Source organism: Microbulbifer weihaiensis (assembly GCF_048323715.1).
In the GTDB taxonomy this organism is placed as follows: Bacteria; Pseudomonadota; Gammaproteobacteria; order Pseudomonadales; family Cellvibrionaceae; genus Microbulbifer.
Window position 1 is genome coordinate 1 of sequence record NZ_JBLWFL010000016.1, and the last position, 115,343, is coordinate 115,343.

Consider the following 115,343-nt stretch of genomic DNA (forward strand, 5'->3'; position numbering starts at 1 on the left):
CCCATGTGAGAGTAGGTCATCGTCAGGTTTTATTCCAAAAGCCCTGATCGCTAACGCGGTCAGGGCTTTTTTCATTGCCTGCTGTATAGCAGCGTGCCCGATTGAATACATAGCTCTGTCCAAACAGCTAAACGCACAGACTGGTGTTCGATTAATTTACTTTCCTCAAAACTATCCACAGCCCGATCCGGCGAACAAACACCCAGGCGACTTACCCACAGATACGTGGACGCCTGTGATGGTCCGTTCGCTAGTAGCAGGCAGGCTCCGACAAAGCACTCAGCTTAAAGTCCATTTAACTCCACCCGGTTAATCCCGACGTAATATTCCGTGGCTAGAATATCAGCGACGCTTTTTTAGCCGCTTCTCTAAACCCAGTAACTACGCCAGCCAGAGCCAATATCCCGGACTTATCCCCAGCTCTGTCCAGAGTTTCTGTGAGTAAGCTACTTGTGAACAAGAGTAAATGTGCTACCCGATCGGCTTTTGACGCCTAAGTTACGGTAAAGGGATAGGCTAAGCGGTCTCTGTGGAAAAGTTCTGGTATAGCGGACGTGGTTTATCTGGTGTGCCGAATCTTTTCAACGGATGGTTGGCAGGCTTCTAATCGACATCTCGGGTAGACGGGTGGAACAGTATGGGTGGTGATTTTGGGCGAACCTCTAAAGCAGTTGCCGCGACTTAAGCCGCCATTAAACTGACTTCGCGGTAATCGTTTCTCGGAGGTTGGGGCAGTGTGCAAGGTTGGATTTAAGTGGTGTTCTCTTGGCGTTTTTTTATACATTTTTGCGACGCCAGTAACCACGCCACCCAGAGTCGATCAAGAGTGGTTATCCACAGATCTATCCAGTGATTCTGTGAGTAAAGCAGTTGTGCATAACCGTAAAAAATACAGCTAAATCAATCTGTAAAAACAGCAGGCAAAAAAATACCCCGCGGAGCGGGGTATTTACAGTCAGAACTTATTAACCGTGGGATTCTTAGCTGTGGGCTGGTTCGCCTGCGCCCAGTTTCTCTTTGAGGAGCAGGTAAAGGGAGGTAACGAGGATAAGTCCCTGGACTATGATCCCTTCCCAGGTGGGGTAGATACCCAGCCACTCGAAGCTGAAATTCACCGGCAGGTGATTCATGCTGATCAGTGCGGCTTCCTGCAGCGCCGCGATCGCTTTGCCGGCCAGGATGAACGACAGCGCCAGCATGATGAATGTCGTCGCGGAGAAGAACTTGCCAATGGGGAGGCGGGTAGAGAAACGCACCATGAACCAGCCAAACACCGCGAGTAATACAACGCCGGCCAGCAGGCCGCCCCACAGCGATCCAGTCTGTCCTTCTGCGGTCTGGCTGAGCAGGGACTGATAGAACAGGATGGTCTCGAAGATTTCGCGGTATACAGCGATGAATGACAGGCCTGCAATGCCCCACAGGGTTCCCGCGCCGAGGTGCTTGTTGATGTTGTCCTGAATATAGCGCTGCCACTCATGGGCCTGGGTTTTACTGTGCATCCAGAAGCCGACATAGAAGAGCACTGCGGCAGCGATCAGGGCTGCAACCCCCTCCATGACTTCGCGGCTGGCACCACTGATGGTTACCAGGTTTTGGGCGATGACCCAGGTTGCGAAACCGGCGATGAACGCTGCTATCCAGCCAAAATGCACGTACTTAATCGCGTCGTAACGCTGGGTCTTCACCAGGACTGTTGCCAGTGCGATTACCACCAAAAGGGCCTCAAGACCTTCGCGCAGGAGGATAATCAGGCTGGCGAGGAAAAGGGCACCGCTGGAAAGATTGGAACCTTCGATCAACGCCTTTGCCTCCCCGAGCTGGGCGAGCAGCTGATTGACGCTATTGGTGACATCTTCCGGGTTACTGCTTCCATTCAGCTGGGCCCGAAGTGCCAACAGGTCGCGCTCGATCGCAAGTCGCAGGGATCTGTCACGGGAGTCCAGGCTGCTCTCGGCGAGCTCAAAGCCATCGAGGTAGGCGCTGATCGCACGTGTACGGGCTGCGTCGTAGTTTCCTTCCTGAAATGCACTGAGAGCAGACTGGAGCTGTTTGCGTGCAGTATCAATTGCGGAGGAGTCATTTTCCGGGGCGCTGAACAGCGGAGCCGGGTTCGCCCGAAGCGCGGCAACCTGGGCTGCACTGATTTCTGGCTTGTTGCCCTGCAGTACATTCGGGCTGTACTGAACCAGATCATTCAGGGTGATTGCGCCCGCTTTCGCCGTAACACCGGCTTCGGCAAAAGCCTTGCCGCCAACGTAGAAAGCAAGAGACCAACGCTGCTGGTCATCCAGTGACTGGAACGCGGCCATGGCCGTGCCATCGATACCATTGCTGATCGCATCGTAAAGACCCAGCAGTGAGCGGTTGTTGGCCCGCTCGCGGTCGTGAAAGTCCGTTGGAGCGGGTTCCAGCTGCTTGGCAACTACGCCATCCCCTTTGCCTTCAACCCCGTGACAGGAAACACAATTCTGTTGGTAAAGGGCCGCGGTTTCCTCTACCGGAAGCAGTTGCGACGGCAGCGACAGCTGCGGTGAGATCTCCAACAGACTCTGGCGCAGCGCAGCGGTATGTTTCTGGACTTCGGCGAGCGTCGCTTTGTTGTCGATGGCCTGTTTCAGGGCCTGGGTTTGCTCTGCGATTGCAGCTGACTTCTCGGATGCTGGCAGCTGGGCGCCGCGCTCGAGCAGCAGCTGTGAAAACTCCTGCATCTCTGCATATTCGTCAGTGTTGATGACCTCTCCGGCTGCTACAGCTTCGGAGTAGTCGACACCGATATATTCCGCCATTTGCATCAGCTGGCGAAGCTCCTGCGGGTCAGCAGGAGCCGCCACGGTATTGGAGATCAGGCTGCCAGCCAGTAGCAGTGTCGACATTAACTGGAATAGGTAACGCATTGGGTGCTGTCCAAAAGACTCGATTTATTAAGTTGGGTAATATTATTGATAATGATTCTCACAATAAACCCCCGGTTGGGCGGAAACCGCGAATTAGCTCCATGAACTGAGGAATGCTTGCAATTTAGGTTGTGCGCAATATAGTTGTGCAAGCTTAAATTTAGGAGGAGCTGACCATGACTGACCTGTACGCCATTCCCTTTAAAACCAGCGACGGCAAAGAGACTTCCCTGGATGCCTATAAAGGCAAGGTTCTTTTAATCGTGAACACCGCCAGCAAGTGCGGGTTTACTCCGCAATATCAGGGGCTGGAAGCGCTGCATCAGAAGTACAAGGATCGTGGGCTCGTCATCCTCGGGTTTCCCTGCAACCAGTTCGGGCAACAGGAGCCTGGCAGCGACAGTGAAATTCAGGAATTTTGCGAGCTGAATTACGGGGTCAGCTTCCCGGTTCTCGCGAAACTGGATGTAAATGGTGACCAGGCGCATCCACTGTTTAATCACTTGAAAAAGGAAGCGCCGGGTATCCTGGGCACGCAGGCGATCAAATGGAACTTCACCAAGTTTCTGGTCAATCGGGACGGCGCCGTCGTCAATCGCTACGCGCCGAAAGACAAGCCCGAGTCTCTGGCCGCTGATATTGAGAAGCTGCTCTGATGGAAGATGACTTCAGTGCGGTAAGCATGGATCTGGATCGCCAGCTGTGCTTCGCCCTGTACGCGACTTCCCGGGCAATGATCCGGGCTTACCAACCCATGTTGCGTGAGTTTGGCATCACTTACCCCCAATACCTTGTCCTGCTGCTGCTGTGGCAGTGGGACAAGGAGGGCAAGCCCGCCCATGAGTGGACGGTCAGCGCTTTGGGCGAGCGGTTGATGCTGGATTCCGGCACCCTGACCCCATTGCTGAAGCGGATGGAAAAGCTTGGGCTGGTTTGCCGGCGGCGGGGTGAGCGGGATGAGCGGGTTACCCTGGTCTCGCTGGAAGAAAGTGGGCGCGCGCTGCAGGCGTCAATTGCGGCCTGGCGTAAACAGGCGATGACGGGCTTGGCGATAGCGCCGGATCGCCTGGCCAGCTTGCATCGGGAGCTGTGGGTACTGCTGGATGCGCTTCATCAACATGATTAATTTAGGATGAAGCTTCTAATTGGTGCATTTTGAAAGGTGTTATCTTGCAATTTGCCATTGAATTTTGCTTAAAAATAGGATGAATGTTGATTTCTGGTGGGGCGGCGGCGTATAGTCGCGTCATGCGATCGCGCGGTGCGCGTGTAAGCTATTCCGTCAACCCAAACTTGAAGCAGCAGCTATGTTTGCCTCCGTCCCCATAGTGCCAGCCCGAGACCCGGTTTCCGCCGGCCCGATAGTGGATTTTTCTGCGAGCTCACCACAGAGCTCCAAAGAGCCGTCGCGCTCCTCTTTTCCTGCTGCCTGCCTATCCGCGCACCCGCTACGACTACCGCACTGCGGCATATAATTTTATTCCCGCACTTTCCAACAGAATTCCACACTAAATTTGCGTTGTGCATAGACAGTGACGATGGCGCTGTTTAGCCTCGGGCCAGACTAGGAGATAAGTCCCGATGAATACCAATAAAGATAAATTAGTCATTTTTGATACGACCTTGCGCGATGGGGAGCAGAGCCCCGGCGCGTCCATGACCAAGGAAGAGAAGCTTCGCATTGCCAGCATGCTTGAGCGCATGCGGGTGGATGTAATCGAAGCCGGTTTTGCAATCGCCAGCCAGGGCGATTTTGAATCGGTGAAGGCGGTTGCGGAAAACATCAAGGATTCCCGCGTATGCAGCCTTGCACGCGCCGTAGGCCCCGATATCATCCGCGCGGGTGAAGCGCTGAAAAACGCCAATGCATCGCGTATTCACACCTTTATCGCCACTTCTCCAATTCACATGAAGTACAAGCTGCAGATGTCACCGGAAGATGTGCTGCGGCAGGCGGTCGAAGCGGTGAAAACCGCGCGCCAGTTCACCGACGATGTGGAGTTTTCTCTTGAAGACGGCAGCCGTTCCGAACCGGAATTCATGTACCGGATAATCGAAGCGGTGATCAAGGCCGGCGCCGGCACCATCAATATCCCGGACACCGTGGGTTATGGCGAGCCGAGTGAGTATGGCGCCATGTTCAAGCGGGTCATTGAAAACGTACCCAACTCCGACCTGGCGATTTTCTCAACCCACTGCCACAACGATCTCGGTCTCGCAGTCGCTAACTCCTTGTCTGCGGTCATGAATGGGGTGCGGCAGGTCGAGTGCACCATCAATGGCCTTGGGGAGCGCGCGGGCAATGCGTCACTGGAAGAAATTGTGATGGCGGTGCGCACCCGGCAGGATCTGTATCCGGTCGAAACCCGTATCGAGACGTCGCACATAGTGCCAACCTCGCGCCTGGTCTCGTCGATCACCGGTTTCCCGGTGCAGCCAAACAAGGCCATCGTCGGTGCCAATGCTTTCGCCCACGAGTCCGGCATCCACCAGGATGGTGTGCTGAAGCACCGCGAAACTTACGAAATCATGCGCGCGGAAGATGTTGGCTGGGGCCATAATCGTCTGGTTTTGGGTAAGCACTCCGGCCGTGCCGCGGTCAAGGCCCGCTACGAAGAGCTGGGAGTCACCTTTTCTGACCCGGCTGAATTCAACGTATTGTTCCAGAGATTCAAAGACCTGGCTGACAAGAAGCACGAGATTTTCGACGAGGATCTCCAGTCACTGATTTCCGGAGCGGCGGATCCGGTGGAGCACTACCAGCTGAAAGACCTGGAAGTACGCAGTAAGAGTGGCAGCAGTCCTTACGCGCAGCTGGAGCTTTCGATTGATGGAGAAAGTCTGGTCTGCAGTGCTGAGGGCAGCGGTCCGGTCGACGCGACGTTCAAGGCGATTGAGTCCGTAGTGAACAGCAATGCCGACCTGAAACTCTATTCCGTGAATGCGGTTACCCAGGGTACGGATTCCCAAGGTAGCGTGACTGTGCGGCTGGAGCGCGACGGGCGACTGGTCAATGGCGTGGGCGCGGATACAGATATTCTGGTCGCATCCGCAAAAGCGTATCTGGATGCTTTAAACTTGCTGGCCAGTAACGCTACCAAGCCGAAGGGCGTGTAACGCTCTTTGATCCAAACGGGGACAGATGTGAACGAACTGCAGCGGACGGAATACCTCACCGCATTGGGTGTGACCAGCTATATGCCCAGGTTTTGCCTGCCGCTGGCGCCTGAGCCTGTGCAGGCACCGCTGCCACCGGCCGTGGAGAATGTGCCTGAGCCCTCGGCTCCTGCGGCACTGATGGCTGCGGTTGGTGTGGACACAACTGTGCCCCCCGAAGCGCCCCGCGAAACGATCGTGGCCCCGCGCCCGGCGGAACCGTCGGGCGTCACACCCACGCCGGAAGTCAGTCGGGTTATCGGCAGCATCACCGCGGAGACGAAAGTTGCTCTGGCGCCGGCCAAGCCGGCTGTAGTCGCGGCTCCGGAAAAAACGGTGCCTCCGTTTGTGCTGAATTGCTGGTGGCTTGGGGAAGAACTCCTGGCAGTGGACAGCCGCGAACCGGGTACGGCTTTGCCGGTCGAGAGCCTGTTCGGCAATATTGTCCGCGCGCTGGGCTGGCAGCAGCTGGCGACTGAACGGGACAAGCTGAAATGGCCCCTCGCGGAGAACCCTTTCGCTGCCGCTGCAGGTGCCAGTGACGCGCGCGAGACCTGTAGCGCCTGGCTGGAAGCCGCTTGCGGGCGCAAGCCGGTAAAAGCCATTTGGCTGATGGGGCAGCAGGCCCAGGAGTTCTGCGCTCCGGTGCCTGTAGCGGAGACTGTGAACGACTGGCAGGGAATCCAGGTCGTTGCCATGCCCAGCCTTACCGAGTTGCTTACCGATCCCATGCGCAAGCGCCCGTTGTGGCAGCTGTTGCGCAAGCTTTACCCGGAACAGACCCGGCGTTGACCGTTGTCATCGATGGCATACACCGAACACGGACGTTGATCCTGTGACCACCTCTCTCCCGAATTCTCACTCGGTGGCTGATCTGAATTTCTGCAAAGCCTCGGATGCCGATTGCGCGGCGCTCGCCGAACTTGCGCGCAGTGCCCACACCCATCCCTGGAATGCGGGCCAGTATCGCGACAGTATGGCCTCCGGGCACGACTGCTGGCTGTTGCGGGCCGAGTCCGGGCGCATAGCCGCTTGCTGCGTGGCCAGCCGCCTGTTCGACGAGGTTGAAATCCTCGATGTTGCTGTCGCGCCCGAGTGGCGGCGCAAAGGGGTGGGTGAGGACTTGCTGCGCAAGATCATCGCGCAATTGCCGGAAGATACTGCGCGCGTAATGCTGGAAGTGCGGGCCTCCAACCGCGCGGCGCGCGGGCTTTACCACAAGCTCGGATTCTCCGAGGACGGGCGCCGCAAGAATTACTACCCCAAAGCCGACGGAACTCGTGAAGACGCGCTGTTGATGAGCCTGATACTTTAGGCCGCTTATTTAATTTCTTCTTTTCCACGGACAAGTATTTTTCCCTCAATGGCATCAAACCAAAAAACACCTTCATTGCTTGAAGGCTCTGTATCTGCCCATCTGCAGCGCCTCGCCCTGCCCATGGTCTGGGGCATACTCGCCACCATGTCGTTCAATGTGGTGGATACCTACTTTGTCGCCCAGCTTGGGGATGCGCCGCTGGCGGCCATGAGTTTTACCTTTCCTGTGGTGATGGTGATCAACGCACTGGCTATTGGACTGGGGGCTGGCACATCATCGGCCGTAGCGCGAGCCTATGGTGCGGGCGATTTGGCGCGGGTGAGGCGGCTGGTTACGGATGCGACCCTGCTTGCGCTGATTGTTGCGATTGTCGTGAGTATGGTGGGGCTGGCTACTATAGACCCCCTGTTCCGGATGCTGGGTGCGCAGGAGAGGCTGTTACCACTGATCCGCGATTACATGACGCCCTGGTACCTGGGGGCGGTTTTTGCGGTAATCCCCATGGTGGCCATGTCTGCGTTGCGGGCAATCGGCAACAGCGCGCTCACCGGGCGTATCATGATTGGCGTTGCGCTGCTGAACCTGATCATCGACCCGATTTTTATCTTTGGCCTGTTCGGGTTTCCGCGTCTGGAATTATTCGGCGCGGCACTGGCGACGGTCACCGCACGGGCGATCAGCTTCGGGGTGGCGTTTTACTACCTGGTGCGCAAGGAGCACATTCTGGCAGCACCCATATGGCAGTGGGCGGTAGTGCGGGATTCCTGGCGCAAACTGCTGGCCGTTGGGCTGCCGGCAATGGCGACGAACGTCATTATTCCCATGTCCGGCGGTGTGGTCGTCGCGTTGGTGGCCGTGCATGGCGCTGACGCGGTCGCGGGGCTGGGTGTGGCGATGCGCATCGAGCCGGTTGCCCTGATCGTGTTTTATGCGCTGTCTGCGGTGGTCGGTCCCTTCCTGGGACAAAATGCCGGCGCTGGCCGGCATGCGCGCCTGGCGGAAACGGTGGCCATTCTCGCCCGTTTCTGTGTGATGTTTGGGTTGGGGCTGGCGCTGGTGCTGTTCTTTGTCGGCGGCCCGGTGGCTTCGCTGTTCAGCAAGTCGCCGCAGGTTTTGGCGGTAGCAGTGGCTTACCTGAGCCTGGTGCCGTTCAGTTACGCCGGATATGGCTTCGTGATGTCGGCCAATGCGGCATTCAATGGGCTGGGCCATCCATTGCCGGGCACATTGATTTCGTTTCTGCGGGTGCTGGGGCTGTATTTGCCTCTGGCCTGGCTGGGCAATAGATTCTGGGGCATTCAGGGGCTGTTTGTGGCTACGGTGATCTCCAACCTGGTGTTGGGCGCCGTGGCTTATGCATGGCTGAAGAAATACATCGCTGCGGAAGCCGGCGGTGAAAATACGCTGTCACAGGGACAGGGGGCGTCTCGATGAAATCCATACTCGTATGCGCGCTGCGGCTTGTACTGGTGCTGTTTTGTTTACCCGCCATCGCGGAACCGGGCGAGCAAAGCCCGTTCGACCGCTATCCGATTCACTTTACCACCGTCAATGAAACGGCGATCGCCTACCAGGATATGGGCGTGAAGGACGCAGAGCCGGTGCTGCTGGTGATGGGGCTGGGCGCGCAGATGCTGCACTGGGGGGATACCCTGGTGAACGGGTTGCTCGACGCAGGCTACCGTGTAGTGCTGCTCGATAATCGCGATGCCGGTCTTTCACAGAAGTTTTATCAGTTGTCCGCACCGCCAGTGTGGTGGGCACTGGTGCGCAGCAAGGTCGGGCTGACTCCGGAACCGCCCTACACCCTGGGCGATATGGCGGCTGACGCTGTGGGTGTACTGGACGCTCTGGGTATAGAGCGTGCGCATGTCATTGGCGCGTCCATGGGCGGAATGATTGTGCAGGTAGTGGCTGCGGAGTATCCCGGGAGGGTGTTGAGCCTGACCTCGATCATGTCGAGCTCCGGGGCACCGGGGTTGCCTGAGGCTACCCCGGAAGCGGTGTCTGCGCTTGCCAGCGGGGCGAAAACCGGGGCCAGCCGGGATGAGAACATTGCGACCCGGGTGGCGATAGCCCGCACCATTGGCTCACCGGAATTTTTCAGCGAAGACTACGCGCGGCAGTTGGCGGGCCGGGTTATGAACCGCGGCGCCTATGGGCCGGGCGTGGTCAGGCAGTTCCAGGCCATCCTGGCCAGTGGTGACCGCTCGCCCCTGCTGCAGCGGATCGCGACGCCAACGCTGGTCGTTCACGGTACCGCTGACCCGTTGTTGCCCATCGAGCATGGACGGGACACAGCGGAAAAAATCCCCGGCGCTACCCTGGTAGCCATTCCGGGGATGGGGCATGCGCTGGAGCCTGAGGTCAGTGAGCGCTTACTGGGATATCTGCTGCCCTTCTTGCAGGCGCGCGAGCAGCTGGTTTCGCAATAACTGGACATTGCCATGTGCTCCCTACGGGGGCGCGTGGAGCACATGGCCGTGGAACCCGATTACTCGAGCGGACGGGTCGCGGATGCGAGCCAGGTTCTGGTCTTGTCGTCCACCAGCGGCGTCAGGGTCTCGCGCACTTTCTGGTGGTAATCGTCCAGCCATTGCCGTTCCGCAGGGCTCAGCAGCCCGGGCTCTATCAACTGGTGGTCGATCGGCGCCAGCGTCAGCTCTTCAAACTCGAGAAAGCCCGGATAGTTGGCGCTCTCCTTCACAAACACCAGATTTTCAATCCGAATCCCGTATTCACCGGTTAGGTAAAAGCCCGGTTCATTGGACAGGATCATGCCCGCTTCGATGGCGACGTTAGTGCTCGCTTTGCCTATGCGCTGCGGTCCCTCGTGCACACTGAGAAAACTGCCGACCCCGTGACCGGTGCCGTGGGCGTAATCCAGCCCGGCGTCCCAGAGCGACTTGCGTGCAAAGGCGTCGATCTGTTCGCCGCAGGTGCCGGCGGGGAAGCGCAGGGTGGCGATGGCGATGTGGCCTTTGAGCACCCGGGTGAAATGCTCTTTTGCCTGGGCCGGGAATTCCCCCAGTGCCACTGTGCGGGTGACGTCAGTGGTGCCGTCCGGGTACTGGCCACCGGAGTCGATCAGGTAGATGCCTTCGGCGTGCATGGGTTGACTCGAAGCGGGAGTGACCCGGTAATGCACAATGGCCCCGTTGCCCCGATAGCCTGAAATGGAGTCGAAGCTGTCGTCGGTAAAGCCTTCGCGCTGTTCCCGTTTGCTGCGCAGCAGGTGCACCGCTTCCAGCTCGCCAAAGTCTTCCCCCTGTACCGCATCCGGGAGCTCGGCGAGGAATTCGCACAGCGCCGCACCATCGCGCATGTGGGCGGCGCGGCTGCCTTCCAGCTCAACGCTGTTTTTGCGCGCCTTGGCACCGGTGATGGGGTCGCGCTCGTGCAGGATCTGAATGTCGCGATTTCTCAGCTCGCGCAGTGTCCAGCAATTGGTCAGTAGCGGATCGGCCCAGACTTTCTGCACGTGCTGGCGCTCGGCGGCACTGAACAGCGCCAGCTTGTCGCTCACCAGTTCTACCGCGCTGCCAAGATGCTGGCGCAGTGCGTCACTGGCGGCGTTCTCCGCCAGGTACAGGGCGGCGCTGCCATCTTTGTAGAGAAAGCCCATGCACAGCGCGACGGGGAGGTGCGGGATGTCGCTACCGCGAATATTGAACAGCCAGGCGCAGACTTCCGGATTGGCGAGCCACAGCGCATCCTGTTTCTTGTCTGCGATCAGTTTGGCGATCCGCTGGCGCTTGCTGGCGGACTCTTCGCCGGTAAACGTCATCGGGTGCGGGCGGGCGGCACCGCTGGGGGTGGCGGGGCGATCGCGCCAGATGCTGTCTATGGGGTTTTCGTCCAGCGCACGCAGCTGGATGCCGCACTCGTCCAGGCGCTTCTTGAGCGGTGCCAGTCCGGGCTCGGTGTGCAGGCGCGGGTCGTAGCCGAGCGTATCCCCTTCAGTCAAAGCCTCGCACAGCCAGTTTGCGATGTCTGTGGGGGCGAGACTCTGCTGCTCGATGGGCTGGGTGCCGATCTGTTGCTGGGCCTGCAGGGTATAGCGGCCATCCACAAACAGGGCCGTGCGGTTGCCCGCGAGGGCGGCGAGACCGGCGGAGCCGTCAAAACCGGTTAGCCAGGCGAGGCGCTCGTCGGCGGCGGGGACGTATTCGTTCTGGTACTCATCGCAGCGGGGTACCAGGAATCCCTGTACCTGAAGATTCGCGAGTGCTTGCTGGAGGGCTTCCAGGCGATCCTGACTCATTATTCACCTCTGGTCGAATTGCTTTGGCGGTTTTGCCGGCGGATTTGACTGCCGCGGCAAATTCAGCCGCAGTCTAGGCTCCCGAAATCGCCATTTCCAGCGATTCCCTTGGAGCAGACGTGTATAATGCGCGCCTGTTTTTTATCCAGCCGTATTTTTGCATTATGGGCCAATCCTCTTCTCTGGCGGGCATCAATGGCCGCCGTACTTTCGCCATCATTTCCCACCCGGACGCCGGTAAAACCACGGTGACCGAGAAGTTGCTGCTGTTCGGAAACCTGATTCAGCTGGCGGGTTCCGTGAAAGGCAAGAAAGGCCCCCACGCGCGCTCCGACTGGATGACCATGGAGCAGGAGCGGGGCATCTCCGTGACCTCGTCGGTCATGCAGTTCCCGTATAAGGAACGGGTGGTCAATCTGCTGGATACCCCGGGGCACGAAGACTTCTCGGAAGATACCTACCGGGTACTGACTGCGGTGGACTCCGCGTTGATGGTGATCGACGGCGCCAAGGGTGTGGAAGATCGCACCATCAAGCTGATGAATGTCTGTCGCCTGCGCACCACGCCGATCCTGTCGTTCATCAACAAACTCGACCGCGATATCCGCGACCCGATCGAAGTGATGGATGAAATCGAGGAAGTACTGAACATCAAGGCGGCGCCGATCAACTGGCCGCTGGGTTCCGGTCAGCATTTCAAGGGCGTGTACAACCTCTATACCGACACCATCCATGTGTTCAAACAGGGGCAGGGACACACCATTCCGGACGATATCCAGATCAAAGGGCTGGACTCGGATGAAGCCACTGCGCTGCTCGGTGACGAAGCTGACGATATTCGCGAAGAAATTGACCTGGTGCGCGGCGCGACCCACGAGTTTGACCTGGAGGAATACCGTGCGGGCCAGCTGACTCCGGTATTTTTCGGTACCGCACTCGGCAACTTCGGCGTGCGCGAGATGCTCGACGGTTTTGTCGAGTGGGCCCCGGGCCCGCTATCACGGGAAACCAACGAGCGCGTAGTATCGCCGAGCGAAGAAAAATTCAGCGGTTTTGTCTTCAAAATCCAGGCAAACATGGATCCGAAGCACCGCGACCGTATCGCCTTTATGCGCGTGTGTTCCGGTACCTATACCCGCGGCATGAAAATGAAGCACGTGCGGCTCGGCAAAGATGTGAAGATTGCCGACGCGGTGACATTTATGGCCGGCGATCGGACCCATGTGGAAGAAGCCATCGCCGGTGACATCATCGGTCTGCACAACCACGGTACCATCCAGATCGGCGATACCTTTACCGAGGGGGAAGCGCTGAAGTTCACGGGCATTCCCAACTTTGCGCCGGAACTGTTCCGCCGCATCCGCCTGAAAGATCCGCTGAAGCTGAAGCAGCTGCAGAAAGGCCTGCAGCAGCTCTCGGAAGAGGGGTCGACCCAGGTCTTTTTCCCGCTCGACAACAACGACATCATTGTCGGCGCCGTGGGGGTGCTGCAGTTCGAGGTGGTAGCCTACCGCCTGAAAGACGAGTACAAGGTAGAAGCGGTTTACGAAAACGTGAATGTGAATACCGCGCGCTGGGTCGACAGCGAGAGCACCAAGGAGCTGGAAAACTTCAAACGCAAGGCCAGTATCAACCTGGCCCTGGATGGCTCCGGGCACCTTACCTACCTGGCGCCGACCCGCGTTAACCTGCAGCTGGCAGAAGAGCGTTATCCGGATATCCGTTTCTACGCGACGCGGGAACACTGAAGCAGAATAAAAAAGTAGTAACCAACAGAAGAGATCGCCACTGTGACTGTTGCCAAGAAACCGACAATCCCTGCCCAATTACCGGAAGAAATGCCGCGGGTGGGTAACTGGTTCACCAAAAATTTCGGCCTGATGATCGTCAAACTGCTGGGTTGGCGTATTGAGGGAGAATTCCCGCCGGAAAAGAAACTGATGGTGGCCCTCGCGCCGCACACGTCCAACTGGGATTTTATCGTCGCCATGCCGTTTATCATGGCGCTGCGCCTGAAGGCCTCCTGGCTGATGAAGAAAGAGGCGTTCTTTTTTCCGTTCAAGGGACTTTTCATGTGGCTGGGTGGCATTCCCACGGATCGCGGCGCGGCCGGTGGTATGGCCAAGCAGGTCGCCAGCCAGTTCAGGCAGAATGAAAAAATGTGGGTGGCGATCACGCCGGAAGGGACGCGTAAAAAAACCGCGCGCTGGAAAAACGGCTTCCTGCGTATTGCCTATGCAGCGAACGTACCTGTGCTACTGATAGCCTGGGACTTCCCCTCGAAGTGCATCTGCGTGGATTCCGTGTACCGCCCCACCGGCGACCTGGAAACCGACATGCGTGAAATCCAGAGGCGTTTCCATAAGTATCAGGGCCGCAACCCGGGCAACCAGACGGATCTGAACGAAGCGGCCTGAAGCCATACAGGCTTAATGTGACGGAACTAGCGGGCGACCTGACACCGATCACCTATCTCGTGCTGACCGCCGTGGCGTTCGCCGCGGGGTTCATAAGCTCCATTGCCGGTGCCGGCGGTATGATTACGCTGCCGGCACTGCTGTGGGCAGGTATTGCCCCTCTGGATGCGCTCGGAACCAACAAGTTCCAGAGTGTATTCGGCACGCTTTCATCGGCGCTGAACTTCTTCCAAAAGGGGCACCTGAAGTTCGGATCCCTGTGGCCGGGGCTACTGGCGGCCGCACTCGGGGCGGGCCTCGGCACCTGGTCGGTCACCCTGCTGGGGGGCGAGCAGCTTCAGACACTGCTGCCGATTCTGCTGGTGGCCATTTCCCTCTACTTCGCCTTTTCACCCAGAATCTCCGACGTTGATAGCAAACCGCGGATGAGCAATGGCTGGTTCAACCTGCTGGTGGGTGGGGGGATTGGTTTTTACGGTGGCTTCTTTGGTCCGGGAATGGGATCCTTCTATGCGCTCGCTTTTGCCGCGCTGCTCGGGTACAACATGCGCAGCGCCACCGCGCATACCAAACCGCTGGTACTGGCGACGAACACCACATCCATGGTGATCTTCATGATCGCAGGGCACGTAATGATCGGGCTCGCGCTGTGCATGTCGGTGGCCCAGTTTATCGGCGCCCGGTTGGGTTCGAATCTTGTTATTGCCCGCGGCACCCGGCTGGTGAAACCGGTGATTATCATCGCTACCCTGCTGGTCGCGCTCAAATTACTACTGGAGGCATAAACGGTGACCATCGTCATTACCTTGTGCCTGTCGTTTGCCATGTTCGCCCTCATTTTCTGGGGCCTGATGCATATGCGCACGCCGCGCTTCCGGGTGGAGCGCGCGCAGTTCCTGCGGGGGCTGGAAGAGGTGATTACCGGCCAGGCTGACGACAACGAGTGGCGGGTCTTGATCGGGTACCCGATGCGCCATGACCCGCCCCTGGAGCGTCTGCGGCTGGAGTGCCTGCAGATCGAGGAAGACGAATACACCGGTGGTTCACCCTACCTGTTTACTGACAAAGGGCTGGCGCGCTTGCGCGAAGTCCGCGAACAACTCCTGGCGTTGCCGCCGGAAGACGAATCCGAATAATTCCAACACGCTGTACTTGGAGGAGAAAATGATAAAACCCCTGATAAACCTCACCGGCGGACTGGCTGCTGCACTGCTCGTTGCCAGTACCCATGCCGTGCCACTGAAACAGGAAGACCTGTCTGTAGCTGAGGTACTGCGCGATCGCGCCCTGGAATCTTCTGATGCCTACAGCCTGGTTGAATCGCTCACGGTAGAAGTCGGCCCCCGTCGCGCGGGTACCAAGGGCGACGAGCGCGCCGTCGCCTGGGCGCAGGAAAAAATGAAGTCACTTGGCTTTGACCGCGTGTATACCGAGCAGATTGATGTGATGCGCTGGGCGCGTGGCCACGCGCACGCGGAAGTGGTTGCGCCTTTCCCGCAGCCACTGGTAGTGAGCTCGCTTGGCTATGGGGCAGCAACGCCGGAAGGTGGTATCACGGCTGAGATTATCGAATTTGACGATGTTGAAGCGCTGCTGAAAGCGCCGGCGCGCAAGGTAAAGGGCAAGATCGCATTCATTAACAAGCGCATGGAGCGCGCCCGCACCGGCGAAGGTTACGGCCCGGCCGTGCAGGGCCGCAGCAAGGGCATGCGCGCCGCTGCGGAAAAAGGCGCGGCAGCTCTGCTGCTGCGTTCCGTGGGCACTGACTCCGACCGCTTCGCCCACACCGGTATGATGTCCCTCGATGGCGTGGAAAACCCGGTGCCGGCGCTGGCGCTGTCCGCACCCGATGCCAACCTGCTGGAAGCCATGCTCAAGCGCGGCAAGCCGGTGGAAGTAAAGCTGAATGTACATAACGAGCGCCTGGCGGATGGTCCCTCCTTCAACGTGATTGGTGAAGTGGTCGGCCGTGAAAAGCCGGAAGAGGTCGTGTTGATCGGCGCGCATCTGGACAGTTGGGATGAGGGCACCGGAGCTCTGGACGATGGTGCCGGCGTGGCCATCGTGATGGAAACCGCGCGCCTGATCGCCGAACTGCCGCAGCGCCCCCGCCGTACCCTGCGCGTGGTGCTGTTCGGCGCCGAAGAGATCGGCCTGGTCGGCGCCAAGCAATATGTGGAGGCTCATGCCAGCGACCTCGACAAGATCGTGATGGTATCGGAGTCCGATTTCGGCGCTGGCAAGATCTGGCGCTTTGACACCCGCATTCCGGAAGGCAAGTTCGCCATTGCTGACCAGATGATGCAGCTGCTGGCGCCACTGGGTATCGAGCGTGGCAACAACAAGTCTTCCGGCGGCCCGGATAGCAGCGTCTTTGTTGCCCGTGGTGTTCCGGCTATGGGCTTGTATCAGGATGGCACTGATTATTTCGATTATCACCACACCCCGAACGACACCCTGGATAAGGTTAAACCGGAAAACCTCAGACAGAATGTCGCCGCCTGGGTTGTGATGTCATTTCTGGCAACGGAGATGGAAGAGACTTTTGGGCGAGTGCCGGCTGAGCAGTAAGCGCTGGCTCGCGATAAAGACCCCGCTCATGCGGGGTTTTTTTGGCCTGAAATTTTTGCACCGCTACCGGGGTACGTGATCGATCGAACGGGCAAACAGTGTTCTGCCTGACCGGTTTAGTTTATTTGGTAAACCTATATAATCTGCAGCCAGACCAATTTTGTTGCCGCTGCCCGCTTGGTATTTGCACGGGCTGCCGGCGGTACGCCCGATCACTGCATCAGACGGAGATAACGAATGAAAATTGCACTGATGAATGAATTCAGCCAGGCGTCCAAGAATGCCATTGTGCTGAAAGAACTGCAGGAAGTGGCCGTGGAGCAGGGTCATGAAGTGTTCAACACCGGCATGTGTGACGACAACGACCACTACCTGACCTATATCCACCTCGGCATCATGGGCAGCCTGCTGCTGAATTCGAAAGCCGTAGACTTTGTGGTGAGTGGTTGCGGTACTGGCCAGGGCGCCCTGATGTCGTTGAACGCCTACCCGGGCGTATTCTGCGGCTATTGCATAGATCCCGCCGACGCTTACCTTTTTGCCCAGATCAATAATGGCAATGCGCTCGCGATTCCGTTCGCCAAGGGCTTTGGCTGGGGGGCGGAATTGAATATCCGCTACATGTTCGAGAAAGCCTTTACCGGCGTGAAAGGGCAGGGCTATCCGCCCGAGCGCAAGGAGTCCCAGGTGCGCAATGCGGGTATCCTTACCCAGGTGAAAGACGCGGTGGCCAAGGATTATCTGGAAGCGCTGAAAGCGCTGGATCCAGAACTGGTAAAAACTGCGGTATCCGGCGAGCGCTTCCAGGCGTGCTTCTTCGAGTATTGCCAGGTACCGGAGCTTGCGGAGTTTGTACGCGGCGTACTGGACGCGTAACGATCTGTACTGTGAGAAGGCCCTGCGGGGCCTTTTTTATTGTCTGTTGGCCACCGCAATAGCCTATGGTTGGTTACCTGTGGGTTCATTGACTTTCCCTGACCCCGTCGGCATTCTGCTTAAACTTTAAACACGCAATCATAAGGATGACACCATGGCCAACATCACTTTGAAAGGAAATCCGATTACTACCGTTGGTGATCTGCCGGCAGTGGGCAGTGCGGCGCCGGCATTTACCCTGGTGCAGGGCGATCTGTCAGAGTTGACCCTGTCGGATCTGGCGGGCAAACGCGTGGTACTGAATATTTTCCCTTCCGTGGATACCGGGACGTGTGCAATGTCGGTGCGCGCATTCAATGAGAAAGCCGCGTCACTGGATAATGCTGTCGTCGTCTGTGTCTCTGCGGACCTGCCTTTCGCCATGAGTCGTTTTTGCGGTGCCGAGGGCATCGACAATGTAAAAATGGGCTCAACTTTTCGTGCCAGTTTTGGCGAGGACTATGGGGTAGCTTTTGCTACCGGCCCGCTCACGGGGCTGCTGTCCCGGTCGGTGGTGGTGATTGATGAAGATGGCAAGGTGATTTATACCCAGCAGGTCGCGGAAACCACCGAAGAACCGGATTATGAAAGCGCCCTGGCGGTACTGTCATAGCCGCTAATTTTACTCACAGACTTTGCGTTTAAGCGAAAAATCTGCGGTCGTGAGTGACCGCAGATTTCACTTTTCACGTTTTGATAAATCCCTAGCGCCGTTCGCCGCGCAATCCCAACACTGTATCCTGCAGGTTCTCCGCTTTTACCGTGGTCGCTTCCATTGGCTGCCCGGCAACCACACACACCTTTGACCAGAAGCGCTTCGGCAGTGTGCTGAATGCGTGTCCGTCCTTGTGGCTGAAAAAGCTGCCCCAGAGTCCACGCAATGCCATCGGAATTACCGGAACCGGCGTGCGTTGCAGGATTCTCTCGATTCCCGCTTTGAACGGTTGCAACTCACCGTCTTTAGTCAGTTGTCCTTCCGGGAAAATGCACAGCAAATCGCCGTCTTTCAGACCCTGTTCGATTTCCTGGAATGCGCGGGCATAGCCTTCGGGGTCTTTTTGTTTCGAACAGATGGGAATGGCGCGGCCGGTTTTGAAAATGAAGTGCAGTACCGGAATTTCGTAGATGGGTTTGTACATGATGAAACGGATGGGGCGGCGCACGGCACCCGCCAGCAGCAGCGCGTCCACGTAGCTTACATGGTTGCAGGCGATGATGGCCGGCCCTTCGTCGGGCACCTGTTCGAGGCCCTGGTGTTTGACCCGGTACATCGTGTGGGAAAGCAGCCAGATCAGCAGACGCATGGCGAATTCCGGCACCTTGCTGAAAACGAATACCGCCACTGCCGCATTCATCAGCGCAATGATCAGGAAGAACTGCGGAATGGTGGCCTGCAGTTTGTTCAGGAAAATAATGCCCATTACGGCGGCAACGACCATAAATAGCGCATTGAGTACATTGTTCACCGCGATGATCCGCGCGCGAATTTCCGGCGCCGAGCGTTCCTGCATCATGGAATAGAGCGGGACAATATAAAAGCCACCGAAAATGCCGATGAGTGTCAGGTTGATCAGTATCGGGAAGGCGCCGGCGCTATTCCAGAAGGCGGTAATGGTCACTTCGGCCGGAGGCGTGAAGTTGCCGGTGGCGTTTGCCAGTAGCACACCGGATACCGTCAGTCCGGCCGCGCCAATGGGTACCAGCCCCAGTTCGACGCGGCCACCGGACAGGCGCCCGCAGAGCAGCGAGCCGATGGCGACACCGATGGTGAAACAGCACAGTAACAGCGTAACCAGTGACTCGCTGCCACCGAGTACGTTGCGGGTCAGGCTGGGTATCTGAGTGAGGTAGGCGGCGCCCAGTAGCCAGAACCAGGAAATGCCAATAATCGCGTAAAACACCGCAGGTGTTTTCGCCGCTTCCCGCAGAATTCTGCTGGTCTGGGAAAAGGGGTTGTAGTTGATTTTCAGTGCCGGTGCGGGTGCCTGCGCTTTGGGAATGGCGCGGGCGGCCAGATACCCCATGCTGGCGGTGGTCATGATGATGGCAGAGATCCACCACAGTCCGGCTTCGCCGTCACCGGTCTTGCCCGCCAGCAGGCCGCCGACGATGGTGCCGAGCAGGATAGAGACAAAGGTGCCCATTTCCACCAGCGCGTTGCCGCTCACCAGCTCAGTCTTATGTAAATGCTGCGGCAGGATCGCGTATTTGACGGGACCGAAAAACGCCGATTGCACGCCGAGCAAGAAAAGCACAAATAAACAGAGATAGTTATTGCCGCTGAACAGGGCCACGGCGCCGCAAGCGGCGATGCCTATCTCGGCCAGTTTGATCCGGCGGATCAGAATGCTCTTGTCGGTCTTGTCTGCCACCTGTCCGGCAGTGGCGGAGAACAGGAAAAACGGCAGGATAAACAGGCCGGCGGCCAGGTTGATCAGGAAGTTGGCCTCGCTGGCGGCGAGACGAAAGGCGATCATCACGATCAGAGCGTTCTTGAACACATTGTCGTTGAAGGCGCCGAGAAACTGTGTGCAGAAGAAGGGCAGAAAACGACGGCTCCGCAGCAGGTGAACCTGGCTGTTTGCGTCCATGGGGAAGCTCCTTTGGCTGAATCCTGCTCAATAGTACTAGGGATTGCGCGCGGAGGAACAGCCTGTGGAGAAATGAAAAAGCCCTGCCGATGGTTTCGCATCGACAGGGCTTGATCGCAGGAAGTACCCAGAGTCGGGCTCTGGGTTACGGGCTTACCAGATGGCTACGCGCTCTTCCTTCGGCAGGTACATACCATCGCCTTCTTTTACATCAAATGCGCTGTAGAACGCATCGATGTTGGGTACCACGCCTTTCACGCGGTATTCGGCCGGGGAGTGCGGATCCGTCTTCAGGCGCTCGCTGAGCGCTTCGTCGCGGGTCTTGCTGCGCCATACCTGCGCCCAGCCCAGGAATACGCGCTGGTCGCCGGTGAACCCATCAATGACGGGTGCTTCTTTGCCGTTCAGGGACATCTGGTACGCCTTGTGGGCAATTCCCAGGCCGGACAGGTCACCGATATTTTCACCCAGCGTCAGCTCACCGTTTACGTACTCGCCTTCAATGGGTTCAAAGGCGTTGTACTGGGCGACCAGCTTGCCGGTAAGGCCTTCAAAGTTTTTCAGGTCGGACTCGGTCCACCAGTTGTTCAGGTAGCCCTTGCCGTCGTATTTGCTGCCCTTGTCGTCGAAACCGTGGCCAATCTCGTGACCGATCACGCCACCGATACCGCCGTAGTTCACCGCATCTTCCGCGTTCATGTTGAAGAACGGCGGTTGCAGGATCGCCGCCGGGAATACGATCTCGTTCATTGCCGGGTTGTAGTAGGCGTTAACGGTCTGCGGGCTCATGCCCCACTCGCCACGATCCAGCGATTTGCCGAGCTTGTCGCGCTCGTGCAGGGTTTCGAACAGGGTAGCGGCAATCGCGTTGCCCACCAGGTCGTCCGCGCTGACTTTCAGCTCGCTGTAATCGCGCCACTTGTCCGGGTAGCCGATCTTGGTGGTGAAGTTGGCCAGCTTGGTCAGCGCTTCCTGTTTGGTTTCATCGCTCATCCAGGTGAGAGACTCGATGGATTCACGGTAGGCAGCTTTGAGGTTGTTGACCAGCGCCACCATGCGCTCCTTGGCTTCCGGCGGGAAGTACTTTTCCACGTACCGCTGGCCCACCAGCTCGCCGACAGAACCATTGACGAACTGTACGGCGCGCTTCCAGCGCGGCTCCATCTGTTCAACGCCGCGGATGGTGGTGCCGTAAAAGTCGAAATTGATCTGCGCAATTTCGCTGTGCAGGTAAGGGGCTGCATCAGACAGGATCTTGACCTTGAGATAGCGCTTCCAGGTATCCAGGTCGGTATCGGCGATGATCTGGTTGGCGGCTTCCAGGTATTCGGGCTGGCCGACAATAAATTCTTCCGCTTTTTCCAGGTGTGCCTTCTGCAGGTAGCTGTCCCAGTCGATGGCGGGCATCAGCGCCTTCAGCTCGGCAGTGGACATTTTGTTGTAGAACTTCTCGGGATCGCGGTTCTCGACCCGGGTACGGTGATGTTCGGCCAGGCTCTTTTCCAGGCTGTAGATGGTGTCGGCATACTGCTCGGCATTCTCCAGGCCGGCAACCTGCTGAAGCTTGATCAGGAAGTCTTTGTACGCCTGCTGAAGCTTCTGGCCTTTTTCGGAGTCGTCGAAGTAATAGTCGCGGTCGGGAAGGCCGAGGCCTGACTGCCACAGGAAGGTGATGTAGTTTTCGACCTGCTTCAGATCCTGGTAGATGCTGCCGCCGAAGGGCACGTCATAACCAACAGTATCCGCGTAGGCGAAAAAGTCGGAGAGATCTTTGCGGGACTGGATAGCGTCTACCTTGGCAATCTCGCCGGCAATCGCGCTCAGGCCTTTTTTCTCAATCAGCTCTTCATTCATGAAACTGTTGTACAGGTCGCCGATCTGCTTGGATGCGGCGCTGTCAGCGCTCTGGCCGGCTTCCATGATCAGTGCTTTTACTTCTTCAGTGGCCTTGTCGCGCAGGATGCTGAAACCACCCCAGCGGGATTTGTCCGCGGGAATCTCAGTGTTCTTCATCCAGGTGCCATTCACGTAACCGTAAAAGTCATCCTGGGGGCGGATGCTGGTGTCCATCGCGGTCAGGTCGATACCGGAGCCGAGTTCCACCACCTGATTCGCGCTGACCTCAGCGGCTACCGTAGAGGATTCCGCAGATGCGGCAGATTTCGGGTTTTCGGACTGGGAGCAACCGGCAATGGCGCCGGCGATAGCCAAAGGTAAAAGCAGCTTTTTCATTCTGGGCCTTTTGGGCTTGTTATTCGGAATTGGGTAAATGGATACAAGGTTCAATAAACCGTGTCCGGATAGTATGCATCCCCCGGATTCCGGGCAAGTGACATTGCGGTTAGCTGTAGCCAGTCTTCGATAGACTGGTTCGCTGGAAGACTGATAAGTGAGCTGGAGAGAGCGCGGGATGAGACGAAGTTGGGAATTATTTCCCACAAAAGCTAGCTTATAAAAGAAAAGCCCCGCACAAGCGGGGCTTTTCTCTGAGTCGGGTTCTGTGCTCAGTCCGGCAGGCGGAATGTGATTGGCAGGGAGAACTGGTACTCCTTCTTGCCCAACTGCGCCGGGGTTGCCGGGTAGGGCTCGGAGCGGTTGACCGCGTCCACCGCTTCACGGTTGAGACTGGCATAGCGTGACTCTTGCACGGTGGTCACGTCCTTGAGTTTGCCGTTGGCATCAATCGTCACGTTCAGGGTGACACTACCTTCCTGACCGCGATCCTGGGCACGCTTGGGATAGCGGATGTTCTTGAAGGTATGGCGTATCAGCATGGAGTGATAGATCTGGCGTGCCAGAATCATATCTGCAGTCAGCGGCGCTTCATCTTCTTCCTCAAGCTCGTCTTCAGGTTCCGGCTTGCGGGTGGTGGTGGGCTTGAGCGGCTGAGGCTTGGACGCGGCCACCTGCTGTGCAGCCGGCTTTGTTACCGGCGCAGGCATGGCCGGTGCTGGCGTATTGAGGGCCGCCAGTGTGGGGGCTGGGATATCGGCTTTCAGGTCCGGTTTCGGCTTCGCGGCGGCAGCAACCTGTGCCGGCTCCGGCGTTGCCACATCGGCCGCACTTTCTTCCGTGGCCGATTGCTGCTCCACCATCTGCTCGACCTGGGCAATGCGGTCACTGGCCGGGGCCAGGCTCTCGTAGGTCGCGAGAATACCGGACTCTACCTGGCCTGCGCGAAGCAGGTTGTCGCGGTAATCGGAGGATGGTGGAACCGCACCCACCCATGCACGCAGCAGGGTGTTAAAGAATTCACGGTCTGCGATTTCGCCGAGCTTTACGCCGTTCAGCGATACCGAGGTAGCGCCACTGCTAGCCGCATAGTCGATGCGCAACTGGTCACCAGCCACAAAGCGGCCTTTGAACAGGTTGGCGAAGGTCACCATGTTTTGCGCCTGGCTTGACAGCGTATTGCCCGGGTTGTTGATGGCAATACCTTCGAGCCACTGGTTGCGGAAGCGGCGGGCAGACAAATGATCTGCAATCACCCGGACTTCAAGGCGGCGAGGTGTGCCGTTATCCAGCAGGTCGCCAACATTGTCCGACAACCGTTCAGAATACACAGCTGCGATATACCGGTCTTTATTAAATTGCTGTTCCAGAGCCAGTCCATTGAGTAGCGGGACCGCATTTGCAGTCAGGGCCGTAGCGAACAGCAGCAGGGCAATGACAAGATTGGTCGTTTTCATTTTTGATTTGGTATCTTCTGGAAGCCGGATGGGAAGAAACCGGCAGTTAAAGCGGTGAAAAATGAATCAAATACCCCAGAAAATTTTTCACGCACTTCGGGAACACCCTCCCCCCGAAAGGTGTATGTCCGACGATTTCCCTGTTGACCTGTTAGGATTAAAATTTGTTCAGGCCAGTGGCGAAACTGATCAGGACTGACCACAACTCTACTGCAACTGCAACGGAGTTCAACCCTGAAATGGGTAAAATGTCTCGTTTTTTTAAATTCTCAGGATACCGGGGGAGACAGCTATCACTTTAGGCCTAGAATGCACCCTTTATTTGAGCATTCAATTGTGCCCGGCACCGTTAATATGCGATGGTGCGTAAATTTCCCGGCCGAAGTTACTACTCAGTTTTTCATGGATTACAAACTACTAAGTGATTACCCACGAGATGGGGTAGATCGCCTTTTGAACGTCATACATCTGTTTCGTGATATTCGTGCAACCAGCGAGTGGCAGTACGATGTATTGCTGAAGCGTTCGCGCCTGGTTTCCCTGTCCGCGGGGGAACCTCTGCTGCATGTTGGCGATGTTGATCAGTGGGTCTACTTTTTATTGCGCGGTGAGTTACAGGTACATGTAGATGATGCGGCGGCTGCCAGCGGTGATCGTCCGCTGGCGGTGATCCGGCCAGGAGAGGTATTTGGCGATTTGTCGATGTTGCTGGCCGAGCCGCGCAGCGCAACGATTGTTGCTTCTCCCGGCGGTCAGGAGATTCAGGTGTTGGCAGTGGACTGCACACTGTTTGGCGATCTCGAGGATTTTTCCCTGTTGCACCTGCCGACCAAGCTGGTCTTCTATCGCAATATGACACATTCCCTGCGATGGAAGCTGGAAGTGTACCGCTCGAAATACCCGAACCATGAGCTGGCCAATAGTCACCGGCGGTTGAAGCTCTACACGGGGCCCAAGAACAGCAAGGAAGAATTACTGGCCCTGGCGGATCAGGCCAGGGCACTGGCGCGTATTCTGCTCGATTGGAACGCCGAGTTTGGCAGCGGGCACTTGGCCACGGAAGAGGCTGACATGTCGGACTTTCTGGAGTCCATTCTCTCTTGATCCCAATGCGCTGAACGTTGGCAGGTCACTCGCGGGTGACCTGTCGGGTATTGGGTCGATTCTGTCTCCGTGTTATCCCTTCCTTATATAGCTGTGCCTTGACCCGTCCCCGGGGACAGGCATTTTCATCGTATATCTGATCCGACGGCATGTGGATTTCGTAATCAGACAGGTTTAGCCGCTGAGCCGTAATCCATTTGTGCCAAAATGCGCGCGATTATCTCCAATTAACACCTGGCTCTTTCAATATCTGTAATCTGGTTTAGGTCTGTTGGTATGAACTTTCTGGTGAATCTCTGGCGGCAGCGTAATTACCGTGTGGCCCTGATCGTAACCCTTGTTTCATTGCTGTGGCTGCTGAGTGGCTTGGTTGGACGCGATGTTGAGAATGACGAGGCTGTATCGCGGGTGAGTGCGACCGCGGTTGCGGAGCCTATGCGGGTAAAGGCCCGGCGCCTGCAAGCGCAGCCTTATACCACCCGGGTGCTGGTTAACAGCCGTACCGAGGCGAACCGCAGTGTGAAGTTGCGGGCTGAGCTTGATGGTGCGATTGCATCGCTGCCGGCCAAAGAAGGTGATTGGGTACGCGCCGGCGATGTTATCTGTGAGATCGCGGCTGAGGATAGGCCGGAACGCCTGGCCAGGGCGCGCGCAGCGTTGCGCAAAGCCGAGCTGGATTTCTCCGGAGCAGAGAAGCTCAAAGGCCGGGGGTTGCAGTCTGAAACGGCAATGGCGCAGCAGGAGGTAAATCTGGCGAGCGCGCGTGCGGATTTCCGGCGGGCACAGGTCGATGTGGCGAGCCTGCAGATTCGCGCGCCGTTTGACGGCGTGGTCAACAGTCGGGCAGTCGAGCTTGGTGATTTCATTCGCCGTGGCGAAGAGTGCGCAACCCTGTTGGATATGAACCCGATGTTATTGGTGGGAGAGGTATCCGAGTCCCAGGTGGCCAAACTGCAAACCGGCAGCGTCGCCAGCGCCAAACTGCAACAGGGGCAGCTGGTTGAGGGAGAGCTGCGCTATATCAGTCAGGAGGCGCACCCCGTTACCCGGGGCTACCGGGTGGAGGTGGCACTGGACAATGCCAGCAAGCAGTTACGCAGCGGGATCAGTGCACGGATGGCGCTTCCCAGCGGCGAAGTGATGGCCCACCGGGTCAATGCTTCGCTGTTGACGCTCGATGACAACGGTGACCTGGGGCTGCGCATACTGGATGAGGAGCGGCGTGTACAGCTGGTGAATGTGCAGATGGTCAGTGATGAACACGACGGCGTCTGGGTCACTGGCCTGCCGGCCCAGCCAACCATTATTACGGTTGGTCAGGAGTATGTGACCCGGGGGGAAACTGTGTTGGTGGAGTTTGAAGATGCGCACGGCGATCTGCCTGCCCCGCAGCGTAATGTCTCTTCGTATTCAGAGCCCGAAACCGACGATCTTCTGGATCTTCGCGGAGAGGAGCAGAAGCAATGAGCTTGCTGGATGGTGCGGTTGATCGATTTCGCAGCAGCATCAGCTTGATGCTGCTCATCATCATCATGGGAATCGCTGCGCGAGCAGCCATGACGGTTGAATCCAGCCCTCAGGTAAACCCACCGATTGTCATCGTGCAGGTTCGGCATGAGGGTATTTCACCGGAAGACGGTGTGCGCCTGCTGATCCGTCCCATTGAGCAAGAGGTACGTGCGCTTGAGGGGGTCGAGGAGGTGACGGCAACGGCGCGGGAGTCACTGGTATATCTGGTGATTGAGTTTGATGCTGCCGTTGATATTGATGACGCGGTTGATGAAGTTCGCAATGCCGTGGATCGCGCCAAAGCGGAGCTGCCACGGGATGCTGACGAGCCTGTGGTTGAAGAGGCATCAGCACAGCCATTTCCCGCCATTGTGGTAACGCTGGCTGGCGATGGGCTGGGTGAGCGGGAACTGTTGCGCAGCGCCCAGCAGCTCAAGCGCAAGATAGAAAACATCTCGGAAGTGCTGTCGGCAGAAATCACCGGCAACCGCGAAGAAGTTGTGGAAGCCACCATCGACCCTGTGCGTCTTGAGCACTACCAGGTTACCAACAGCGAGCTGATCAATGCGGTGGTCGGCAATAACCTGTTGATTCCGGCTGGCGAAATGGATGTGAGCAAGGGGCGCTTCTCGGTGAATGTCCCGGGCCTGATTGAAAGCGCCGAAGATGTTTACCAGATTCCCCTAAAGCAATCGGAACTTGGTGTGGTCAGCCTCGGGCAGGTTGCGGATATTCGCCGCACTTTCAAGGATGCCGCCACTTACACCAGCGTCAATGGCCGTCCGGGGATGGCTATTAATGTCGAGAAGCGTGCAGATGCTAGCGCAGTTGACCTGGCGGATGCGGTGCGCGCGGCTGTCAATGCGGAAAAGCCATATTTACCCAAAGGGGTCGATGTGGATTTTGTGTTTGACATGTCTATGTTCGCGCGGGATATGGTCAGTGAGATGGAGGGCAATATCCTGACCGCCATGCTATTGGTCATGATTATCGTGGTGGCGGCGCTGGGATTTCGTTCGGGGCTCCTGGTGGGCTTGGGGATTCCGTTTTCTTTATTGTTCGGTTCAATCATTACCTGGTACCTCGGCTATTCCTTTAACTTCATGGTGATGTTTGGAATGCTGCTGGCGCTGGGGATGCTGATTGATGGCTCTATCGTCATTACCGAATACGCCGACCGGAAGATGGCTGAAGGGTTGTCGGCCCGGGTCGCATACGCGATTGCTGTGCGGAGGATGTTCTGGCCGGTACTCGCATCCACCGGTACTACCCTTGCGGCTTTCCTGCCGATCATTTTCTGGCCCGGTGTAGTGGGTGACTTCATGCGCTACCTGCCGGTTACGGTGTTCGCCGTGCTGGCGGGTTCTCTGGTGTACGCCTTGTTTTTCGCACCGGTGCTGGGGTCTGTAATCGGCAAGAGCGCCATAGACCTCAAAACCCAGCACTATTTGAAGGCGCTGGAGTCTGGTGATGCGGCAACCCTCTCGGGAATCACCGGTGCCTATGCAAGAGTGCTGGGCCCGATCGTTCGCTATCCCCTGAGCTCGTTTGCGGTCACTGTTGGTGTACTGGTCGGGATCTTTTTTGCCTTTTTACACTTTAATCCGGGTGTGGAGTTCTTTACCGAAACCGAAGAACAGTACGGCAATGTCGAAGTCCGAGCCCAAGGTAATCTTTCCCTGGAAGAAAAAGTCGCATTGGCCAGGCAGGTTGAGCTTGCGGTATTGAAAGTACCGGAAGTCCGCATTGTGTATACGGCGGTAGGCGGAGGCGGTATTTCTGGAAACCGCGAAAAGGCACCGGATCAGATTGCCAACCTGCTCGTTGAGCTGGTGCCGTCCATGGAGCGTCAGCGCAAAAGTCGCGAGATTTTCGCGGATATCCGCGAACAGACGGCGGGCTTTTCCGGAATCAAGACCAGCGCCAACGAATATGAAGGTGGACCTCCTGTGGGCAGGGACATTGTGCTGGAGCTGCGTGGCAGGGATTACGATGTACTGCTGGCGGAAACCCTGCGCCTGAAAAGGGCGCTGGTCAATGACTTTGACGGCCTGCGCGACATCGTGAGCACGGCCCCGTTACCGGGAATTCAGTGGGAAGTAAAAGTGGATCGCGCCAAGGCTGCTCTTTACGGTGCGGATCTCACAGGGGTGGGGCGCGCGGTACAGCTGGTGACAAATGGCGTGCTGATGGCGGAGTACCGCCCCGACGACTCTGACGAAGAAGTGGATATCCGTATTCGCTACCCGGACTACGCTCGAGGCATTAGCGCGCTGGATGACCTCCGGATCAATACACCGCAGGGTGCGGTACCTGTAAGCAGCTTTGTGACCACGGAAGCGCGCCCCAAGGTGGACAAGATCGAGCGGGTTGATGGTGTTACCCGGATGCAATTGAAAGCCGATGTGGAGGACGGTGTACTGGCCGATAACAAGGTGAAGGAAATCCGCCAGTGGTTGGAATCGCACCCGGTAGACAGTTCAGTGGAGCTCATATTCCGCGGCGCCGACGAAGAACAGAATGAGACATTGGTGTTCCTGCAGGTGGCGTTTTCGCTGTCATTGTTCCTGATGTTTATTCTGCTGGTGACCCAATTCAACAGTTTCTACCAGTCCGCACTTATTCTGTCGTCTGTCATTATGTCGACGCTAGGGGTGATGCTGGGCCTGACGATCACGCAGAGCACCTTCAGTGTGATCATGACGGGGGTCGGAATTGTTGCCCTGGCGGGTATCGTGGTGAACAACAATATCGTGCTTATTGATACCTATAACTATGTTCGCAAGGCTGAGCCCGAGCTGAGCTCCGGGGAGGCGGCGGTCAAGGCTGCCGCACAGCGCTTGCGCCCGGTATTCCTGACGACGGCTACAACCATTTTGGGGTTGCTGCCTCTGGCCCTTGGTGCAAGTGTGGATATGGTGGGGCGTACGGTGGTCGTCAATGGTGTGATTGCTTCCTTCTGGGTGAAGCTGGCGAGCGCCATTGTATATGGGCTGAGCTTTTCCACACTGCTCACTCTCCTGGTTACTCCAGTCATGTTGGCGATGCCGGCTCGGCTCAAAGAGTTGCTGGCTAGATGTATGCCGCGGGGGAGAATACGATTGCCGGGGCGGGAAGAGCATTAGCCTTCCCCCGCCTTACAGACATAAAAAACCCCGGAGAACCGGGGTTTTTTTATACTGACAGAAAGTCAGGTGATCAGGCTTTTGCTTTCGGCGGACGACCGCGACGACCTGCAGCCTTTTTGGCCGGGGCGGCGCCAGCAGCTTTCTTGGCTGGGCGGCCTGGCTTCTTCTTGGCAGTAGCAGCTTTAGCCGGGCGGCCTGGCTTCTTCGCTTCTGCGTCAGCAGCTTTCTTGGCTGGACGGCCAGGCTTCTTCTTGGCAGCAGCCTTGGCTTTAGCGGCAGCCTTTTTAGCCTTCTCGGCTGCCTTCTTCTTGGCGGCAGCGGCTTTCTTCTTCTCTGCAGCAGCCTTCTTCTTGGCAGCTTCTGCTGCTTTTTTCTTGGCAGCAGCGGCTTTTTTCTTGTCTGCAGCCGCTTTTTTCTTGGCAGCGGCGGCTGCTTTTTTCTTCTCTGCAGCGGCCTTCTTCTTGGCGGCAGCGTCAGCTTTCTTCTTCTCTGCGGCGGCTTTCTTCTTCTCCGCGGCAGTCAGTTTCTTGATGATTGCTGCTTCTTCTTTAGCGACAGCCTTGGCAATTTTGGTTGCCAGCGCGTTTTCGGCAGCGATGCCAGCCAGAGCGGCTTTGGCGTCGGTAGCGGCAGCTTTGGCAGCAGTGGCAGCTTTCTTGGCAGTAGCGGCGGCGGCCTGGGCAGCCTTCAGCTGCTTCTGCTGAGCGGCAGTTTTCTTCTTGCCCTTTATAGCTTTTACTTTGTCCTGGGCTGAAGTCGCTTTCTTCGCTGCGGCATCAGCGTCTTTGGCAAGTTTGTCAGCTGCTTTTTTGGCGTCTGCTTCCTGTGAGCTGCGGGCTTTGTCCAGTTGGGCTTTAAGAGCGGCAAGTTCCGCTTCCAGCTTGGCAACCGGGCTCACAGCAGAGGGAGCCTTCTTTTTTTGCTTGCTAGCGGCCATAAATTTTCCCTGTGTCTGATCTTGATTTAAGAGTTATTTTGGATGAGTGGAATTCATCGCGCTAATTGCAGCTTATTTATATACTTGAATGCAAGTGTTTTAAGGGTGTTTTTGCTCCACGATGATTAAATTTAAGGTTTTTTTTACATTTTTAGCGATTATCTGGCTCTGTCTGTGTGGTGCCGGAAGTATTTACGCTTTTTTTGCGACCGGAAACGTCGCGTGGATGGGGGTGGCGGTGAATGCACTTGCTCTTCCAATCTGGCTTCTCGCCCGGCAAATTCGCTCGACTGAAATTGCTCCTGATTTGCGAGAATCACCGGCCTTTGCCGGGGTATTGATCGGGTTGGGCGTGGCTCTCCTGCTGGATACAAAAAAAGGGATGGCTGTTTATTTGGCTATCTATAACCTTTTTGTTTTCCTGCTTTACCTGTATCACCTGAGTGCCATCCGCCATCCTTCAATGGTTGCAGTGAACTCGCGCTTTCCGCAGCTGCAGCTGGCAGATAGTCAGGCATGGGACGCCGCAGATAATGAGGGCGATTGTGGTGGTTTTCTGCTGTTGTTTCTCCGCGGAAGTTTTTGCGCCGAAAGTCGCTGGCAATTGTGGCAACTACTGGCAGCGCACGAGAAACTGAGCCGGAGCAGCGTCAGGCCTGTTCTGATCAGCATGGAGTCCCGGGCTCAATGGCTTGAATATTTCAGGCGAACTCAGTCGGCGGATATTCCGGATAGCTGGCTTTTCCTGGAATTGAATGGCTCGGCGGAATCCAACGAGCTATTTATCGCTAATAGCGGTGCGCCACTGCTGTGCTGGCATCAAAAGAAGGCTGCGGTACGTCCCAGTGCCTGGCTGCTGGATACAGAAGGGTACGTTGTCTGGCGACACCTGCCAGCAAATTACCGTGATCCGGGGAGTATTACGCTGATTGCGGATCAGCTCTACCGGTTAGAAGAGTAAAACCCTCCCAGTCTGTAAAGTGATACTGGTTAGTGGCGGCGGGGAAAAGAAGGAATAGGATCCGGAGTGGGAGGCCCCCAGCCGGAGGGGGAGGGAGCCGATAGCCTGCAAATCGTAAATTCAGAGTGGGCCGTAGGGGAGGTAGCGATTATCCGAGTGTTGACGGATCCACAGGAGCTGCTCCCGGGTCAGTGGGGATTTTCGCTGGCGCAATGACTTCGCCAGAGGAATTACCGGTGATTCAGCCCCGCCCTGCCAGTCAGGCAATTGCATCTCGGCCAGGGTGAAGAAACGGATCAGGGCCCAGATTTGCTCACCATCCATTACTGCTGATTCTTCCAGCCACTGCTGGGCAGGTAGCCCTGCGAGCCAGTTGGCCTCCTTGAGCTCGTCGTCAAGGGTGGTCAAAGATTCGGTGTCTGTGCCCATAGCAGTGAGCAATTTTTCCAGCAAGGCCTTATCGAGCTCCTGCCGTGAAGACGTGTTACTTTCCTGATTCTCTGGTTCCCAGGCGCCCACGCTCATAAATACCCCTAATCTTGACGATACGTTAATGGATGAAACTGCGGCGTGATTATAGCGCCGTCACCCGGGAGCGTGGATAGCATGCGGGGAATTCTGCATAATTCGTTTTCCATAAATAAATGACCCGAGGATCTCGTGGAATACATCGATCAGCCGATAGCGGCGCAGAAACGGGTGGCTCTGGTGGCACACGATAACCGCAAGGCGAGCCTGATTGAGTGGTGCCAGAAGCACCGCGCTGTTCTGGAACAGCACCAGCTGCTCGGAACCGGCACCACGGGTAGCAAGATCGAGGCGGCGACCGGGTTAGCGGTTGAAAAGCTGTTCAGCGGTCCGATGGGGGGCGACCAGCAGTTGGGGGCGAAAATCTGCCAGGGTGAGGTGGATATTCTGATTTTCTTCTGGGATCCCTTTGAGCCTATGCCCCACGACCCCGATGTGAAGGCGCTGTTGCGCATCGCTGCGGTGTGGAATATTCCCGTGGCGTGTAACGGCAGCAGCGCGGATATGATGATCCATTCTGCGCTGATGGAGCGCAGCTTTTCCCGCCTGGTACCTGACTATCAGGGCTATCTGGACTCCAGAAAGGCGGAAACAGCTGTATAAAAGATGATCTTAAATTGGGCGGCTGTTGCATAACCCTTTGATTTTAAAGGATTATGTTTTTGCCCGGCAGCTGGCGCTTGCATTGCTGGTCATTTCCCGGCACTCTTGCCCACCTGATTAGACCGGTATAACCGGCGTAATTCGAATTTATAAACAGTACGGTGTTATATGAGTAGACGACGCGGTAAGGCCGTAGAAGAAGAAAAGGCCGATATCGACCTGACCCCCATGCTGGACGTCGTGTTCATCATGTTGATCTTCTTCATCGTGACGGCATCCTTCGTAAAAGAGAAGGCGTTGGATGTAAACGTGCCAGATCCAGATCAGCAGGTTGAGACCCCTCCGAATGAGGACAAGCAGAATATTCTGCTGACCGTGAACTCTGCGGATGAGATCTGGATGGGCCCCAGCCGTATTGACAGTCGCGCAGTACGTGCACGTATTGCTCAGCTTTACGCAGAAAACCCGCAGGCGATTGTTATCGTTCGTGCGCACAACAAGTCCAGTGCAGACACTTACGTTTCCATTGCCGACGCAGCCAAGGCGGTCAATCCGAACATCCAGGTATCACTGGTACCGTTCGACGACTCCAAGAAGCGCTAAGTTATACCCTCCGCGGAGGGGCTCCTCTCACAGGAGCGAAAAAAGCCAGCAATGCTGGCTTTTTTTGTGCCTGGTATTTGCGGTAACTGAAATCTCACCCGCAAGCCAAGGCTCGCCTGATCGGCCCCAAGTACCCCGGGGCCGTGGCAATTTTCACCTTAGAATTCTGAACGAATTGCCCAGAGATCCGGAAATACCGGCTGGAACAGGGTACTTTGCAGGTAGCCGACACCGCTCGAGCCGCCGGTGCCCATTTTACTGCCGATCGTTCGCTCCACCATTTTCACATGTCGATAGCGCCACTGTTGCAGTGACGTGTCGATGTCCACCAGCGCTTCGCAAATCTGGCTGACCAAGGGGTCGTTACGGTATACGTCTATCAGCACGCGCTGAACCGCGGCGGAAGGCTCAGCCTTCAGGCTGAAATCGCGCTCTAGTACCGCGCGGGGAATGTCATGCCCTTCGATAGCCAGGAACTTCAGGAAAGCATCCCAAAGTGTTGGTGCTTCCAGGCGTTTTTGCAGGCGCAGGTAATGATCTGAGTCGGGTTCGTAATTGCCCAGTTTCGATGCATCTTTAGCACCGTACAGGAACTCCAGCTCGCGAAACTGGAAAGACTGGAAGCCACTGGCTGTGGACAGGCGGTCGCGGAACGAATTGAATTCCAGCGGTGTCAGTGTTTCCAGGATGTCGACTTGCTGGATCAGGGTGCGATAAATCGCATCGACGCGCTTGAGTGTATGCAGGGCGCGGTTGCGCTCTCCGTTATTGAACAGGCGCACCAGGAAGTCCAGTTCATGCAGCAATTGCTTGAACCAGAGCTCGTAGCTCTGGTGGATAACAATGAACAGGAGTTCGTCGTGCTCCGGCCCCTCGGATAGTGGCTGTTGGCATTGGAGAAGCTCGTCCACTTTCAGGTAGGAGCTGTAAGTTACGGTCATATGTAGGAATCTCTGCTGGTAAACCACTGCTTGTGGAAAAATATTTCGCGTTTTTGGTTTTTTATGCAAATTATATTGCAGGAAACCGGGAAACTTGGCGGTATTATAATGAGTTGTCGGCGGATGTTAAAAAGCCAGTTAGTGAGTCCTGTTGCCGACATGGCTGCTGATTGGTACAGCATTCTGATTGAATTGAACCTCGTGTTGCGTCCAGCAATGGCTACCATTAGGCAGCGTAACGAGAGTTAGGAAGGTTGGCTGTGGTCATTGGCGAAGTACGCATCCTGAACGCGTTCACCCCAAGCCTCCTTCATTAAAGTCAGAGACATCAACAGGCGAGTACAGGCGAAAACCCATGCAGAGTTCATGTGCAGAAATTCAGGTCAGTCAGAACGAACGGATCCTGGAAATATCCATTCACCGTCCCGAGCGAAAAAATGCGCTGACCATGGCCATGTATTCTGCGATGGCAGAACTGTTGCAGGATGCGGCGGAAAACCCAGAGGTGCGTGTAGTTATTTTGACCGGTACCAAGGGGGTTTTCACCAGCGGAAATGACCTTACGGACTTTCTCGGCGGATCGGCATCGGGTGAGGAGTCGCCGGTTTTCCAGTTCATGCGGGCACTGTATGAATTTCCCAAGCCAGTCATTGCCGCAGTCAGTGGTTACGCAGTAGGGATAGGCACCACCATGCTGTTGCATTGTGACCTGTCGATTGCCGACGACGATGCGGTATTCCAGATGCCGTTCGTCAATCTTGGCCTATGTCCTGAATACGCATCCAGCTACCTGTTGCCGCGGATAATGGGCCATGCCAAGGCCTCTGAGCTCTTGTTGCTGGGCAAGAAGTTTGATGCGCAGACCGCAGCAAGTGTAAATATTTGTAACGAAGTTGTTTTCGCGGGTGAAGCTCTGGAACGCGCCCGTGAGTACGCGCGAGAAGTGGCTGCAAAGGCTCCGGAAGCAGTGCGGCTGACGAAACAGCTGCTCCGAAAGGGCACTTATGCCAGCGGGATGGCGTTTATCCGTGAGGAGGCTGGGCACTTCCAGGCGCGGCTACAGTCCGAAGAATTCCGCGAGGCGGCAACGGCATTTATGGAAAAACGCCCTGCGGATTTTTCCCGGTTTAGCTAAACTGCCTTCGCGCGTTTTAAGAAGACCGCCCTCAGGGCGGTCTTTTTTATTTGCGAGAAAAACACTCGCACAGCCCTGTCATTTTTGTTCGGAAAGACTGTTTAGGGGGTTATTTTCAATACTGAGGAGCGCTTCCAGTCGCAAATGGGACATGCTTCTCAATTCAGGAGTCGGTAAACTCGGACAATTACCGACACGGATGTCTTACTGCCGGTATTTTAAGTGAATCGTGACGTGCGCAGTATTGGGGCATAAATTCAGGCAGCGGCCCGCTGCATCTCCACAACAAAAACTAGATTCAACGATGACCACCTGCTCTCGTCTTCTCAAGCAATGTATCCAGAACCTGTTCATCCTGGCCAGTGTCTTTATGGCTGTTGGCGCCACTGCCGAAGCGAGAACGGATGCCCGGCCCCTTATCGTGGGGCCGGCGGAGCAGGGGGATCTCAGAACGGGCCAGAGGGAAATCTGGCACGACGTTAGCGGTGAGGCTGGTCTGGATGCGGCCTATACCGCGTATCTGTCCGGCGATTTCTCCGCGCTCACATCTGCCGGCTCCACCGGGCTGCAACAGGGCTCTTTTTGGAGTCACTTTGTTCTAGCCAATCCGGCGGCGACACCAGTCACGCTGAATATTGAGTACGTTGATCACCAGTTGATCGGCCTTACCGCATATGCCAAGCCGGCAGAGGGCGGGATCGCGGACTTTACTGTGCTTGCGCAGCTGGATATGGGCGAGCCGTTTGATCGCCGGCCGGTGTTCCATAACCGCTTTGTATTTCCCGTAACGCTGGGGGCCGGAGAGTCCCTTGAGTTGATGGTACGCTTCGACTCCCATGAAGCCGGCTATGTTTTCCCCAGTATGCGTATCTGGAGCCCGGAGAACCTGAGTAAGTACCACACCATGGAAACTGCCCTGCTGGCGTTTCTGTTCGGCGGTATTTTTCTGATCGCGATTTTTTCCTTAACCGTTGGGATCACGGTGCGTGAAAGCAGCTTCTTCGCGTACGCCGTGTATGGCATATCCAAAATGGTGGCCTGGGGCACGATTCTTGGTTTTACCCAGCAGTACGTATTGCGTGACAACTTTCACTGGTCATACATGTCCATGGCTGGCGCGGTAAGCATCCTGTGTGGTGTATGGTTTGACCGGCTGTTCCTGCAGACCCGTAAGTACACTCCCCGCTGGGACTACGTGTTGGTATTGATGATGGTCAATGCGAGCATGTTGTTGGTGAGTGCGATCTTCCAGCTCAAGACCCTGGCGCTCATCACCATCACACTGGCGCTGCTGCTGTACCCGATTTCAACGGTGATTGCACTGGTTCGCTGGCGGCAGGGCTCGAGCGAGGCAGCTGTATTTGCCATAGGCTGGACATTGCTGCTGATCGGGCTCTTTTACCAGGCGCTGCGGGATCTCGGTTATGTGGAGCACAATCTGGTGAATTATTATTTGCCGCCGCTGAGCACATTTATTGAAATGATTACCATCATGGCGGCAATGGGGATGAAATTGCGCCGTCTGCGCCAGCAGAGTATGGAATCCGAGCGGCAGTACCGCCGCCATCTGGAGCAGTCGAAGGTGGAGCTGGAGGCGCTGGTGCAGGAGCGCACGGAGGAACTGGAGACAGCAAAACAGCAGGCGGAACTCGAAGCGCGCACGGATCCACTTACAGGTATTCGCAATCGGCGCAGCTTCCTGTCTGATGCGGATATCTGTATCAAGCAGGCACAGCGCAAGTCGCTGCCGGTGAGCCTGTTGATGTTCGATATCGACCATTTCAAGTCGATCAATGACAATCACGGCCACGGAATTGGTGATGAGGCTCTGCGCCGGTTCAGCGAGACGATCCTGAAGAAAATTCGCGAAACGGATGTTTTCGGCCGGCTTGGTGGTGAGGAGTTTGCCCTGCTGATCGTAGAAACGCCGGAAGATGCGTTGCGCACCGCGGAGCGACTGCGGGCCTGCATTGCCGATATTCGCCTGGAGTGCGGTGCCAACCTGGTGCAGTTCACCTCCAGTATCGGCATTGCACACCAGGCTGGTGATGCAGCGGTGGAGCAACTGCTCAAACAGGCGGATCGCGCCTTGTACCGTGCAAAAGAGAGCGGCCGTAATGTCGTGCGCGAATATTCTCCCCACCCGGTGCCCAAACCCGCCCTGGAGGGCGCTTCGGAGCCGGCGTAACTCGGCCGCCTAAGGCGAGTGGGAACCTGTAGGGTACTTGGACTTTTCCCGCTCCTGTAAAAACGCGCGAACTTTGTCGGGGTGGTCAGTAAACAGGCCATCAACCGCCACCTGATCGACGAAAAGCGCCAGCAGCTCACTGAAATCTGTAATACCGGCAGGCAGTGGGCCGCTATCGGCCCTGAAGGTATAAGGGTGCACGGCCAGGCCCAGCGAGTGCGCATTTCCGGTGAGGTCGTTTACGGCAACGGAGCCCCCGGAGATGTCCAGCAGCATGGGATACCAGGGCCCGATACCACTGGCGTATTGCGCTATACGCTTGAGTCCATCGCCTGTACGCATCCATGCATAATCGTAGTTAACCCAGGCTCCACTCTGTTCAACCTTTTTTTCTCCCCAATGGCTTTCGGCGATCAGCTGTATCAGCGGTAAGTCCATGTCGAGTTCAGGCATCAGCCTGCTGTGAATGCGTTGAAGCTCTTCAGCGTCAAAGCATTGCAGGAATACCTTTTGCTGCCCGTTGATATAGCCGTATTGCTTCAGTACCTCAAGCACCTTGCGCGCAATATCGCGACCTTCGCGGCGGTGGAACGCGGGTTTTTTAATCTCCGGATAAATCCCGGTGTCATAGCCCAGGGAATGATTCAGGCCCTGGATCAATTCGAGCTCTTCTTCGAATGTGGCCAGCTGGAAACTGGATTTCCACAGGGGGAATCGCCTTGGGTGTTTAGGTGCCTGAAGACCGAGATGGGATACAAATGCTTCCGTTACCCGCAGCCGCTTAAGTTCCTCGAGGGTGAAGTCTATGGCATAGAAGTGGCCGTCTTCCCGGGCCCGCCCAGGAAAGCGGCTGGCGACATCCGTTACCCCGTCGAGGTAAATATCGTGCATCACGATCAGGTGATTGTCTTTGCTCAGCACCAGATCCTGCTCGATGAAATCGGCCCGCATGCCGTAGGCCAAGGCTTTTGCCTCAAGAGTGTGCTCCGGCAAGTAGCCTGAAGCGCCACGATGAGCGATGACCAGCGGCTCTGCCCGGACTCTGCGATCGGCGAGGCTAGGAAGTGATACGAACAGTGCTATCGAGAGGAGAGTGCAACAGGCACCGGTGAACCTGGTTTTGTGTTGGTCGGTGTTATGCATTGGGAGAGCGCCAGCGGTTGCCTTGTGATTTTCTTCGACAGCAACATTACCGGGTAAATTTGACAATAAAAACCGCAGTTACGTGTGGCGGGCGCGGCCCACGAGGGCGGGCCGCGAGTTTTGCTAGTGGTGGGGGGGTTACTGGACTATCTTTATCCATTCTCCAGGCTTGGGTTCTCCGCGGGGGTAGTAGCCGTTCAGTAAACGCAGTTGCTCTTCTGCATAGTCGCCGATTTCCATATGTCGGGCCAACGAGGAAAAGGTCGTCTTGTCGTTGGCTTTGACATACCGCACCCGCTTGATATCCGGCTTTACAATATCTGTTTTACGCAGCGGGCGAAAACTGCGGATACTGGTCAGAAACAGGTCGTCGTATTCGCCAGCGGTTTCCTTAGCGCTTTTCTTGCTGTCTGGCGCTGCCAGTACTTTTCCCTCGAGAATGTACTGGCGACTGCCGTAAAACAGGATGGCAACGCGATCCGGCTGTTCGGCCCGGCCGATTGGCAGCTTTCCGGTATGTCCTTCCAGGCGATATTGACTGAGCGCTTCGTCTTGCTCAAGGTTGCGAACATCGTAGACACCACGCAGGGCCATGTCTGCCGGCTGGTTGCCATCCCGCTTGTCGACTTTGATGGTAAGGGTCGCAGAGTTATCGGGTGCAGTGCCCACGATTGCCGAGCGCTGGTTTTCGACCTTCCAGCCCTCCGGGAACAGCAGGGAGAAACCCAGGCTCTTGTGGTTGAACCGGTTTTTCTCACTTTCCTGGGCATTGGTGCCGTAGACAATACCTTCGGTTTTTTCCCGGTAGTACTCGGATTTCACCACTTTCTTGTCTTCCGGCAGTTTTCCCGCGGCTTCCACCACTTCCCGCAGGCGAACGTCGTTACGCGGGTGGGAGGAAAACACCCCGTGGTAGGTCTGCTGTTTGCTGCCCTCAATGCGGGCGCGTCTGCGGGCGAAGGTTTCCTGATCCTTCAGCAGGGCGATGACATTGATCATGGCCTGCGGATCGTAACCCGCGTTGTACATGTATTGCGCACCAAAACGGTCCGCTTCCAGTTCCATGTCGCGGCCATAGCCCTTGACTGCAGCGGTACTCCACAGATTGGCGACGTCGCCGACAACGCCGCTGCCGGTAACCAGCACCGACAGCACCGAAGCAACGCCGGCGCCGGTCGCTGCAGTTTTCTGGCGCACCGCGTGGCGCGCGGTAATATGGCCCACTTCATGGGCCAGCACCGCTGCCATTTCGGCCTCTGACTGCAGATAAGTGAGCAAGCCGCGGTTGATATACACGTAGCCGCCGGGGAGGGCGAATGCGTTGATGTCCTGGCTGTCGATGATGGTGAAATGGTAGGTCAGGTCGGGACGGTCACTGGATTTTGCGATTTTCTGCCCCACATGCTCAACGTAGGCAGTGAGGATAGGGTCGTTGTAAATCGGCGTACTGGCGACCAGTTTTTCATGCATCTCCCGACCGATCTTGATCTCTTTTTCCTGCGACATCAGCACCAGATCCGGCCGGTTGGTGGCCGGGTTGAATGCACATCCGGTGGTTGCTGCCAGCAGAATACCAAGCAGAATTTTATTCAGCGCGTGCATAGCGTGTCTCCTGTCGTTGTCCGGAAAAGGGCAGGCTGCTCCGGGAAGATTATTGTTTTACCGCAGGGTGTCAGCGGCTGGCGGATTGCGGCGGCAGCAAGAATTCCTGAAGCTGCGCAGCCATGCCTTTACAGGCATTGTTTTGCACCCTTGCAATCAGCGGAATCGGAACCACGATTGCTGGCATATATGAGGTGCCCTGGGCATCGGCACTGATCTTTCCGGAAAGCTCCTGGTCGCGGAAATCCCAGACAGAGGCCTCGTAATCCGACTCCTTGTCCCAGGTGCCAAAGCCAAAACAGCCGGCGCCGGCGGTGCCGATCGAGCAGCCAATGGAGCCGGCGCTCGAGGTGGTTTCCGTTGAGCCATCAATCCACACAATGTACTTAACCCCATATTTCTCCATGCGGTCACGGACTTCCGGGACATCCATCAGCTTATCCAGGGATTTGATGTGCATGGGGGCAGTACGGGGCTCGAACCAGGGGTAGAGCGCGTTGACGAACTGCTCTTCGGGAATGATATTGATCCCGGCCTTGGGGTTGTGCAGTGTTTTGCCAACACAGTCGATAAGGTCTGGCTCAGTTTCATATTCACTGGAGTGGCGTCGGCCCAGGATGACGACGGAATCTCCCAGGGCCAGCTCACCACTGCTGCGGCGATATTCATCAATGACTACGGTGGTACACCCGCTGGCAAGAACTGCCAGGGATAGAATGATCAGGCTTTTCACCGGTACAACCTCCATGTCTACACGTTGTGATAGCAATCGCCAGAGGCTGGAAGCTACTCACTGGTTTCGGTTTGCTTCATTGTCAGGGCGCGTTGCTTGTTGGCGATGAGCGCCTGCAGTTCGGGAACGCGTTCGAACCCGGTATATAACGTGGCTCCGGCATCGCGGAGCGCAATATTGATTGCCTGGGCAAGTGCGGCCTCCTGGGATTTAAGGAATGCCGTCGGGGTTTTGCCGTAGGCAGTAATCACCCAGTTGGCGACAGCCTCTCCCTGCGGGTTATAGGCGTGCATGTCGTACTTGATCCAGACTTCGAATATGTTCACCCGGGTTTCCCGTGGCATGGTGAACTGTAACTCGCGTACTTCCGGCACGATCACCAGGTCGACCCCGCTGGGGAGGTCGGTCGGGTACTGGTTCAGATTGATGGTTTCCTTGAACATCGAACCGAGCACGGTTTCAAACAGGTTTTTCTGTGCACGGCCGGTATTGATGTTCCATTCTTCACTGTCGTCGCGGTTTTCCTGGTAGGTGAATTTCTGGAAGTCATCACTCAGGTACACGCCAACTGTCAGCGGATGCGCTTCACCGATGGGTTGGGGGAACTCGCCGTCGACGCGCACGGTATGCGAGCAGGCGGCAACAAGCACGGTCAGAATGACCGGAAGAAACCGCCCGAGTGAAATCCTTATATTTAGCACGCCTTTCATCCTTGGCTCCTGCCCGTTGTGCGGGCTATCTGAAATCATTCAATCCGACAAAGGTACCGCCATTACGGTAAGTCAGTTCGCGCATCAGAGCGGCAAACCGCAGCCCCGTCGTCTGCAGGTGCAGTGGTCGCGAGAACTGAATGGGAAAACCGATTGCATGGATACGTACCATGCGCTGGTCTTCCCCGCGCTGGGCATTCACCCGGTCAACCGCCAGCATCACATTGCGAATGGACTTGCCGGTAAACTCGTCTCCCAAAACATAAATACTGATTTTTTTATTGGGATCGTAGAATGTGCGTACCGCTTTCTGAATGCCTTCCACCGGGCTGGAATTACTGAACGGGTTCCAGGAACGCAGTCGATCAATCACCACCTGGCGGCGTCCCGGTGTATCGGGAATCCACTTGCTGCGATAGTTGGAAAACATGTAATCGCCCATGTCATTCATCACCTGGATGCCTTTGACATTGGGGTAGAGATTGAGGGTATTTACCATTTCCTCGATCATGCGATCCCAACCGTAATTGAACATACTGCCGGAGGTATCGATGATGAACAGGATGTATTCACTGTCGACGGGGATGCCTCCGATGACATTGTTCTTGCGCTGGTAGTTTTCACCGAGCAGGCGGCGCATTTCATCGGTCATGGTCTGCAGGGCGATGGTGAGTTCGCCTTTCAGCTTGCCCTCTTCGCTTTCGCCTTCCGTCTTGCGCGCATACATCGCCTGTAACGTTTCCAGCTCGCCCTTGAGCTTGGCAATGCGCTTGGTTTCTATATCCAGCTGTTCTTTTTTGGCATTGAGGTCACGGTTGAGGATTGTGGTTTCCCCGCGGATTTCCGCCAGCTGCTCCTGCAACAGCTCCACCTGTCCATCGAGATCTATCTCGGCCTCTTCCAGTACCACGGGCTGCACGGTTTTGGCGATCATCAGGAGCAGGACGATGGCCCCAAAACCACAGCAGATCACGTCGAGAAAAGAAATGCTGAACTCTTCCTGTTGGCGTTTCTTGCGCGTACTCATTACGGCCAGTCCTTTGATGGTGCGAGGAAAGACCCCTGGGTTTCCATGGCCAGCTTCCAGAATTCACTGGCCGCAAAAGGATCACCTTCCATCGGCGCCAGAATCACATTCACGGGAATGCTTTTTGGCAGTGCGTCCACCGCATCGCGGAAAAGCTTCAGCCGCTCCTTCCCGGAAATGGTATTGCCTCTGGGCTTTTTCATGCCCTGCGTTGGCAGGCCATCGGTGATAAGAATGATGTTGTCCGGAAGGGGGGACATATTGTTCACAGCCTGGAAGATACGCTCCAGGCTGGTGCCATCATTGGGCACGATGTCATCCAGTTCCTTGATTGCCTTGTCGAGTTGATCCCGGTCATCCACATTCAACCAGCGGTCTTCCGTACCGACGAGCGCTGCACGGAAACCGGTATTGAAGGTGTAGATCTGGTACTGGCTTTCCTGGGGAAACTGGGAAACTAGCCAGGACACGGTCTGCTTGGCACGGCGCCATTTTTCCGTATTGCGTTTCACCGAGTCGGACATGTTGCGTGTGCGGATGACCTTGATCAGCTCGTCGCCGAGCATGCTGGCGGAGGAATCCAGGAGTACCAGGATGCGGTCACCGCCGAGGCGCAGACCCGTGAGGTACTGGCGATCCCCATCGCCGACAAACTTGCGCACATTGTTGCCAAGTTTTTTATTCTCGGCTTCCAGCTCTTTCTTGGCCTGCTCCAGTTTCTTGAGCTTTTCCTGCAGGCGAGCGATGTCCATTTCGTCTGAACTGCTGTCTACTTCGGCGATGTTTCCCTTCACTTCCTGGATCTGCTCCAGAATCCTGCGTGCCAGGCCCTGGGCTTCGGCCAGTTCATCACTGGTTGTGTCGAGCGTATTACGGGCCAGCACCAGGTGCTCGCGACCAAATTGAACCTCCTCCTGCAGCAGGTTTACTTCTGCAGACAGATCCAGATGTTCGGCCTCGATGTCGTGGTCGGAGCCGTGTTTGATGATCAGAAAGATCAGGGCCACCGCGCCGAAGCCGCAGGACATGATGTCCAGAAACGACAGGCTGAAAGTGGTAAAACGCCGATTCTTACGCGCCATAGTGCTCTACGCTGATTGCAGTGATGACATCTTCAATATTGGCTGCGCCAATCCGGTCGCCCGCGGTGAGATTGACCGGCGCGGAAATTTGCTCGCCGTTCAGCATCAACTCGGCACCGGCATCCACCCGTAATGCCAGGCGCCCGGCGTGATTGGTCACGGTCGCTGCCGGATGGCTGGGTGGTGTGGGGGTAAGTTCAAGGCGACCCTCCTGCCAGCTCACGAACAGGGGCTGCTGGGCCGCCAGTGCCCGATGCCCGAAGAGAAGGTGGGTGGCGGCGGCCTCGGCAGCGGCGTTGACCTGAATGGCTACTTCATTGGCAGGGGCGGAGCTGAGCGCGGTAATCAGGCGCAGGTTGCCATGGTCATTGTGCATTTCCTGCCAGCGCTGCTCGGACGCCTGGGCAACGGCGTTGTGGGGCAACAGGTGAATGCGTTCTGCGAGCTGCGCGCCGCCCGGGATATCGGCCCAGCGATGGGATACAAAAGAAATGCTGGTGGCATCGCCGAGGTTTTCGATCATCGCACGCACCCGGGACAGTATCGGGGTGCTGGCGTCCTGCAGCTGGCGCAGGCTGACTTTTGCAGTGCGGTCGTCGAGCTCGGCCATGACCTCCCCCTGACGCATGGCTTTCGCAATCCACTGCGGCATCAGGTCGTACAGTTGCTGTTCCGCGTCCGCCGAGTGCAGCGGGTCAAAGCGGCACTGCATGATGAAGGCATCTGTAAATACTCTGGCCCACGCATCCTGGAAATGCTGTAGTCCGGCGTCGTTCACTGTTTCGGCAATATCCAGTACCGCCTGCTCGTGCACTGCAATCCGACTGACCAGGGTCTGGTGGCGCTGCAGCTCGATGTGGAGGTGTGTCCCCCTCGGCGCACAGCTGCTGATACACGCTGTCGCCGCATCGACAAGCGCCACCACATTGAATGGACTCTCCTTGATGACGCCCAGCAACAGCGCGAGTTGCTCGCGGGTAAAGTTGCCGGGAACGGCCAGCGCAAATTCATCGGCGAGATCACAAAGGCCGGCGATTTCCCGAAGATGGAAAAAAGCCAGGTCGGCATGGTGTCGGCAACCCGGGTTTTCAGACTTTACCGACTCGAGGCTCAGCCTGCGCCAGAACTGGTGATTGACCTGGGTGGGGTGACTGCGTGCGCGCATCAAGGCGTGCGTGCCGGTTACTATTTCCCGGTTGTTGACGATGGCCACGCCGGGGCTTTCCAGTACTTCGTCGGTGCCGGTAAATACGCGCAGGCCACAGTCATTGATTTCCAGTACGCCTTTGCTCATGGGAGCTCCTGTTCTTAAATCGGGTGTTCGTTCCGTTGAACATCCAAGGTGTTATTCCGTAAAGAATCAGCTTACTTTCAGGAACCGCAGCAGTTTGTTGTCGCAGTAATTCTGGGTGTCGAGTACCAGGCGCTCCTGCATCAATTGCAACTGATGGGTAAAAAACATGATCACGATGCTGATGACCAGCGCGACGAATGTGGAGTTGAAGGCGACACCAAGGCTGACGGTGACCCCGGCAATGTCGCCTTCTACGGCGCGGTGGGCCTGGGCGAGCGCCTCACCAATGCCGCGCACGGTACCGATAAACCCGATCGATGGAATGGCCCAGGTGATGTAGCGCACCATCGCGAGCTCGCTATCGAGACGGTCGCCTTCTGTGTCGCATACTTCTTTAACCGAGTTGGATACCGCCGCGACGTTGCGTGTGGATCCGAAGCGTTGCAGTGCTGTCAGCAGCGCCCGCGGCAGCAGGAAATTTCGCTCTTCCTCCGGTAATGCCTGTATCGGTCGCGACAGGTCGCGCGCGTCTTCCGGCAGTATCGGCGTGCCTTCACTGACGTTGAGCAGGGCCTGGTCGAGGAGCCGACGCTCGCGGATACTGCGCCGGGCCTTCAGGCCCATAATCGCCATGGCCCAAAGCATGAGGACAAAGCAGGCTTCCTGCTCGTAGTCGCGCATCACGATGTACAGTGATCGCTGCTGGATATAGGTCTCGCCCGCGGCCTCCCGCGCCATCTGTTCCTCGATCAGCGCATCGGCGTTAGGCCGGATGATCGCCACATAAATGGCATGAACCAGAATGATGGCGCCGAGCAGCGCAAACAATTGGAAGACGAAGTCTGAAGATTTGAATTTCATGGGCATTCCCGCCTGTTTTTGGCCGCTGTTCGCGGCCACTACCTGTTCCCTGTGGTCATAGCATTTCGTCTATGGCCGGCTTCGGTTACGCACGTGTTCGTTTAAATATCCACTGGGTAGGAAACCGAGAGATCTTCTGAGATTTCCTCGCTGGCTTCATAGCTGTCCGCACTATCAGCGCTTTGCGCCTTGATGGTCTGGGTTGGCTTCTTTGTTTGCTGGACCTGTTGTTGTGTCTGTTGCGCACTTCCCACAGCGACAGGTTGCGCTGTCACTGAATCTTCCGCCGCATTCTCGCCAGCGCTATTGTCTTCACCGTTGTTGGTCTCCTGCGCGGCTACAGCACCGGGCAGCGCAAGTGCGGCGATAATGATTGCCCGCTTGAGTATTCCGGGGCGGATATGTCTGAAAAGATCCATAACCTGGTTATCCCTGTTCATCAGTTCACCCAGCGGGCTACGCGAAAGCCCACATCATTGCGCGGCTCTGCGCCGTAATCCCGATAGGACAGCCGCAGCTCGGTCAATCCTGCATGACGCCAGCTTGAACCACGAATAACGTGGTAATCGCCTTCTGCTGGCCCAACGGGATTTTCTTCACGCTTCATGGATAGCCCGGTGCCAATGGTGTACAGGTCGTGGATCCACTCGGAAACATTACCGCCGAGGTCATACAGTCCCATGGTGTTGGGCGAAAAACTGGCGACTGGCGCGGTTGCCGCGTAGCGGTCGCTATAGGTTCTCAGTACTGCGGGTACTATGTTGGCTGCGCTGCTATCGGCGTAATTGCCAGAGTTTTTACCCACGGGCAGCTTGTTGCCCCAGGGAAATTTACGCATGTTGCCGCTGTCGTAACGTGCTGCCCACGCCCATTCCGCTTCAGTGGGCAAGCGGTAGCCATTGGCGCTTGCATCAAAGCCAATCACGCGCCCGCGTTCGGTACGGTATACCTCCTTGAAACCGTCGCGAGCGCTCAGCCAGTTGCAGAACAGTGCAGCATCATTCCAGCTCACGTTCACGACCGGGAGCTGATCGTTGTCCAGACTGACGCCGTTGGCATGACTGGAACTGTGCATCCGCTGGTAGCGACGGAACTCGCGGTTGGTCACTTCCGTTGTGCCGATGTAGAAGGGGCGGGTAAGAGAAATCTGGCGCAGGACTTCATTGGCGCGCCGCCCCTGCTCGCGGCGGGAGGATCCCATGGTGAATTGCGCATTCGGGCGCATCAGCAGCATCTTGCCGCCCGCGCCGTGCTCAATTTCAGCCGGCACGCCACTCCAGCGCGCTTGCTCGCCGGTGAGTAACACCGCGCGCACAGTCTGCTGTAGCTTTGCACTGGGAACGATCGTTGTGCGGTAATCCTCGTACCCTGGCTTCCGTACGACGATTTCATGGCTGCGCGTAGGCAGGGTAAATGTCTGTCCTGCAATACCGGCGAGCTTTCCGTCAATAAATACCTGGGCGTCCTCAGGGCTACTGCTGATGGAAACCTTGCCAAACACCGCGACCAGATTGACGGTCATTTCGCGCTGCTCGCCGGCCCGCACGTCGATGCTGCGCTCCACAGTTCCGAACCCGTCCTTGAAGAAGCGCAACTCGTGGCGGCTATTGGAGGCGAGGTCGAGGTCGATCGGCGTCTGTCCCCGGAACTCCCCATCGACGGTAACACTGGCCCCCTCGGGAATGCTGACGACTCTCAGCAGGCCGTCGGCCGCACCTAGCTCGACGGTGTCGAGCTTCTGGTCAACCCCCGCAGTGACGGGGATCTGAATTTCTGCTGTTTTGTATTCCGGTAGCGAGATATTTACGACGCGGTCACCCTGAATCAGTTCTGCGGTCAACGGTGTTGTCCCCAGGACTTCGCCCTCGACGCTGACAGTTGCACCGGGCGGATTGCTGGTGATATTCACATTGGCCCAGGCAGGACGGAGGCTGGCTTCCAGAGTCTGGGTATTGTCCAGTCCCTCAATTTCAACTTCCTTACTGAATGGAAGGTAGCGGTCGGTCAGTACGGTAATGCGCACGCGGCCAGCCGGGATAGATTTGGCTAATCCCTGCTGACTTTCGATCTCGGTACCGTTTACCAGGATCCGCACTGGCACGGCGGGATTGGTAACAACCTGCAGATGTCCGGGCAGGCGTTCCAGCTTGACGGCATGTCGGCTGTTGCTGTCGCTACTTACTTCCACTTCCCCGCTCTGGGAGATGTAGCCGGTAGCGCTGATGGTGTAGCTGTAGTGTCCGGGCAATACCAGGTGGCCATCGCCCAGTGGCAGCGCCATGCCGCTGACGGAAACCCGGGCATCTGCCGGTTGGGTTTCGAAAATCAGTGAGCGCGCGACCAGCAGGTAGATCAGCATCAGTGCGCCGATTAGCAGGCAGGCAACGATGCCAATGGATTTGGGGGATAGCAGCAGCTTTTTGCTGCCCGAAGAAATCGGCGCAGGAGTAAAGCCTATTGGCTGGATGATGGACGCATCTTCACTGGATGGTTCGCGCTCGCGAACGGCTACCGCTTCCTTCGCTGTCATTTATGATTTCCTGTTACTGCGCACTTATTGATATTTCGCGTGGCGGCTCGCGGTTGCCCGGGCGGCTTTGGTGCCGCTACTGGTCGAATCCTGTGACCAGCCTGAAAGATCGGGAGCCGCGCATTTCAGCTTAGCTGGCTCTCGCGAAAGCAACCTGAATCGACGTGCTTTTGGCAGTAGAAACTTTGTTTGCCAAGCACCGGTTGGTCGCTTCCGTCCACTTCTTTCTCGGTGTTAAGGGGCGTTTCCCCGATCCGGGCTTTTCACACAAGCCGGATCGGGGAGGCAGGGGCTACACACGAAATCGTGTGTAATTTGATCAGGTGGGGCGGGGGAGGTTCAGTGGGTCAACTGTTATTGGCACCGTTTATTTTTTCTGCGCACTGGATAGTGACAACGGGTGCCTCGCTGCTGGGATCGACAACGATTTCGTGGCGTACATCGCGATAACCACTGCGCGTGCCGACGATCGTATAGCGCCCGGGTTTGAGGGCAATTTCCCGTTCAGAGAAATTTCCCAGCTTGCCCACGTGGTAGATGGTCACGTCGGTACTGGTATCCGATTGCAGGCGTACGGTAATGGGGATCAATGACTGGGTAAGTGCGCTTTCAAGTTGCTCTATTTGCCTGCTCAGTCGCGGTGTGTCGGCTTTCAGCGCCCGGGCATCCGCCAGCACCTTGCGTGCATACTGACTGCGCTTGCTTTGGCCCAGTGTTAGCGGATCCTGTAAGAGTTCCTGCAGCTGGTCATCGAGCTTGGCCCGAGCCTCCGCCCGGGCTTTACCGGTGAGCGCCTGAACCAGGCTGCTGTCTTCCGCGATCAGTTTGCGGTAATCCGCTGCCGCCTTGTGCCACTGCTCTTTCTGTTCCTGTTGTGCAGCGCGGGCGAACAGCTGGTCGATACGCGACTGTGCTATCCCGTTTTCCGCCTGCGCCATGCCGATTCCAGGATCAGAAGCATCGGGTTTCAAATTGCGAGCACGGACAAAGTGTTGTTTTGCCAGTTCGAACTTCCCCTCGGCAATTGCTGCGTAACCCTCGGACATCGCCTGGCTGTAATCCCGCTCAAGAATTGCAGCCTCGACCTTGGGCAGCAGCTCTTTGGCGGGTACGGTTTCAGCATCCTTGGCGAGGGCCTGTTCGAGGGCCGACTTGGCGGTGTCGAGGTCGCTGGCGGCAAACGCGTCGCGGCCTGTGACAACGTGTTGCCACACTTCCGGGAGTATTGCTGCCCGCGCCTTGCCACTCAGTCCACGGGGGTGGTCTTCGGATATCGTCAGCACCAGGTCAAACGCCTTTTGTGCAACCGCCGCATCGCCGCTGTCCAGAGCTGCATTGCCTTCCGCGATGTGCTGCTCGATGCGCGCGGGAATGCTGTCGCGTATTTGCTGTAATCCAGCGAGCGCTTGTCGGTATTGCTCCAGCGCCTGATGGAATTTGCGTTGTCGATATATTCCATCCGCGTCTTCGGCGAGGGTACGTGCAGCGAAGTATTCTTCCGCCGCCCAGGTTTCTACCTTGCGCTCGATGAGCTCTTCCTGCAGTTGCAGTATTTCCTGCAGTACTTTTTGTACCTCGCGCCGCTGCTGGGTAATCTCTGCTTCTGTAAAAGGCGATTCCTGGATTGCCGGTGCCTTAGCCGCAGGATCCTTTGTGCTCGCGGTAGGTGGCGCAATGGTAGCCACGCGCGGCTTGTCTACGGTTTTGGGCAATATCCAGAATACGCCCACGAGAGCCAGCATCAGGGCCGAAGCTATGACTCCGTGTACCAGGCGTTGACGATCCGGCGCGGTCGATTTTCCTTGAGACTTTTCCGCGTTTTTTTCATTTTCGCCGGCATTGCTTTCATGCCCGAAGGTGAAATCCGCGGGTTGAATGTAGTTCTGATCATCTGAAGAGGAATCGCGGTGTTGCATAGTGACTCCGCACTGCTCGCTGTTATTTTATGACTGCCGGAGATAATCCCGGCAGCCCTTGCATTCGAATGAAGCCGTCAGATTTCTGTCGCCTGACCGGTTTCTGCCTGGTAGATTTCTTTTAAAATTTCACGCCATTGGCGGTACTGGTTTTCCACTGAGCCAGACAGGGTTACCGTGCGGTCTTCCAGTTCGACGATGCGTGGTTCCACTTCCGCTTCCATTGAATCGCCGAGCTCCTGGAGTGCCTCGATATGCATCTTGGCTTCAGAGCGCCGGTCGAAACCGCTTTTAACCAGATAGCCACCGCCGGCGACGGCTACGTTGCCCGCTTGCCGTGCAGCGCCGCCACCGGCGCCTGCGGCTGCAATCCCGCCGACGATCGCGGCAACCCCCATGATGGTGTTATTACGCGCTTTGCGTTTCAGCTCGCGCATTTCCTTGACCTCTTCGTAACTCATGGCCCGCCACTCCTGGTAGGGGGTCTCCATGGATTTCACAAAGGTGTCGTAGTAGCCCTGGAGGGTGTCGACGAACAGATAATCGCGCTCGCGGATGCGGCGCACCCGCATCAGCATGGGATCGCTTTCCGCGGGCAGCGCCGTCAACTGGTAGATGCCGTCGTTGTCCTGGATCAGGTAGCGGTCAAATGCGTTGGGAGAAAAGCTGCGTGCGAATTTGATCTCAGAAATTGTGCGCAATTCGGCGATGTACTGGTCTGACAGGCCCTGGCGATAAACGAGCATGTCATTGGCTACGCGGTTGTAGATCCCCTGGAAAGCATCACCTTCCGTGGGATGCTTGCGATCATAAGCGTAGTGGGAGGCCTGCTCCGTATATTGCTTGGTAAACCAGACCTGGCCACGAGAGTCCGTCACTGTTACTTCGATGGTCAGGGTTTCCCCGTCTGACTGGATGATCGAGCCGTTTACTGTCACGTCGATATTGGTGCGCTCACTGGGTATTACCCGCACGGCACCCCAGCCATTGCTCGTCTGGACGGCGTCGGCCAGGGTCACCGCAATATATCGGGATTCTGCGCGGCGCAATTCCGGGAACACCAGCTCGTCTTCCTCGACCTCTTCCTGCTGATCGAGTCCAGTATTGAACTGAACTATGCCGACATCCAGCAGGCGGTTTTCCGAGATGGCGGTGTCCTCCACAGTGAGCGGTGTATAGGCCGTGGTGCGGACTTCCGTTGTGGTACAGCCAGTGATCACCAGCAGGCTGAAGATCAATGTGCAACAGGTCGTACGCAGGTACTCCGATGAAGTCACTCTGCGATGAAACTTCGACAACATACTGCAACCCTCCGTTGTTACTTCTGCGATTTTTTATATTTACGGTATTCCTCCCAAAGCCGCTCCTGCAGCTCTGGATCCTTCTCGCGCATGGCGGCTTCACGGATCTGTCGCGCCACTACATCGTCGTCGTCACCGCTGGGCACATTTTCCGGTACTACCGCTGCAGTATTGGCGTGGTCATATTCACCAATACGTCCCTTGGTTGGCAGGCCGGGACCCGTGGCCTGGCCACTGGAATTACTCTGCTCCGGCCCGCTGCCGCCTTCACCACCACCCGCCGGCGGCGCGGGCAGCTCGGCTTCGGCGGACTCAATGAGGTCTTCAAGGGACTCCCCGGGTGGCACTTCGTCTTCTGCCGTTTCTTCCTCAGCAGAGGCTGGGCGATTGCGCACATAGTCGCGCTCGCGCAGGATCATTCCGTCGTAGCTGGCCATGGTGGAATCGAACTCACCTTCGAGTTCGGCGACGCGCTCCGCAGAAGTCATTGGCGCTTCGTTGGGTGCACCGCTGCCACTCGGCGGGGCACCGGCAGCACTGCTCGAGCCAGACGCCGCAGCCGGCGAACCACTGGCGGGCGAGCCGCTGCTGGCCTGGGACGCGCTGGCTGAGGAAGGTGAACTACTGGCCGGCGAACTGCTGGAGGCGCTGCTCGGGGCGCTGCTGGACGACGATGCGCTGGCGCTGCTAGAGGAGGCGCTGCTCGAGGAGGCGCTGCTACTGGAAGCAGAAGCACTGGAAGCGCTTGAACTTGAGCTGGATGAGCTGCTTGCGCTTTGCTGTTCCTCGGAAAAGTCGATTTCGTCTGGCGGCTCGGAATTACTCTTATTCGACGACGGATCCGGCGGAGTACGTGAGTCTTCTGGCCGCTGATCCGAGTCGGTATAAACCGGTGTTGCGCGGCTATCGGTGCTGGCTGTCGGGTCTTCCGCACTGCTTGTTGAGCGCGAACGGCGGCTGGATTCCTCGCCGCTATCAGACGCTGTACTTGCCTGCTTACTCGAGCGATCTGCAGACTCGATGCTTGGCGTCGCGGTGTTTGGTTGCGCGCGACTGCTGGCGGTAGACATGCTCGGGCTGCGACTGCTGGGTGAGCTCTGAGATGGCATGCTGCTGGCCGTCGACGGACTCGATTTTGAGGGACTGGAAGATTGGGACTGGGATTGCGGCTTCGGCTGGGACTGCGAAGGCGAGCTCGCGGAACTTGAGGATGGCTGGGGCTTTGCCGGTGGTTGCTGTTGGGTCTGCTGATTTTTACAGCCCGCGACGGCCGCAGCGAGCACCAGCGCTGAGACCATGGTGCGCCAGCGCAGCACTTCTGGTTTTGTGCCGTCGCGACGGTTGGCACCGCTGCGGGAAAGGTCAAACCGTTGTGCGAATTTCCGTAGTGTCATTAGCTTCTCCTGATGCGCTCACAGGCCGCGGCGAGATCGCGGCGGCCTGTTTCAACGCGTGGTGTAAGTTCGACAGTTCGCTCCCCGGCTTGTTGTTGTGGCAGCTTCTTTTAAACGCCAGTTTTTCGGGGTGAACCAACTTTGCTACATCAGTCGAACACGAATCTCTGCACGATACCGGTCGTGTCCACCGGTTCGCCGTTTTCAAAACGCGGGCGAAACTTGGCTCGCTTCAATACGTCGCGTACCCGCGACCGGATACTGACTTGATCGTTCGGCTCAGCATTCAGAATGCGCACGTTGCGCGCCTTGCCGAAAGCGGTGACATCGTAGGAAACGGTAACGTACGAATTAGCCAGCGCTTCGCGATCCTCATCCAGTAATGGCAGTGCAGGCAGGGCGGCGGGGCGACCAAAAATTTCCTCGATTTCCTGATTGGTCGCACCGTTATCCCATAGCGCCTGATAGGCCTCGCCGTAGGTTTCCCGGGCCGAATGCCACTTGTTAAACATCATGTACCAGTCGCCCAGCTCAACCTTCGCCTTGGCGGACGCGGCCGGGGGCGACTTCGGGTTTTTCTGGTACACGTCCATGATGCGCGTGATGGCAGTTTTTCCCGAACTGAAACTGTTCATGCGGTAGTGATCCAGCTGAGCACGACGCTCAGGACTCATATCGGATCCACCAAAATTCGTATTGATCACCACGGCTTCCTGAGGTTCGCCGGTATAAGTTGCCAGGTAGTAATTAGTCGCCTTCAGGCCGCGCAAGGCATCGACCAGGCGCAGGTCATTCGCGCCAAAATTCTGCGAAATAATATCGATGGCAAGCGCGTACAGGTTGGTCGCATTGATCAGGTGCTCGAATAGCGTCGCACCCTTCTCATCGATATACGCCTGCAAGTGCCAGCTGCTCAACTCATTGATCACCGGCAGCATTCTGGGGTCATTTTCGCCGTAGTTTTTTGCATGCAGCCAGAACAGGTACTCGTGGTTGTCGTTCGCATCTTCCCACTCGTTGAGTGCAATCTGGCTTTCAATCATGCGCTCAATCATCGGAACCTGGTTGAGGGAGTAGAGTCCCTCGTTGACGCGGTTAATCAGCATCGCACGCCGGAACTGGGAAATCGCTTCCTCGTGATTGCCGGCGCGTTGCAGGGCGGTTCCGAGCCCGATTAGCTGTTCATCGAGACCGGCGCCGTAGGCACCATGTTCGGCTTCCATTTCTTCGATGCGCTGACGGTATTCTTCCGCAGCCCGCGAGGGCCTCAGTATTCGCTTCGGTTTTTCCAGTGGTTTTGACGCTGCTTCGATATACGCAGCAGGCGGTGCCGCGCCTTCGTCGCTTGCAGGTAATTCCTGCGCCGATACAGAGCCACACAGCAGAGCTGAGGCTGTAAACATCAAGCCGATCGCTATCGCATTGCTGATTTCAGTCTGTGTCACGGTAGAACCACTTCCATTCCATGTTGTGTTGACTTGCCCCGACCCCAGTTAGGGGGTGTGGGTAAGCTCGAGTTCCGGCGGCCAGAAAAAAGTCGCGCGGTTTTTCTCTCCCTGAAGTGTGGCTCGTTCAATTTCCTGCCGGGTTACCGGTGTGTTTGTTCGTAGTCCGGACTTTGGTGACGCTGGAATTTCTGTAGCCTTGTAATTGGCACTGGATTCCCTTGCATTTAGCGGGCACCGTCCGTGTATTTTTGAGTATAGCCAACGAATTTTTCCGTCCTTGCGTATTGGAGATGGCTATGGCGCCTGAAGAAAACCGCGGTGATTTTTCGTCGAAGTCACAGTGTGGCAGGCCGCTTCATTGGGGGGAGGCGGGAGCTGAGAAGCCTGCGTACTTCGGTGCCAGTAATTGATCGACGGCCCGGGATGGATCCTTTGGGTGCCTTGATAACGTCAATGGCAATGCACATCAGGAAAGCAGGCCGAAAGGCCGCGAACTAACTTGATCAGTGTAGGTGCCATGGAGTCTCCCGAGCTGCGGTACCCGGGGCTGGTGAGTGGTCTCGTCTCATCGTCGGCACTTATATGGCCAGGCGCGCAATGTTTGTCCTAAGTAGCGGGTTGTGGGCTGAGGGTATTGCGGAAACAACTTTGAGATTGGTAGGCTGATTTGGATTAAGCGCGGATAAGCGCCATAATTCGCAGGTTTCAGAATTCCTGTGCACTGTTAATGGGAGAGCTTTGTGAGCATAAAAATACAACCGGAAGCCATCGCCAGTCTGCGCGGGTTTGAGCTGCCAGAACGGCTGGGGTTCGGCACGGTTATGGCCCCGGTAATGTTTCGCGCCCGATTTCAGGATGGCCGTTGGAGCGACGGCGAGCTGATACCTTATGGCCCATTGGCCCTGGATCCGGCGGCCAAGGTTCTGCATTACGCGCAGACCTGTTTTGAGGGTATGAAGGCCTACCGCAACGGATCCCGGGTGCGCCTGTTCCGTCCTGAGCGCAACGCTGCGCGCATGGCGCACTCTGCCAGACGCCTGTGCATGCCTCCGGTGACCGAGTCACTCTTTCTTGACGGTGTGCGCACCATGGCTGCTTATTGCGCCAACCTGATACCGGCGAGCAGTGGTGAGTCACTCTATATCCGCCCGTTCCTGATCGGTACCCAGCCAGACCTCTCGGTGACGGCTAGCCGGGCCTACGAGTTTTATGTGATTGCCAGCCCTTCAGAGGCTTACCATGCGGGCAATATGCGCCTGTGGATCGAGCGTGAGGACTCCCGCGCTGCGGTGGGGGGAACTGGCGATGCCAAGGTTGGCGGCAATTACGCGGCCTCCCTGCTGAGCGTGTCGCGCCTCAAAGAGCGCGGCTACGATCAATCCCTGTGGCTGAACCCTGGCAATCGCCATACGGTCGACGAACTCTCGGGGATGAACTTCTTTGCCGTGATGGACGGGGCCCTGCATACCCCGGCGCTGAATGGATCCATTCTTGAAGGCATCACCCGCGATTCCATTCTCACCCTGGCCAGGGAGCTTGGGTTGGAGGTGCACGAGCGGGATATCGATATCGATGATTTGCTCAAGCTGGTGGAATCGGGTACCTGCAGTGAGGCATTTGCCTGCGGCACCGCGGCCATCGTCAGCCCGATCAGCGAGCTGGGTGACGACGAGCGCCGCTACCGCCTGAAGCAGGCGCCAGGGCCTGTCGCAGAGCGCCTGCGCGCAGCCTTACTGGATATTCAGGAGGGGCGGGCTGATGACCGTTTTGGCTGGATGCAAGCGGTTGATGTTGCAGAGAATTGATAGCTTGCCCACGGCTTGCACAGGCTGTCGTCACGGGATTTCAATGTGCTGATTGGTTTCGAGTGAAATCGTAGCACTTAGCAAAAAGCGGCTGTTTCCCCCGGAAACGGCCGTTTTTTTATTCGCGCCAATTTTTAGGATTCCGTTGACTTGGGTGACTGAGGTGTTACAACTTGTAGTGCGAATAATAAGAAACTGGAACTTTGGGAAATGCCTTTGGCGGTATCCCTCACTTTGACAAGTCGTATCCAGCTCAATTTGAGAGTTAAAATTAGGCTCTCCCTCTCACCCGCGAATTCGCACGGTTGAGAAGTTCCTCTGAGTGAGGAGAACGGGAATGCTGAATCATCTCTTTGGTTTGATGGTGCAACCTCGCAGGCAGTGGCAACAGATTGCCGGTCTGTCTGAAAAGGGGCTCAACCGTCAGATTCCTTACGTTATCGTCTTGGCACTTCTGCCAGCAATGGCCTGGTATTTCGGCACTACCGAAATCGGCTGGAGTATCGGCAATAGCGGCCAGGTTCGAACCCTTACCAGCCAGAGCGCATTATCCCTGGTTGCGGTGTTTTACGTCACCATGATCCTGGCGGTAGTGGCAATCGGCTTTTTCATTCACTGGATGGCAAAAACCTACGGCGCCAAGACGCACCCGATGAAAGGTATGGTGATTGCGGGATTTACCGCAACACCGATTTTCATTGCCGGAGCTGCAGGGCTTTATCCGGTGCTGTGGTTCGATATTCTGCTGGCGACCCTGGCTGTGGCCTATGCGGTGTACCTGCTTTATATCGGAATTCCGATTGTGCTGAATATTTCGGAAGAGCGGGGCTTCCTATTCGCCAGCGCCGTAGTGACGGTCTGTCTGGTGATGGCAGTTGTAGTCATGGTGGCAACCGTTCTGTTCTGGAGCTATGTCGCTGCACCGGTCTTCCAGCACTGACCCGCTGACTTAGGCCGCCGCCGAAAAAAACAGGCAACAAAAAGCCCGTGTGTGCGCAAGCACTCGCGGGCTTTTTTGTGCATTTTGGCTGGTATATTAACGCGCAGCCGAGGGATAGTCAGGGCTCGTAGTCCAGTGCGAGCTGAAAGCCATTGTCGAGATGAACTTCATCGGTGAAGGGCTTGCCACGTTGTATTTCTATCTCTGTTATCGCGTTAACGACCATTTTCGGGGCCAGATCCTGGCAGTGCACTTTCATGGCCTGAATAGTGCGATCTTCACTCAATACCCGGTGTTCAAGAATGCGCAGGAGCAGCTTGTCGCCGCTGGTTTGCAAGATGAAACCGGGGCCGCTGGGTAGCGCCACCTGGTATTTCATCGCCCCCCAGGGCCCATCGCAGCGGATGGCATCATAGGTTCTGGTGACACTACCGGCCCTGCCTGTGAGCGCCCCGGATTCGAAATATTCAAACTCGGAACCCAGCGGCTGTGTCGCCTGGTACTCGTGGCCATCAACACGGACTTCCAGCGTCAGCTGTTCCCCGTGGACGGCAGAGGTGGCGGAGAAAAGTGCGGCGTAACCAAGAAACGCCAGGTATCTGCGCAAGCGGCGGTTACTCGTTGTGGCGTTTCGTTGGTTGCAGGCCCGTCTGGTGGCTTCCATTCCTCAGTATCCGCGGCTGTGGGATCGGGGGTGACTGGAAAGTACCGCGAGGAATTCGGTGGGGCAAGCCATTGGCGGTGATTGGCGTCAGAAAAGACTGGTTGGTCAGGGCTGTTCTTGGTTAAAAAGAGACATAGTTCCTAATGGCTTGTTGCCGGCGCCTAGTGGGATTGGATACTATCCGAGCATTCATAGCCCAGATTTTGCGCGCCCTCTAACTGGTACAATCGTACCACTTTGGGTGATGCTGGTGGGGAGTTTGGCCGCTGTCCTAAAACGACCGGTTGGAATCCTGATACTTTGCTTGCGGGTTGTGGAACGTATAAAAACCAAAATGAATAACCTGTTTGGATTGGGAGACTCCATGAAAACTACCGCTAAACTCGGCGTAGTTCTGCTGACGGCCCTGGCTGTAGCCTGTTCGCAGGAAGGCAACAGTGGCAAAGCTGCAGAGAGCTCCGCGGCGACTGCGTCCGCGGATTTCCAAAAACAACTGTTGAAGCAGCTGATTCAGGCCCAGCCCGGTGATGTGATTGAAATTCCGGCTGGCAAGTACAGCCTGAACCGCAGTCTTTCCCTGAACGTCGATGGCGTGACCATCCGCGGTGCGGGCATGGACAAGACCATCCTTTCATTCAAAGACCAGATTCAGGGGGCTGAGGGCCTGCTGGTGAATGCCAGCGACTTCACCATTGAAGGACTCGCGATCGAGGACACCATTGGCGACGCGCTAAAGGTCAACGAAGGCAAGAACATCATCATTCGCAATATTCGTGTTGAGTGGACCAATGGCCCATCCACGGATAACGGCGCCTATGGTATTTACCCGGTACAGACTGAAAACACCCTGGTGGAAGGTACTGTTGCGATCGGCGCATCTGACGCTGGTATTTACGTTGGGCAGTCGCGCAATGTGATCGTGCGCAACAACCGCGCGGAATTTAACGTGGCAGGTATCGAAATCGAAAATACGATTGGTGCCGACGTTTATGACAATGTGGCAACCAACAATACCGGCGGCATTCTGGTATTCAACATGCCGAACCTGCCGCAGCCGGGCCATAGCACCCGGGTTTACAACAACCGCGTATTCAAGAACAACACTGACAACTTTGGCCATGAGGGCACACCAGTTGCCGCGGTACCTGCGGGTTCCGGCGTCGTGATCAATTCCAATGACTATGTTGAGATTTTCAATAACGACATCGCTGACAACGATACCGCTAACGTGATCGTAAGCAGCTACTTCGCCGCGGGCTATTACACCGACAAGTCGACCCAGGAAAACTTCGACCCGTATCCAGAAGGTATCTACATCTACGACAACCAGTTTACTGGTGGTGGCTCCTCTCCGGATCACATGGAGCTGAAGGCACTCAAGATTGCAAAGTTTGGTTTGACTGGCAGCATGCCGGACATCCTGTGGGATGGCGCCATCGACCAAAACAAATTTGTCGACGGCAAGCTGCCTGAGAACCTGAAGCTGTGTATCGACAATGAAGGTGTGGATATCATCAATGTCGATGTTCAGGGCAACTATAAAAACATTACTACGGATATTTCCGCGCATCAGTGCAGCCTGAAAAAACTGCCGCAGATCGTACTGGATTTCGATAAGCCTCAGGACGAGCAGAGTGCACAGACAGAGGTGGCCGATGCGTAAATTGTATTGGGGCGCTGTCCTGGCCCTGATGCTGACGGGGTGCGATGCACCCCGTGAACAGGTCACGTTGTACGGCCGTGATGCCGTGCCCGAGAATTTGAGTGCATGGCACGTAGTGGAGGCGATTGATGGTGAGCTGGCGCTCAATGATCGCGTAGTGCCCTACGACCTGAACACTGCACTTTTCACAGACTATGCCCACAAGCTGCGCACCGTATGGATGCCGGAAGGCGCCAGTGCCGCTTATGGTGAAGACGATTTCGAATACCCCGTCGGCACGATTATCAGCAAGACGTTCTATTACCCTCGAGGTGAAGATGGCAGTGTTTTGCGCACAGACGACTACAGTAACGATTTTGCCGGTGCCGGCTTGAACCTGCGCAACGTGAGGCTGTTGGAAACACGCGTGCTGGTGAAGCGTGAGGACGGTTGGCAGGCTCTGCCGTACGTCTGGAATGAGCAACAGACTGACGCAGTGTTGGAAATCGCCGGCGATGCCCAGCGCCTGCAGCTGGTGAGCGCGGACGGCAGTGCGGAGCAGTTTGCCTACGTGGTACCGGACGCTAACCAGTGCGCCGGTTGTCACGCTGATAACCACACCCGGAAGGCGATTCGCCCGATTGGTCCCCGCGCCCGTCATTTGAACAAGGACTATGCCTATCAGGAAGGCAGTGAAAACCAGCTGCTGTACTGGCAGCAGGTTGGCTACCTGAGCGGGCTGCCGGAACTCGCTTCCGTACCGCACAACGCGGACTACAAGGACGCGTCAGTTGCATTGGAGGAGCGCGCGCGTTCGTACCTGGACATCAACTGTGGCCACTGTCATAACCCAAGTGGTGCGGCGGATACTTCTGGACTGATGTTGCATCACGGGGAAGCGGACATGCGCCGCCTGGGAATTTGTAAGCCGCCGGTTGCCGCGGGCACAGGGTCCGGCAATCGCCTGTTTGCCATTGTTCCGGGCAGCCCGGAAAAGTCGATCCTGAACTTCCGTGTGGAGTCTACCGACCCTGGCGCCATGATGCCGGAGTTGGGGCGCAGCCTGGTACATGACGAAGGTGTCGAACTGTTGAGTGAATGGATTGCCTCCATTCCCGGCAACTGTTCCTGATTCTTCACCATCCGGCACCCTCCAGGAAGTAGTTCGCAGTTAACCTGTTGGACTCATTCCTGGAGGGCGGCCAACTCCCGTGAGACTGGGGGAGATAGAAGGCGCCGGCAAACAGCTCTGGTGCCTGCTCGATCAGGCTCTGCTCTTCGTCTTTCTGGCGGCGCTCGTAATCTTCCAGTAAGGCGACATAAGTGCGGAAGCGGGCCTGGATTTTACGCACATAGTCGTAGGGCTCCTGACCCCGCGCATAGCCGTAGCGGGCCCTGGTATAGTATTCCTTCTCTGAAAGCAGCAGCATCGCATTTTCGACATTGTTGAACCAGACCTTGCGATCCCAGCCTTTTTCTTCCGCCAGATCCTGTGCATCGTACACATGGCCGAGCCCGGCATTGTACGCAGCAAGAGTGAACCACATCATGTTCTCGGGGGTGATGCCCTTATCCTCAAACTTGCGGTGTAGCCATTCCAGGTATTTGATCCCGGCGCGGACGCTGGTCTCGGGGTCGAACAGGTTCTTCTCGCCGACCTGTTTGCCGGTGTCCGGCATTACCTGCATCAGCCCGCGTGCACCGACCCAGGATTTGGCTTTCGGGTTGAAGGTGCTCTCCTGGAACATCTGAGCGACAACCAGTCGCCAGTCGAAGTCGTATTCCTGTGAGTATTTCTGGACGTATTCATCAAACGGCGAAATTGTACCGTCTTCATTAAGGCGATTGATTTCCTCGCGACTGCGCTTGGGTGCAGCGAAGTATTTGGTGTACAGCGTTTTCAGGTGCTTCTTGGTATTGGCGCCATTGAAAAACTTGTTAACGGCTTCGAGCAGCTGTGGATTGTTGTCGCGTAGCATCCATGCATAGACGTTGTCTTCAATATGTAAATCGAGCGCAGTGTGGATATCTGTACGCCAGGCGTGTTCCAGTTTTACCGACACATTATCGGCAATGGCCAGGTCGTATTCCTTTTCGGCTACCTTATCGATGATCTGCTGGATGTTCAGTGCCTCGGGAGCCAGTTCTATTTTCAAATCCGGCACTTTCTTCTGCAGCTCAAGTGCCACGTCATAGTGATTGCTCGATTTGCGCACGTACACTGTGCGCCCAGCCAGCTCGCTGGGATCGTTAAAACTCTCGTTCTCGCGCGCCACGATCACCACTTTTTCTTCCATGTAGGGTGGGCCAAACGCCATGTGTGCATGTTTACGTCGTTCGGTGATCGAGAGCAGGCTGGCGGCGATGTCCGCCTTGCCTTCCTGCAGCATGGTCATCAAGTCTTCATGGCGTGGTGCTACCAGGATTTCCAGGCGGAGCTTGTGTATCTTCGCGAATGCCTGGGCGAGTTCGAACTCGTAGCCCATGATCCGGCCTTTCCACATGTAGTAGCTGCCCGGGTGATTGCGGGTGACGACGCGGATTACACCGCGCTTTTTAATGTCATCAAAGTCGCCGATAAAGCGTTTGGTGGAGCGGGTCAGCTGGCTCTCACGTACAAAGGCATTGACCGCAGCCAGGAGCTCCGGAGAATCCTTGCGTATTGCCCAGGACATCTGGCGCTCTTCGGGAAAGACATAGTTCTTTTCCAGATTATCCTTGAACTGAGTGACGAGGTCGTAGATCTGCTCTTCGACGATGGTGAAATCAATCAGCTTTTCGGAGACATCAATAACCAGTTCGACATAGTTTTTTTCCACCTCCTTCAGTTCCAGGCCGGGGTGCTGGCTGGCGAGTTTTCTGGCAGCATCCACGTACGCCGTGCCTTTGGTAACAAACAGCGTTTTGCCTTTCAGATCCGTTTTTTCCGTCACCTTTTCTTCGTCACTTCTCGATACCAGAATCAGGTGGGTATTTGCGGTGGGAATGGAAAAATCCACATGTTCCTTGCGTGCTTCGGTGATGACGACATTGTTGGCAACGATATCGCCCTTCCCCTGAACCAGATTGGGGCCCAGTTCGGCAAAATTGTTGGTATACAGAACGACGGGCTCCAGGCCGAGGGCGTCTGCCAGACGCCTGGCTTCCTCAAGCTCAATATCCTGCTGGGTTGCCGAACGATGCAGGGAGTCGGTATTGGATATGTCGACCAGAATGCGCAGTTTTCCGTGCTTTTTGATCGCCTCCAGGTCACCGGTTTCCACATAGTTGTTATAGGCGTTGATCGGGTACTCGCTACTGGTTTCCTGTGCCCACGCGGCCTCGGGACGGAGGTCATCTTTTTCCGCCATGTGCATGGTTTTGTCGTCGCCACGGATCTTCTTGAGTATTGAGGGCTTCTTCGCGGGTTGTTCGCTTGGGGCGGTGGGCTGCTGCGTGGAAGTGGGTGGGGTGTCGTTCGATGTCGCAGGCTTCTCCGCATCACGATCACAGCCTGTCAGGACAATCGACAACAGCAACAGGCAGGCCAGTAATGGGCGGAATCCTAGCGACATGGTAGATACGGCTTTTGGTACATCTAGCTAAAGTCTAGCCGCGCCTGCCGTTGGAGAAAGGCGGGGGGCGATGAATGCTGCGCCGACCGTGTCCTCGGCTCAGGTACCGGGCGGGATGGTGCCTGGCCGTCAAATGTCGCGTGGTGTTTGCGGGAGAGTATAGGGAGGGGAGTGACATCCGATGGGCTGTGCCCACTGGATGTCTCAGGACGGGGGTCAGGTCAGTTCAGGCTGTGTCGTGGTGCTCGTAGTCAATGGCTCGATGCGACTTGGGATCAGCGTGCGAACCATCAGGGTCACGGTTCTTTCCAGTAGCGGAGATTCCATATCGATAGCGCCGTTGAGAACCTGGTATTCCAGGTTGAGGATGGTGCCATGGACGATCTGTGCAGCGGCTTGCGGGTCACTGAATTGCAGCATCTCGAAGAACTCGATAATCAGGCTCTCGTTGGCCTGGTTCGCCATGCGCATGGCGCGGGTGAGTTGCTCGTTGCGCAATGCCTCGTGGCGGAATGCAAGTTCAACCAGTCGGTTGTCGCGGTTGCTGGCCTGGTTGCGAATGTGGGAAAGCACAAAGCGGGTGAGTTGCTGGGTCAGCTGCCTGCGCCCGGCCCCGGAGGCCATCTGCTCTGGCGTCAGCTGGCCGGCGACGGCGACGCTGTCGGCCTGCAGCTGTCGGGTATGCTCGATATTCTGCTCAACAAAATAGGTGAACGAATCACTGATCAGGTCGTTGAGGTCTTTGAAATAATAGGTGGTCGCGGCGAGGGGAACGGATGCTTCGCGAGCCACGGCACGGTGCCGAATCCCGCGAATACCTTCTTTGACGATCAGGCGCAAAGTCGCTTCAAGGATTGCTTTGCGGCGTTGCCGGCTGTCGGCCCGTTGGGCGCGGCGGCCCTGATAGACCAGTTCAGACTTTCCACTGTCTAAAGTCATGGTGACAGATGTTCCTGTGGTTTTTAAAGTGACGCAATAAATAATCAGTGATTCCTAATCTGATTAGGAGTTGCGATATTTATCTGCCCTAAGGGCTCTCCATAGTTTTTTATTTTGCTTATCCCGCCTTCGGTATGTCTCTGCATATGTGGCGGGGCGTTGAAGGGTGTGGAGGTAATAAACCGCGGACTTTGGAAGGGGAAGCCTCCCCGAATCATAATTAATTACCGGATACTCGCGAGTCACAAGCTATTCCGGAGAGAGGGTCTGGGTTTACCTAAAACTTTTCAACGGCGCGGGCTATTCTATCGATATGTACCAGCTGTGCTACACCGGAATTGGGGTTTGTGAATCAAATCCCATTACATTCCATTACACCGCTTATTTATTTGAATAAATATTCAATAAATACCGGGGGAATTTACCGAGTGGAATAAATTAATTAGGGAAGGGAATTGCGGCCGAATATTCGGCCGCTAGTCATTACTGGATTTTGCCGGTGGTACGTACACGCTTGCTGCCACTGACTATTTTTATTTCTGCGCTGCGGCGGCGCTCGAGATATGCATCAATGGCATTTTTCGCAGCGATCAGCAGCCCGGCAACCAGGAAGGCGCCCGGAGGCAATACGGCTACCAGAAAACCGCTGTAATCCTGACCGAGAACCGGCAGCGTCCAGTTGGCAGCCACTGGGCCAAGCAGCAAATCCATGTCGGCAAACAATGTCCCGCGGCCGATCACTTCACGCACAGCGCCAATCACGATCAGTACTGCAGTAAAGCCGGCGCCCATCATAAACCCGTCCAGTAGCGAGGGCAGTACCGGGTTTTTACTGGCAAAGGCATCGGCGCGGCCGAGGATGGCACAGTTGGTGACGATCAGCGGGATAAAGATGCCGAGCACCAGGTACAGCTCATAGGTAAAAGCCTTCATCAGCAGTTCGGCACAGGTCACGAAAGTGGCGATGATCATGACAGACGCGGGCAGGCGTACGGTTTCCGGCATCTGCCTGCGCACCAGTGAAACCGCCAGGTTGGAGCAGGTCAGTACGGCGGTAGTGGCCAGGCCAAGACCGATGGCGTTAACCACCGAGCCGGTTACTGCCAGCAGCGGGCACAAACCCAGTAGCTGTACCAGTGCGGGGTTGTTCTTCCACAGGCCATTGTGGGTAATTTCGGCGTAGCTCGGGGTTGCCATCAATTGTTCTCCGAACCCGGTTTGGGGTTGTTGCTCTCTGGCTGCTGGTGAACTTCCACCGCGCGCTCGGACACCGGGGCGGTAAAGATCTTTTCACGGTTCTCTGCCACGAAATCCAGCACTTTGCGCACCTGGTGAACCACGGCCCTGGGGGTGATGGTGGCACCGGTGAACTGGTCGAAGGCGCCACCGTCTTTCTGAACCTTCCACTGGTCCCGCGCCGGGTCTTGCAGGGACTTGCCATTGAACGAGAGAACCCAGTCACTTTTCTTGACCTCGACCTTGTCACCCAGCCCCGGAGTTTCCGCGTGGTTGGTTACCCGCACTCCGGCGATCGTGCCATCGCGGTTGACGCCCACGAGGAGACGAATCGGGCCTGAGTAGCCGTCTGGTGCAACCGCCGGGATAATCGCAGCCGTAATGGTGCCATCCTCTTCACGGGCCAGGTTGATGTTCGCTTCCTGCTTCAGGCCGAGCAGGGCCCAGTACTGGCGCGGGATCGGGTAGGTGTCTACCAGCAGGTCATTGCTGTGCCGATCCAGGGGGATGATTTCCAGCAGCGCCTTGGCAGAGGCTTCGCGAATGGCGCGTTCGATCGGCTCGCGGGTGGTGATCTGGGTCACCGCCAGGGTGCCGGCGGTAGCGATCGCGAACAGGGTCAGAATCGCGGCATTGGTACCGATGGAGCGTCTCAGCATTATTGCTCCTCCAGGTCGGTGGCCTTGCGTGGGGCCTTGTGGCCGTAGGTGCGCGGCAGGGTGTAATTGTCGATAAACGGCGCAGCAAAATTCATCAGCAGTACCGCAAAGGCAACCGCATCGGGATAGTTGCCCCAGGCCCGAATCACAAACAGGATCAGGCCCACACCGGCGCCGAATACCAGGCGCCCCCTGTTGCTGGTACAGCCGCTGACCGGGTCGGTAATGATGAAGAAGGCTCCCAGCATGGTGGCACCAGAGAACAGGTGCAGCAGTGGTGAGCCCTCACTAAGGGAGCTGCCGCCGTCATAGAAAATGATTGAGAGCAGGGCCAGTGTGCCGAGCATGGCAGCCGGTGCATGCCAGGTGATGAGGCGGCGGAACAGCAGGAACAGGCCGCCGATCAGGAAACCCGCATTGGCCATTTCCCACCCGATTCCGGCGATGCTGCCTTTGTTGAACACCGGCTCCATGGCATAGAGCTGGGACAGAATCGTAGACTGATTATGGCGTACGATTTCCAGCGGTGTGGCGCGGGTGAATCCGTCCACGTTCATATTGCCGAATACCAGCGAGAAGGCTTCACCAATACCCGGGGTGCCGTTAATCAGTTCACCCGCGCCAACCCAGCGGGTCATTTCCACCGGGAAGCTGATCAGCAACACAACGTAGCCGACCATGGCGGGGTTGAACGGGTTGTAGCCCATACCGCCGTACAGTTGTTTCGCCAGCACGATGGCGGTAATGCTGCCGACCACCGGCAGCCACCAGGCGCAGTATGGCGGCAGGGCAATACCGAGCAGCAGGGCGGTGACCAGTGCACTGTAGTCTTTCAGGTAGAACAGCACTGGGCGGCCGCGCAGCTTCATAACGGCGGCTTCGCTCGCCAGTGCGGTCAGGGTGCACAGGAAGATATTGATCAGCACGCCCACGCCGAAGTAAATCACCAGGGCCAGTACGCCGGGAATGGTCGCGACTGCTACCTGCAGCATGACCTTGGCGGTACTCTGGCCGGAGTGGGCGTGGGGAGAGGTTATTCGCATCAGGGACATGGTCGTTCTCTAATCCTGCCCGTTATTCCTGTTGTCCGCCGGATTGCTCCGCGCGCTTGGCATCGAGCTTTTCCTGCATTTTGCCGAGCGCGGTCTCGAACGCGGCGGTATTGGGGTCGTCGTCGGCACGGGCCTTGTCCAGGCGTGCTTGCGCCTTTTGCACCCGCTTTTCCAGGGCTTCGATCTCTGTGGCCAGCTTTTCCGCCGGATCCATATTGGCGCGCGCGGCGGCTGCGGCCTTGGCTTTCTCGATCGCGGCATTGGCGGCTGAGGAAGAGGCACCGGCTACCGATAGCCGGGCTTCGCGCTCCTCGGCTTTTTCAGCGGGGCTCGATTCCGCCGGTTGCGGGGCGGCCGCAGCGAGCTTTTCCGCTTCGGCCAGCTTATTGCGGGCGTCCTGCAGTTTCAGCTCGGCTTCTTTCAATTGTGCGGCCAGTTGCGCCTGCTGGGCCTCATCGGCCTCGGCCAGCTTGGTACGCATCCGCTCCACGCGATGTTCGGCGCTGGTCAGGGTGCGCTGGGCGCGCGCCAGTTGCTGTTCGGGGGAGGCCTGCTTGGCCTTGACCCGCGCCAGGGCGGCGGCGACCACGTCGGCCTCCTGTTTGGCGGCCTGTGCCGCAGGGCTGTCAGTGTTGGTCTCGCGCTGTTTGCGGGCTTCCTCTGCAGCTTTCTTGCGCGCCAGTCGCTTGGCTTCTTTTTCCTGCTCGGCCTTTTCCATACGCAGTTTGCGGAATTCGAAGCGCTCGCGGGCGCGATCCGCCTTTTCCTTCTCGGCGCGGGCCTCGCGGATATCGCCCTTGGCTGCGCGGTAATACTGCACCAGGGGGATGCTGGAAGGGCAAACGTAGGAGCAGGCGCCGCACTCGATGCAGTCGAACAGGTTGTAGGCCTGGAGCTTCTCGCGGTCTTCGGCGCGGGCATACCAGTACAACTGCTGCGGCAGCAGCGACGCCGGGCAGGCTTCAGCGCAGAGGCCGCAGCGGATACAGGCCTGGGCCGGCGGCGGCGGTGGCAGCTCTTTATAGGTGGGTGCAAGAATACAGTTGGTGGTTTTTACCACCGGCGCACTTTCATCCTCGATGGTGTAGCCCATCATCGGGCCACCAATAATGATCCGTTGCAGTTGTTTGCGGTCGATTCCGTGGCAATCGAGGATATGGCGGATGGGGGTGCCGAGGGGCACCTCGATATTGCGGCTGCGCGCCAGGGATTCACCCACCACTGTGGTGACGCGGCTGACCAGGGGCTCGCCCAGGGTAATCGCGCGATACACGGCGCGGGCGGTGCCCACGTTCTGGCACACGATACCCACGTTGGCGGGCAACCCCTCGTTGGGCACTTCGCGCCCGGTGAGGATTTCGATCAGCTGTTTCTCGCCGCCGGACGGGTACTTGGTGGGAAACACCACCACATGAAAGCGGGTGCCCTCGGCCGCCTGGCGCATGGCGGCGATGGCTTCCGGTTTGTTGTCCTCAATACCGATCAGCACGCGCTCCGGCTCGTCCAGCAGGTGAGCGAGTATTTGCACACCGCCGATGATCTCATCGGCGCGCTCGCGCATCAGCATATCGTCGGCGGTGATATAGGGTTCACACTCGGTGCCGTTGATGATCAATGTGTCGATCTCGGCGCCGCCGCGCGGGTTCAGTTTGACCGCTGTGGGGAAGCCCGCACCGCCCATGCCGGCGATGCCGCATTCGCGGATCTTCTCCAGCAGCTCATCGGCATCGCGGCTGCGGAAATCTTCCACCGGCGCGAGCGTGCACCACTGGTCTCGGCCATCGGCGCGAATCTGGATGCAGTCGGCCAGAATCCCGGATGGGTGCGGCACGGCCATGGGTTCAATGGCGACCACTTTGCCGGACGTTGGCGCATGCACCGGGCAGCTGACCGGGCCATCCGCCTCGGCGATTTTCTGGCCCTTGAGGACGTCGTCGCCGAGTTTCACCAGTGGAATGGCGGTGGCGCCGATGTGCTGGTTGAGTGGAACGATGAAATCTTCCGCCAGCGGAATCGTGCCGATGGGCTCGCCGGTGGACTGGTGCTTGTTTTCCGGCGGGTGCACGCCACCGTGGAAGTCGTTCGGTTTCAGTTCGCGGGCTTGCTCGCGGGCAATCAGGCGGGCTTCCCGAGCCTGGCGGCGCTCGCTGGCGCTCAGTCGCTCCTGGGGGTGGGTCATGCGGCACTCCGGTCACTGGTGTGCAGCTCGGGTCTGTCACTGGCGATCAATTGAATTCCGTCTTTCGGTTTTTTCGGGTGCCACTGCTGGAGGCCGGTTTCCAGCGGCACCATATCGATACAGTCCACGGGGCAGGGCTCCACACACAGGTCGCAGCCGGTGCACTCGTCGACGATCACGGTATGCATCTGCTTGGCGGCACCGACGATGGCGTCTACCGGGCAGGCCTGGATGCACTTGGTGCAACCGATGCACTCCGCCTCGCGGATAAAGGCCACCTTTTTCACGTCTTCCACACCGTGCTCGGCGTCGAGAGGTATTGCCTCCACATCCAACAGGTTGGCCAGGTCGTTGATGGTCGCCTGTCCGCCGGGGGGGCACTTGTTGATGGCCTCGCCGTTGGCAATGGCCTCGGCATAGGGGCGGCAGCCCGGGTGGCCACACTGACCACACTGGGTTTGCGGGAGCAGGGCGTCAATCTGGTCCACAATCGGGTCGCCTTCCACCTTGAAGCGCACCGCGGCAAATCCCAGCAGGGCGCCGAACACCAGGGCCATGCCGCCGAGGATCAGCAGGGGCGTGGATACTTCTGATAACCAGTCCATGTGTTCGATCGCCTCCTACCTATACCAACCCGCTGAAGCCCATAAAGGCCAGCGACATCAACCCCGCCGTCATCATGCCGATGGCGGCCCCCTTGAATGGCTTGGGTACGTCCGCCATGGTCAGGCGCTCGCGCATGGCGGCAAACAGGATAAGCACCAGGGAAAAACCCACGGCGGCGCCGAAGCCATACAACGTGGATTGGACAAAGTTGTTCGCCTTCAGGGTGTTCTGTAGCGCCACACCCAGCACCGCACAGTTGGTGGTGATCAGTGGCAGGAACACCCCGAGTACCCGGTACAGCAGCGGGCTGGTCTTCTCGATAAACATGCGCGCGAACTGCACCACTACGGCAATCACCAGAATGAAGGAAATGGTGCGCAGGTACTCCATGCCGAAGGGTTCCAGCAGGTAGGTATTCACCAGATAGGAGCAGATGGCCGCGAGGGTAAGCACGAAGGTAGTGGCACCAGCCATGCCAATGGCGGTTTCCAGTTTGTTGGAAACGCCCATAAAGGGACACAGGCCGAGGAATTGCACCAGCACATAGTTGTTGACCAGTATGGTGCTGAGCAGGATGACGGCGAATTCGGTCATGTTTCTCCGCGGGTGTCAGTTAAGGTCGGGTTATTTTCGCAAAGCCTGGCGCTGGCGCAAATACCCCTGCATCGTTGCGAGATAGAAAGACAGGTTTGTCGATCTGCGCGCCAATGTCGGCCGTTTGGTGTGCGCCGCTGGTGACGCCTGGCAATTGGTAGGGAGAAAGGTGCTACGCAAGGGCGCTATTATGGGGAACCATAATAGCGCCTTCAACTCGACAGTACACCGTTATGGGGCGCGAGCATACTGCGCGCAGGGAAATCAGCCGGTCGTCCAGCTGGATACCACGGGCAAACCCAGTCCGCGTGTTGGACAGTCAGCGCGGCGTCCTTGCCTGACTGCGGCAGGAAATCACATGGTAAGAGAGGTTTATCCTGTTTTATGCGGCCACAGCGAGTGAGGTTTCGCGCTTGTCCTGCCGCCGCTGGATGGAGGTCTCCGCGGCGTCTGGCATTGAGTCTGCAACTGTGTCCTCGTTTGCTTCACTAATCTGGAAACGCGCGATCAGCGCTTGCAGCTGGTGAGCCTGTTCCTCCATGGACTGGGCCGCGGCACTGGATTCCTGTACCAGCAGAGCGTTCTGCTGGGTGGCCGCGTCAATCTGTGAAATGGCTGCGGTCACCTGGCTGATGCCACTGATCTGCTCTCCGGTAGCGATGGACACTTCCTGCATCAGTGTGGCCAGATCGTTGATCGCGGAGACCGTTTGACTGATGGTCTCGCCACTGCGCTGGGATTGGGTGGCACAACGACTGATCATGGCCTGGGTTTCCTCCAGCATAGAGCGGATCTGTGCGGAGGACTCTGCGGCGCGGCCGGCGAGACTGCGCACTTCCTCTGCCACCACCGCAAAACCGCGCCCGTGCTCCCCGGCCCTGGCCGCTTCCACTGAAGCATTGAGGGCGAGGATATTGGTCTGGAAGGCGATGCCATCGATCGCTTCGATGATGCCATTCATTTCCTTGGAGCGCTGGGCGATCTCCTGCATCAGCGACAGGTTGGTTTTCACTTCCTCGCCACCGGTACGCGCGTATTCCGAGGCGCTGTTGGCGAGATCACTGGCCTTTTGTGTGGTCTGGGTGTTCTGCTGGGCTGTGGCGGAAAATTCTTCCATGCTGGCGGCGGTTTCCTGTAGTGCGGCGGCTTGCTGTTCGGTGCGTGTTGCGAGCTCTTCCGCCCCCACGGTCATTTCGTTGGCGCCGGTATTTACGGAATCGCTGGCGCCCTGCAGGCTGGAGACCAGCTCGGTGAGGGAATGACTCATTTCACCCATCGCCGACAGCAACATTGCGGTTTCGTCGCGGCCGCGAGCGGTGATCTGCTGGCGAAGGTCGCCTTTGCTGATCTGCCGGGCAGCTTCCACTGCCCGCTGCAGTGGGCCGGTAATACTGCGGGTTATGGCGACGGCGAGCAAAATCGCCACGGCGAGTGCCGACAGCGCAACCGCGAGCAGCCAGTTGCTCGCACGCTGAAATGCCTTTGTCATGGTGGGTACAACGGCGGCCATATCCGCCGCAGCCAGCTCATTGATGGCCTTGGCTTCGGCTTCGAGCTGGTAAATGTTGGCCTTGTACTCGGAAAACGCTTCATTGGCCGCAGCTGTGCTCCTCAGCTTCCTGCTGACAATGCGTTCGTGAACACTGATGAAGTCGTCCCTGTATGCCGCCAGTGCCAGTTGTGCCAGAGCGTAATGTTCAAGCAGCGCTGCCTCAGTGGTCAGTGTCTGTCCCCGCTGCAGTGCGGCGTCCAGGCGCGCACCAGTGTCCTGCCAGCGCTCAAAGTAGGACTGTACTTTCTCAGGCTTGCTGATATTGATAAAAACGTCTTTCTCGAAGCGGCGCTCCTCCAGGGCGAGGATCTGTATCTCTTGCGCGTTCAGTGCCACCGCGGCATTGACGGAAAGAGCCTCTTCGGCGGTGTTCTTGAAACTGGACAGCGAAAACAGTCCTACGCCGGTAGCGACGGCCAACAGGGCGGATATAAGTGCAAATGCCAGGGCCAGACGCGCTCCGATCTTTATTCTGCTCAACATAAATTCCTGCTCGTTCGGATATTGCTAACAGTGATATCTTCGGCTGCACAGGGTGAAACTTGAGTATCCTGCTATGTTGGGGCCAAACAGGGCAGGGGGTGCTGCTCGGGCGTGTCGAAGCCAGATTGCGGGCGAGGCATTGTCACAGCAAAATGATCTGTTGCGAGCGCCGGCTGCGTATAACGGGCAACTGCCGTGCCATTGAGAAGCCGTGAGGATGACAATGATCCACGGCGTGCGACTTCCCATTGCGGGAAAGAGAACTCGAGAAGCGGGACTCCTCAATAACCCAAGGTAACCACCGGGGGCAGCATGCCGTTAAGTAGCTGGTTAAAAAGCCAAAAGCGTTATCGCTTTTCATTGAGTTGGGGTGTGCTCGGTTGCCTGCTGCTGGTACTGGTGGCGATCATGATCGGCCCCTACAGTGATCACATACAGTTCCTGCCAGACGAGAGTACAGGCTGGTATTACTGGCAGTTACCCGAGCCTTCCACCTGGGCATTTATCACTGCCTGGGCGGGCTATGCAGCCCACCAGTTGTTTCACTGGTGGATCATATTCCGCGCGAGGCAGCTGCGTGAGACCGGGGGGGTGGGTTATATCAGTGGCCTGCACCCCATCAACGTACTCGCGCTGGTCGGCAATGGTTTTTTCATTGGCCTGCACATACTGCAGACCAAGCTGTTCTACGATGGCCTGGCACAGACCGTTTCGGTGTGGTCTTCGCAGTTTGCTGTCATTTTCCTGCTGGTGATCGTCCTCATCATGGAAAACCCGCGCCGGGGGTTGTTCTTTGGCAAGCGGGTTCCGATCGGGCAAACCGTAGTTACCTGTCTCAAGCGCTATCACGGGTACTACTTTTCCTGGGCGATCCTCTACACCTTCTGGTATCACCCGATTGAGCTCACCATGGGGCACCTGCTCGGGTTCTTTTACCTGTTTGCACTATTGCTGCAGGGCAGTCTGATGTTCACCCGCAGCCATCGCAATCGTTACTGGACCTTCTTCCTGGAAAGCTTTGTCCTGATTCACGGCGTGGTCGTCGCGTACCTGTCACCGTCGCAGGGCTGGTCGGCTGTGGCGATGTTTTTCACCGGGTTCCTGAGCATGCTGGTGGTAACCCAGATCCATGGCCTGGGGTTGTCGCAAAGGGCGGTTGGTAGCATCATCTCTGGATATGTACTGATATTGCTGGGGCTGATCGGCAGCGGAGTCATGAGTTGGCAGCTGCCACTGCGGATTCCTTTCGGAGAATACAGCCTGGTGCTGATCGTCAGTCTGGTGTTGTGGGCCATCCTGGCACTTGTTGCGCGTGGGCGTTCTCATCTGCGTTCTGAAATGGGCTAAGTACAGCTCGGGGGAGCGTTTCTGGAACCGTGGTTCGCGGTCTCCTACGCTCCTATGACCCCTGCGCCCCCGCGCCCATCAGCATGATGGCGTAGATAAATAATATTTGAATTTAGCGATTGGTGAGTTGTTAACACTGGTGTGCCTTTAGTGGGAAGTACAATGTTGAACATCAAAGTTGATGACCTGACCAGTAACGAAATTGCGGCATTTCTGCAGGCGCATATTGACGATATGCGCGCCATGTCACCGCCGGAAAGCAAGCACGCCCTGGATCTCGATGGCCTGCGCCAGCCGGATATCACTTTCTGGTCGGCCTGCCTCGGCGGAGAACTCGTCGGCTGCGGCGCGCTCAAGCAGCTGACGCCGACGCACGGCGAAATCAAATCCATGCGCACCGGAGTCCGCGCCCGCGGCAATGGTGTTGGCTCTGCGATGCTGCAACACATCCTTGCGGAAGCCAGGAAGCGCAACTACTCACGCTTGAGCCTGGAGACCGGCTCGATGGATTTTTTCAAGCCCGCCCACCGTTTATATGAGCGGCACGGCTTTGAATTCTGCGGCCCGTTTGCGAATTACCGGGAAGATCCAAACAGCCTATTCATGACGCTCGCACTGTGAGCAAAAACGGAAGTAGAACCTGGAGAAAATAATGTCCGACACCACCTATACCCCACCCAAAATCTGGACATGGGATCAAGCAAGTGGCGGCCAGTTTGCCAGTATCAATCGCCCCATAGCCGGTGCCACGCATGAAAAGGCGCTTCCGGTGGGGGAGCACCCGTTGCAGCTGTACTCCCTCGGCACGCCCAATGGGGTCAAAGTGACCATCATGCTGGAGGAGCTCCTGGCTTTGGGGCATCAAGCGGCCGAGTACGATGCACACCTGATCCGGATTACCGAAGGTGACCAGTTCAGCAGTGGCTTTGTGGAAATCAATCCCAACTCGAAAATTCCCGCGCTGGTGGATCACAGCACGACACCGCCGATCCGGGTGTTTGAATCCGGCTCTATTCTGGTTTACCTGGCGGAAAAGTTCGGCGCGTTTTTGCCGCATACGCCGGAGCAGCGCACAGAAACACTAAACTGGTTGTTCTGGCAGATGGGCGCGGCGCCCTTTTTGGGAGGCGGTTTTGGCCACTTCTACGCCTATGCACCGGAAAAGTACGAGTACCCCATCAACCGCTACGCGATGGAGGTCAAACGCCAGCTTGATGTGCTTGACCGCCAGCTGGCGGAACACCCCTATATTGCCGGCAAGGAATACACCATCGCGGATATGGCGATCTGGCCCTGGTACGGCGCGGTGGTGAACAATGAAGCCTATGACGCCGCAGAGTTTTTGCAGGCGCACACTTACAAAAACGTTGTGCGCTGGGTGGATGAAATCGGCGCACGGCCGGCGGTGAAGCGCGGCCGTATGGTCAATCGCACCTGGGGGGATCCATCGCAGCAGTTGCACGAACGGCACCAGGCCAGTGATTTTGAGCATAAAACCCAGGACAAACTGCAAGACCCGGAAGACGGCTGACGCCACCATTCGTCATGGTGTCCACCATGCAGCTCTAGCCGGCTGTGTTGCGGGAGGCGGGCGTGGTAAATACCTTTCGTTGAGGGAGTGTGGGTGAATTTCCTGATCATAGGCATCGCATTACTCCTTGCAGCTTATCTGGCGTTCTCTCCGCGCCTCGCCAGTTCCTCCGGCTGGAAAGCCACCCTGACGCCGCTCGCATCCATCATGGGCAGCGGTTTTCTCGTCAGTGCGCCCCTGTTGGGGGGCATCGTGGGAAACCGTGCGCTTCTGTGCATGGCGGTGCTACTGCTGATTGCCTACGCCGTGGGCGGTGCCATTCGTTTCAATATCCGCCATTTCGAGCCTGTGGAGCATGAGCGAGGGGAGGCACAAAAACTCGCGCTGGCTTCCCGGGTGGTGCTGGCCGCGGCCTATTTTATTTCCGTGACCTATTACCTGCAGTTGCTGGCGGAATTCCTGCTGCATGCGCTCGGCATGAAAAGTGAATTACTGGCAAACAGCATTACCAGCGCACTGCTGGTCACCATTTGCGGCGTGGGTATCTGGCGCGGCCTGAGTGAGCTGGAGGCGCTGGAAAAGTACGCGGTCAGCCTGAATCTTGGCATGATCGGCGCGCTACTGGTGGCGCTGTCAGTGCATAACCTGCAACTTTTCCTGCGCGGCGACTGGGCACTGCCGGATGTGGATTCCGGTATCGACCTCCACGACATGCGCGTGCTGCTTGGTCTCCTGATTGTGGTGCAGGGGTTTGAAACCTCCAGGTACCTCGGCGCTGAGCATTCCGCGGAACAGCGGATTGCCACCATGCGCATGGCCCAGTTGCTATCCGCTGCGATTTACCTGGTTTTCATTTCCCTGGCGACGGTGCTGTTCCACAAAAAACTCGGTGCCGATGTGACGGCCATAATCGGAATGACCGCGCCAATTGCCGCGGTATTGCCATTGCTGATTTCAATCGCAGCGATTGGCAGCCAGTTCAGTGCTTCGGTTGCGGACTCGGCGGGAGCCGGGGGGCTGATCGAGGATATTTCCCGGCAGAAATTGCCCGAGCGCTATGCCTATGTGTTGATCATGGTGGTAACCCTTTGCCTTACCTGGGTGACCAGTGTTCAGGAAATTATCGCCTACGCGTCGCGCGCGTTCGCGCTGTTTTATGCCTTCCAGTGCGCGGTGGCTGTACTGGTTGCCCGGCAACAGCGCGATTTGCCGCGGCGGCGCTGGAAAACCCTGCGTTTTGCCGCGACCGGCCTGATCTGTCTCGCGGTATTTGTACTCGGCTTGCCGGCGGAATAATCGCCAGGGATTTAACCAAGTCAGGGCGGGTTACAGCTGTCGCAACACCGCGGCCAGGGTATCGCCGATGTGGGCATTCAACTTGAGGTCGATCAGGTCGTCGGCGCGGGTGCGCCCAAGGTTCAGAGAGGCCAGTGGTTTGTTCCACTCTTTTGCATAGCGGCAAAAGCGGAAGCCGGAGTAGACCATCAGGGACGAACCGATGACCAGCAGTGCGTTGCTGTGGCGCAGCGCATCCAGTGACTGCACGACCCGTGTCTTTGGCACATTGTCGCCGAAGAAGACCACGTCCGGCTTCAGGATACCCGCGCAATCCGGGCAGTCCGCAACGCGGAAATCACTGAAATCCACTTCCAGGTCTGCATCGCCATCGGGGGCGGTTTCAGCCCGATAGTGGCGGAAGGCCGGGTTCAGGTCGAAATTGAGGTCGTGAATGGCCTGGCGATCGGCACGAAACGCACAATTCATGCACTGGATCTCGTCGGCACGGCCATGCAGGTCGATGACCTTTTCGCTGCCGGCGCGCTGGTGCAGGCGATCCACATTCTGTGTTACCAGCAGCTCCACATGCCCGCGCTTTCCCAGCTCTGCCAGATGGAAGTGGGCCGGGTTCGGCTGTGAATTGCGGATCACCGGCCAGCCGATTAAGGCGCGGCCCCAGTAGCGCTGGCGGGTGCGCTCGCAGCGCATGAAATCCCGGTGGTCCACCGGCGGCTTGCGCTTCCAGTCGCCATTTCTGTCCCGGTAGTCCGGGATGCCCGAATCGGTACTGACGCCTGCGCCGGTGAGAATCATCAGGCGCGGATGACGCTGGATAAAATCCACCAGCAGGGACGCCGACTCGCCCGTGCTATGGGACGACGCCTTCGCCGAAGGTGTGCTCTCATCGATTGGCTTTGGGGAAGTCGTGGGAGTGATACTGCTCAATCTCAATGTACCGGGTCGGCTGCGTGATCGGCTATTGTAATGCAGTTTGCAGGTCGTCTTATCGGTCAGCGCGACTCCGGAAATTCTTCGGCAATTGAAGTTGGCCGGGTCGGTGACTTACTCACAGTAGGAAATACTGGAGAAAATTCTGGTCACAAGGCGGGGCAAAATGGTTGATCACCACCAAGGTGAAGGCGGGCCCGCGCCGCATGGCGAAATCAAAAGGCCCTTGCGGCCATATACCAGCGCAGCAGCGTGGCCGGCGCAGGCGTCGCAAAAAAACGTTCAGCGACAAAACCTCCGGCAAAGGCGAGGCCGATGGCCAACGGCAGCGGAACCTGACGCGCGCGCTTGAGCGCTTGTTGTTTTTGTTCCGCCAACAGGTACAGCGCGCCGTGACGCTGGCGTTCCATTTCCTCGCTGCAATGGCGTATCTGGCTACTTAAAGAGTTCAGCGACATCATTCACCGCCTCGCGGGTTTGCCGTTTCGTTTCCTCGAAACCGAGCAGTTTGCGCAGTTGGTTGATGTAAAACAGAATGCCACCGAGCAGGGTAACCTGAGCGAAGAAAAATACCGCAAAACCTACGTATACGGAGTGCGAGAAGTAGTAGCCGAGTAACCCGAGCCCGCCGCAGAAGCTGACCAGTAATACAAAGGCCAGTGGCACCAGTACTATCGACAGGGCGAGGATACGCGTACCGGCGCTCAAGGTGCGTTGAAGCTCGAGCTGGGCCAGTGTCGAGAGGTTGTTGAACCAGGCTCCCGTGAGTGAAAGGGCCGCTTGGGCGCGGCTCATTGCGTTTTCCGCCTCCTCAGCAAAAGAGTGAGAGGCATCGCCAGTGGCATCAGCGGCATGGTGTGCTTCGGTATCAGGCCGAGTGGCCGCGTGCGCGTCACTCGGCTCGTTTGGTTGGGCCATAGATCAACCTGTGGCAGCAATGAAGCTTTATGTGAAAATCGTTAGCGCAATGTTTTTGGCAGCGACGATGATCACCGCTGCAATCACATCAACAGCGGGATATGCCGGGGCCAGTCAGGCTGCGTTATTTCATCAGTTTGGCAATCACCCATCCCACCGCAAAGGCACAACCAACGGCCATTAGCGGGTGTTCCTTGATTCGGGACTCAGCGCGCTCAGTGACGTCCTGAGCGCGCTGGCGGTTGCGCTCAACCGAGTCTTTGGCCCGGGCTTTCAGGTGATCTGCAGTCTCATGTGCCCGGTTCTTGACATGGTGGGCGGCATCTTGGGCCGCTTCCCCCGCAAGATTGTAGGCTTCATGCAACTTTTCCCGGCTTGAATTCGTGTGTGGCTTGGCGCTAGCCATAGCGAGCTCCTTCATTCTAGAGAGGTCGTTCCTGAATCCTATAGTCGACCCGTCCGGTTACCACGGAAATTCAATCGCCCGAGATATCCCGGTCATATGGCCAGGCGGTCAGTAACTTATGCGGCGGATGTGCTGGGTATAGGGAATGGGGGAAGAGGGGAGGCTGGGACAGAAAAGACAGTCGCGGTGAGCGACTGTCTCTCCGTTAACGGTCAGGCAGACGTGGCCAGCTGTGCAGCGGGGTTCAAGGCCTGGCGAATAATGAACTGGATGTGCTCCTTATGGGCCCGCGATGCGGGTTCATTGCCGCGGAAATCCAGTTGCCGCTCGATCTGCTTGAGCGAATAGCGGGCCAGCGCCTGCGCCTGTTGCTGGCGTGCACCGTCATTCTTCGGGTTGGCGAGAGCGATCAGCCGGTCAACGTATTCCCGCTGCAGGTTCTGGCGGAAGCTGCTGACGTTGCTGGTCGCGTCCACACCGAAAATGGCGAGGTTGAGGTCGGCATACAGGTCGGTCATGGAATACTCGTTGCCATAGAGCGCTGAATCTTCCAGCCGTTTCAGCACGACGGGATTCAGCAGGTGGTCGAGTACAGACTTCTGCATTTGCAGCACTACATCGTGTACCTTGGGGTCTTCGGTTTTGCCGTAGAAGAAGTAGGCGCGACGCTGCTGCTGCAGTTGCTGGATCAGCTCTGGCGAAAGGTGCAGCGCGTCCGGGGCAAAAACATATTCCTCGAGTACTTCCATTGCGCGCTTCTGCTCGGCCGTCGTCATCGGGCGGAAAGGTGCCTCGCCGCCTTCCTGGCCGACCATGGAGCGATCAATCCGCACACCGCCCACGTAACGGGAAACGGTCTGTGCGGCACGCGCGTAGTAGCCCAGGGCGAGGTTGGCCCCATAGACCAGTTCCTGGCGCGACTCCCCTTGTTTCAGCAGGCGATCCGCCATGGTGTCCAGCATTAACTGGCTGCGCTCGAACTGGTTCTGGGCATAGCCGATCGCATCCTGGCTCATGTCGCCGATCATGATGCGGGGGTCAATGCCGGCGCCGGGCGCCCGCATATCATCGGCATCGTTGCCAAAGGCCAGCGCCGGGTCAGTAGAGCGGGCGAGAATATTGCTCAGGCGCTGCTCTTCTTCCGCCGGATCCGGCACTGCAGTGGAGTAACCGTATTCGATCGCCCAGCGGTCGTATGCGCCGGGTTCCACGATATAGAACTGCCCTTGTTCCATACCGGCGGGTGCCAGGTTTGGCGCCGGGTAATCCATCACCGAAGCGAGCAAGCCCTGTTTGCGTGTGGTTTCTGCGTTGTAGATGGATTCGATCGGCGTTTGCTGGCTGGCAATGAAGTTATGGTTGAGGCCGAGGGTGTGGCCAACTTCATGTAACACCAGGAAGTAGAGGAACTCTTCGGCAAAGCGGTTGCTGGTTGTTTCCTCGGCTCCCATTGCATTCAACGCCGCGGCACCGAAAGCCCCACCCTCGTATATCGGTGCGTGGCTCAGGCGCATCGGGTTAAAACGGCCGGTGGTTTGCGTACTGGAAGCCGCAGGCACATCAAACATGCCGGGCATTCGGGACATATTCTGCATGGCCACCAGCTCGAGCATGATATCTGCGCCGAGAATTTCCCCGGTGAGCGGGTTGGCGACCGATGGCCCGTAGCCCCCGAAGAGCGGCCTGGGGGAAGCGGTCCAGCGCAGCACGTTGTAACGCAGGTCGCCGGCGTCCCACTCCGCATCATCCGGCTGGACTTTCACCTGGATGGCGTTCTTGAACCCGGCCTGCTCAAACGCCTTGTTCCAGGCCAGTGTTGCATTGCGAATGGTGTCCCGGTACTCCAGCGGGGTAGTGTTTTCGATCCACCAGACAATGGGTTTGACTGGCTCGGAGATCTTGGCCAGGGGATTTTTCTTGACCAGGTGCCAGCGGTTGATGAAATCGCCATAAGGGGCGACTTTATCTGACGTCATCACCTGTTTGAGACTGGTGAAATAGCCAAGCCGCGGATCGTCGCGGCGGGGCACAAAGTCGTTTTCCGGTGCCTGGATCAGGATGTGGCGGATACTGAATGTCAGGCTGCGCTCGTCGCCAAGTGCATAGTCCACGATGTCTGCGCCAAAATTCTTGGGCAGTACCGGTTCCGGGTTTTCGTAAACGTACTCCACTTCCACATCCGTATTCTGTGGATAGTTATGCAGTTTCACATAACTGGTTTTGTCCTCGTTCAACTTGCCAATAGGCAATCCATCGCCCGGTTTTGCCTCCGGATTCGGGGATGCCTTTAGCTGGCGCAGCGACTCGTTCAAAAACAGCTTGTCCACATTGACGAATATGGCGCCGCTATCTTTTTCTTCCGCTTCGATCTTGAGTGCTGCCAGCATCGGCCGGTTGAGGTTGGCCTGGCTTGCACGGCTGATCGGGTTTTTTGGGTCGAACGTGAAGACGGTATTTTCCTGGCGCACATGCACCTTGTCGAAATGACGCTCGAAGCGCAAAACCTGGGCACCAAAATAACCGCCGGTAACATGCTGGAAATCGCCACTTGGTGTGCCGCGACTGACCTGCATGTGATGCAATATGTCCTTGTCGAGCTGCTCTGGCTTGATTTTCAGGTAAACACTGCCGGTTTTCTGGTTTTGGTACAGGTCGAACAGTCCGGCAAAGAGTTCGCTGTCGTTGGTGATTTCCGAAACAGGCTTGAGGTCGCTTTTCGTTGTTTCGGTGTTTGATGAGGTGGTGTCATCGCCGCAAGCAGATATAAACAACGATAACGCCGCCGCGGAAATGACTTTCGCCGCACGCGCAAAAATGGCCATGATTAAATCCTTTTTATTTGAATGGGCTGTCATGACAGGTATTCAAACAGCCTTACTCTATCCTGTTGACAGATCGAGTTAACCAAATGTGTCCCGCTGAAGTCCAGAATTTCGGCCGCTTTTTATCAATGCATGGCAAGTCAGAAAGGCTTTATGGCAAGAATGTCAGTATCGGGAAGTTGGGTGTAGAACAAGCTTGCAGCCAGATTGCGTATGGACTGCAATATCATTGATATTAAGCTCGAAATTAGTCAGTTGTTGGTTATTGTCGTTATTGAAATGTTTTGTGGGGCAGGAGCCATATATGGGATGCAAAAGTAATATTTTCGCGTTTTTCATTCTTGGGGTGTTGGCATTGGTGGCGTTGGTGCCGAGGGTTGCCATGGGAACCGAAGCCCTTGTGCCCGGAAGCGCGGAGCGGCGTATCGAAGCCGATGTTCGCTATTTGGCAGACGATTTGCTCGAAGGGCGAGAAGCGGGAACCCGAGGTTATGAGCTGGCTGCGTTATATGTGGCTGAACGCTTCCGGTCAATCGGGCTAAAACCGGGCGCTGATGAAAGCTTTCTTCAGTCGGTGCCTATTCTTGAGTATGGGTTAGCTGATGAGACGCAAGGTAGCTTGAGTATTATGCGAGATGGCCTTGCACTCGAGCTTCTGCCTGATCTCGATTACGTGGTTTTCCCAACGGTGGTGAGTCAGGATATTGATGTCGAGGCAGAGCTGGTTTTCGTCGGGCATGGTATTGAATCATCATTTTTCGGACGTGATGATTATGCAGGTATTGATCTGAATGGAAAAATAGCGGTTTTTCTCGTCAGTACCGATCCTACGCTGCCATCGGAGGAGGCAGCACACTTTCGGAGCATGAAGTCTGCTTATGCGTCCGAGCGCGGTGCAGTGGCCTCTATCATGCTGTACACACCGGAGTTTCAAAAAAATTTCCCATTCGAAAAGCTGGCAAAATCTTTGAAGGCCAGTACTCGCATGGCCTGGTTGCGTGAAAATGGAGAGCCGCATTCACAGTCACCCAACATTCGTGGATGGGCAGTGCTGCGGGAGTCAGCGGCGAGAAAGCTGTTTCCCTATGGTGAGCTGGGCTGGGATTCCGTGTTGAATAGAGTAGCGACAGGCGACGTGCCTAGTTTTTCGATGGGGCTTACCGGCAGGATCCAGATGGCGGCGAAACAGCAAAAGCTTTCAAGTCAGAATGTGGTTGGGGTACTACCTGGTGTCGACCCGAAGCTTAAGCATGAATATGTTCTCGTGACAGGCCATCTTGACCATATAGGCGTTAAGCCCGGGCACTCAACAGGAACAGACAAACTCTATAACGGTGCCATGGACAACGCTGTAGGTGTCGCCACGATGTTAGAGGTGGCAAGGCAACTTACCATGCAACCACCCAAACGTTCAGTGATATTTCTTGCCGTAACCGGCGAAGAAAAGGGACTGATCGGGTCGGATTACTTTGCCCACAACCCTACGGTGGATAAACAGAATATTGTTGCGAATATCAATATAGATATGCCGATTCTGACTTATGACTTTGAAGACTTGGTGGCTTTTGGTGCTGCCCATTCTTCCCTAAAGCAATTGGTGCAGGACAGTGTCGTTCATCTAGGTGTTCGTCTGCGGCCGGATCCCATGCCGCAACAAGCACGTTTCGTTGGCTCTGATCAATACAGCTTTGTAAAGCAGGGTATTCCGGCGATCTTCGTAGCTACCGGGCCCGGTGGTGAAGGTTTGGAGTCCCATAGAAAGTTTCGCAAAGAGAACTACCATGAGCCCTCCGATGAGTGGTCGTTGATCCAATACTCTGTAGCTGCAAAGTTTGCTGCGGTAAATCAGCAGATTACAGCGGCTGTGGCCAATGCCAGGGAGCGGCCACAATGGAATGAAGGGGATTATTTTGGAGTCACCTTCGCTGGCAATAAGCTCGACGAAAAATAGTCGGGAGACCTCGCTTTAGGTGCGTTCAGCCCGGGGTTGACGCGATAAGCGTCAATCCCTTTCCTGCGCTTTCCAGTCGATAATATTGCGCACTACCCCATTCAAAAGCCGTTGCCGGCTCTCTCGGCTGATCCACGCGTTGTGCGGAGTGATAATCAGGTTGGGGATATTGGCTGCCAGCAGGGGGTGGTCGGCGGGTGGAGGCTCCACACCCAGTACGTCCAGTGCTGCGCCGGCAATCTCACCCTTATGCAACGCGTCTGCGAGTGCCGGCTCATCCACGAGGCCACCGCGGGCAGTATTGATGAGGAACGCGGAGTTTTTCATGCTGGCGAGGAAACTGTGATTTACCAGCTTGTCGGTATGCTCCGTAAGCGGGCAGTGCAGGCTGACCACGTCGGACTCTGCAAGTAACTTTGCCAGGGGTACGCGGCCGGGTTTCTGCTCGCCGCTAAAGGAGTCCGCAACGAGGATACGCATACCCAGCGCTTCCCCGAGCTTGGCCACTTTCTGTCCGAGGTCGCCGTAGCCAATGATACCGAGGGTTTTCCCGGCGAGTTCCAGTACCGGGTAATCCAGGCGGCAGAAAATTTTGGACTCGCTCCAGCGCCCGGCTTTCACGTCGGCGTCGTACTGATGCCAGCGGGTGGCGAGGGCAAGGATCAGGGCGAGGGTGTGCTGTGCCAGTGAACTGCCGGTATAACCGCTGACATTCAATACCGGAATATTTTTTTCGGCGGCTGCACCGAGATCGACATTGTTGGTGCCGGTGGCACACACACAGATGAGCCTGAGGTTGGGGGCATCTTCGATGAGTGCGCGGTCGAGTACCACTTTGTTGGTGATCACCACCTCTGCGTCGGCAATGCGCTGTGCGGTTTCCCCTGGTGCCGTGGTCTCGAAAAACGCCCAATGATCGAGAGATTTTTCCAGGGCGGAGGTATCCAGCTCCTCCAGCTTCATGGTTGAAGTATCAAGAAAAACGCCGCGCACAAAAAACTCCCTGTAATTACGTAGAACCACTCACAGAAATAAAAATTTAGAAATCAGAAGCGAAGGCCCTCAGGGGTGGCCTTCTGCGGAACGATTGCCGACGAGGTTGTGGAGCAGGAGGCCACTCCTGAGGGGCACCCCACAACTCCACTAGGAGCGCACCTTTTAAAGTACGCGCATACCCGGCTGCGCCCCCGCGTGAGGCTCTAGAATCCACAGGTCTTTTCCACCCGGGCCAGCCGCCAGCACCATGCCTTCACTCACGCCAAAACGCATTTTACGCGGCGCCAGGTTGGCAACCATCACCGTAAGTTTGCCTTCCAGATCTTCCGGCTTGTAAGCGCTCTTGATGCCGGAGAATACCTGGCGGGTTTCACCGCCCAGATCGAGGGTCAGTTTCAGCAGCTTGCCCGCACCTTCGACATGTTCGGCCTTGGCGATCAGCGCCACGCGCAGATCCACCTTGGCGAAATCGTCGAACTGGATTTCTTCCGCGATCGGGTCGTCCGCCAGCGGGCCGGTGGCTGCGGGCTTGGTTTCCGCCTGCAGTTGCGCCAGGGATTCCTGCGCAGCTTCAACTACTGCATCTACCTGGGTTTTTTCCACACGCTGCATCAGTGGCTTGAACTTGTTGATGGTGTGACCCGCCAGCGGTGTGGTGGCCGCGTGCCAGTCCAGGGAAACACCGAGGAACTCTTCCGCTTTCTTCGCGGTTTCCGGCAGAACCGGCGCCAGCCAGGTGATCAGGGCGCGGAACATGTTCACGCCCTGGGAGCTGATCGCCAGGACTTCCGCTTCCTTGCCTTCTTCCTTGGCCAGGGACCAGGGCGCCTTGTCGGCAATCCAGGCATTGGCGGCGTCCGCCAGGGCCATGATCTCGCGGGTCGCGCGGCTGTACTCGCGGGCTTCGAAAAACTCGGTGATACGCGGCGCGGCGTCTACAAACTGCTGCCACAGGGCGGCGTCGGCCAGTTCAGCGGACAGGGCGCCACCGGACTTGCTGACAAACTTGGCGGTACGGGAAGCGATATTCACCACTTTGCCCACCAGGTCGGAATTCACTTTGGCGACGAAGTCCTCCAGGTTCAGGTCGAGGTCGTCGACACCGGCGGTCAGCTTGGCGGCGAAGTAGTAGCGCAGGTACTCGGGATCCAGGTGGTCGAGGTAGTTGCGCGCATTGATGAAGGTGCCGCGGGACTTGGACATCTTCTTGCCGTTCACGGTCAGGAAGCCGTGTACGCACACTTTGGTCGGGGTGCGGAACTCGGAGGAGTCCAGCATGGCCGGCCAGAACAGGGCGTGGAAGTTGACGATGTCCTTGCCGATAAAGTGGTACACCTCGGCCGTGCTGTCTTTTTTCCAGTACTCCAGCCAGTCGCTACCGTTTTTGTCGCAGTAGTTCTTCAGGCTGGCCATGTAGCCAATCGGTGCATCCAGCCACACATAGAAGAACTTGCCCGGTGCGTCGGGGATCTCGAAGCCGAAGTAGGGTGCGTCGCGGGAGATATCCCATTCCTGCAGGCCTTCGTCCAGCCACTCGGCCAGTTTGTTGGCCACTTCGCCCTGCAGGGTGCCGGAGCGGGTCCAGGTCTTCAGGAAGTCGGTGAAGGCCGGCAGGGTGAAGAAGAAGTGCTCGGACTCCTTTTCGACCGGGGTGGCGCCAGAAATGGCGGAGACCGGGTTGATCAGCTCGGTGGGGCTGTAGGTCGCACCGCAGGCTTCACAGTTGTCTCCGTACTGGTCTTCGGTTTTACAGCGCGGGCAGGTGCCCTTGATATAGCGATCGGCCAGGAACAGTTCTTTTTCCGGGTCGAAGGCCTGGGTAATGGTGCGGGAGGCAATATGACCATTCTCGCGCAGGCGCTTGTAAATCATCGCCGACAGTTCGCGGTTTTCTTCGGAGTGGGTGGAGTGATAGTTGTCCACACCAATCAGGAAGCCGGCGAAATCGCGCTCGTGCTCAGCCTGCATGTTGGCGATGTGCTGCTCTGGTGTCAGGCCCAGCTGTTCCGCCTTCAGCATGATCGCCGTGCCATGGGCGTCGTCGGCACACATATACAGGCACTGATTGCCCTGGGCGCGCTGGAAACGGGCCCAGATATCGGTCTGGATGTACTCGAGGATATGGCCCAGGTGCAATGAACCGTTGGCGTACGGAAGTGCACTGGTGACTAGAATATTGCGGGGCTGCGACATCATTGATTCCAAAGGCTGCGAGGCAGATGACTGTTTGTGGCCGGGGCAGTGGCCGAAGCTGACTCTATGCGCTATGTGCGTTCGCCCGAGATAACGGCAACCGCGTGGCAGTCTCGTGGTTCGGGGGTCAGCCTGGCAGTGCGCCCGGTGGCTAAAAGAGCGCGGAATATAGCAGAAATGGGCCCTGCAAGGCACCCGGGTCGCAAGCCTCTGCCCTTGTCAGGCGCGTGCCGCTTAAACCACAATGCCGCCCACTTACCCCATCAGACGGCGACTCTGACAGCAACGCTGATGGCAACACCGACAGCAACAAGGAAATGCCTGTGAGCGACCACCACGATCACGACCACCATCACGACCACGATGACCTCCCGGCCGGTATCCAGGCGGCACTTGAGCAGCTGGCGGAAGCCATCGGCCAGCTGGAAGATCCCGCGACCGGGCTGAAGCTGGATGAGCTGGAGTCGGATATCGAGGTCGGCTACGACGACGGTACCGTGTTTGCCGGTATCACCCTTGGCTATCCCTGTGCCAGCCAGCAGGAGGCGTGGGCGGCGCGCGTGCGCGCGGTCGCTGAACCGCTACTGGCTAGCGGCGAACTGGCCGGGGCAAAGCTCCAGGCCGAGCTGTTCTTCGACATTCCCGCCACTTTTCCCGGTGATGTGCCGGAACCCCTCAAGGCGGTGAAGAACATTATTGCCGTGGCCTCGGGCAAGGGTGGCGTGGGCAAGTCGACCACGGCGGTGAACCTGGCCCTGGCGCTGGCGGCGGAAGGGGCATCCGTGGGCCTGCTCGATGCGGATATCTACGGCCCGAGCCTGCCCACCATGCTCGGCACCGAGGGCGTGCGGCCGGAAGTGAAGGGCGGCAAATCTTTTGTGCCGGTAATGGCCCATGGGCTCAAGACCATGTCGCTCGGCTACCTGCTGACGGAAGATACGCCCGCGGTCTGGCGCGGCCCAATGGCCAGCGGCGCGCTGAACCAGATCCTGACCCAGACCCTGTGGGCCGAGGATGGTGACGAACTGGATTACCTGATTGTGGACATGCCCCCCGGCACCGGTGATATCCAGCTGACATTGGCGCAGAAAGCGGCGCTGGCCGGCGCGGTGATTGTGACCACTCCCCAGGATCTGGCCCTTGTCGACGCGATCAAGGGGGTGGAAATGTTCCGCAAGGTGTCAGTGCCGGTGCTCGGCATTGTCGAGAACATGGCCCTGCACACCTGCTCAAGTTGCGGCCACCAGGAGCCGATATTCGGCGCAGGCGGCGGCGCGCGTATCGCCGCCGACTACGATACCAGTGTCCTCGGGCAGCTCCCCCTGGCCATGTCCATTCGCGAAGGTACCGACTGCGGTCGCCCCAGCGTCGTGGCCGACCCGCAAGGCGAAGTTGCACTCTGTTATCGCGAGATTGCGCGCCGTGCGGCGGCGTCCCTGTGGTTGCTTGGTGACGGTGACGAATTGCCGGATATCGAGATAGCCGAGTGAGCCACAGGGAGGCTTTCGCGCCTTTTTTTAACGATTGCAGATCCAGCTTTTATCGAGCTGCGTAACAAGCCTACATTCAGCAGTTCTGGATCTGGCAGGGATGGCCTTTTTCCGAGAATGGGCAAAGCCGGTGAGAACACGGCAGCTTGTGACGCCGCAGTCGGCATGGATGCTGGGCGAGGTCGTGTTAACACCGGAGCTTTGCGGTCTTTTGGCACGGATAGACCGGACAGAACCCAATTTGGGTTCTAGTGCATCAGGACGAGAGGCCGCAGCTAGCGGCCTCTTTTTCATTCTGGCGATGGCAATTGCATAGTCAGGTCGGATTGCATGTGCGCATGGTTGTTGGCGAGTGAAAGTGGGCCAGAAATTGACCCGGGATGATCCTTTCTCCGTCAAAGTGGAACTATCGTGCGGATACCCTGATCTTGTTGAGAGAAGGATACGTGCACTCGAACGAGATACAGGTTGTGGATAGGGGGGATTCAGCGTTGCGGCTGGTTTACCAAGTTTCCCCGCTAGCGGAGTAAAGAACTTGAGCTTTCAAATACGTTTTGACCCGAGCACGCGCATTGTGCGGGCGACTTTTTTCGATGATGTCTATCTGGCAGATAAAGTGGCTTCCGCGCGGCAGATCGCGGAAAAATATGGCCATTTACACCCCTTGCGGCTGCTGGTGGATGTGCGCAGGGCCGTGTTGCATTTATCCGCCAGTGAGCGTGCGCAATTTGGTACTTACGCGGCGCAACTGGAAGGGTTGAAGCACGCGCGTGCGGCTGTTCTCCACGCGACTGATCACAATGCCAATCTGATTATTGACCACGCTGCACAAGCTCACGGGATGGTGGTGGGTGAATTTATTACTGAGGCCGCCGCGCTTGACTGGTTAGGGGCTGAAGTCGTTATTTGAACTCATCGATTTGACTATCAGCTCGATAGCCAGAATTTCGGATGCCGGCGTCCCAAGCCTTTCCCTTTTGTCTATTTTCCCAAAGGCCTCTATTTTTCTCCGGGCATTTTTCCTGGGGTTGAGGTGACTCTGTCGTTGAATATTTTTCCACCTGGTACTTTGGTGCAGTATTTTTTCCGCCTTTTGAGCGCTGAAAGTTGAACATTTTTCCCATTTTTCAAAAAAAACTGAACATCGGCTTCTAAAGATAAATATTCTTGTCACACTCTGCGATGGTGGTTTAAAGCGCCAACGGGATTCACATTTTCAGCCTCGCGCGGGCTGGGAATGTGCCGAGGAACGATGGCCTGGACAAAATGGAGTTGTAGTAGCCGCGCACTGAATGCGCGGTTGAATGGAGTAATCGCAGTAATGAGTTTTCGGATTCGGTTTGACAGCCACAACAGGGTGGCGCGCATGTTGTTCTACGGCGAGGCGACCTACGACAATCGTGTGGAAGCGGTACGTCAACTGATTGCCAAGTACGGACATTTGCAACCGCTGCGAGTATTTGCGGATGTCAGGCAGGTGCGGAAAATGTCGATGACGGCAGAAGAGCAGGCACGCTTTGGAAGCTTCGTTGCCTGCGCTCTGGTAACGCGCGGTGCACGCATCGCCATTCTTAACGGCAACCAACTGGACACTACCGCGGTGATTCGCAACAAGGCGCGAGAGGGTGGCCTGGAGTTTTTTTCATTCCTGACTGAGGCGGAAGCGCTGAGCTGGCTGACCAGCTCAGCGGAAGTACCTGGCTGAGATCCAGTTACGTGTCTGCGACTCAGCCAGCCTGCTGCTGTTTTTTCGCCGCTTCCATTTGCTTGCGGCGCAACGCCTGCTTTTCCTGGCGGCGGGAAAGCGTGGTGGTTCTGGCATCGTGGCCAATATGGGTTTCGCCGCGCTGCTTGGCCAGTTGAATCTGCTTTTCACGCTCGCGGAAACGGGCTTTGTCCGATTCCGAAACCTTGTCGTAGCAGTGGGGGCAGCTGACACCCTGCTCGAACAGTTCGGATTCCATTTCTTCGAGGGTGACCGGCATACGGCAGGCGTTGCACTGTTCATAGCTGCCTTTTTCCAGGTCGTGGTTCACGGTAACGCGCTCGTCAAAAACGAAACACTCGCCGCGCCAGAGGGTTTCTTCCTTGGGAACTTCTTCCAGGTATTTGAGAATACCGCCGTGCAGGTGGTAGACCTCATCGAAACCCTGCTCTTTCAGGTAGGCGGTCGATTTTTCACAACGGATACCGCCGGTGCAGAACATCGCGACCTTCTTGTGCTTCTGCGGATCCAGGTGCTCTTTCACATAATCCGGGAATTCGCGGAAAGCGGTGGTCTTCGGGTTCACCGCGTGCTCGAAGGTACCAACCTGGACTTCGTAGTCGTTGCGAGTATCAATCAGCAGCACTTCCGGGTCAGAAATCAGTGCATTCCAGTCTGCGGGCTTCACATAGGTGCCCACGGTGCGGCGGGGATCGATCCCCTCGACACCCATGGTCACGATTTCCCGCTTCAGTTTTACCTTGCTGCGAAGGAAGGGCATTGCCTCGGTGTAAGACTCTTTGTAGTCGAGCTCGGCCAGGCGCGGGTCGGACTTCAGGTAGGCCAGCAGCGCGTCGATACCCGCGCGGCTGCCCGCGACAGTGCCATTGATGCCTTCTTTGGCCAGCAGCAGGGTACCGCGTACCTCGTGTTTCAGCAGGGTATTGAGCAGGGGCTCGCGAAGGGATTCAAAGTTGTCCAGAGTGACGAACTTATACAGCGCGCAGACGACGACGTTCATGGTGATACCTTTCTTGCTGTCCGGAGCGTAATTCCGGGGCATGGAACCCGGGCGAAAGAAACAATCCTGCGTCCCGGGGGTGAAAATAGCCGCGCATTTTAACGGAATTCTTCCGTGGGTGTCGTACACTTTTTCGACAGCGCCAGGATGCGGTTGACCGAATGTTCACTGTCGGTCCGGATCTCTGCTACGCTGCCATCCCTTTTTTCCCCAAATCCGAGGCTGCCAGCGAGGTTGTGCCATGGGCGACGAACAAACCACTTCCAAAGAATCCCCTCTGTGCCGGACATTCAGCGACGGCGACCGCAGTGTCGACATCGATATCTATGAAGATGGCGACGGTGGTTGGCTGCTGGAGATCGTGGATGAAAACAACAACACCACCGTCTGGGAGGATGTGTTCGATACCGATGAGGAAGCGCTCACGGAGGCGCTGGATGCGTTGAAAGAGGAGGGGATTGGCGCATTTATCGGGCCCGCGGAAGCGAGCGACTGGGAAGCCCCCTGAGCAGACACAACGGCCTCTTAATCTGCGTGACCCGTATCAACCAGTCCGTTTGCGAATAAATGCCCGGGTGACCAGCAGGATTTCGCATGGCTGCTATGGTTATACATAGAAGGGAATCGCGACAGTGTAACAGCACACCCAATCAAGGCGTCGCCTGAGGGCTGCAAGGAATGTTGCCCCGGCGGCGCCGGCTGTTGCCGGCGGCGATGCCGCACTTCGCACCGGCAATCTGCAGGCGTAAGAATTGTGGTTGCTCTGCATGAAGTATTTCTTTCCTTTCCTTTCCCTCTCCTTTATCTGCTCCGTGAACGCCATGCCGGCATTCTCCGGTATTGAGCTCGAGTTATCGGATACACGCACCATTGACGTAAACCTGGCGGAAGCGCGCCTGGTGGGCGAGTTGCAAGGTTATGCCATCATCGCGGGACGCAGCTGTGTGGACTGTGATGAAAACACGGCTATCTACTTTGAAAAAATCGACGACGGTACCGGCTGGAGTCATCCTCCCGCGGAAAGTGACAATGGAAGTGACGGGGGAGCGGATGCACTTGGGCTGCTGGACTCTCCGTCAGGAGAATCCGTGGGCGATGATCCGGTTTCAGACAGCGGCTCGAGCAGGCTGGCCGAGGAAGACCGGCCCCAGGCGGAAGCCGGTGTGATTGCCGACGACCTGGATGGCGAGCGTTTTACCTACCCGGGTAAATATCGCGACTATGAAACCAGCAAGCTGGTGGAGAAGACCCGGATGTTTTACGGCAATTGCTATGAAAACTCCCCGGCAGTGCTCTGGCTCAGCGAATACCTGACGGAAAAAGGCTGGGTGAAGACGGAGTACCTGATCGTGTTTCGTGAGGGCGGTGTAGAGCATCGCTATAACGAAGATCGCCAGCCCAGTATTTACTACATTGAGAACGCCGCCTGTCATGAAGTGCCCGGGATTGCCGCCACCACAGAGCCCTAGTCTCCGGAGTCTCTTAAGCCCGGTATATGACCAGCCATAAATGACAAAACCCCGCAGTGATGCGGGGTTTTGGGTTCTGGGGGTGAGAATCCCAGCGCGCCTTCCGGCGGTTATTTCTTATCGTGATCCCAGATGATCTTCAGCTTCTTTTTGCCCCACAGGCGGGCCTTCTTGATGTCTTTTTCCATCCACACATCGATGCGGTTGGTAAAGCGCTTGTTCATCCGGTCGCGCACGGTGTAGGTGCCGGGCAGGCCTTCAATTCGCACCTTGGTGCCGTTGGTCAGGCCGTGCTTTTCGAGGTCGCGGGATACGGCAATGATCTTGTCGCCGGGACGCAGCTTGTTGTTCCAGGCTGCCATCCAGGGGTCGTCATCGGTCTGGCCTTTCACTGAGTTGTAGGCGGTGGCCGTGACGGTCAGGGACTTCTTTTTCTTGCCCGCTGGTTCCTTGATTGCGGCAAAGGCATCTCCGCCGGCCAGTGCCGCAAGAGAAGCAGTCAGTACAAGCACGTATTTTTTCAGACTCTGTCGCATAAGGATCTTACCTCCGAAAGCTTTTCGGTCGCAGACTGGGTTTGCCTGCTCAGCCTCCAAGTTGATTTCGTAATAAGTGATCAATGTTTGATCAGGAAGGGCCATATTAGAGATCGGTGGAGGGGAATCAATCTTTTCTGCTTCGCGGATAAATTACCGCACAGATTGTCGTGTTGTTTTCTAAGAATGGAACCTGAGACTTCGATTTGTGGTTTTGGTGAAATAAACGAACTAGAGGTTACGCTTTGATGACAGCGATGGTCGCTCCTAAATCTTTTCTATGGGAATCTGGTTGCTGATCGCAAATCTGCTATGACAACGATGTCATGCTTCTGCTGTGGAAAAAATGACCAGCTTCAGGGGGGAGACCAGAGATTCCGTGGAACATAATTTTTTTATATTTATTTGAGACTATCAGGTCAGACCGGCTGGATTTTCCGAATACGGGGAGTAATCGACCTTGTAACCGGGCAATTTGGGGGCGATTTGGGCATGGCGAAGGGTATAAAAGGGATGGATTTAGGATATACATCTCGCGAATAGCGGGGCTCCGGTAGCAAGCTTTCTCAGTACGCTTTGCTCGCTACCGTGCGCTCAGGGTGCTATTGGCACTGTTCAGATGGGGGTGTTGTCTACGGGGCGAGTTGGAATGACCATTTCCCGAAGGGCAGTCAGGTAAGCCTGATCTTCTTCCAGGTCGTCAAAGCCGTGGTGACGATCCAGGGTCACCGCCTGCTCCAGCCACTCGATCGCTTCTTCCAGATTGCCCTGCCACTCGCATACCTGCCCAATGTTGAAGTAAGTGATCGCCAGGTTTTGCCAGTCCTCTTCCTTCTCCAGCTCGTCCAGGGCTGTGCGATACAGCTGGTAGGCATTGCGCAACAGCTGCGCCCGCTGCTGCGGGTTATCCACAGTCGCGGATTGCTGGTGATAGGTGTGCGCCAGGGCAGAGCGCACCCGGGCTGCGGAGTGCTCGAAGGGCAGCCCCGGTGCCGACTGAATGTAGGACAGCACCGCCTGGAACTGGCTGCGCGCGAGCGGGTAGAGATCCGGGCGCTGTCCGCCCAGGGCATTGAGGATGATGCCGTAGCGGTAGCGCAGGCGATGCTGCTGTGGCTGATCATCGGTGAGGCTGGCAATGGCCCGCTCGTAAAGTGGCAGGGCCGCATCGTAATCGCCGCCGAGCGCGTACTGCTCCGCGTCGCCGATCAGCTCGGCGACCGGCGCCTCTGATTCATTGGGCTCGCTGTTGGCCGGCAATGCCAGCCACAGGTTCAGGGCGAGGGCCGGGAGCAAGGTAGGCAGCAGGCGGGCCTGGTACATCGGGGAGCGCCTCCAGTGGCGGCTTGTTAGTGGTTACTGACAGTAAACCCCGAATCTTCGATCTGCGCCAGTAGCGCCTGCAGCGGATGGCGCAATTCTTTTTGGGCAAAGCGCTTGCTCTGGCAGCGACAGGAATAACCGGTGGCCAGGATCGCCGCGGTGTCGCCCTGGAGCTTCGGCGCCCAGGATTGCTGGAAGATCACCTTGGAGGTCTCCTTGTTGGCGGTTTCGTGGCCGTAGGTGCCGGCCATGCCACAGCAGCCTGCGGCCTCTGTTGCCAGCTCCATGCCCAGCGCGCTGAACACCTGCTGCCACTGGCGGCTGGATCCGGCGGCATTGGATTGCTCTGTGCAGTGGGGCAGCAGGGTGAAGCTGCGCTGTTGCAGGCGGTTTTTGTTGGTGGCGAGGTGTTCAGTGTGTTCCGCCAGCCATTCCTGCAGCAGCAGTACCTGCGGCGCCTTGTCACCCAGCAGCTTTTTGTACTCGGAGCGATAGGTCAGTGTCATGGAGGGGTCGATACCCACCAGAGGAATGCCACTTTCCGCGAGACCGTTCAGCATTGCGCTGTTGCCTGCGGCGACCTGTGCGAACTGGCGCATGAAGCCATGTACATGCAGGGGCTTGCCGTTGGCGCGAAACGGCGCCACCAGTGGGTTGAAGTCCAGCAGCTTCAACAGGCGCAGGGTGTCGGCCACCACGTCGGCATCGAAATAACTGGTAAAGGCATCCTGCACGATGACCACCGCCTTTTGCCGTTGCGCGGGCCCCATGGCCCGGAGGCTCGCGCTGGTGGCGTAAGGTACACCCAGCTCGCGCATCGCCTGGTCGAGGCGGGTAGCGGACAGTGCCGGAGAGTCCGCAAGCCCGAGACCGCGCTCCAGCAGCCAGCGCACCGGCCTCAGGCGCAAAGGGAAATTGTACAGCTGCGGCACCCGCGCAAGCTGCGGCATGACGAACTCCAGGCTGCCGACGAAATAGTCCTTGAGCGGGCGCAGGTAACGGCTGTAATAGAGTTCGAGGAATTTGGCGCGGAAGGTGGGCACGTCCACCTTGATCGGGCACTGGCCGGCGCAGGACTTGCACGCGAGGCAGCCCTGCATGGCTTCGTTCACTTCGTGGTTAAAGTCGTACTCGCCGCGGGCCTTTGCCAGCGAGTTTTTGATCCGTCCGGGCAGCCCGATGATAAAGGACTGCTCGCGCTGCTTGCGCGCAACCACTTCGGGGTCCACCGCGCGATCGGCGAGCAGGCGCAGCCACTCGCGCATCAGCGACGCGCGGCCTTTCGGCGAGTGGATGCGATTGCGCGTGGCCTTGTAGGACGGGCACATGGCATCGTCCGGGTTCCAGTTGAAGCAGGCCCCGTTGCCGTTGCAGTAGACACCCTCGGAGTAGCCTTCCCACACCTGGGCGGGAATCTGCCGGTCGTGTTCGCCGCGCGTCGGTACCTGGTCGATTTTGAGCAGGCCGGAGGCGACGCTGGGGGTGGCGATCTTGCCGGGGTTCAGCTGGTTGCGGGGATCGAAGGCGGCCTTGATCCGCTGCAGCTCGGGGTAGAGCTCGCCGAAAAATTCCGGGGCAAACTCGGAGCGCACACCTTTACCGTGTTCACCCCACAGCAGGCCGTTGTATTTCTTTGCCAGTGCGACGACCTGCTCGGTGATGGCGCGAATCTGTTTGGCCTGCTCCGGGTCTTTCATGTCGATCGCGGGGCGCACGTGCAGTACGCCGGCATCCACGTGACCAAACATGCCGTAGGCGAAACCGGCCTCGTCCAGTGCCGCACGGAATTCAGCAATGAAATCCGCGAGGTTTTCCGGCGGCACCGCACAGTCTTCCACAAACGGGATTGGGCGCTGCTCGCCCTGGGCGTTGCCGAGCAGGCCCACGGCCCGCTTGCGCATGCCCCAGATCTTGTTTACCTGCTGGTGGCCGCGGGCGATGGTGTAGCCGAAGCTCTTGCCGGGCTGACCGACCAGGCTGTCGATGTGGTCGGTGAAGGCCTTGAGTGCGGCGTCCAGTTCTTCCTCGGAATCCGCCGTGTACTCCACCAGGTTGATGCCGTTCACCGGGCGCTGCTGGCCGTCGTCGGAGGACTGCGGGAAGAATTCGCTCACGCTGTCCCACACGATATCGCCCATCGCCAGCTGCAGTACCTTGCTGTCCACCGTCTCAATCGAGGTGGGGCCGGCCTTCATCAGGTCGGGTGCGTCCCTGAGCGCATCCTGGAAGTGGTCGTAATTGAGGTTGACCAGTGCCGCGCACTTGGGAATCTGCAGCAGGTTCAGCTTGGCCTCGGCAATAAAGCCCAGGGTGCCTTCGGAGCCACACAGGATATTGTTGAGGTTGAAACGGCCGTCTTTTTCCCGGTCGCGGATATGCGCCAGATCGTAGCCGGTCAGGCAGCGGTTCAGCTTCGGGAACTTGGCCTCAATCAGCGCGCGCTTGTCGCGGTCGATGGTGTCGCAGAGCTGGTGCACCCGCGCGGCGCGGCTGTCGGCGCCAGTGATCTCGGTCAGGGTGTCTTCGTCGATGGCGTGGGAGTGCCACAACTCGCCGCCCATCAGCACGGTTTGCAGTTCCAGGACATGGTCGCGGGTCTTGCCGTAGACACAGGATCCCTGGCCCGAGGCATCGGTGTTGATCATGCCGCCAATGGTGGCGCGGTTGCTGGTGGACAGTTCCGGGGCGAAGAACAGGCCGTGGGGCTTGAGCGCGGCGTTCAGCTGGTCCTTGACCACGCCGGTCTGCACCCGTACCCAGCGCTCCGCCACATTGATCTCGAGGATCCGGTTCATGTGCCGGGAGATATCCACCACGATACCGTCTGTCAGGGACTGGCCGTTGGTGCCAGTGCCGCCGCCGCGGGGCGACAGCACCACTTTGTGGAATTCCTCGTTGTCGGCGAGCGTCATCAGCAGCTGCAGGTCGTGCTCGTCGCGCGGGTATACCACGGCCTGGGGCAGAACCTGATAGATCGAGTTATCCGTCGCCAGCACGGTGCGGCTGGCGTAGCTTGGGCTGATGTCGCCGTGGAAGTCTGCCTGTTTCAGTGCACTGAGGAACTGCAGGTAGAGCGCCTGTACTTCGTTGATTTCGCGCAGTGCTGGAATCATTCCGGGCCCCGGGGTGCTAACTATTGGTGTCTGTGGGTATCTGAGCGGATCTGCCGCTTCGCAGGTAGATATAAGAAGGTCTGGCATTGTAGCGACGGTGGCGGCCCGCGCAACAATTAGCGGAAACGGCGCTGCTCAGAGCTTGGAAATTGCGCAGACGTGAACCGGCACCGGAAAAACCAGCCGCCGGTCATCCACCCCGGCGGGAACTGCGTACAGTACACTGAGTACATGCACAGTCTGTGAGCACCAATCCAGTAGGGCCCAATGAAAATACTACCCCGCCAGACCCGCATTCCCGTCGGTATCAGCCAGTGCGCGATGGGCGACCCGGTGCGATACAACGGTGGCCACAAGCACAGCAAGGTGTGCACCGAGCTGCTCGCCCGCTGTTTTGAGTATGTGCCGCTTTGCCCGGAAGTGGCCATCGGCCTGGGGGTGCCGCGCAAGCCCATTCACCTGCTTGTGGATAAAGCCAGCGCCGATGTGGATGCCGTGCGCGTGGTGGGAGTGGATGACCCCAGTGTGGATGTGACTGACCAGTTGCGGGACTACGCCGATTCGGAAGTGCCGCAGCTGGAGAAGATCCGCGGCTACATCTTTATGCAGAACTCCCCCAGTTGCGGGCTGCGCGGCGTGCGTCGCTACCTGGACAACGGCCATGGCATCGACAGCGAAGGCGTCGGTGTGTTCGCGCGCCGAATCCAGCAGCACTTTCCGCACCTGCCGATGGAAGAGGTCGGACGGCTGAATAACAACGAATTGCGGGAAAACTTCCTCACCCGGGTGTTTGCCTACGATGCCTGGTTCCGCTACGTCGAAGGGGAAGGGGAAGGGGAAGGGAAAGAGGTAGCGGAGGCCGAATCGGAACCGGTGGCGGAAAAGCGCCCCTCGCGCATTGCCCGCATCATCGAGTTCTACACCGCTTACAAATACCTGCTGATGGCGCACAACCAGGATGCCACCCGTGCGCTTGGGCGCCTGCTGGCGGATTCCAAGGCCATGCCGGAAGACGAACTGGCATTCGCGGTACGCGGTCGCATCATGCAAATCCTGTCCCGGCCCGCGAGTCGCAAAGACAGAACCAATGCGCTGATGCATAGCCAGGGGCACCTCAAGGAATACCTCAACAAGGAAGAAAAGGCGGAGTTACAGCAGCTGATCGAGGAGTACCGCGTCGGACACAAGCCCCTGTCTGCGGTGCTGACCATGCTGCGTCACTACCTGCCACGCAGTCCCCACGCATTTATCCACAGCCAGGTATTGCTGGCCGCTGAGCCCGCGGAGCTGGGGCTGTGTGACTTCCACTGACAACGATACGAAGTAGTGATGGTTGATAAAAACTCGCGCGGCAGCCGCGCGCCCTTCCGTCGCGGCCTGGTATGGCTGCGCAATGACCTGCGCTGTGCCGACAACACCGCCCTGTATCGCGCCGACAAAGGCAGTGATGCGCTGGCAGCTGTGTTCATCGCCTGTCCGGAGACCTGGCGCAGCCACGGCGATGGCGACAACGTGGTGGCGTTCCGCCTGCGTTCGCTGCAGCATTTGCAGCAGGATCTGGCCGCGCGCAATATCCCGTTGTACTTCCTCGAACTGTCGACTTTTGCTCAGGTGCCTGCCGCGCTGGCGCAGCTTGCCCACAAGCTGCACGTCGACGCGGTGTTCGCAAATGCCGAGTATCCGCTGAATGAACGGAAGCGGGACGAGGCGGTGCGGGAATCGCTGAGAGAGGTTGGCGTGCCTGTGGAGTACTGCACCGACCGCACCCTGATTCCGCCGGGCAGCCTGACCACCAATAGTGGTGACGGCTTCAAGGTGTTCACTCCCTTCAAGCGCGCATTCATCGCCCGCCACGGCGATGAAGCGATGGATCCACTGCCCGCACCCCGCGCGCGTTCAGGTGACCATTTGCAGCTTTGGCCGGAGTGGCAGGCGCTGGAAGCCGAGAACAACCTGGTGCGCACAATCCCGAAAACCGTGGGCGATTACGGTGTGCCTGCGGGCGGCGCCGAGCGGGTGCTCGATTGGCCGGTGGGGGAGGCCGCGGGGCTTGCGCATCTCGAGACATTCTCGGAAAAGGTGGACGACTATCTCAAGCTGCGGGACTTTCCCGGCGTCGAAGGCACCTCGCGTTTGTCGCCGTACCTGAACTGCGGTGCGGTTTCCATTCGCCAGTGCGTAAAGATGGCGCTGGCGGAGAACGGTGGGCACTGGGTCGGGAAGAGTGAGGGGGCCAGCACCTGGCTGAGCGAACTACTGTGGCGGGAGTTTTACCAGCATCTTGTGGTGAATTTCCCGCGCGTGTGCCGCAACCAGCCATTCAAGCCTGAAACCGAGCAGGTTCCCTGGTCGCGGAGCAAGCACGACTTTGAGCGCTGGTGTGCCGGTGAAACCGGTGTGCCGATCGTGGATGCGGCCATGCGCCAGCTCAACCGCACCGGCTGGATGCACAACCGCTTGCGTATGGTGGTGGCCTCGTTTCTGACCAAAAACCTGCTGATCGACTGGCGCCGCGGCGAACACTATTTCATGCAGCAACTGGTGGACGCGGATTTCGCGGCGAACAATGGCGGCTGGCAGTGGGCAGCTTCGACGGGAACTGACGCTGTACCCTATTTCCGTGTCTTCAACCCCTACAGCCAGTCGAAGAAATTTGATGCGGAGGGCGACTTCATTCGGGTGTTTGTGCCGGAGCTTGCCCGGTTGTCCGCCAGGGATATTCACTGCCCACCGCCAGTGGACGGCTATCCGCCGCCAATGTGCAATGTGACGGACTCCCGCAAACACGCGATCGAAGTCTTTGCTAACTTGAAGTCTTGAGGAACCTCTGATTTATTCGGGGGGCGTGCGGGTTTTCAGGCACAACGGCACCCGGCATCCGCTGTACAGAAACGGTTCTGATAATTGAGTCGCCAATGAATCATAAAAAGCTGGTGAATTTCAGTCTCTTTGTTGCCGGGTGGTGGGTAGCCCTGCTTTACGGGAACGCAATGGCGCTCATAGCCCTGTTTCTGGTGCTTATGCTGCACTTCGTGATGTGGCGGGATATGCGGGATATCTTCCTGATTCTCGGTTTCATTTTCTGCGGGTTCGGCGTCGAGTGGGCATTTATGGCCAATGGCGTACAGGATTACCGATCCAACCTGCCCCCCGCCTGGTCAATCTGCATCTGGGCGATGCTCGCCACCACTATGCGCTACTCCCTGGGTTTCCTTATGCGTCGCCCATTGCACGCCGCGTTGACCAGCGTTATTGCCGCTCCTCTGTTTTATTTCAACAGTGTCCACTTCGGGCCGGCGGGCTGGGGGCGGCCAGTGTGGCAGTGCCTTGTGGCCATAGCCCTGGTCTGGGGGCTGCTGGCGGCATTTATCAGCGGCGTACTGGTGCCGCTGATCGAGCAGGGCGACAGCGCCTCCGAACAGCAGGTCCAGTAATCGGGCGATTCCGTTTCCGGCCATCGTCGCGGCAAAACTTCCCCAACGGCACTGGCCTATACTTGCCACGAAAATTTCCGTGGCAAGGAGGCCGCAGTGACTTTAACCGGGACAATACCCACTTCCGGAACCAGAGCAATGAGGGCGTTGGCCCTGTCCGCTGCCATCTGCGCCGTGTCCACCTCTGCCGCCGCCGAAGACGCAAGCCTTGGCCTTTACCGTTCACTCACTGCATTCGGCGACAGCCTTTCGGATGACGGCAACGCAGGGGTGTTTACCAACGCCGATCTTTTGGGGATTTATCCACGCCAGCCGGCGGTTTCCTATTTGGCGGACCGCCTTGGCCTGGGTACTGCCAATTCCTGTTTCGGCCTGGGCCCCGAATTCGGTGGCGCCATTCCCTGTGCACCGGCGGCGGGCTCACCGCAGCAGCAGTTTGAGCAGGTGGCGCAATCGGTGCTGCGCAATGGCGGTAATTGGGCTGTGGGGGGCAACCGCACAGCGGATGTGCTGTTGGATGTAGTCGGGTCGCAGCGGTTCCGGGCGCTGTTCCCGGACACCACGGTAGCGGATCACAATGTCCTCACCACCATACTGCCGGATGCCGGCCGCTGTGGCGAGGATGGCGTCTGTGACCCGGCGGCGGGGGAGAGCCCCTATTTGAGCGCGCAGGATACCCTGGCGGCCATCGCGGCGTTCGGCAATCCCGCGGCTCTGCAGGCACTGGTCGATGATCCCGACAATGACATCACACTGGGGGGCGTGCCCTTCGCCACTGGCCAGGGCTATTTAGCGCAGAATACCCCGGATCCGGACGGGCTCTATTTTTTACTGGGTGGTGGCAACAATATTCTTGACGGTGTGCGCCGCGGTGACCTGTCGGAGGATTCCATGGCGCGCGCGGCGACCTTTCTGTCCACCGCTGGTAGCGAGTTGAACCGGGCAGGCGCCGGTTATGTGGTGATGGCCAATGCGCCGCGTATCGGTCGTACCCCCGCGGTTTACGCCGAAGGCGCGGCCGCGGTCGCCTACGCCAACCTGGGGTCGGAATGGTTCAATGACGCCCTGCGCCGCCAGGTCAATGCGATCGGAGATATCCTGCTGCTGGATCTGCAGGGCATTATCGAACTCGCGGTAACAATGCCGGCGGCGTTTGGGTTTGCCAATATCGACCAGAGTGCCACCTGCTACACCAATTGCGCCAATCCGCACCCGGTGTACGGAGAAAATGGCAGCAACCCCAATCCGGACATGCTGGTGTTTTACGACGGTATCCACCCCTCACTGGCGGCGCAGAGGGTGCTGGCGGATTATTACTATGAAATCCTCATGGCACCGGTCGCTTTTGCGGTGCTGCCGGATCTGGGTTACCAGAACACCCGCCAGCACAAAATCAACATTGATCACCACCTGATCTCCCAGCGTTATCGCGACCCGGTTACCACCGTTTTCTTCGGTGCCAGTGTTGAGCATGCCGAGCTGGGCACTGGGTTGGCAATCAACGATGAGTTCCCGGCCTGGGACGGATTCCTCGGGATGAGTTTTGCCGGTTTTGAGCACCTCGAGTGGGGGCTCGGCATGTCCTACGGTGGCAGTGAATACGAGCCCCCGGATATCTTCCTCAAAGGCCGCAACTTCAACCTCTCGGCATTTGCGCGCTGGGACAACGGCTTTTACTTTGTCGACGGTGGGATTGGCTGGTCCGATATTGATTACGACGATATCGAGCGCACCATCCATCTCGGCAATAGCTTTTCCCATCGCCTGGATGCCGATACCAGTGGTGATGGCTTTAACCTCGCACTGCGCGCTGGCTATGACGCCAGTCGCAACCTCGACAGTCACATGGGGCCATTTGTGTCCGTAGATTGGACACAGATACGGGTGGATAGCTTCAGTGAGGACACCATTCCCGCCTATACCTATGAAGGCAATTATGGGGTGCGCCAGGATCCGCTTGGGCTCTGGGTACGGGGCCAGGAACGGGACTACCGCCGCTGCCGCGCCGGCTTCTTCTACAACAGCGCGAAATCGGCGGAGCGGCAGTGGTTTGGTGAATTCTGGCTCGAACACAACGCCGGCGACGACGAGCAGGATGTTCGAATTGGCGTCAATTCAATCCGCAATAACTGGGCGTATATGGCCGGCTATCGCAGCAAGAATGCCGGTTTCTTCCAGAATGGCGTGGGCGCCATGGTGGGGGTGAACGTCAACGACAACTTCCGTATCGCCGCGGATTTTCTGGTACGCCCGGATGACACCATTGGCGGGTTGAGTATCAATTATCGGTTTTAGATCGCGTTAACTGGATGGTGCGCTTTCCAGCAGTTTTACTTTTCCCGTGGCGCCGTATTCCATTTTCAGCGTATTTTCGTCGAACAGGGATATCTCAGCGCGGAATCGCAGCTGACGCTGTATTTTTTCTTCGATGCGCTGTTTAAGGCTGGTGCGGATCGCACTATCCGGCTGGCCAACACATTCCACTTTTACGCGTAACGGAGGTTGCACTACCGGGGATTCAGACTCTTTAAGAATGCGTACATTGCCTGTTACCTCGCCTTCGAAACTCATTACCAGGTCGCGCACGGCGGTGGGGAATACATTTACCCCCTTCACCAGCAACATGTCGTCAACGCGGCCGAGAATTTCAAAACGCATGCCCGGTAGGCCGCACTTGCATGGCGTCATGTGCACGCGCATCTTATCACCGTCCATAAACCGGATGAGCGGCCCGCACTCGCGATCTAGGCCCGTGTAGACAAACTCCCCCTCTGCGCCGTCTTCCCAGGGCAGCACAGTATTTGTTTCGCGATCGTACAGCTCGATGTAAGCACTGTCCGGCGCGATAAAGTGCATGCCGGCGTGCTCCCTGCACTGGCTGAAAATCGGGTTCAGGCAGCCGGTGCCGCCGCTCATATCGAAAATCGACGCGCCGCCGAAGCCCTCCGACAGCTCCCTGACAATTTCCGGTACGCTGCCACCGGGCTCGCCGTATACCACCAGGCTCTCTACACCCTGAATACTGAGGTCCACACCCAGTTCAGTGCGGGATTTCTTAAGCATCTGGCGTGCGAATGAGGGGGTGCACACGATAACCTGCGGGCGTGTAAGCTGGATCATTTCCACCACTTTCGCAGTGCCCACAAGACCGCCGATGGGAATTACATTGGCACCGAAAGAAAGCAGTGCATCGACCGTGGGTATACCGGCGACCCACATGCTCATCACACCAGCCATCATCACCTTGTCACCGCGCTTGAGACCGCACATCTCTGCCATGCGCGCGAAATTGCGCGAGATGATCTCCCGGTCTCTGGCGGTGTGTCCCTGAAAGCTCGGCGTCCCGGTGGTGCCAGATGACGCGCTCATGCGGTTGACCTCGCGGATATCGCAGGTCAGATGCATGCCCAGCGGATGATTGTGCTCCCTGAGCGACTGGGCCTGGCTCTCGCGCTCTTCATACTTGTCAAAGGTCGGATAGTCTTTGTATTGCTCGATGGAACTGAACTCGTGCGGGTTGACGCCGGCGCGATCAAATTTCTCGCGGTAATACGGAGATTCCTCGTAAACACGAATCAGCTGTTGTCTGAGCTTTTCGAACTGTAGCTGTTGCAACTCCGGGTGGTTCAGATCCAGGCGCTCGGCAGCTTTCCAATTGTCTTGCATTGCTGGGGGCTCACTAATATTGAGTTTGGAAACAGGCTCAGGCGCCAATAAATTTCGCTGCGCGCTTTTCCATAAACGCACGGCGCCCTTCCTGCACGTCGTGGCTGCGCATCAGCTGGTCGCGCTTGGCTGCACCGATAGCGGCGTTCTCATTAAAGCCACGGGTCTGCCCCAGTACTGCCATCTCTTTGGTGATCCGGTTGGCCAGCGGGCTCAAGGACGCTATTTTCTGTGCCCATTCCATTGCGGTCTCGAGCAGTTTGTCTTCCGCCACAACCAGGTTCACGAGACCGGTGCGGTAGGCCCAGGCCGCATCGCGGGCTTCGCCCAAAAGCAGCAGCTCCAGTGCGTTGGAAACCCCCATAATGCGTGCGCCATGCATGGCGGCGTTGATGGTGGGGATGCCGAGCTTGCTTTCCGGCAGCAGGAACTGGGCATTCTCGGTGCAGATACGCAGGTCGCAACCGAGTGCCATGCTCAGGCCTTCGCCCACGCAGTATCCCTGGATGGCGGCGATAATCGGCTTGTCACAGAAGTACTCGCCCTCAAGCTCCACGTCGAACACCTCTTTTGCCGCGTCGAGGTCACTTTCGTTGGCGAACTGGTCGAGCGCCTTGATGTCGACTCCCGCGGAAAAAGCGCGCTCTCCGGCAGCGGCGATTACCGCCACCCATGCGTCCTTGTCATCGCGAAAGCGGGCCGTGGCGGCATTGAATTCCCGGTACATATCCGGATTGAAGGTATTCATAGCCTCAGGTCGATTGAGGGTGATCAGCGCTACGTGCTCTTTTAATTCGTAGGTAACGACAGACATGCGAACTCCCGCTCTGGCGGCATGTGGCCACTCTTGTTATGAAAATTTTTATGTGTCAAAGACGGGATTATGTTGGCGGGTAGCGCGTCGGGCCATGACTTGCCAAGTCTGGCGGGAGAGGGTCGCGGACTAAAAGAATGTCGGCATATCTGGCGGTGCTATTCAGTGTACTGCTAATAGAACAGCTGACGGTGAGAAGGCGGTGGATCAAGGAGGTTATTGAGGTCCAGTGATTCGTCCTCCGGGCAAAATGTCATTACCAGGAGGTCGGGAATTGCAGAAAAGGCCAGGGGGCCAAGCAAGTTCTCAATATAGCTGTGCACCCGGAAACTCTGCACGCCGTTGCCGAGACTCAGGTTGACTCTGAACTCTTTACCCGCGAGGCGCGATGCAGCCTGCTGCTGCCAGTTTTCACCTACATAGGGGGAGTTCTGCAGACGTGCCAATAATTTGGCGATCTTGTGGTTCTCGTCGTCGCAAAAAAACAGCCATTGCTGAAGCGCCAACATCAATACGGTGAGGGTGCCGCCCCAGTCCTGTGGCACTTGGCTGGCATCGGCCCAGCTGAACAAAAAATCGAAAAGGTTGCTGTCGTCCAGCTCTCCCCTGGGGTCCAGCCTGTGTTGCAGGCCTGCCCAGGCTCGATTGACCATTAATATGTCGCCGGTCATATCCACCACTACTGCGGGGTTGGGGTCCAGAGCCTTGAGGCCGAGAATGACTTCTTCACGGCGATGGGCAAATTCTGGAGAGTGGAAGTCCATCTCATAGGACAGTTCGGTATAGCCCGCGAAGAGCATCAGGTTGATGGTGTCGCGCTGCCCCAGGTTGAGGGCCTGTGCGATCCGCAACACCATTTCTTTACTCGGCTGCGCATCCCCTTTTTCCAGGCGACTGATATGGCGGCTGGCTGAGTCGATACGGTGCGCCAGCTCCTCCTGGCTCAACTGGTACACTCCGCGCCAAAACCGGAGGACGCGGCCAAACGGCACGCTGCGGCTTTCACTGGGGGGGTGTTTTTTTGAGCTCAAAGCGTTACTCCCGGGGCGTCAATCTAATGCACGATGGATTCTGCCCGGGACCGTGGGGTTGTCAACCGGACTTGTAAAGTCGTGTTCCTCCCCAGGGGGCAGAAAGATAATTCGAGAACCCTTGAACAGGTGCCTTTCGGTCGTAGACCCAGTCAAAGGTTATGGCACTTGCACAAACATAATAAGAATCAGGAGATCGGCGATGTCCAAATCCCAAGAGTATGGCGGCTCAACCGCCAAGCGCCTCGCCCCTGCGATGGCAATTTCCCTGCTGGCCGCTGCAGTGCACAATGCTGCGGTGGCCCAGGACGCAAGCGAAAGCTGGGGTATCGAAGAGGTTACCGTCACTGCCCAGAAGCGGAACCAGGGCAGCCAGGATGTGGGTATCGCAGTCGCCGCACTCTCTGGTGACAGCCTTCGTGAACAGCGAATCACCAAGCCTGAAGATCTCGCCAACGTAATCCCGAATGTCAGCAGCCTGAATATTTCCGGTGGTGGTATGCCGATCATCGTGGTGCGGGGTGTTGGCCTGCAAAACTTCCGCGTCAATGACAGCCCAACCACCGCCTTCTATGTCGACGAGGTCTATCAGACTTCCATTGTGTCGGCAGACTTTACCATGTTCGACCTGGAGCGGGTCGAAATGCTGAAAGGCCCGCAGGGCGGCCTTTACGGACGCAACACGATCTCGGGCGCCATGCAGTTGATTTCCAGAAAGCCCGAGGTGGATGAGGCAGCTGGTGGCTATCTCAACGCTGAGTACGGCAGCTATAACCGTCGCCAGTTCGAGGGTGCTATTTCTGCGCCGCTCGGTGAAACGGTCGCGGTGCGTTTCAGTGGCCGCATGGAGCAGAGTGACGACCGCGATTACAACAGCGTTAGCAACGATTTTGAGCACGGAGAGACAGATCGCTGGGCTGGCCGCGCACTGTTGCGTGCCACGCCGAACGAAAATACCGACCTGCTGTTCAAGATCCACGGTGGTGCCGACCAATCTGAGCTGCCGCTGCTGCAACCGGTAGCCACCTTTGCCGACCTGGGCACGGTGGGGCCTGTGCCGCCATACTCCAACGTGGGCGTGGGCTCGGCCTTGGGCATGCTGTGTGACTCTTTAGCGTCCGGCAATGGGGTAGGCGAGAACTGTGCCTACAACACCGGCAACAGCGCCGCAGACTACGGCATTACCGGTGACTACGATTCCGCTGCGGATCTGGGCGGCTTCCTGGATAACAGCTGGCAAGGCGCGAGCGCGCACGCGGCATTTACTTTTGGCGACTACGTACTCAGCTCGATCAGCGCCTACGACAGCATCACGTATCGCCGGGTCGCCGACCTGGATGGCCTGCCGGTCGAGCACGCCCACAGCGACTACAACACCGAGATCGAAGCCTGGTCGCAGGAGTTCCGCCTGGCCTATGAGGGCAGCGACACCATCAATTGGGTGGTTGGCGTCAACTATGCGGCAGATGACCTCAGTGAAGCCACTTTCTTGCTGGGCAAAGACGGACTGCTGCCGGTCGCCTACAACGGTGCAGAGTACCTGTTCCAGACTTACGAGCAGGGCACTGAGGCGAGTTCCATATACGGCCACGCTGAGTGGCGTTTTAGCGAGGATTGGAACCTGGTCGGCGAGCTGCGCTACACCGACGAGGACAAAACGTTCGATGGCGAGGAACGCTTGTACATTCCTGCGGCGGGCGGAGAGGTGCCATTTCTCGCCTATGAAGGCAAGGCGTCATTCAGCGACCCCAGTGGCAAGCTCGCCCTCGAGTGGACTCCCGACGAAGATATGCTGATCTATGCCAGCGTCTCCAGAGGGTTCAAGACCGGCGGCTTTTTCGGCGGCCTGGCCACCAGCATCAACCAGTTCGAACCCTATCAGTCGGAAACGATGACCGCCTATGAAGCGGGCTTTAAAAGCGACTGGGTGGATAGCAAGCTGCGCCTGAATGGCTCTGTGTTCTTCTACGACCGCAGCGATGTGCAGCAGAGCGCTACGGATACCAGCGGTATCACCCAGGTCACGCGGCTCACCAACGTCGGTGATGTGGACGCCAAGGGTGTGGAAATTGACCTGATCTTCCAGGCCACTCGCAACCTGAACCTGCAATTGGGGCTCGGTTATACCGACTCGGAGATTGTCGACAGCGACCTCGTCAGCGCCACCATTCCGGGTATGCCCGAGAGTTCAATTGAGGGTACCAATACCCCGAATTACTCCAAATTGAGTGCGAACTTCCTCGGCAAGTACGAGCGCGAACTCTCCAGCGCTTTGTATGGCCGCGTACAGCTGGAGGTGTCGCACCGCTCGGAGCGCGACCTGAACCTGGTGACCAACCCGCAGGAGTCAGTACTGCTCACCGAGCCCGGGTACACCCTGACCAACCTGCGCGCGGAACTCGGTTCCAGTGCGGGCGTCTGGGCGCTCGGCCTGTTCGGGGAAAACCTCACCGATGAGCGCTACCGCACCCTGATGCGTGACAACGGCCTGCGCGGTATGCACACTCTGTACGGCAACCCACGGACATGGGGCATGTCACTGACTTACAACTGGTAAGTCTATTTTCCACGCACGGATAGGCGGCGGCACTGTTGTCGTCGCCCGCAGAACTTCCCGATCCCAGGCCGAATCACCCCGACGGCGATTCGGCGCTCTCAAGTGCCCAGGGTGTGCCGGGCAAGAGTAGTACCATGCAAAACAAGAATAGCGAAGACACCCGCGACGCCTTTTACCTGACCCGCTGGTTTGCCTGCCTACCGCTACTGGTCATGGTAGTCCCGGCAATTGCGCTCAGCCTGCGGGGTGTGCTTTCCGCCGATGTGATGATTGCCGGCGGTGTGGCCGGTCTGATGCTCGGCTCCCTGTTCGCTCGCCGCAAGAAGGAGTACTGGGGGCATGTGACGAGATCCCTGGGGGACTCTACCGGGTTGCTGGTGTTTGCCCTGTTCCTGCTGGTGGGAATCTACGGCAAGCTGCTGGGCGAGGCCCGGTTGGCCGAGGGGCTGATCTGGCTGTCCGGGCATTTGCAGGTGGGGCCGGCTCTGTTCGCACTCTTTATTTATGTTGCCTGCTCTGTGCTGGGCACCGCCATGGGTACATCTGTCGGCATTGTGCTGATTATGACCCCGGTCATTTACCCCGCTGCGGTGGCACTGGGGGTGCACCCGGTAATCGCCGCCGGCGCCATTCTGAGCGGCGCGGCCACCGGCGACCACTTCGCGCCGGTATCCGACACCACCATCATTTCCAGTAGTACCCAGCATTACAAATTCCAGAAGCGCTGCGCCGAAGTAGGCGAAGTGGTACGCGCGCGTATGATCTACGTGATCCCCGCGTTCCTGATCAGCTGTGCGCTGTATTTTCTGGCGGGCAGCTTTAGCGCCCGGCCGGCATTGGAAACGGGCAGCGCGCTGATTTCTGGCGCCAGCCCTCGCGGGCTGATCATGCTGCTGCCGATGGTCGTGGTGATCTGCACCGCACTCAGCGGGCGCAGTGTCTTTGAAGCGCTGACCTACGGGTGCCTCAGTGCTATCGCGCTGGGTGTGGGCTCTGGCCTGCTCAGCTGGGAGCAGCTGTTTTACATAGACGGGCGCGAGTTAAAGGGCGTTATCACTGAAGGCGCGGTACAGAACCTTCCCACCATCGTGCTGATCGTATTGATGATGGGCGCCTACGGGGTGATGCGCGTCCATGGTGTACTCGACAGCCTGGTGAATGGTATCAAACGGTATACCGGTGACAGCGCGCGTTCCACGGAGCTGAGCATGGTGGGTATCGCTACTCTGTTGAACTTTCTGCTGGTGGGGCTGGTGGCGCGGGTTACCGTGGTGGCCGGCCCGATTTTCAATCAACTGGGGCAGGCGCAGAACCTGCATCCGAACCGCCGTGCCAATTTGCTCGACGGCATGGCCAACAGCTTCAGCTTTGTTATCCCCTGGCACGTCTGGCCGATGCTGATGCTGGTGACCATCGGACCGCTGCTGGAACAGTACGCCTTCCTGAGCGCGCCGGCACCTCTGGATTTTCTTTACAGCACCTTCTACCCGCTCGCTATCTGGGGCGTCATGCTGGTTGCCGCTGTCACCGGCTTCGGCCGCACCTATGAGTCCGCCGACTCTGCGCAACCGGTTTGCGAGCCCGCGCTTGTGACCCAGAGCGCCTTTTCAGACCCTGATATGCGTAATGCCGCAGTTTCTGCGGCCAACTCCCCCAAAAGATCGGGCTAATGCGAATTTAACCGTCCTGAAACGCCGTGAATTACCTCGCCGGTTGCTAACGTAGAAATATCGATAACAACCGAGACAGATGGAATTCTGAAGATGTATAGCCCCCGTTTCAGCAAGCAGAGCCAGGCCCTCCATTCCGCTGACGCCGATGTCTGGGCCGTCAGCGATCGCGCCCATGCCCTGGCCAACAAAGGCGAAGACGTCATCTTCCTTTGTGTCGGCGATCCCAATTTCGACACCCCGGAGCCTATCCTCGACTTCGCCCGCGCGCGCCTTGGTGTTGGCCGGACCCACTACTCACCGGCGGCGGGCGAGGCAATGCTGCGCCGTGCCATTGCCGATATCGAGAGCAAGGTCAGCCCGCACCCGTGCAGCCCGGACGACGTGGTGGTCTTTCCCGGCGGTACCAATGCCATCTTTGCAGTGCTTTCCTGTCTGCTCAATCCGGGAGAGCAGATCGTCATCCCCGAGCCCATGTACATCGGCTATGTGCCGATCACAGATGCGCTGCAGCTCGATGTGCGGAAAGTGGCGTGCCGGCCGGAAAAGGGCTTCGAGTTCGATGTCGAATCCATCAAACAGGCCATCAGTGATGATACCCGCGTGGTGATGATCAATACCCCGGTCAACCCCACCGGTGTCATGGCCACTCCGGAGCAATTGCGTGAGCTGGCCGCCTACTGTCGCGAGCGGGATGTCTGGCTCATTTCCGACGAAATGTATTCCATGATCACCTTTGCCCGCCGCCATACCTCCCTGCGCACCGCCGCCGAGCATCTGGACAATGTGATCGTGATTGATGGCCTATCCAAGTCGCATGCCATGAGCGGTTGGCGCCTGGGGTGGGCCGTTGCGCAGGGGCCACTGGTCGAGCGTCTGATCGAATTTGCCGGTGCGACCATTTTCGGTGTCCCGCAGTTTATTCAGGAAGCCGCGGCCTTTGCCCTGGAATTCGATACCTACTTCGTCAAGCAAATGCGCGAGGCCTATGAAAGACGCCGCGACCTGATTGTGGCGCGTATCCAGCAGATTCCTGGCCTGAGCTGCGAATCGCCGGATGCCGGTATGTTTGTGATGGTAGACGTCTCCGCGGTGGCGGAGAGCGGTGAGGCATTTGCCGAGGCACTGCTGGATGCCGAGCTGGTATCGGTGTTGCCGGGTAAGCCGTTTGGCCCCAGTGCGGTCAACCACATACGGTTGACGCTGGCGGCGGATGAGGCCGAACTTTCCCGGGCGCTGGATCGAATTGAGCGTTTTGTCATGAGTGGACGTCGCAAAGCTGGCTAAGCCTGAGAAATTCCATATCATGCGTGCCGGAGCCAAATGGTTTCGGCGGCAGGGGATTGCCGCTATCCTTCCCCTGAATTCCTATTCGTTGACAGAACAATACTGTGAAAATCGATCGGCACAATCTTCGTATCCTTGAAATCCTGCAGACCAATGCCCGCATCAGCAACCTGAATCTGGCGGAGGAGATAGGTCTCTCTGAAAGCGCTTGTTTGGCCCGGGTTAAAAAGCTCACCAATGAGAAATTTATTCGTGAGTTTCAGGCGGAGGTGAATCTCGACAAAGTCCGGCATGCGGAGTTTTATGTGAATGTGGCGCTCAAGCGCCAGGATGCCCGCACCAGCGAAAGCTTCCGCCGTGCGATCAACAAGATCGAGCAGATTGTGTCCTGTGTGAAAATGTCTGGCGAGTTTGACTACATGCTGCGCTTTGTATGCCCTGACGCGGGAGACTTTAACCGTGTTTCCGAGCAGCTGCTGGCGGATGAAGATGCGGCGATTACGCGCATGACCTCCCATCTGGTCATCGAAAAAACCAAGCCGTTTACCGGGTATCCGCTGGAGCTGTTGTTTCAGGATTGATACCCAGAGCATGGATCCGGTGCGCGCAGGCCACCGGATACACTTTACCCCCGATCGCTGAGCGAGGCTCATGCGATCAAGGAAAGCGTCCTGTCAATCAGCCACCAGGCTGCAAGTCCTCCCACCAGATAAGCGACCGGCAGGGCACTGGCTACCGCCGCGGTGTGTCCGGTACGCACTTCCCACTGCTGTACGGCAGGGAGTTGCCGGAATATCAGCATCAGGCCGCTAACCGCCAGAATAAACAGCAGCTGGCCGGCCTCCACTCCGATATTGAACAGCGCCAACGAGAGTGGGATCGCGTGCTGCGGCACGCCAATATCCGTCAGCGCACCGGCGAAACCGAGCCCGTGCAGCAAACCAAAGCCAAACGCCATTACCCAGGGCTTGCGAATTGCCAGGGTACTGCGCCCCTCAAGCTTGTGCAGAATCTCCGTCGCCACAAAAACAATGCTCAGGGCAATCACTGCCTCAACCGGGCCTTGGGGTAGTGCGACAACGCCGAGCACCGCGGTGGCAAGCGTTATACTGTGTGCCAGGGTAAATGCGGTGATGGTAACTGCCAGCTGTTTCCACCCGCTGACCAGCACCACCAGTGCCAGCACAAACAGCAAGTGGTCTATTCCCAGCAGAATGTGTTCGACTCCCAAGAAGAAATACATGCTCGCAACCTCCCTGTTGCCCGCTTTTTCCTCTACGCGTATTTGTGGCTGATCCGGTAACAGGCGTGCAACCTGTTCGCGGCCATCGAGCCAGGAAATACGTATCAGCACATCGGTCATGGTATTTTCCAGGCCGTCGATTTTTATATCGCTGCCCAGAAGGTCATCCGGATGATTTATCTGCCAGCGCTCCACATAAAATCCACTGGCGATCTGCGCCGTAGGCAGTTCAACCTGCCTGGTTTTGTCATCAAATACCGGGTAGAGCGCCAGGCGCATATCGCCACGAGCTGGTACGCGCCAGATTACATCGAAGGTACCCGGCGCGCTCTGCATCACGCTTAATGCGGCGGGCCGTAATTCATGGGTTTGGCCCAGTGCCGGTAGCAGAACAGCGAAAAACAGCATCAAGAGCTTTTTCATTGTCTGGCTACCTCTGTGGCGGGCGAGGCAATTTCAATCTGGTATTTTGCGCGCAGGGTTTCATATTGCGTTTGCAGTATTTTTTTCTGTTCTTCAATCTGCCAGTCCCGCAACACATCGGCACGAATTTCTGCGAGTTCAGGAACCTGCTGCGGTTGGTAATACGTAATGCGAACCAGATGCTCGCCGTAGGCGGAGGTGAGCGGGCCAGCCCACTGGTCCGGTTGCAGCTCCGCAAGCTGCAGGGAAAAACTGCCGCCAAATACGCGATCGATCCGCTCGCTGCTGAGTTTGGAAAAGCTGTGTTGCAGCAGGTTGTTGTCACCGAGCTCGCGGTAGTCCGCGCCGGCGACCAACTGGGTGAGCGCTATGCGGGCGTCTTCCGCCACTTGCGGACGTTTGTCGCTGTCGAGAAATATCTGCTCAAAGCTGTACTCGGCGGGTTGGGTGTAGTGATCAATGCGCTGCTGATAGTAGTCCTGAAGAATGGCGTCGCTGGGCTCAATGGCCTCAACCAGGTCTTTGGCAAGGAACTCCATCTTCATGCGCAGGCGCCGGCGTATCACGGTGTCGTTTTTATCCAGCCCCTGGCGGATGGCTTCCCGGTACAGCACTTCCTCACGCACGTAGTCGTCGATCAGCCCCTGTAGTTCCTGAGGCTCTGGAGGACGCTGCCAGCCCCGTTCAAACAGGGCGGCCAGATGATCGATTCGACTCTCGGAAATAACGATGCTTTCCGTGTCTATCGAATCCGAGCTGGAAAACAAACTGTTGATTCCGAAAAGTGCGGCGCCAATCAGTGCGAAGTGCAGGCTGGGATCCCTGCTCCAGTGAGATTTCATGCACTAGCTCCAGATTATTGGATTTATCGAAATGCGGCGAAAGCTGGAAATCCGGCGTCTTTTAAGATAGTTCATAGATACAAATTCGGTGGGAAAGCCGGGTGCCATCGGTGCACGCCGGGGGGGCGCAACTGTGGGGGTTCGGTATGCACGTGGATCTCACTACACTGATGGACGTGGCGCCACCAGCGACGGTGGTCGTGTGGCAGAACCACAGGTCACACAATTTGGTGAGCACCGCACTACAGACGAGGGTGAAGCAAATGAAGCAATGGGTCTTGGCCGCCGGTATGGCGCTGTTTGTCGCGGGAGTCGTGCAGGCGGATCCGGTGGAAGAGAAATATGAGAAAGCCTGCAAGGTGTGTCATGTCGCTGGTGTCGCCAATGCGCCCAAGGTGCACGACATCGAAGCCTGGAAACCGCGGCTGGATAAAGGCATGGACGCATTGCTCGCTTCGGTCAAAAACGGCCTCAATGCGATGCCGCCCGGCGGCATGTGCAGCGACTGCTCCGATGAGGACTACAAGGCTTTGATCAAGTTTATGTCGTCGCCTGAGCAATAACCCTCTTTGCAGCCCGTTGCACGGTTGTTATTTGCGGGCGTCGGCGTTAGGCTCGCGGGCACTCCAGTTACATCGGAAACTACCGTTAACGGGCTGCAGTAGTGACTAAAAACTGCTTGCTGTTCACTGCGGTCGGTTGAGCCGTTTAACCTGTTTTTGAATTTGCGTACCGGCGCTGTTGCCGGCGCCGCAGTACCCTGACGACGCTGTAATGACCAACGAAGATAAACGCCCCCTTTATATTCCCCACGCCGGCCCTTCATTGCTGGAATTGCCACTGCTGAACAAGGGCAGTGCGTTTTCCCTCAAAGAGCGCATCGAGTTCAACCTCATCGGCCTGTTGCCGAACAATGTTGAGAGTATCG

The 115,343-nt window shown here is 57.4% G+C and carries 97 protein-coding genes (1 of these 97 running past the window's edge); 49 read left to right on the plus strand and 48 right to left on the minus strand.

Annotated elements, in window-relative coordinates; genetic code table 11:
• Positions 1-980 precede the first annotated feature (980 nt).
• Positions 981-2,897 carry a cytochrome c/FTR1 family iron permease gene (locus ACNKU7_RS15230; RefSeq protein WP_418297854.1) on the minus strand — a complete coding sequence of 639 codons (1,917 nt, stop codon included), beginning with the start codon at positions 2,895-2,897 and terminating at the stop codon, positions 981-983.
• A gap of 176 nt (positions 2,898-3,073) precedes the next feature.
• On the opposite strand from ACNKU7_RS15230, the gene ACNKU7_RS15235 reads away from it, so the two are divergent.
• From ACNKU7_RS15235 to ACNKU7_RS15265, 7 genes are all read left to right on the plus strand, one after another.
• A complete protein-coding gene (locus ACNKU7_RS15235; protein ID WP_418297855.1) occupies positions 3,074-3,553 on the plus strand; it encodes a glutathione peroxidase in 480 nt (159 codons plus the stop codon).
• Positions 3,553-4,023 (plus strand): MarR family winged helix-turn-helix transcriptional regulator, encoded by a 471-nt coding sequence (locus ACNKU7_RS15240; protein ID WP_418297856.1) that lies wholly within the window; start codon positions 3,553-3,555, stop codon positions 4,021-4,023. Before ACNKU7_RS15235 ends, ACNKU7_RS15240 begins: the two co-directional genes overlap by 1 nt.
• Before the next feature lie 455 nt (positions 4,024-4,478).
• Positions 4,479-6,014 carry a 2-isopropylmalate synthase gene (locus ACNKU7_RS15245; RefSeq protein ID WP_418297857.1) on the plus strand — a complete coding sequence of 512 codons (1,536 nt, stop codon included), beginning with the start codon at positions 4,479-4,481 and terminating at the stop codon, positions 6,012-6,014.
• Between the two features lie 27 nt (positions 6,015-6,041).
• On the plus strand, positions 6,042-6,845 hold the full coding sequence (locus ACNKU7_RS15250; RefSeq protein WP_418297858.1) for a hypothetical protein: 804 nt from the start codon (positions 6,042-6,044) through the stop codon (positions 6,843-6,845).
• Between the two features lie 73 nt (positions 6,846-6,918).
• Positions 6,919-7,368, plus strand: coding sequence for a ribosomal protein S18-alanine N-acetyltransferase (gene rimI / locus ACNKU7_RS15255; RefSeq protein ID WP_418297859.1), 450 nt, complete (start codon positions 6,919-6,921; stop codon positions 7,366-7,368).
• Positions 7,369-7,416: 48 nt separating this feature from the next.
• Positions 7,417-8,805 carry an MATE family efflux transporter gene (locus tag ACNKU7_RS15260; RefSeq protein ID WP_418297860.1) on the plus strand — a complete coding sequence of 463 codons (1,389 nt, stop codon included), beginning with the start codon at positions 7,417-7,419 and terminating at the stop codon, positions 8,803-8,805.
• The gene (locus tag ACNKU7_RS15265; RefSeq protein WP_418297861.1) at positions 8,802-9,806 is read left to right on the plus strand and encodes an alpha/beta fold hydrolase; all 1,005 of its coding nucleotides are present in this window, start codon (positions 8,802-8,804) and stop codon (positions 9,804-9,806) included. Before ACNKU7_RS15260 ends, ACNKU7_RS15265 begins: the two co-directional genes overlap by 4 nt.
• A gap of 59 nt (positions 9,807-9,865) precedes the next feature.
• On the opposite strand, the gene ACNKU7_RS15270 is transcribed toward ACNKU7_RS15265, so the two are convergent.
• Positions 9,866-11,635: an aminopeptidase P family protein gene (locus ACNKU7_RS15270; protein ID WP_418297862.1), complete on the minus strand. Its 1,770-nt coding sequence runs from the start codon at positions 11,633-11,635 to the stop codon at positions 9,866-9,868.
• 164 nt (positions 11,636-11,799) lie between these two features.
• Between ACNKU7_RS15270 and ACNKU7_RS15275 the strand changes: the two genes are divergently transcribed.
• From ACNKU7_RS15275 to tpx, 7 genes are all read left to right on the plus strand, one after another.
• Positions 11,800-13,383: a peptide chain release factor 3 gene (locus ACNKU7_RS15275; RefSeq protein ID WP_418297950.1), complete on the plus strand. Its 1,584-nt coding sequence runs from the start codon at positions 11,800-11,802 to the stop codon at positions 13,381-13,383.
• 42 nt (positions 13,384-13,425) lie between these two features.
• Positions 13,426-14,052, plus strand: coding sequence for a lysophospholipid acyltransferase family protein (locus ACNKU7_RS15280; protein ID WP_418297863.1), 627 nt, complete (start codon positions 13,426-13,428; stop codon positions 14,050-14,052).
• Between the two features lie 17 nt (positions 14,053-14,069).
• Entirely contained in the window at positions 14,070-14,837 is a 768-nt protein-coding gene (locus tag ACNKU7_RS15285; protein ID WP_418297864.1) for a TSUP family transporter, read from the plus strand.
• A 3-nt stretch (positions 14,838-14,840) separates the two neighbouring features.
• Complete coding sequence (locus ACNKU7_RS15290) at positions 14,841-15,188, plus strand: hypothetical protein (RefSeq protein ID WP_418297865.1); 348 nt, start codon at positions 14,841-14,843, stop codon at positions 15,186-15,188.
• A 28-nt stretch (positions 15,189-15,216) separates the two neighbouring features.
• On the plus strand, positions 15,217-16,623 hold the full coding sequence (locus ACNKU7_RS15295) for a M20/M25/M40 family metallo-hydrolase (RefSeq protein ID WP_418297866.1): 1,407 nt from the start codon (positions 15,217-15,219) through the stop codon (positions 16,621-16,623).
• A gap of 237 nt (positions 16,624-16,860) precedes the next feature.
• On the plus strand, positions 16,861-17,499 hold the full coding sequence (locus ACNKU7_RS15300) for an RpiB/LacA/LacB family sugar-phosphate isomerase (RefSeq protein WP_418297867.1): 639 nt from the start codon (positions 16,861-16,863) through the stop codon (positions 17,497-17,499).
• A gap of 154 nt (positions 17,500-17,653) precedes the next feature.
• Complete coding sequence (gene tpx, locus ACNKU7_RS15305) at positions 17,654-18,151, plus strand: thiol peroxidase (RefSeq protein ID WP_418297868.1); 498 nt, start codon at positions 17,654-17,656, stop codon at positions 18,149-18,151.
• A 91-nt stretch (positions 18,152-18,242) separates the two neighbouring features.
• On the opposite strand, the gene ACNKU7_RS15310 is transcribed toward tpx, so the two are convergent.
• The 3 genes from ACNKU7_RS15310 to ACNKU7_RS15320 all read right to left on the minus strand — a co-directional run bounded on the left by ACNKU7_RS15310 (position 18,243) and on the right by ACNKU7_RS15320 (position 23,818).
• Positions 18,243-20,129 (minus strand): MFS transporter, encoded by a 1,887-nt coding sequence (locus ACNKU7_RS15310; protein ID WP_418297869.1) that lies wholly within the window; start codon positions 20,127-20,129, stop codon positions 18,243-18,245.
• Between the two features lie 153 nt (positions 20,130-20,282).
• Entirely contained in the window at positions 20,283-22,361 is a 2,079-nt protein-coding gene (locus tag ACNKU7_RS15315; RefSeq protein WP_418297870.1) for a M13 family metallopeptidase, read from the minus strand.
• A 272-nt stretch (positions 22,362-22,633) separates the two neighbouring features.
• Positions 22,634-23,818, minus strand: a complete 1,185-nt coding sequence (locus ACNKU7_RS15320) for a TonB family protein (protein ID WP_418297871.1) — start codon at positions 23,816-23,818, stop codon at positions 22,634-22,636.
• Between the two features lie 453 nt (positions 23,819-24,271).
• Here ACNKU7_RS15320 and ACNKU7_RS15325 point away from each other — a divergent pair, with 453 nt between their 5' ends.
• The 3 genes from ACNKU7_RS15325 (at position 24,272) to ACNKU7_RS15335 (ending at position 29,556) form a co-directional block, all read left to right on the plus strand.
• Positions 24,272-24,922, plus strand: coding sequence for a cyclic nucleotide-binding domain-containing protein (locus ACNKU7_RS15325; protein WP_418297872.1), 651 nt, complete (start codon positions 24,272-24,274; stop codon positions 24,920-24,922).
• Between the two features lie 276 nt (positions 24,923-25,198).
• Positions 25,199-26,389, plus strand: coding sequence for an efflux RND transporter periplasmic adaptor subunit (locus tag ACNKU7_RS15330; protein ID WP_418297873.1), 1,191 nt, complete (start codon positions 25,199-25,201; stop codon positions 26,387-26,389).
• On the plus strand, positions 26,386-29,556 hold the full coding sequence (locus ACNKU7_RS15335; protein WP_418297874.1) for an efflux RND transporter permease subunit: 3,171 nt from the start codon (positions 26,386-26,388) through the stop codon (positions 29,554-29,556). The genes ACNKU7_RS15330 and ACNKU7_RS15335 overlap by 4 nt, the downstream gene beginning before the upstream one ends.
• 73 nt (positions 29,557-29,629) lie before the next feature.
• Here ACNKU7_RS15335 and ACNKU7_RS15340 read toward each other — a convergent pair whose 3' ends face one another.
• Positions 29,630-30,496: a hypothetical protein gene (locus tag ACNKU7_RS15340; protein ID WP_418297875.1), complete on the minus strand. Its 867-nt coding sequence runs from the start codon at positions 30,494-30,496 to the stop codon at positions 29,630-29,632.
• 121 nt (positions 30,497-30,617) lie between these two features.
• Here ACNKU7_RS15340 and ACNKU7_RS15345 point away from each other — a divergent pair, with 121 nt between their 5' ends.
• Positions 30,618-31,457, plus strand: a complete 840-nt coding sequence (locus tag ACNKU7_RS15345) for a hypothetical protein (RefSeq protein ID WP_418297876.1) — start codon at positions 30,618-30,620, stop codon at positions 31,455-31,457.
• 120 nt (positions 31,458-31,577) lie between these two features.
• On the opposite strand, the gene ACNKU7_RS15350 is transcribed toward ACNKU7_RS15345, so the two are convergent.
• On the minus strand, positions 31,578-31,982 hold the full coding sequence (locus tag ACNKU7_RS15350; RefSeq protein WP_418297877.1) for a hypothetical protein: 405 nt from the start codon (positions 31,980-31,982) through the stop codon (positions 31,578-31,580).
• 135 nt (positions 31,983-32,117) lie between these two features.
• Here ACNKU7_RS15350 and ACNKU7_RS15355 point away from each other — a divergent pair, with 135 nt between their 5' ends.
• On the plus strand, positions 32,118-32,588 hold the full coding sequence (locus ACNKU7_RS15355) for a methylglyoxal synthase (RefSeq protein WP_418297878.1): 471 nt from the start codon (positions 32,118-32,120) through the stop codon (positions 32,586-32,588).
• 168 nt (positions 32,589-32,756) lie between these two features.
• The gene (locus ACNKU7_RS15360; RefSeq protein ID WP_418297879.1) at positions 32,757-33,191 is read left to right on the plus strand and encodes an ExbD/TolR family protein; all 435 of its coding nucleotides are present in this window, start codon (positions 32,757-32,759) and stop codon (positions 33,189-33,191) included.
• 158 nt (positions 33,192-33,349) lie between these two features.
• Here the strand turns inward: ACNKU7_RS15360 and ACNKU7_RS15365 are convergent, their stop codons facing one another.
• The gene (locus tag ACNKU7_RS15365) at positions 33,350-34,132 is read right to left on the minus strand and encodes a tryptophan 2,3-dioxygenase (protein ID WP_418297880.1); all 783 of its coding nucleotides are present in this window, start codon (positions 34,130-34,132) and stop codon (positions 33,350-33,352) included.
• Positions 34,133-34,487: 355 nt separating this feature from the next.
• Between ACNKU7_RS15365 and ACNKU7_RS15370 the strand changes: the two genes are divergently transcribed.
• Both ACNKU7_RS15370 and ACNKU7_RS15375 read left to right on the plus strand, forming a co-directional pair.
• Entirely contained in the window at positions 34,488-35,267 is a 780-nt protein-coding gene (locus ACNKU7_RS15370; RefSeq protein ID WP_418297881.1) for an enoyl-CoA hydratase, read from the plus strand.
• A 304-nt stretch (positions 35,268-35,571) separates the two neighbouring features.
• A complete protein-coding gene (locus ACNKU7_RS15375) occupies positions 35,572-37,455 on the plus strand; it encodes a sensor domain-containing diguanylate cyclase (protein ID WP_418297882.1) in 1,884 nt (627 codons plus the stop codon).
• A 9-nt stretch (positions 37,456-37,464) separates the two neighbouring features.
• Here the strand turns inward: ACNKU7_RS15375 and glpQ are convergent, their stop codons facing one another.
• From glpQ to ACNKU7_RS15440, 13 genes are all read right to left on the minus strand, one after another.
• The gene (glpQ, locus tag ACNKU7_RS15380; protein ID WP_418297883.1) at positions 37,465-38,598 is read right to left on the minus strand and encodes a glycerophosphodiester phosphodiesterase; all 1,134 of its coding nucleotides are present in this window, start codon (positions 38,596-38,598) and stop codon (positions 37,465-37,467) included.
• A gap of 138 nt (positions 38,599-38,736) precedes the next feature.
• Positions 38,737-40,200, minus strand: a complete 1,464-nt coding sequence (locus ACNKU7_RS15385; protein ID WP_418297884.1) for a M48 family metalloprotease — start codon at positions 40,198-40,200, stop codon at positions 38,737-38,739.
• A gap of 70 nt (positions 40,201-40,270) precedes the next feature.
• Positions 40,271-40,933: a hypothetical protein gene (locus tag ACNKU7_RS15390; RefSeq protein WP_418297885.1), complete on the minus strand. Its 663-nt coding sequence runs from the start codon at positions 40,931-40,933 to the stop codon at positions 40,271-40,273.
• Positions 40,934-40,986: 53 nt separating this feature from the next.
• Positions 40,987-41,643 carry a hypothetical protein gene (locus tag ACNKU7_RS15395; protein ID WP_418297886.1) on the minus strand — a complete coding sequence of 219 codons (657 nt, stop codon included), beginning with the start codon at positions 41,641-41,643 and terminating at the stop codon, positions 40,987-40,989.
• 25 nt (positions 41,644-41,668) lie between these two features.
• Complete coding sequence (locus ACNKU7_RS15400; protein ID WP_418297887.1) at positions 41,669-42,670, minus strand: VWA domain-containing protein; 1,002 nt, start codon at positions 42,668-42,670, stop codon at positions 41,669-41,671.
• A complete protein-coding gene (locus tag ACNKU7_RS15405; RefSeq protein WP_418297888.1) occupies positions 42,670-43,752 on the minus strand; it encodes a VWA domain-containing protein in 1,083 nt (360 codons plus the stop codon). Before ACNKU7_RS15405 ends, ACNKU7_RS15400 begins: the two co-directional genes overlap by 1 nt.
• Positions 43,742-45,046, minus strand: a complete 1,305-nt coding sequence (locus tag ACNKU7_RS15410; protein ID WP_418297889.1) for a hypothetical protein — start codon at positions 45,044-45,046, stop codon at positions 43,742-43,744. Before ACNKU7_RS15410 ends, ACNKU7_RS15405 begins: the two co-directional genes overlap by 11 nt.
• A 66-nt stretch (positions 45,047-45,112) precedes the next feature.
• The gene (locus tag ACNKU7_RS15415) at positions 45,113-45,907 is read right to left on the minus strand and encodes a MotA/TolQ/ExbB proton channel family protein (RefSeq protein WP_418297890.1); all 795 of its coding nucleotides are present in this window, start codon (positions 45,905-45,907) and stop codon (positions 45,113-45,115) included.
• A 101-nt stretch (positions 45,908-46,008) separates the two neighbouring features.
• Complete coding sequence (locus ACNKU7_RS15420; protein WP_418297891.1) at positions 46,009-46,326, minus strand: hypothetical protein; 318 nt, start codon at positions 46,324-46,326, stop codon at positions 46,009-46,011.
• Between the two features lie 20 nt (positions 46,327-46,346).
• Positions 46,347-48,437 carry a PEGA domain-containing protein gene (locus ACNKU7_RS15425; RefSeq protein WP_418297892.1) on the minus strand — a complete coding sequence of 697 codons (2,091 nt, stop codon included), beginning with the start codon at positions 48,435-48,437 and terminating at the stop codon, positions 46,347-46,349.
• Positions 48,438-48,784: 347 nt separating this feature from the next.
• Positions 48,785-50,353, minus strand: coding sequence for a tetratricopeptide repeat protein (locus ACNKU7_RS15430; protein ID WP_418297893.1), 1,569 nt, complete (start codon positions 50,351-50,353; stop codon positions 48,785-48,787).
• Positions 50,354-50,430: 77 nt separating this feature from the next.
• A complete protein-coding gene (locus ACNKU7_RS15435) occupies positions 50,431-51,654 on the minus strand; it encodes a hypothetical protein (RefSeq protein ID WP_418297894.1) in 1,224 nt (407 codons plus the stop codon).
• A 17-nt stretch (positions 51,655-51,671) separates the two neighbouring features.
• Positions 51,672-52,142, minus strand: coding sequence for a hypothetical protein (locus ACNKU7_RS15440; protein ID WP_418297895.1), 471 nt, complete (start codon positions 52,140-52,142; stop codon positions 51,672-51,674).
• Positions 52,143-52,152: 10 nt separating this feature from the next.
• Between ACNKU7_RS15440 and ACNKU7_RS15445 the strand changes: the two genes are divergently transcribed.
• The 3 genes from ACNKU7_RS15445 to ACNKU7_RS15455 are packed head-to-tail and all read left to right on the plus strand — an operon-like array spanning position 52,153 to position 52,905.
• The gene (locus tag ACNKU7_RS15445) at positions 52,153-52,527 is read left to right on the plus strand and encodes a hypothetical protein (RefSeq protein ID WP_418297896.1); all 375 of its coding nucleotides are present in this window, start codon (positions 52,153-52,155) and stop codon (positions 52,525-52,527) included.
• 36 nt (positions 52,528-52,563) lie between these two features.
• The gene (locus tag ACNKU7_RS15450; protein ID WP_418297897.1) at positions 52,564-52,755 is read left to right on the plus strand and encodes a hypothetical protein; all 192 of its coding nucleotides are present in this window, start codon (positions 52,564-52,566) and stop codon (positions 52,753-52,755) included.
• 6 nt (positions 52,756-52,761) lie between these two features.
• Entirely contained in the window at positions 52,762-52,905 is a 144-nt protein-coding gene (locus tag ACNKU7_RS15455) for a hypothetical protein (RefSeq protein ID WP_418297898.1), read from the plus strand.
• 292 nt (positions 52,906-53,197) lie between these two features.
• Here ACNKU7_RS15455 and ACNKU7_RS15460 read toward each other — a convergent pair whose 3' ends face one another.
• On the minus strand, positions 53,198-54,493 hold the full coding sequence (locus ACNKU7_RS15460) for a hypothetical protein (RefSeq protein ID WP_418297899.1): 1,296 nt from the start codon (positions 54,491-54,493) through the stop codon (positions 53,198-53,200).
• A gap of 743 nt (positions 54,494-55,236) precedes the next feature.
• Here ACNKU7_RS15460 and ACNKU7_RS15465 point away from each other — a divergent pair.
• Entirely contained in the window at positions 55,237-56,301 is a 1,065-nt protein-coding gene (locus ACNKU7_RS15465; protein ID WP_418297900.1) for a branched-chain amino acid aminotransferase, read from the plus strand.
• Positions 56,302-56,638: 337 nt separating this feature from the next.
• Positions 56,639-57,241, plus strand: a complete 603-nt coding sequence (locus tag ACNKU7_RS15470) for a Yip1 family protein (RefSeq protein ID WP_418297901.1) — start codon at positions 56,639-56,641, stop codon at positions 57,239-57,241.
• Between the two features lie 118 nt (positions 57,242-57,359).
• On the opposite strand, the gene ACNKU7_RS15475 is transcribed toward ACNKU7_RS15470, so the two are convergent.
• Complete coding sequence (locus tag ACNKU7_RS15475) at positions 57,360-57,848, minus strand: hypothetical protein (RefSeq protein ID WP_418297902.1); 489 nt, start codon at positions 57,846-57,848, stop codon at positions 57,360-57,362.
• A gap of 421 nt (positions 57,849-58,269) precedes the next feature.
• Here ACNKU7_RS15475 and ACNKU7_RS15480 point away from each other — a divergent pair, with 421 nt between their 5' ends.
• Complete coding sequence (locus ACNKU7_RS15480; protein WP_418297903.1) at positions 58,270-59,568, plus strand: parallel beta-helix domain-containing protein; 1,299 nt, start codon at positions 58,270-58,272, stop codon at positions 59,566-59,568.
• On the plus strand, positions 59,561-60,679 hold the full coding sequence (locus ACNKU7_RS15485) for an SO2930 family diheme c-type cytochrome (protein WP_418297904.1): 1,119 nt from the start codon (positions 59,561-59,563) through the stop codon (positions 60,677-60,679). Before ACNKU7_RS15480 ends, ACNKU7_RS15485 begins: the two co-directional genes overlap by 8 nt.
• A 4-nt stretch (positions 60,680-60,683) precedes the next feature.
• Here the strand turns inward: ACNKU7_RS15485 and ACNKU7_RS15490 are convergent, their stop codons facing one another.
• The 9 genes from ACNKU7_RS15490 to ACNKU7_RS15530 all read right to left on the minus strand — a co-directional run bounded on the left by ACNKU7_RS15490 (position 60,684) and on the right by ACNKU7_RS15530 (position 72,401).
• Positions 60,684-63,101: an MltF family protein gene (locus ACNKU7_RS15490; RefSeq protein ID WP_418297905.1), complete on the minus strand. Its 2,418-nt coding sequence runs from the start codon at positions 63,099-63,101 to the stop codon at positions 60,684-60,686.
• 216 nt (positions 63,102-63,317) lie between these two features.
• Positions 63,318-64,040, minus strand: coding sequence for a TetR/AcrR family transcriptional regulator (locus tag ACNKU7_RS15495; protein ID WP_418297906.1), 723 nt, complete (start codon positions 64,038-64,040; stop codon positions 63,318-63,320).
• A gap of 483 nt (positions 64,041-64,523) precedes the next feature.
• Positions 64,524-65,237, minus strand: a complete 714-nt coding sequence (locus tag ACNKU7_RS15500; RefSeq protein ID WP_418297907.1) for an electron transport complex subunit E — start codon at positions 65,235-65,237, stop codon at positions 64,524-64,526.
• Entirely contained in the window at positions 65,237-65,935 is a 699-nt protein-coding gene (rsxG, locus tag ACNKU7_RS15505; RefSeq protein ID WP_418297908.1) for an electron transport complex subunit RsxG, read from the minus strand. The genes ACNKU7_RS15500 and rsxG overlap by 1 nt, the downstream gene beginning before the upstream one ends.
• Complete coding sequence (rsxD, locus tag ACNKU7_RS15510; protein WP_418297909.1) at positions 65,935-66,987, minus strand: electron transport complex subunit RsxD; 1,053 nt, start codon at positions 66,985-66,987, stop codon at positions 65,935-65,937. Before rsxD ends, rsxG begins: the two co-directional genes overlap by 1 nt.
• 22 nt (positions 66,988-67,009) lie before the next feature.
• The gene (rsxC, locus tag ACNKU7_RS15515) at positions 67,010-69,166 is read right to left on the minus strand and encodes an electron transport complex subunit RsxC (RefSeq protein ID WP_418297910.1); all 2,157 of its coding nucleotides are present in this window, start codon (positions 69,164-69,166) and stop codon (positions 67,010-67,012) included.
• Positions 69,163-69,771, minus strand: coding sequence for an electron transport complex subunit RsxB (gene rsxB / locus ACNKU7_RS15520; protein WP_418297911.1), 609 nt, complete (start codon positions 69,769-69,771; stop codon positions 69,163-69,165). The genes rsxC and rsxB overlap by 4 nt, the downstream gene beginning before the upstream one ends.
• A 19-nt stretch (positions 69,772-69,790) precedes the next feature.
• Positions 69,791-70,366, minus strand: coding sequence for an electron transport complex subunit RsxA (gene rsxA / locus ACNKU7_RS15525; RefSeq protein ID WP_226667870.1), 576 nt, complete (start codon positions 70,364-70,366; stop codon positions 69,791-69,793).
• Between the two features lie 382 nt (positions 70,367-70,748).
• Positions 70,749-72,401, minus strand: coding sequence for a methyl-accepting chemotaxis protein (locus ACNKU7_RS15530; RefSeq protein ID WP_418297912.1), 1,653 nt, complete (start codon positions 72,399-72,401; stop codon positions 70,749-70,751).
• 312 nt (positions 72,402-72,713) lie between these two features.
• Here ACNKU7_RS15530 and ACNKU7_RS15535 point away from each other — a divergent pair, with 312 nt between their 5' ends.
• From ACNKU7_RS15535 to ACNKU7_RS15550, 4 genes are all read left to right on the plus strand, one after another.
• Positions 72,714-73,748 carry a hypothetical protein gene (locus ACNKU7_RS15535; protein WP_418297913.1) on the plus strand — a complete coding sequence of 345 codons (1,035 nt, stop codon included), beginning with the start codon at positions 72,714-72,716 and terminating at the stop codon, positions 73,746-73,748.
• 162 nt (positions 73,749-73,910) lie between these two features.
• On the plus strand, positions 73,911-74,369 hold the full coding sequence (locus ACNKU7_RS15540; protein ID WP_418297914.1) for a GNAT family N-acetyltransferase: 459 nt from the start codon (positions 73,911-73,913) through the stop codon (positions 74,367-74,369).
• Positions 74,370-74,400: 31 nt separating this feature from the next.
• Positions 74,401-75,279, plus strand: coding sequence for a glutathione-dependent disulfide-bond oxidoreductase (yghU, locus tag ACNKU7_RS15545; RefSeq protein ID WP_418297915.1), 879 nt, complete (start codon positions 74,401-74,403; stop codon positions 75,277-75,279).
• Positions 75,280-75,372: 93 nt separating this feature from the next.
• A complete protein-coding gene (locus tag ACNKU7_RS15550) occupies positions 75,373-76,575 on the plus strand; it encodes a hypothetical protein (protein WP_418297916.1) in 1,203 nt (400 codons plus the stop codon).
• Between the two features lie 30 nt (positions 76,576-76,605).
• Here the strand turns inward: ACNKU7_RS15550 and ACNKU7_RS15555 are convergent, their stop codons facing one another.
• The 5 genes from ACNKU7_RS15555 to ACNKU7_RS15575 form a co-directional block, all read right to left on the minus strand.
• Positions 76,606-77,502 (minus strand): NAD-dependent protein deacetylase, encoded by an 897-nt coding sequence (locus ACNKU7_RS15555; protein WP_418297917.1) that lies wholly within the window; start codon positions 77,500-77,502, stop codon positions 76,606-76,608.
• Positions 77,503-77,720: 218 nt separating this feature from the next.
• A complete protein-coding gene (locus ACNKU7_RS15560; RefSeq protein WP_418297918.1) occupies positions 77,721-77,966 on the minus strand; it encodes a hypothetical protein in 246 nt (81 codons plus the stop codon).
• Entirely contained in the window at positions 77,941-78,300 is a 360-nt protein-coding gene (locus ACNKU7_RS15565; protein ID WP_418297919.1) for a hypothetical protein, read from the minus strand. The genes ACNKU7_RS15560 and ACNKU7_RS15565 overlap by 26 nt, the downstream gene beginning before the upstream one ends.
• A 247-nt stretch (positions 78,301-78,547) precedes the next feature.
• Entirely contained in the window at positions 78,548-78,829 is a 282-nt protein-coding gene (locus tag ACNKU7_RS15570; protein WP_418297920.1) for an ElaB/YgaM/YqjD family protein, read from the minus strand.
• Between the two features lie 212 nt (positions 78,830-79,041).
• Positions 79,042-81,651 carry a zinc-dependent metalloprotease gene (locus ACNKU7_RS15575; RefSeq protein WP_418297921.1) on the minus strand — a complete coding sequence of 870 codons (2,610 nt, stop codon included), beginning with the start codon at positions 81,649-81,651 and terminating at the stop codon, positions 79,042-79,044.
• A 304-nt stretch (positions 81,652-81,955) separates the two neighbouring features.
• Between ACNKU7_RS15575 and ACNKU7_RS15580 the strand changes: the two genes are divergently transcribed.
• Complete coding sequence (locus ACNKU7_RS15580; RefSeq protein ID WP_418297922.1) at positions 81,956-83,602, plus strand: M20/M25/M40 family metallo-hydrolase; 1,647 nt, start codon at positions 81,956-81,958, stop codon at positions 83,600-83,602.
• Between the two features lie 51 nt (positions 83,603-83,653).
• On the opposite strand, the gene ACNKU7_RS15585 is transcribed toward ACNKU7_RS15580, so the two are convergent.
• Both ACNKU7_RS15585 and metG read right to left on the minus strand, forming a co-directional pair.
• The gene (locus tag ACNKU7_RS15585) at positions 83,654-84,595 is read right to left on the minus strand and encodes a D-2-hydroxyacid dehydrogenase (RefSeq protein WP_418297923.1); all 942 of its coding nucleotides are present in this window, start codon (positions 84,593-84,595) and stop codon (positions 83,654-83,656) included.
• Positions 84,596-84,760: 165 nt separating this feature from the next.
• The gene (metG, locus tag ACNKU7_RS15590) at positions 84,761-86,791 is read right to left on the minus strand and encodes a methionine--tRNA ligase (RefSeq protein ID WP_418297924.1); all 2,031 of its coding nucleotides are present in this window, start codon (positions 86,789-86,791) and stop codon (positions 84,761-84,763) included.
• Positions 86,792-87,114: 323 nt separating this feature from the next.
• Between metG and apbC the strand changes: the two genes are divergently transcribed.
• The 3 genes from apbC (at position 87,115) to ACNKU7_RS15605 (ending at position 89,986) form a co-directional block, all read left to right on the plus strand.
• The gene (apbC, locus tag ACNKU7_RS15595; protein ID WP_418297925.1) at positions 87,115-88,281 is read left to right on the plus strand and encodes an iron-sulfur cluster carrier protein ApbC; all 1,167 of its coding nucleotides are present in this window, start codon (positions 87,115-87,117) and stop codon (positions 88,279-88,281) included.
• A 535-nt stretch (positions 88,282-88,816) separates the two neighbouring features.
• Entirely contained in the window at positions 88,817-89,191 is a 375-nt protein-coding gene (locus tag ACNKU7_RS15600) for a hypothetical protein (RefSeq protein WP_418297926.1), read from the plus strand.
• 411 nt (positions 89,192-89,602) lie between these two features.
• Entirely contained in the window at positions 89,603-89,986 is a 384-nt protein-coding gene (locus tag ACNKU7_RS15605) for a hypothetical protein (RefSeq protein ID WP_418297927.1), read from the plus strand.
• A 22-nt stretch (positions 89,987-90,008) separates the two neighbouring features.
• Here the strand turns inward: ACNKU7_RS15605 and trhO are convergent, their stop codons facing one another.
• Positions 90,009-91,049, minus strand: coding sequence for an oxygen-dependent tRNA uridine(34) hydroxylase TrhO (gene trhO / locus ACNKU7_RS15610; protein ID WP_472439833.1), 1,041 nt, complete (start codon positions 91,047-91,049; stop codon positions 90,009-90,011).
• Between the two features lie 199 nt (positions 91,050-91,248).
• Between trhO and ACNKU7_RS15615 the strand changes: the two genes are divergently transcribed.
• Entirely contained in the window at positions 91,249-91,515 is a 267-nt protein-coding gene (locus tag ACNKU7_RS15615) for a hypothetical protein (protein WP_418297928.1), read from the plus strand.
• Positions 91,516-91,774: 259 nt separating this feature from the next.
• The gene (locus tag ACNKU7_RS15620; protein WP_418297929.1) at positions 91,775-92,476 is read left to right on the plus strand and encodes a hypothetical protein; all 702 of its coding nucleotides are present in this window, start codon (positions 91,775-91,777) and stop codon (positions 92,474-92,476) included.
• A 110-nt stretch (positions 92,477-92,586) separates the two neighbouring features.
• Here ACNKU7_RS15620 and ACNKU7_RS15625 read toward each other — a convergent pair whose 3' ends face one another.
• The 3 genes from ACNKU7_RS15625 to ydiJ all read right to left on the minus strand — a co-directional run bounded on the left by ACNKU7_RS15625 (position 92,587) and on the right by ydiJ (position 97,448).
• Complete coding sequence (locus ACNKU7_RS15625) at positions 92,587-93,012, minus strand: 3D domain-containing protein (RefSeq protein WP_418297930.1); 426 nt, start codon at positions 93,010-93,012, stop codon at positions 92,587-92,589.
• Between the two features lie 615 nt (positions 93,013-93,627).
• Positions 93,628-94,335, minus strand: coding sequence for a tetratricopeptide repeat protein (locus ACNKU7_RS15630; protein ID WP_418297931.1), 708 nt, complete (start codon positions 94,333-94,335; stop codon positions 93,628-93,630).
• A gap of 26 nt (positions 94,336-94,361) precedes the next feature.
• Positions 94,362-97,448 (minus strand): D-2-hydroxyglutarate dehydrogenase YdiJ, encoded by a 3,087-nt coding sequence (gene ydiJ, locus ACNKU7_RS15635; protein WP_418297932.1) that lies wholly within the window; start codon positions 97,446-97,448, stop codon positions 94,362-94,364.
• A 267-nt stretch (positions 97,449-97,715) separates the two neighbouring features.
• Here ydiJ and ACNKU7_RS15640 point away from each other — a divergent pair, with 267 nt between their 5' ends.
• The 4 genes from ACNKU7_RS15640 (at position 97,716) to ACNKU7_RS15655 (ending at position 103,177) form a co-directional block, all read left to right on the plus strand.
• Complete coding sequence (locus ACNKU7_RS15640; RefSeq protein WP_418297933.1) at positions 97,716-98,759, plus strand: YbgA family protein; 1,044 nt, start codon at positions 97,716-97,718, stop codon at positions 98,757-98,759.
• Positions 98,760-98,777: 18 nt separating this feature from the next.
• Entirely contained in the window at positions 98,778-100,268 is a 1,491-nt protein-coding gene (locus ACNKU7_RS15645; protein WP_418297934.1) for a cryptochrome/photolyase family protein, read from the plus strand.
• 95 nt (positions 100,269-100,363) lie between these two features.
• The gene (locus ACNKU7_RS15650) at positions 100,364-100,882 is read left to right on the plus strand and encodes a DUF2878 domain-containing protein (RefSeq protein WP_418297935.1); all 519 of its coding nucleotides are present in this window, start codon (positions 100,364-100,366) and stop codon (positions 100,880-100,882) included.
• Between the two features lie 138 nt (positions 100,883-101,020).
• Positions 101,021-103,177, plus strand: a complete 2,157-nt coding sequence (locus ACNKU7_RS15655) for an autotransporter outer membrane beta-barrel domain-containing protein (RefSeq protein ID WP_418297936.1) — start codon at positions 101,021-101,023, stop codon at positions 103,175-103,177.
• 6 nt (positions 103,178-103,183) lie between these two features.
• On the opposite strand, the gene ACNKU7_RS15660 is transcribed toward ACNKU7_RS15655, so the two are convergent.
• The 3 genes from ACNKU7_RS15660 to ACNKU7_RS15670 form a co-directional block, all read right to left on the minus strand.
• Positions 103,184-104,548 (minus strand): phenylacetate--CoA ligase family protein, encoded by a 1,365-nt coding sequence (locus ACNKU7_RS15660; RefSeq protein ID WP_418297937.1) that lies wholly within the window; start codon positions 104,546-104,548, stop codon positions 103,184-103,186.
• 37 nt (positions 104,549-104,585) lie between these two features.
• Positions 104,586-105,362 (minus strand): enoyl-CoA hydratase/isomerase family protein, encoded by a 777-nt coding sequence (locus ACNKU7_RS15665; RefSeq protein WP_418297938.1) that lies wholly within the window; start codon positions 105,360-105,362, stop codon positions 104,586-104,588.
• Positions 105,363-105,535: 173 nt separating this feature from the next.
• On the minus strand, positions 105,536-106,354 hold the full coding sequence (locus ACNKU7_RS15670) for a helix-turn-helix domain-containing protein (protein WP_418297952.1): 819 nt from the start codon (positions 106,352-106,354) through the stop codon (positions 105,536-105,538).
• 241 nt (positions 106,355-106,595) lie between these two features.
• Between ACNKU7_RS15670 and ACNKU7_RS15675 the strand changes: the two genes are divergently transcribed.
• From ACNKU7_RS15675 to ACNKU7_RS15690, 4 genes are all read left to right on the plus strand, one after another.
• Entirely contained in the window at positions 106,596-108,950 is a 2,355-nt protein-coding gene (locus tag ACNKU7_RS15675; protein WP_418297939.1) for a TonB-dependent receptor, read from the plus strand.
• 134 nt (positions 108,951-109,084) lie between these two features.
• The gene (locus ACNKU7_RS15680) at positions 109,085-110,620 is read left to right on the plus strand and encodes a Na+/H+ antiporter NhaC family protein (protein WP_418297940.1); all 1,536 of its coding nucleotides are present in this window, start codon (positions 109,085-109,087) and stop codon (positions 110,618-110,620) included.
• A 93-nt stretch (positions 110,621-110,713) separates the two neighbouring features.
• Positions 110,714-111,907, plus strand: a complete 1,194-nt coding sequence (locus ACNKU7_RS15685) for a pyridoxal phosphate-dependent aminotransferase (protein ID WP_418297941.1) — start codon at positions 110,714-110,716, stop codon at positions 111,905-111,907.
• Between the two features lie 104 nt (positions 111,908-112,011).
• Entirely contained in the window at positions 112,012-112,488 is a 477-nt protein-coding gene (locus ACNKU7_RS15690; RefSeq protein WP_418297942.1) for an Lrp/AsnC family transcriptional regulator, read from the plus strand.
• Positions 112,489-112,556: 68 nt separating this feature from the next.
• Here ACNKU7_RS15690 and ACNKU7_RS15695 read toward each other — a convergent pair whose 3' ends face one another.
• Together ACNKU7_RS15695 and ACNKU7_RS15700 are read right to left on the minus strand one after the other, a co-directional pair.
• Positions 112,557-113,573 carry a HupE/UreJ family protein gene (locus tag ACNKU7_RS15695; protein ID WP_418297943.1) on the minus strand — a complete coding sequence of 339 codons (1,017 nt, stop codon included), beginning with the start codon at positions 113,571-113,573 and terminating at the stop codon, positions 112,557-112,559.
• Positions 113,570-114,415, minus strand: a complete 846-nt coding sequence (locus tag ACNKU7_RS15700) for a peptidyl-prolyl cis-trans isomerase (RefSeq protein ID WP_418297944.1) — start codon at positions 114,413-114,415, stop codon at positions 113,570-113,572. Before ACNKU7_RS15700 ends, ACNKU7_RS15695 begins: the two co-directional genes overlap by 4 nt.
• A 263-nt stretch (positions 114,416-114,678) precedes the next feature.
• Between ACNKU7_RS15700 and ACNKU7_RS15705 the strand changes: the two genes are divergently transcribed.
• Together ACNKU7_RS15705 and ACNKU7_RS15710 are read left to right on the plus strand one after the other, a co-directional pair.
• Complete coding sequence (locus tag ACNKU7_RS15705) at positions 114,679-114,978, plus strand: c-type cytochrome (RefSeq protein WP_418297945.1); 300 nt, start codon at positions 114,679-114,681, stop codon at positions 114,976-114,978.
• A gap of 211 nt (positions 114,979-115,189) precedes the next feature.
• Positions 115,190-115,343, plus strand: partial view of an NAD-dependent malic enzyme gene (locus ACNKU7_RS15710; protein WP_418297946.1) — the 5' end (the start) only. Its footprint extends 1,526 nt past the window's final position; the window shows 154 of its 1,680 coding nt (coding positions 1-154); the start codon lies at positions 115,190-115,192; the stop codon falls past the right edge of the window.

Excerpts from the sequence above, each read along its gene's own strand:
- ACNKU7_RS15230 (WP_418297854.1), bottom strand. The coding sequence starts at position 2,897 with ATGCGTTACCTATTCCAGTTAATGTCGACACTGCTACTGGCTGGCAGC.
- ACNKU7_RS15235 (WP_418297855.1), top strand. The coding sequence starts at position 3,074 with ATGACTGACCTGTACGCCATTCCCTTTAAAACCAGCGACGGCAAAGAG.
- ACNKU7_RS15240 (WP_418297856.1), top strand. The coding sequence starts at position 3,553 with ATGGAAGATGACTTCAGTGCGGTAAGCATGGATCTGGATCGCCAGCTG.
- ACNKU7_RS15245 (WP_418297857.1), top strand. The coding sequence starts at position 4,479 with ATGAATACCAATAAAGATAAATTAGTCATTTTTGATACGACCTTGCGC.
- ACNKU7_RS15260 (WP_418297860.1), top strand. The coding sequence starts at position 7,417 with ATGGCATCAAACCAAAAAACACCTTCATTGCTTGAAGGCTCTGTATCT.
- ACNKU7_RS15265 (WP_418297861.1), top strand. The coding sequence starts at position 8,802 with ATGAAATCCATACTCGTATGCGCGCTGCGGCTTGTACTGGTGCTGTTT.
- ACNKU7_RS15270 (WP_418297862.1), bottom strand. The coding sequence starts at position 11,635 with ATGAGTCAGGATCGCCTGGAAGCCCTCCAGCAAGCACTCGCGAATCTT.
- ACNKU7_RS15275 (WP_418297950.1), top strand. The coding sequence starts at position 11,800 with ATGGGCCAATCCTCTTCTCTGGCGGGCATCAATGGCCGCCGTACTTTC.
- ACNKU7_RS15295 (WP_418297866.1), top strand. The coding sequence starts at position 15,217 with ATGATAAAACCCCTGATAAACCTCACCGGCGGACTGGCTGCTGCACTG.
- ACNKU7_RS15300 (WP_418297867.1), top strand. The coding sequence starts at position 16,861 with ATGAAAATTGCACTGATGAATGAATTCAGCCAGGCGTCCAAGAATGCC.
- tpx (WP_418297868.1), top strand. The coding sequence starts at position 17,654 with ATGGCCAACATCACTTTGAAAGGAAATCCGATTACTACCGTTGGTGAT.
- ACNKU7_RS15310 (WP_418297869.1), bottom strand. The coding sequence starts at position 20,129 with ATGGACGCAAACAGCCAGGTTCACCTGCTGCGGAGCCGTCGTTTTCTG.
- ACNKU7_RS15315 (WP_418297870.1), bottom strand. The coding sequence starts at position 22,361 with ATGAAAAAGCTGCTTTTACCTTTGGCTATCGCCGGCGCCATTGCCGGT.
- ACNKU7_RS15320 (WP_418297871.1), bottom strand. The coding sequence starts at position 23,818 with ATGAAAACGACCAATCTTGTCATTGCCCTGCTGCTGTTCGCTACGGCC.
- ACNKU7_RS15330 (WP_418297873.1), top strand. The coding sequence starts at position 25,199 with ATGAACTTTCTGGTGAATCTCTGGCGGCAGCGTAATTACCGTGTGGCC.
- ACNKU7_RS15335 (WP_418297874.1), top strand. The coding sequence starts at position 26,386 with ATGAGCTTGCTGGATGGTGCGGTTGATCGATTTCGCAGCAGCATCAGC.
- ACNKU7_RS15340 (WP_418297875.1), bottom strand. The coding sequence starts at position 30,496 with ATGGCCGCTAGCAAGCAAAAAAAGAAGGCTCCCTCTGCTGTGAGCCCG.
- ACNKU7_RS15345 (WP_418297876.1), top strand. The coding sequence starts at position 30,618 with ATGATTAAATTTAAGGTTTTTTTTACATTTTTAGCGATTATCTGGCTC.
- ACNKU7_RS15350 (WP_418297877.1), bottom strand. The coding sequence starts at position 31,982 with ATGAGCGTGGGCGCCTGGGAACCAGAGAATCAGGAAAGTAACACGTCT.
- ACNKU7_RS15360 (WP_418297879.1), top strand. The coding sequence starts at position 32,757 with ATGAGTAGACGACGCGGTAAGGCCGTAGAAGAAGAAAAGGCCGATATC.
- ACNKU7_RS15365 (WP_418297880.1), bottom strand. The coding sequence starts at position 34,132 with ATGACCGTAACTTACAGCTCCTACCTGAAAGTGGACGAGCTTCTCCAA.
- ACNKU7_RS15370 (WP_418297881.1), top strand. The coding sequence starts at position 34,488 with ATGCAGAGTTCATGTGCAGAAATTCAGGTCAGTCAGAACGAACGGATC.
- ACNKU7_RS15375 (WP_418297882.1), top strand. The coding sequence starts at position 35,572 with ATGACCACCTGCTCTCGTCTTCTCAAGCAATGTATCCAGAACCTGTTC.
- glpQ (WP_418297883.1), bottom strand. The coding sequence starts at position 38,598 with ATGCATAACACCGACCAACACAAAACCAGGTTCACCGGTGCCTGTTGC.
- ACNKU7_RS15385 (WP_418297884.1), bottom strand. The coding sequence starts at position 40,200 with ATGCACGCGCTGAATAAAATTCTGCTTGGTATTCTGCTGGCAGCAACC.
- ACNKU7_RS15395 (WP_418297886.1), bottom strand. The coding sequence starts at position 41,643 with ATGAAAGGCGTGCTAAATATAAGGATTTCACTCGGGCGGTTTCTTCCG.
- ACNKU7_RS15400 (WP_418297887.1), bottom strand. The coding sequence starts at position 42,670 with ATGAGTACGCGCAAGAAACGCCAACAGGAAGAGTTCAGCATTTCTTTT.
- ACNKU7_RS15405 (WP_418297888.1), bottom strand. The coding sequence starts at position 43,752 with ATGGCGCGTAAGAATCGGCGTTTTACCACTTTCAGCCTGTCGTTTCTG.
- ACNKU7_RS15410 (WP_418297889.1), bottom strand. The coding sequence starts at position 45,046 with ATGAGCAAAGGCGTACTGGAAATCAATGACTGTGGCCTGCGCGTATTT.
- ACNKU7_RS15415 (WP_418297890.1), bottom strand. The coding sequence starts at position 45,907 with ATGAAATTCAAATCTTCAGACTTCGTCTTCCAATTGTTTGCGCTGCTC.
- ACNKU7_RS15420 (WP_418297891.1), bottom strand. The coding sequence starts at position 46,326 with ATGGATCTTTTCAGACATATCCGCCCCGGAATACTCAAGCGGGCAATC.
- ACNKU7_RS15425 (WP_418297892.1), bottom strand. The coding sequence starts at position 48,437 with ATGACAGCGAAGGAAGCGGTAGCCGTTCGCGAGCGCGAACCATCCAGT.
- ACNKU7_RS15430 (WP_418297893.1), bottom strand. The coding sequence starts at position 50,353 with ATGCAACACCGCGATTCCTCTTCAGATGATCAGAACTACATTCAACCC.
- ACNKU7_RS15435 (WP_418297894.1), bottom strand. The coding sequence starts at position 51,654 with ATGTTGTCGAAGTTTCATCGCAGAGTGACTTCATCGGAGTACCTGCGT.
- ACNKU7_RS15440 (WP_418297895.1), bottom strand. The coding sequence starts at position 52,142 with ATGACTTCTGCGGAGCGCGTCGCCGAACTCGAAGGTGAGTTCGATTCC.
- ACNKU7_RS15455 (WP_418297898.1), top strand. The coding sequence starts at position 52,762 with ATGCTGCTGGCCGTCGACGGACTCGATTTTGAGGGACTGGAAGATTGG.
- ACNKU7_RS15470 (WP_418297901.1), top strand. The coding sequence starts at position 56,639 with ATGCTGAATCATCTCTTTGGTTTGATGGTGCAACCTCGCAGGCAGTGG.
- ACNKU7_RS15480 (WP_418297903.1), top strand. The coding sequence starts at position 58,270 with ATGAAAACTACCGCTAAACTCGGCGTAGTTCTGCTGACGGCCCTGGCT.
- ACNKU7_RS15485 (WP_418297904.1), top strand. The coding sequence starts at position 59,561 with ATGCGTAAATTGTATTGGGGCGCTGTCCTGGCCCTGATGCTGACGGGG.
- ACNKU7_RS15490 (WP_418297905.1), bottom strand. The coding sequence starts at position 63,101 with ATGTCGCTAGGATTCCGCCCATTACTGGCCTGCCTGTTGCTGTTGTCG.
- ACNKU7_RS15495 (WP_418297906.1), bottom strand. The coding sequence starts at position 64,040 with ATGACTTTAGACAGTGGAAAGTCTGAACTGGTCTATCAGGGCCGCCGC.
- ACNKU7_RS15500 (WP_418297907.1), bottom strand. The coding sequence starts at position 65,237 with ATGGCAACCCCGAGCTACGCCGAAATTACCCACAATGGCCTGTGGAAG.
- rsxG (WP_418297908.1), bottom strand. The coding sequence starts at position 65,935 with ATGCTGAGACGCTCCATCGGTACCAATGCCGCGATTCTGACCCTGTTC.
- rsxD (WP_418297909.1), bottom strand. The coding sequence starts at position 66,987 with ATGTCCCTGATGCGAATAACCTCTCCCCACGCCCACTCCGGCCAGAGT.
- rsxC (WP_418297910.1), bottom strand. The coding sequence starts at position 69,166 with ATGACCCACCCCCAGGAGCGACTGAGCGCCAGCGAGCGCCGCCAGGCT.
- rsxB (WP_418297911.1), bottom strand. The coding sequence starts at position 69,771 with ATGGACTGGTTATCAGAAGTATCCACGCCCCTGCTGATCCTCGGCGGC.
- rsxA (WP_226667870.1), bottom strand. The coding sequence starts at position 70,366 with ATGACCGAATTCGCCGTCATCCTGCTCAGCACCATACTGGTCAACAAC.
- ACNKU7_RS15530 (WP_418297912.1), bottom strand. The coding sequence starts at position 72,401 with ATGTTGAGCAGAATAAAGATCGGAGCGCGTCTGGCCCTGGCATTTGCA.
- ACNKU7_RS15535 (WP_418297913.1), top strand. The coding sequence starts at position 72,714 with ATGCCGTTAAGTAGCTGGTTAAAAAGCCAAAAGCGTTATCGCTTTTCA.
- ACNKU7_RS15540 (WP_418297914.1), top strand. The coding sequence starts at position 73,911 with ATGTTGAACATCAAAGTTGATGACCTGACCAGTAACGAAATTGCGGCA.
- yghU (WP_418297915.1), top strand. The coding sequence starts at position 74,401 with ATGTCCGACACCACCTATACCCCACCCAAAATCTGGACATGGGATCAA.
- ACNKU7_RS15560 (WP_418297918.1), bottom strand. The coding sequence starts at position 77,966 with ATGATGTCGCTGAACTCTTTAAGTAGCCAGATACGCCATTGCAGCGAG.
- ACNKU7_RS15565 (WP_418297919.1), bottom strand. The coding sequence starts at position 78,300 with ATGAGCCGCGCCCAAGCGGCCCTTTCACTCACGGGAGCCTGGTTCAAC.
- ACNKU7_RS15570 (WP_418297920.1), bottom strand. The coding sequence starts at position 78,829 with ATGGCTAGCGCCAAGCCACACACGAATTCAAGCCGGGAAAAGTTGCAT.
- ACNKU7_RS15575 (WP_418297921.1), bottom strand. The coding sequence starts at position 81,651 with ATGGCCATTTTTGCGCGTGCGGCGAAAGTCATTTCCGCGGCGGCGTTA.
- ACNKU7_RS15580 (WP_418297922.1), top strand. The coding sequence starts at position 81,956 with ATGGGATGCAAAAGTAATATTTTCGCGTTTTTCATTCTTGGGGTGTTG.
- metG (WP_418297924.1), bottom strand. The coding sequence starts at position 86,791 with ATGTCGCAGCCCCGCAATATTCTAGTCACCAGTGCACTTCCGTACGCC.
- ACNKU7_RS15605 (WP_418297927.1), top strand. The coding sequence starts at position 89,603 with ATGAGTTTTCGGATTCGGTTTGACAGCCACAACAGGGTGGCGCGCATG.
- trhO (WP_472439833.1), bottom strand. The coding sequence starts at position 91,049 with ATGCCCCGGAATTACGCTCCGGACAGCAAGAAAGGTATCACCATGAAC.
- ACNKU7_RS15615 (WP_418297928.1), top strand. The coding sequence starts at position 91,249 with ATGGGCGACGAACAAACCACTTCCAAAGAATCCCCTCTGTGCCGGACA.
- ACNKU7_RS15620 (WP_418297929.1), top strand. The coding sequence starts at position 91,775 with ATGAAGTATTTCTTTCCTTTCCTTTCCCTCTCCTTTATCTGCTCCGTG.
- ACNKU7_RS15625 (WP_418297930.1), bottom strand. The coding sequence starts at position 93,012 with ATGCGACAGAGTCTGAAAAAATACGTGCTTGTACTGACTGCTTCTCTT.
- ACNKU7_RS15630 (WP_418297931.1), bottom strand. The coding sequence starts at position 94,335 with ATGTACCAGGCCCGCCTGCTGCCTACCTTGCTCCCGGCCCTCGCCCTG.
- ydiJ (WP_418297932.1), bottom strand. The coding sequence starts at position 97,448 with ATGATTCCAGCACTGCGCGAAATCAACGAAGTACAGGCGCTCTACCTG.
- ACNKU7_RS15640 (WP_418297933.1), top strand. The coding sequence starts at position 97,716 with ATGAAAATACTACCCCGCCAGACCCGCATTCCCGTCGGTATCAGCCAG.
- ACNKU7_RS15645 (WP_418297934.1), top strand. The coding sequence starts at position 98,778 with ATGGTTGATAAAAACTCGCGCGGCAGCCGCGCGCCCTTCCGTCGCGGC.
- ACNKU7_RS15650 (WP_418297935.1), top strand. The coding sequence starts at position 100,364 with ATGAATCATAAAAAGCTGGTGAATTTCAGTCTCTTTGTTGCCGGGTGG.
- ACNKU7_RS15655 (WP_418297936.1), top strand. The coding sequence starts at position 101,021 with ATGAGGGCGTTGGCCCTGTCCGCTGCCATCTGCGCCGTGTCCACCTCT.
- ACNKU7_RS15660 (WP_418297937.1), bottom strand. The coding sequence starts at position 104,548 with ATGCAAGACAATTGGAAAGCTGCCGAGCGCCTGGATCTGAACCACCCG.
- ACNKU7_RS15665 (WP_418297938.1), bottom strand. The coding sequence starts at position 105,362 with ATGTCTGTCGTTACCTACGAATTAAAAGAGCACGTAGCGCTGATCACC.
- ACNKU7_RS15675 (WP_418297939.1), top strand. The coding sequence starts at position 106,596 with ATGTCCAAATCCCAAGAGTATGGCGGCTCAACCGCCAAGCGCCTCGCC.
- ACNKU7_RS15680 (WP_418297940.1), top strand. The coding sequence starts at position 109,085 with ATGCAAAACAAGAATAGCGAAGACACCCGCGACGCCTTTTACCTGACC.
- ACNKU7_RS15685 (WP_418297941.1), top strand. The coding sequence starts at position 110,714 with ATGTATAGCCCCCGTTTCAGCAAGCAGAGCCAGGCCCTCCATTCCGCT.
- ACNKU7_RS15695 (WP_418297943.1), bottom strand. The coding sequence starts at position 113,573 with ATGAAAAAGCTCTTGATGCTGTTTTTCGCTGTTCTGCTACCGGCACTG.
- ACNKU7_RS15700 (WP_418297944.1), bottom strand. The coding sequence starts at position 114,415 with ATGAAATCTCACTGGAGCAGGGATCCCAGCCTGCACTTCGCACTGATT.
- ACNKU7_RS15705 (WP_418297945.1), top strand. The coding sequence starts at position 114,679 with ATGAAGCAATGGGTCTTGGCCGCCGGTATGGCGCTGTTTGTCGCGGGA.